Annotated in this window: 103 protein-coding genes, 2 pseudogenes and 1 riboswitch (2 of these 106 only partly in view); of the genes and pseudogenes, 87 read left to right on the top strand and 18 right to left on the bottom strand. The window is 48.6% G+C overall.

Translation table 11 applies throughout. From position 1 onward, the window contains the following. Positions 1 to 403 carry the 5' end (the start) of a voltage-gated chloride channel family protein gene (locus B9D94_RS11780; protein WP_148247079.1) on the bottom strand. 929 nt of this gene lie to the left of the window's left edge, so 403 of the gene's 1,332 nt are visible here — the first part of the coding sequence; the start codon lies at positions 401 to 403; the stop codon falls past the left edge of the window. 72 nt (positions 404 to 475) lie between these two features. Next, positions 476 to 538, bottom strand: a riboswitch (Fluoride riboswitch). 157 nt (positions 539 to 695) lie between these two features. Here B9D94_RS11780 and B9D94_RS11785 point away from each other — a divergent pair. The 9 genes and pseudogenes from B9D94_RS11785 to B9D94_RS11820 all read left to right on the top strand — a co-directional run bounded on the left by B9D94_RS11785 (position 696) and on the right by B9D94_RS11820 (position 10,664). Further along, positions 696 to 2,054, top strand: a complete 1,359-nt coding sequence (locus tag B9D94_RS11785) for an ABC transporter substrate-binding protein (protein ID WP_148247080.1) — start codon at positions 696 to 698, stop codon at positions 2,052 to 2,054. 140 nt (positions 2,055 to 2,194) lie between these two features. Then, positions 2,195 to 3,085, top strand: a complete 891-nt coding sequence (locus B9D94_RS11790; RefSeq protein ID WP_148247081.1) for a carbohydrate ABC transporter permease — start codon at positions 2,195 to 2,197, stop codon at positions 3,083 to 3,085. Between the two features lie 124 nt (positions 3,086 to 3,209). Continuing rightward, entirely contained in the window at positions 3,210 to 4,004 is a 795-nt protein-coding gene (locus B9D94_RS11795) for a carbohydrate ABC transporter permease (RefSeq protein WP_148248763.1), read from the top strand. 362 nt (positions 4,005 to 4,366) lie between these two features. After that, positions 4,367 to 4,720, top strand: a complete 354-nt coding sequence (locus B9D94_RS31890) for a transposase (RefSeq protein WP_367613778.1) — start codon at positions 4,367 to 4,369, stop codon at positions 4,718 to 4,720. After that, positions 4,660 to 5,547: pseudogene (locus tag B9D94_RS11800) on the top strand (IS3 family transposase); the annotation flags it as partial. The gene B9D94_RS31890 and the pseudogene B9D94_RS11800, both read left to right, overlap by 61 nt. Before the next feature lie 188 nt (positions 5,548 to 5,735). Further along, on the top strand, positions 5,736 to 6,791 hold the full coding sequence (locus B9D94_RS11805; RefSeq protein WP_148247082.1) for a FecCD family ABC transporter permease: 1,056 nt from the start codon (positions 5,736 to 5,738) through the stop codon (positions 6,789 to 6,791). Beyond that, the gene (locus B9D94_RS11810) at positions 6,792 to 7,826 is read left to right on the top strand and encodes a FecCD family ABC transporter permease (protein WP_006210920.1); all 1,035 of its coding nucleotides are present in this window, start codon (positions 6,792 to 6,794) and stop codon (positions 7,824 to 7,826) included. It begins immediately after the preceding gene. Positions 7,827 to 7,915: 89 nt separating this feature from the next. Continuing rightward, entirely contained in the window at positions 7,916 to 9,631 is a 1,716-nt protein-coding gene (locus B9D94_RS11815) for an ABC transporter ATP-binding protein (RefSeq protein ID WP_148247083.1), read from the top strand. A 34-nt stretch (positions 9,632 to 9,665) separates the two neighbouring features. Further along, the gene (locus B9D94_RS11820; RefSeq protein WP_148247084.1) at positions 9,666 to 10,664 is read left to right on the top strand and encodes an ABC transporter substrate-binding protein; all 999 of its coding nucleotides are present in this window, start codon (positions 9,666 to 9,668) and stop codon (positions 10,662 to 10,664) included. Positions 10,665 to 10,936: 272 nt separating this feature from the next. On the opposite strand, the pseudogene B9D94_RS11825 reads toward B9D94_RS11820, so the two are convergent. Further along, a pseudogene (locus tag B9D94_RS11825) lies at positions 10,937 to 11,331 on the bottom strand (winged helix-turn-helix transcriptional regulator). 190 nt (positions 11,332 to 11,521) lie between these two features. Here B9D94_RS11825 and B9D94_RS11830 point away from each other — a divergent pair. The 3 genes from B9D94_RS11830 (at position 11,522) to B9D94_RS11840 (ending at position 14,556) form a co-directional block, all read left to right on the top strand. Continuing rightward, positions 11,522 to 12,727 carry an MFS transporter gene (locus B9D94_RS11830; RefSeq protein ID WP_036637219.1) on the top strand — a complete coding sequence of 402 codons (1,206 nt, stop codon included), beginning with the start codon at positions 11,522 to 11,524 and terminating at the stop codon, positions 12,725 to 12,727. 67 nt (positions 12,728 to 12,794) lie between these two features. Further along, a complete protein-coding gene (locus B9D94_RS11835; protein ID WP_148247085.1) occupies positions 12,795 to 13,640 on the top strand; it encodes an aldo/keto reductase in 846 nt (281 codons plus the stop codon). Between the two features lie 121 nt (positions 13,641 to 13,761). Then, on the top strand, positions 13,762 to 14,556 hold the full coding sequence (locus B9D94_RS11840) for an SDR family NAD(P)-dependent oxidoreductase (protein ID WP_006210914.1): 795 nt from the start codon (positions 13,762 to 13,764) through the stop codon (positions 14,554 to 14,556). Positions 14,557 to 14,579: 23 nt separating this feature from the next. On the opposite strand, the gene B9D94_RS11845 is transcribed toward B9D94_RS11840, so the two are convergent. After that, entirely contained in the window at positions 14,580 to 15,446 is an 867-nt protein-coding gene (locus B9D94_RS11845; protein WP_006210913.1) for a helix-turn-helix transcriptional regulator, read from the bottom strand. 194 nt (positions 15,447 to 15,640) lie between these two features. On the opposite strand from B9D94_RS11845, the gene B9D94_RS11850 reads away from it, so the two are divergent. The 9 genes from B9D94_RS11850 (at position 15,641) to B9D94_RS11890 (ending at position 27,865) form a co-directional block, all read left to right on the top strand. Continuing rightward, positions 15,641 to 17,506 carry a beta-L-arabinofuranosidase domain-containing protein gene (locus tag B9D94_RS11850; protein WP_006210912.1) on the top strand — a complete coding sequence of 622 codons (1,866 nt, stop codon included), beginning with the start codon at positions 15,641 to 15,643 and terminating at the stop codon, positions 17,504 to 17,506. A 305-nt stretch (positions 17,507 to 17,811) separates the two neighbouring features. Further along, positions 17,812 to 18,735, top strand: coding sequence for an ArsR/SmtB family transcription factor (locus B9D94_RS11855; RefSeq protein ID WP_006210911.1), 924 nt, complete (start codon positions 17,812 to 17,814; stop codon positions 18,733 to 18,735). A 289-nt stretch (positions 18,736 to 19,024) separates the two neighbouring features. Then, entirely contained in the window at positions 19,025 to 20,392 is a 1,368-nt protein-coding gene (locus B9D94_RS11860) for an ABC transporter substrate-binding protein (protein ID WP_148247086.1), read from the top strand. A 99-nt stretch (positions 20,393 to 20,491) separates the two neighbouring features. Next, complete coding sequence (locus B9D94_RS11865) at positions 20,492 to 21,385, top strand: carbohydrate ABC transporter permease (RefSeq protein ID WP_036637426.1); 894 nt, start codon at positions 20,492 to 20,494, stop codon at positions 21,383 to 21,385. A 34-nt stretch (positions 21,386 to 21,419) separates the two neighbouring features. Then, positions 21,420 to 22,259 (top strand): carbohydrate ABC transporter permease, encoded by an 840-nt coding sequence (locus B9D94_RS11870; protein ID WP_006210908.1) that lies wholly within the window; start codon positions 21,420 to 21,422, stop codon positions 22,257 to 22,259. 3 nt (positions 22,260 to 22,262) lie between these two features. Next, positions 22,263 to 24,710 (top strand): family 43 glycosylhydrolase, encoded by a 2,448-nt coding sequence (locus tag B9D94_RS11875; protein ID WP_253806139.1) that lies wholly within the window; start codon positions 22,263 to 22,265, stop codon positions 24,708 to 24,710. 61 nt (positions 24,711 to 24,771) lie between these two features. Continuing rightward, a complete protein-coding gene (locus tag B9D94_RS11880; protein WP_148247087.1) occupies positions 24,772 to 26,532 on the top strand; it encodes a glycoside hydrolase family 2 protein in 1,761 nt (586 codons plus the stop codon). Positions 26,533 to 26,553: 21 nt separating this feature from the next. Then, positions 26,554 to 27,519: a glycoside hydrolase family 43 protein gene (locus tag B9D94_RS11885; RefSeq protein WP_063480552.1), complete on the top strand. Its 966-nt coding sequence runs from the start codon at positions 26,554 to 26,556 to the stop codon at positions 27,517 to 27,519. A 97-nt stretch (positions 27,520 to 27,616) separates the two neighbouring features. Next, on the top strand, positions 27,617 to 27,865 hold the full coding sequence (locus tag B9D94_RS11890) for a GntR family transcriptional regulator (RefSeq protein WP_036637233.1): 249 nt from the start codon (positions 27,617 to 27,619) through the stop codon (positions 27,863 to 27,865). A 15-nt stretch (positions 27,866 to 27,880) separates the two neighbouring features. Here B9D94_RS11890 and B9D94_RS11895 read toward each other — a convergent pair whose 3' ends face one another. Both B9D94_RS11895 and B9D94_RS11900 read right to left on the bottom strand, forming a co-directional pair. Next, entirely contained in the window at positions 27,881 to 30,364 is a 2,484-nt protein-coding gene (locus B9D94_RS11895) for a family 43 glycosylhydrolase (RefSeq protein WP_253806182.1), read from the bottom strand. Between the two features lie 171 nt (positions 30,365 to 30,535). Then, positions 30,536 to 31,972 (bottom strand): MDR family MFS transporter, encoded by a 1,437-nt coding sequence (locus tag B9D94_RS11900; RefSeq protein WP_148247089.1) that lies wholly within the window; start codon positions 31,970 to 31,972, stop codon positions 30,536 to 30,538. 226 nt (positions 31,973 to 32,198) lie between these two features. Here B9D94_RS11900 and B9D94_RS11905 point away from each other — a divergent pair, with 226 nt between their 5' ends. The 7 genes from B9D94_RS11905 (at position 32,199) to B9D94_RS11940 (ending at position 38,967) form a co-directional block, all read left to right on the top strand. Further along, positions 32,199 to 32,576, top strand: a complete 378-nt coding sequence (locus tag B9D94_RS11905) for a winged helix-turn-helix transcriptional regulator (protein WP_006210901.1) — start codon at positions 32,199 to 32,201, stop codon at positions 32,574 to 32,576. Between the two features lie 419 nt (positions 32,577 to 32,995). After that, positions 32,996 to 33,397: a hypothetical protein gene (locus B9D94_RS11910; protein ID WP_253806140.1), complete on the top strand. Its 402-nt coding sequence runs from the start codon at positions 32,996 to 32,998 to the stop codon at positions 33,395 to 33,397. A 276-nt stretch (positions 33,398 to 33,673) separates the two neighbouring features. Next, complete coding sequence (locus B9D94_RS11915; RefSeq protein WP_148247091.1) at positions 33,674 to 34,486, top strand: aminoglycoside phosphotransferase family protein; 813 nt, start codon at positions 33,674 to 33,676, stop codon at positions 34,484 to 34,486. Positions 34,487 to 35,026: 540 nt separating this feature from the next. Continuing rightward, positions 35,027 to 35,545, top strand: a complete 519-nt coding sequence (locus B9D94_RS11920; RefSeq protein WP_148247092.1) for a hypothetical protein — start codon at positions 35,027 to 35,029, stop codon at positions 35,543 to 35,545. A gap of 403 nt (positions 35,546 to 35,948) precedes the next feature. Continuing rightward, entirely contained in the window at positions 35,949 to 36,905 is a 957-nt protein-coding gene (locus B9D94_RS11925) for an acetamidase/formamidase family protein (protein WP_148247093.1), read from the top strand. Between the two features lie 309 nt (positions 36,906 to 37,214). After that, positions 37,215 to 38,261: an ATP synthase beta subunit C-terminal domain-containing protein gene (locus tag B9D94_RS11935; RefSeq protein WP_006210895.1), complete on the top strand. Its 1,047-nt coding sequence runs from the start codon at positions 37,215 to 37,217 to the stop codon at positions 38,259 to 38,261. A gap of 232 nt (positions 38,262 to 38,493) precedes the next feature. Further along, positions 38,494 to 38,967 (top strand): hypothetical protein, encoded by a 474-nt coding sequence (locus tag B9D94_RS11940; protein WP_036637241.1) that lies wholly within the window; start codon positions 38,494 to 38,496, stop codon positions 38,965 to 38,967. Between the two features lie 90 nt (positions 38,968 to 39,057). Here the strand turns inward: B9D94_RS11940 and B9D94_RS11945 are convergent, their stop codons facing one another. Next, complete coding sequence (locus B9D94_RS11945) at positions 39,058 to 40,017, bottom strand: DNA-3-methyladenine glycosylase 2 (RefSeq protein WP_253806183.1); 960 nt, start codon at positions 40,015 to 40,017, stop codon at positions 39,058 to 39,060. Between the two features lie 249 nt (positions 40,018 to 40,266). On the opposite strand from B9D94_RS11945, the gene B9D94_RS11950 reads away from it, so the two are divergent. From B9D94_RS11950 to B9D94_RS11990, 10 genes are all read left to right on the top strand, one after another. Next, the gene (locus tag B9D94_RS11950) at positions 40,267 to 40,869 is read left to right on the top strand and encodes a bifunctional transcriptional activator/DNA repair enzyme AdaA (protein WP_006210893.1); all 603 of its coding nucleotides are present in this window, start codon (positions 40,267 to 40,269) and stop codon (positions 40,867 to 40,869) included. Next, positions 40,856 to 41,401, top strand: a complete 546-nt coding sequence (locus tag B9D94_RS11955; RefSeq protein WP_148247095.1) for a methylated-DNA--[protein]-cysteine S-methyltransferase — start codon at positions 40,856 to 40,858, stop codon at positions 41,399 to 41,401. Before B9D94_RS11950 ends, B9D94_RS11955 begins: the two co-directional genes overlap by 14 nt. Next, on the top strand, positions 41,394 to 42,107 hold the full coding sequence (locus B9D94_RS11960; protein ID WP_006210891.1) for a 2OG-Fe(II) oxygenase: 714 nt from the start codon (positions 41,394 to 41,396) through the stop codon (positions 42,105 to 42,107). Before B9D94_RS11955 ends, B9D94_RS11960 begins: the two co-directional genes overlap by 8 nt. An 89-nt stretch (positions 42,108 to 42,196) precedes the next feature. Beyond that, the gene (locus B9D94_RS11965) at positions 42,197 to 43,015 is read left to right on the top strand and encodes an SPL family radical SAM protein (protein ID WP_148248765.1); all 819 of its coding nucleotides are present in this window, start codon (positions 42,197 to 42,199) and stop codon (positions 43,013 to 43,015) included. 241 nt (positions 43,016 to 43,256) lie between these two features. Continuing rightward, positions 43,257 to 43,814 (top strand): GNAT family N-acetyltransferase, encoded by a 558-nt coding sequence (locus B9D94_RS11970; RefSeq protein ID WP_148247096.1) that lies wholly within the window; start codon positions 43,257 to 43,259, stop codon positions 43,812 to 43,814. A gap of 40 nt (positions 43,815 to 43,854) precedes the next feature. After that, positions 43,855 to 44,427: a P-loop nucleotide/nucleoside kinase family protein gene (locus tag B9D94_RS11975; RefSeq protein ID WP_148247097.1), complete on the top strand. Its 573-nt coding sequence runs from the start codon at positions 43,855 to 43,857 to the stop codon at positions 44,425 to 44,427. 38 nt (positions 44,428 to 44,465) lie between these two features. Next, positions 44,466 to 44,984 carry a hypothetical protein gene (locus tag B9D94_RS11980; protein WP_253806141.1) on the top strand — a complete coding sequence of 173 codons (519 nt, stop codon included), beginning with the start codon at positions 44,466 to 44,468 and terminating at the stop codon, positions 44,982 to 44,984. Between the two features lie 113 nt (positions 44,985 to 45,097). Then, positions 45,098 to 45,706, top strand: a complete 609-nt coding sequence (locus B9D94_RS11985; protein ID WP_006210886.1) for a YdcF family protein — start codon at positions 45,098 to 45,100, stop codon at positions 45,704 to 45,706. Positions 45,707 to 46,200: 494 nt separating this feature from the next. Next, a complete protein-coding gene (locus B9D94_RS30960; protein WP_006210885.1) occupies positions 46,201 to 46,347 on the top strand; it encodes a hypothetical protein in 147 nt (48 codons plus the stop codon). Between the two features lie 24 nt (positions 46,348 to 46,371). After that, on the top strand, positions 46,372 to 47,403 hold the full coding sequence (locus B9D94_RS11990) for an aminoglycoside phosphotransferase family protein (RefSeq protein WP_148247098.1): 1,032 nt from the start codon (positions 46,372 to 46,374) through the stop codon (positions 47,401 to 47,403). 506 nt (positions 47,404 to 47,909) lie between these two features. Here B9D94_RS11990 and B9D94_RS11995 read toward each other — a convergent pair. Together B9D94_RS11995 and B9D94_RS12000 are read right to left on the bottom strand one after the other, a co-directional pair. Next, a complete protein-coding gene (locus B9D94_RS11995) occupies positions 47,910 to 50,234 on the bottom strand; it encodes an Ig-like domain-containing protein (RefSeq protein ID WP_148247099.1) in 2,325 nt (774 codons plus the stop codon). 163 nt (positions 50,235 to 50,397) lie between these two features. Then, positions 50,398 to 51,750, bottom strand: coding sequence for a cytochrome P450 (locus B9D94_RS12000; RefSeq protein ID WP_253806142.1), 1,353 nt, complete (start codon positions 51,748 to 51,750; stop codon positions 50,398 to 50,400). A gap of 198 nt (positions 51,751 to 51,948) precedes the next feature. Here B9D94_RS12000 and B9D94_RS12005 point away from each other — a divergent pair, with 198 nt between their 5' ends. The 32 genes from B9D94_RS12005 to B9D94_RS12160 all read left to right on the top strand — a co-directional run bounded on the left by B9D94_RS12005 (position 51,949) and on the right by B9D94_RS12160 (position 78,070). Then, positions 51,949 to 52,551, top strand: coding sequence for a TetR/AcrR family transcriptional regulator (locus B9D94_RS12005; RefSeq protein ID WP_063480564.1), 603 nt, complete (start codon positions 51,949 to 51,951; stop codon positions 52,549 to 52,551). 242 nt (positions 52,552 to 52,793) lie between these two features. Beyond that, on the top strand, positions 52,794 to 53,495 hold the full coding sequence (locus tag B9D94_RS12010) for a YkoP family protein (protein ID WP_063480565.1): 702 nt from the start codon (positions 52,794 to 52,796) through the stop codon (positions 53,493 to 53,495). A gap of 23 nt (positions 53,496 to 53,518) precedes the next feature. Further along, complete coding sequence (locus B9D94_RS12015) at positions 53,519 to 54,790, top strand: alcohol acetyltransferase (protein ID WP_148247101.1); 1,272 nt, start codon at positions 53,519 to 53,521, stop codon at positions 54,788 to 54,790. Next, entirely contained in the window at positions 54,787 to 55,464 is a 678-nt protein-coding gene (locus tag B9D94_RS12020; protein ID WP_148247102.1) for a DUF6320 domain-containing protein, read from the top strand. The genes B9D94_RS12015 and B9D94_RS12020 overlap by 4 nt, the downstream gene beginning before the upstream one ends. A gap of 15 nt (positions 55,465 to 55,479) precedes the next feature. Continuing rightward, positions 55,480 to 56,091, top strand: a complete 612-nt coding sequence (locus tag B9D94_RS12025) for a GNAT family N-acetyltransferase (protein WP_148247103.1) — start codon at positions 55,480 to 55,482, stop codon at positions 56,089 to 56,091. 176 nt (positions 56,092 to 56,267) lie between these two features. Further along, the gene (locus B9D94_RS12030) at positions 56,268 to 58,019 is read left to right on the top strand and encodes a sensor histidine kinase (protein ID WP_063480569.1); all 1,752 of its coding nucleotides are present in this window, start codon (positions 56,268 to 56,270) and stop codon (positions 58,017 to 58,019) included. A gap of 18 nt (positions 58,020 to 58,037) precedes the next feature. Then, a complete protein-coding gene (locus tag B9D94_RS12035; RefSeq protein ID WP_063480570.1) occupies positions 58,038 to 58,775 on the top strand; it encodes a LytR/AlgR family response regulator transcription factor in 738 nt (245 codons plus the stop codon). Between the two features lie 196 nt (positions 58,776 to 58,971). Further along, positions 58,972 to 60,426, top strand: a complete 1,455-nt coding sequence (locus tag B9D94_RS12040; RefSeq protein ID WP_036637270.1) for a carbon starvation CstA family protein — start codon at positions 58,972 to 58,974, stop codon at positions 60,424 to 60,426. Between the two features lie 283 nt (positions 60,427 to 60,709). Further along, a complete protein-coding gene (locus B9D94_RS12045; protein ID WP_063480571.1) occupies positions 60,710 to 61,843 on the top strand; it encodes a DUF418 domain-containing protein in 1,134 nt (377 codons plus the stop codon). Positions 61,844 to 61,856: 13 nt separating this feature from the next. Continuing rightward, positions 61,857 to 62,978, top strand: coding sequence for a sensor histidine kinase (locus tag B9D94_RS12050; RefSeq protein WP_148247104.1), 1,122 nt, complete (start codon positions 61,857 to 61,859; stop codon positions 62,976 to 62,978). Continuing rightward, positions 62,975 to 63,580, top strand: coding sequence for a response regulator transcription factor (locus B9D94_RS12055; protein ID WP_063480573.1), 606 nt, complete (start codon positions 62,975 to 62,977; stop codon positions 63,578 to 63,580). The genes B9D94_RS12050 and B9D94_RS12055 overlap by 4 nt, the downstream gene beginning before the upstream one ends. Positions 63,581 to 63,805: 225 nt before the next feature. Further along, positions 63,806 to 64,450, top strand: a complete 645-nt coding sequence (locus tag B9D94_RS12060) for a hypothetical protein (RefSeq protein ID WP_076151379.1) — start codon at positions 63,806 to 63,808, stop codon at positions 64,448 to 64,450. A gap of 22 nt (positions 64,451 to 64,472) precedes the next feature. Next, positions 64,473 to 65,003 (top strand): MauE/DoxX family redox-associated membrane protein, encoded by a 531-nt coding sequence (locus B9D94_RS12065; RefSeq protein WP_148247105.1) that lies wholly within the window; start codon positions 64,473 to 64,475, stop codon positions 65,001 to 65,003. Between the two features lie 11 nt (positions 65,004 to 65,014). Then, positions 65,015 to 65,554, top strand: coding sequence for a redoxin family protein (locus B9D94_RS12070; RefSeq protein WP_148247106.1), 540 nt, complete (start codon positions 65,015 to 65,017; stop codon positions 65,552 to 65,554). Positions 65,555 to 65,569: 15 nt separating this feature from the next. Next, positions 65,570 to 66,040, top strand: a complete 471-nt coding sequence (locus B9D94_RS12075) for a hypothetical protein (RefSeq protein WP_148247107.1) — start codon at positions 65,570 to 65,572, stop codon at positions 66,038 to 66,040. A gap of 216 nt (positions 66,041 to 66,256) precedes the next feature. Continuing rightward, positions 66,257 to 66,658 carry a NusG domain II-containing protein gene (locus B9D94_RS12080; protein ID WP_006210864.1) on the top strand — a complete coding sequence of 134 codons (402 nt, stop codon included), beginning with the start codon at positions 66,257 to 66,259 and terminating at the stop codon, positions 66,656 to 66,658. Positions 66,659 to 66,826: 168 nt separating this feature from the next. Further along, positions 66,827 to 67,993, top strand: coding sequence for a purple acid phosphatase family protein (locus tag B9D94_RS12085; RefSeq protein WP_148247108.1), 1,167 nt, complete (start codon positions 66,827 to 66,829; stop codon positions 67,991 to 67,993). 144 nt (positions 67,994 to 68,137) lie between these two features. Further along, positions 68,138 to 68,362 (top strand): DUF3139 domain-containing protein, encoded by a 225-nt coding sequence (locus B9D94_RS12090; RefSeq protein WP_253806143.1) that lies wholly within the window; start codon positions 68,138 to 68,140, stop codon positions 68,360 to 68,362. A gap of 116 nt (positions 68,363 to 68,478) precedes the next feature. Continuing rightward, positions 68,479 to 69,024 (top strand): GNAT family N-acetyltransferase, encoded by a 546-nt coding sequence (locus B9D94_RS12095; RefSeq protein ID WP_148247109.1) that lies wholly within the window; start codon positions 68,479 to 68,481, stop codon positions 69,022 to 69,024. A gap of 175 nt (positions 69,025 to 69,199) precedes the next feature. Then, positions 69,200 to 69,877, top strand: coding sequence for a hypothetical protein (locus tag B9D94_RS12100; RefSeq protein WP_148247110.1), 678 nt, complete (start codon positions 69,200 to 69,202; stop codon positions 69,875 to 69,877). 24 nt (positions 69,878 to 69,901) lie between these two features. After that, positions 69,902 to 70,444, top strand: a complete 543-nt coding sequence (locus B9D94_RS12105; RefSeq protein ID WP_148247111.1) for a GrpB family protein — start codon at positions 69,902 to 69,904, stop codon at positions 70,442 to 70,444. 110 nt (positions 70,445 to 70,554) lie between these two features. Then, entirely contained in the window at positions 70,555 to 71,301 is a 747-nt protein-coding gene (locus B9D94_RS12110; RefSeq protein WP_148247112.1) for a GNAT family N-acetyltransferase, read from the top strand. A gap of 157 nt (positions 71,302 to 71,458) precedes the next feature. Further along, positions 71,459 to 72,043: a GNAT family N-acetyltransferase gene (locus B9D94_RS12115; protein WP_253806144.1), complete on the top strand. Its 585-nt coding sequence runs from the start codon at positions 71,459 to 71,461 to the stop codon at positions 72,041 to 72,043. A 9-nt stretch (positions 72,044 to 72,052) separates the two neighbouring features. Beyond that, on the top strand, positions 72,053 to 72,310 hold the full coding sequence (locus B9D94_RS12120; protein WP_148247113.1) for a hypothetical protein: 258 nt from the start codon (positions 72,053 to 72,055) through the stop codon (positions 72,308 to 72,310). A 40-nt stretch (positions 72,311 to 72,350) separates the two neighbouring features. Next, positions 72,351 to 73,046: a YjjG family noncanonical pyrimidine nucleotidase gene (locus tag B9D94_RS12125; RefSeq protein WP_148247114.1), complete on the top strand. Its 696-nt coding sequence runs from the start codon at positions 72,351 to 72,353 to the stop codon at positions 73,044 to 73,046. 45 nt (positions 73,047 to 73,091) lie between these two features. After that, a complete protein-coding gene (locus tag B9D94_RS12130; RefSeq protein WP_172963938.1) occupies positions 73,092 to 73,571 on the top strand; it encodes a GNAT family N-acetyltransferase in 480 nt (159 codons plus the stop codon). A 19-nt stretch (positions 73,572 to 73,590) separates the two neighbouring features. Continuing rightward, positions 73,591 to 73,983: a zinc ribbon domain-containing protein gene (locus B9D94_RS31470; protein WP_006210853.1), complete on the top strand. Its 393-nt coding sequence runs from the start codon at positions 73,591 to 73,593 to the stop codon at positions 73,981 to 73,983. A gap of 31 nt (positions 73,984 to 74,014) precedes the next feature. After that, entirely contained in the window at positions 74,015 to 74,662 is a 648-nt protein-coding gene (locus B9D94_RS12140) for an HAD family hydrolase (RefSeq protein ID WP_148247116.1), read from the top strand. Positions 74,663 to 74,982: 320 nt separating this feature from the next. Next, positions 74,983 to 75,600 carry a YqaA family protein gene (locus tag B9D94_RS12145; RefSeq protein ID WP_063480580.1) on the top strand — a complete coding sequence of 206 codons (618 nt, stop codon included), beginning with the start codon at positions 74,983 to 74,985 and terminating at the stop codon, positions 75,598 to 75,600. Positions 75,601 to 75,670: 70 nt separating this feature from the next. Beyond that, positions 75,671 to 76,909: an MGDG synthase family glycosyltransferase gene (locus tag B9D94_RS12150; RefSeq protein WP_148247117.1), complete on the top strand. Its 1,239-nt coding sequence runs from the start codon at positions 75,671 to 75,673 to the stop codon at positions 76,907 to 76,909. A gap of 17 nt (positions 76,910 to 76,926) precedes the next feature. Beyond that, positions 76,927 to 77,562 carry a DedA family protein gene (locus tag B9D94_RS12155; RefSeq protein WP_148247118.1) on the top strand — a complete coding sequence of 212 codons (636 nt, stop codon included), beginning with the start codon at positions 76,927 to 76,929 and terminating at the stop codon, positions 77,560 to 77,562. A gap of 151 nt (positions 77,563 to 77,713) precedes the next feature. Further along, complete coding sequence (locus B9D94_RS12160; protein WP_006210847.1) at positions 77,714 to 78,070, top strand: glyoxalase superfamily protein; 357 nt, start codon at positions 77,714 to 77,716, stop codon at positions 78,068 to 78,070. 164 nt (positions 78,071 to 78,234) lie between these two features. Here B9D94_RS12160 and B9D94_RS12165 read toward each other — a convergent pair whose 3' ends face one another. After that, entirely contained in the window at positions 78,235 to 79,665 is a 1,431-nt protein-coding gene (locus B9D94_RS12165; RefSeq protein ID WP_148247119.1) for a MocR-like pyridoxine biosynthesis transcription factor PdxR, read from the bottom strand. Positions 79,666 to 79,775: 110 nt separating this feature from the next. Here B9D94_RS12165 and B9D94_RS12170 point away from each other — a divergent pair, with 110 nt between their 5' ends. From B9D94_RS12170 to bshB2, 10 genes are all read left to right on the top strand, one after another. Then, positions 79,776 to 80,756 (top strand): aldo/keto reductase, encoded by a 981-nt coding sequence (locus B9D94_RS12170; protein ID WP_063480585.1) that lies wholly within the window; start codon positions 79,776 to 79,778, stop codon positions 80,754 to 80,756. A gap of 542 nt (positions 80,757 to 81,298) precedes the next feature. Next, a complete protein-coding gene (locus tag B9D94_RS31475; protein ID WP_301337244.1) occupies positions 81,299 to 87,544 on the top strand; it encodes a collagen-like domain-containing protein in 6,246 nt (2,081 codons plus the stop codon). A 284-nt stretch (positions 87,545 to 87,828) separates the two neighbouring features. Beyond that, positions 87,829 to 88,353, top strand: coding sequence for a YfiT family bacillithiol transferase (locus B9D94_RS12185; RefSeq protein ID WP_301337245.1), 525 nt, complete (start codon positions 87,829 to 87,831; stop codon positions 88,351 to 88,353). A 158-nt stretch (positions 88,354 to 88,511) separates the two neighbouring features. Next, positions 88,512 to 89,510: a Gfo/Idh/MocA family protein gene (locus B9D94_RS12190; protein ID WP_148247121.1), complete on the top strand. Its 999-nt coding sequence runs from the start codon at positions 88,512 to 88,514 to the stop codon at positions 89,508 to 89,510. A 22-nt stretch (positions 89,511 to 89,532) separates the two neighbouring features. Next, positions 89,533 to 90,483 carry an AraC family transcriptional regulator gene (locus B9D94_RS12195; protein ID WP_148247122.1) on the top strand — a complete coding sequence of 317 codons (951 nt, stop codon included), beginning with the start codon at positions 89,533 to 89,535 and terminating at the stop codon, positions 90,481 to 90,483. Between the two features lie 14 nt (positions 90,484 to 90,497). Continuing rightward, complete coding sequence (locus B9D94_RS12200; RefSeq protein WP_006210591.1) at positions 90,498 to 91,586, top strand: Gfo/Idh/MocA family protein; 1,089 nt, start codon at positions 90,498 to 90,500, stop codon at positions 91,584 to 91,586. 181 nt (positions 91,587 to 91,767) lie between these two features. Beyond that, complete coding sequence (locus B9D94_RS12205; RefSeq protein WP_253806145.1) at positions 91,768 to 92,562, top strand: helix-turn-helix domain-containing protein; 795 nt, start codon at positions 91,768 to 91,770, stop codon at positions 92,560 to 92,562. Between the two features lie 174 nt (positions 92,563 to 92,736). Then, positions 92,737 to 93,228 (top strand): 2-thiouracil desulfurase family protein, encoded by a 492-nt coding sequence (locus B9D94_RS12210; RefSeq protein ID WP_148247123.1) that lies wholly within the window; start codon positions 92,737 to 92,739, stop codon positions 93,226 to 93,228. Between the two features lie 91 nt (positions 93,229 to 93,319). Continuing rightward, positions 93,320 to 93,664 carry a YojF family protein gene (locus tag B9D94_RS12215; protein WP_006210588.1) on the top strand — a complete coding sequence of 115 codons (345 nt, stop codon included), beginning with the start codon at positions 93,320 to 93,322 and terminating at the stop codon, positions 93,662 to 93,664. A 22-nt stretch (positions 93,665 to 93,686) separates the two neighbouring features. Beyond that, a complete protein-coding gene (bshB2, locus tag B9D94_RS12220) occupies positions 93,687 to 94,343 on the top strand; it encodes a bacillithiol biosynthesis deacetylase BshB2 (RefSeq protein WP_006210587.1) in 657 nt (218 codons plus the stop codon). Between the two features lie 134 nt (positions 94,344 to 94,477). Here the strand turns inward: bshB2 and cdaS are convergent, their stop codons facing one another. Next, the gene (gene cdaS, locus B9D94_RS12225; protein WP_063480591.1) at positions 94,478 to 95,095 is read right to left on the bottom strand and encodes a sporulation-specific diadenylate cyclase CdaS; all 618 of its coding nucleotides are present in this window, start codon (positions 95,093 to 95,095) and stop codon (positions 94,478 to 94,480) included. Between the two features lie 245 nt (positions 95,096 to 95,340). On the opposite strand from cdaS, the gene B9D94_RS12230 reads away from it, so the two are divergent. Both B9D94_RS12230 and cysI read left to right on the top strand, forming a co-directional pair. After that, positions 95,341 to 97,173 (top strand): assimilatory sulfite reductase (NADPH) flavoprotein subunit, encoded by a 1,833-nt coding sequence (locus B9D94_RS12230; protein ID WP_148247124.1) that lies wholly within the window; start codon positions 95,341 to 95,343, stop codon positions 97,171 to 97,173. Between the two features lie 35 nt (positions 97,174 to 97,208). Continuing rightward, positions 97,209 to 98,933 carry an assimilatory sulfite reductase (NADPH) hemoprotein subunit gene (gene cysI / locus B9D94_RS12235; RefSeq protein WP_063480593.1) on the top strand — a complete coding sequence of 575 codons (1,725 nt, stop codon included), beginning with the start codon at positions 97,209 to 97,211 and terminating at the stop codon, positions 98,931 to 98,933. A 172-nt stretch (positions 98,934 to 99,105) separates the two neighbouring features. Here the strand turns inward: cysI and B9D94_RS12240 are convergent, their stop codons facing one another. Beyond that, positions 99,106 to 100,314 carry an MFS transporter gene (locus B9D94_RS12240; protein ID WP_063480594.1) on the bottom strand — a complete coding sequence of 403 codons (1,209 nt, stop codon included), beginning with the start codon at positions 100,312 to 100,314 and terminating at the stop codon, positions 99,106 to 99,108. 343 nt (positions 100,315 to 100,657) lie between these two features. Here B9D94_RS12240 and B9D94_RS12245 point away from each other — a divergent pair, with 343 nt between their 5' ends. Then, positions 100,658 to 101,377 (top strand): YebC/PmpR family DNA-binding transcriptional regulator, encoded by a 720-nt coding sequence (locus tag B9D94_RS12245; RefSeq protein WP_063480762.1) that lies wholly within the window; start codon positions 100,658 to 100,660, stop codon positions 101,375 to 101,377. Positions 101,378 to 101,459: 82 nt separating this feature from the next. On the opposite strand, the gene B9D94_RS12250 is transcribed toward B9D94_RS12245, so the two are convergent. The 4 genes from B9D94_RS12250 to B9D94_RS12265 form a co-directional block, all read right to left on the bottom strand. Continuing rightward, the gene (locus B9D94_RS12250) at positions 101,460 to 102,695 is read right to left on the bottom strand and encodes a peptidase (protein ID WP_148247125.1); all 1,236 of its coding nucleotides are present in this window, start codon (positions 102,693 to 102,695) and stop codon (positions 101,460 to 101,462) included. 215 nt (positions 102,696 to 102,910) lie between these two features. Continuing rightward, entirely contained in the window at positions 102,911 to 104,104 is a 1,194-nt protein-coding gene (locus B9D94_RS12255; protein WP_036637317.1) for an MFS transporter, read from the bottom strand. 1 nt (position 104,105) lies between these two features. Then, positions 104,106 to 105,380, bottom strand: a complete 1,275-nt coding sequence (locus tag B9D94_RS12260) for a hypothetical protein (RefSeq protein WP_148247126.1) — start codon at positions 105,378 to 105,380, stop codon at positions 104,106 to 104,108. Positions 105,381 to 105,397: 17 nt separating this feature from the next. Then, positions 105,398 to 106,570 carry an ROK family transcriptional regulator gene (locus tag B9D94_RS12265; RefSeq protein WP_148247127.1) on the bottom strand — a complete coding sequence of 391 codons (1,173 nt, stop codon included), beginning with the start codon at positions 106,568 to 106,570 and terminating at the stop codon, positions 105,398 to 105,400. Between the two features lie 291 nt (positions 106,571 to 106,861). Between B9D94_RS12265 and B9D94_RS12270 the strand changes: the two genes are divergently transcribed. The 3 genes from B9D94_RS12270 (at position 106,862) to B9D94_RS12280 (ending at position 111,293) form a co-directional block, all read left to right on the top strand. Continuing rightward, positions 106,862 to 108,133 carry a helix-turn-helix domain-containing protein gene (locus B9D94_RS12270; RefSeq protein ID WP_063480598.1) on the top strand — a complete coding sequence of 424 codons (1,272 nt, stop codon included), beginning with the start codon at positions 106,862 to 106,864 and terminating at the stop codon, positions 108,131 to 108,133. Between the two features lie 133 nt (positions 108,134 to 108,266). After that, positions 108,267 to 110,549, top strand: coding sequence for a glycoside hydrolase family 3 C-terminal domain-containing protein (locus B9D94_RS12275; protein WP_148247128.1), 2,283 nt, complete (start codon positions 108,267 to 108,269; stop codon positions 110,547 to 110,549). 222 nt (positions 110,550 to 110,771) lie between these two features. Then, on the top strand, positions 110,772 to 111,293 hold the full coding sequence (locus tag B9D94_RS12280; RefSeq protein ID WP_036637325.1) for a GNAT family N-acetyltransferase: 522 nt from the start codon (positions 110,772 to 110,774) through the stop codon (positions 111,291 to 111,293). 201 nt (positions 111,294 to 111,494) lie between these two features. Here the strand turns inward: B9D94_RS12280 and B9D94_RS12285 are convergent, their stop codons facing one another. The 3 genes from B9D94_RS12285 to dapA all read right to left on the bottom strand — a co-directional run bounded on the left by B9D94_RS12285 (position 111,495) and on the right by dapA (position 114,478). Beyond that, positions 111,495 to 111,950, bottom strand: coding sequence for a hypothetical protein (locus B9D94_RS12285; protein ID WP_063480601.1), 456 nt, complete (start codon positions 111,948 to 111,950; stop codon positions 111,495 to 111,497). A 27-nt stretch (positions 111,951 to 111,977) separates the two neighbouring features. Next, entirely contained in the window at positions 111,978 to 113,417 is a 1,440-nt protein-coding gene (locus B9D94_RS12290; protein WP_148247129.1) for an ATP-binding protein, read from the bottom strand. Between the two features lie 167 nt (positions 113,418 to 113,584). Continuing rightward, on the bottom strand, positions 113,585 to 114,478 hold the full coding sequence (gene dapA / locus B9D94_RS12295; protein ID WP_148247130.1) for a 4-hydroxy-tetrahydrodipicolinate synthase: 894 nt from the start codon (positions 114,476 to 114,478) through the stop codon (positions 113,585 to 113,587). Between the two features lie 111 nt (positions 114,479 to 114,589). On the opposite strand from dapA, the gene B9D94_RS12300 reads away from it, so the two are divergent. Next, positions 114,590 to 115,343, top strand: the 5' portion of a protein-coding gene (locus B9D94_RS12300; protein WP_148247131.1) for a LysR family transcriptional regulator. It continues 122 nt past the right edge of the window; only the first 754 of its 876 coding nucleotides appear in the window; its start codon is at positions 114,590 to 114,592; its stop codon lies beyond the right edge, outside the window.

Below are 115,343 nucleotides of genomic sequence, written 5' to 3' on the forward strand. Positions count from 1 at the left end.
TCCCCCCCATCTGCACGGCTGTCCCTTCCCGTCCCGCAGATCCTCCAAACAGGTGTGTGATCAGTGTCCCGATTAAGACCAATGGCGCCATTCGTAAGGGAACGGATTCCGTACCGCCACTACCATGAATTTGTTCAATGATGAGATTATTTCCCTTGGAGCAACTCTTGCCAAACTTATAATAGAGGAAACTGACAGCTGCGCCCCCCAGAGGAAGGAAGTATAACAGCCAAGGACTTTCCATACGCAGCTGGGTTACATAATCCAGACTGTAGAGGAAGAAGGCAGAAGCGCTGCCCGTCATGAATCCCACAATACTACCCAGTACGATCCATTTGATTACATACCCGAACAGCGATGCTAAGGGCCACTTTTGATTTAATTCGATCCATTTCTTAGTCATTCCCGTTCACCCGTTTCTTAATATTCGCCGCTAACCCCTCGATACACAAACAGACTCCTACCAGGGAAGCGACCACTGGTAGGAGTCATTAGCTTTTTGCAAGCGGTTATGGCGAACTCCATCGCCTCATTTAATTAGCATTTATTGTAATGGAATACAGGTTTGCCGTCAATAGCACATTCCCTGCAATAAATTTAACAATCGATTTACATAGATCGTGTAATTCCCTGTATTTTCCTATGGTAATTTGTAGAAGGTGACAGACAAGCCCATAGATGGAGGATGAAGGGGAATGAAATTCAGAGCGAAATTAATGTTGGTACTATGCATGTGCGTACTGTTCGTGGCTGGTTGCGGAACATCGGGGTCAAAGACAGGACAAGGGGATACACAGCAGCCGAAACTGGAGTCGGGGGCTAACACCGAACAGGTGGCTTCCGAGGGTGAGCAGACGGAGCTTTCATTTTATTACCCGATTGCTGTGGGCGGTCCGTTAACGTCCGTTATTGAGAAAATGACGGAGGAGTTCACAAAAGAGAACCCGGATATCAAGGTGAAGCCGATTTATACCGGGAGTTACGCGGATACCACCACCAAAGTGCAGGCTGGTGTGCAGGCTAAACAGCCGCCGGATGTGGCCGTTCTGCTGACAACGGAGCTATACAGCATGATTGACAGCAATGCCGTTATTCCGCTGGATGATTTTATTGCCAAAGAAGATCCGTCTTATATTGAAGATTTCTATCCTGCCTTCATGTCCAATGCGCAGAGCGAAGGCAAAACCTACAGCATTCCGTTCCAGCGCAGCACCATTGTGCTGTACTACAACAAGGACGCCTTCAAGAAGGCGGGGCTGGATCCGGAGAAGCCTCCTGCGAACTGGGATGAGCTGGTTAGTGCCGCGAAGCAGTTGAACCAGAACGGTCAATCCGGGATCGAGATTCCGGGCAGCGGTTTTGCTTATTGGATGTTCCAGCTGTTGTCTCTGCAGAACAGTCCGGACGGCGGAAATTTGATGTCACCGGATGGCAAGAAGGTATTCTTCGATACGCCTGAGAATGTGGAAGCCTTGCAGTACTGGGTAGACCTGACGAAAAAACACAAAGTCATGCCGGAAGGCATACTGGATTGGGCAACGGTACCCTCGGACTTTTTGGCCGAGAAGACAGCGATGATCATACATACGACCGGAAACCTGACCAATATCAAGAATTCGGCTGCATTTGATTTCGGGGTAGCTTTCCTGCCGATGAACAAGCAGTACGGAAGCCCGACAGGCGGCGGCAATTTCTATGTATTCAAAGATATTGAACCGAAGAAACAGGAAGCCGCATGGAAATTCATCAAGTTCATGACAGAGCCCGAGCGCGCTGCGCAGTGGAGCATTGATACAGGGTATGTAGCGGTAAGAAAGTCTGCCTATGAAACCGATGTAATGAAGCAGTATACGCAGGATTTCCCACTCGCTGTTGTTGCCCGGGATCAGCTTGAGCATGGACATGCCGAATTGTCCACACATAACAATGGACGCGTGTCCAAGGCTCTGTCTGATCAGGTTCAGGCTGCGTTAACGGGTACGATCGATCCGGCAGGTGCACTGAAAAAAGCGCAGGAAGAAGCAAACAAAGCATTGGAGCCATTCAATAAGTAACCTTCATGTTCATTCCATATGAAAGGGGCAGGTCGCTTATCGGGCGGTCTGCTTTTCACATGTTACGCGGGTGATAAGTGAAGCGAAAGTTAAAGTGATCGCTGACTAATAGCCTTAACGATAAGTAGGGAGAGATTAGGATGTCTTCATCTGTACGTTCTACTTTAAAGGAGAATGGCTTTGCTTGGCTGCTGCTCTTGCCGTCTCTGGTGTTTCTCGCGCTTTTTACGCTTTATCCCATGTGGAAGACGGGGAAGATCAGCTTCTATCAATCGGATCTGGCCACACCGATTCCGACGTTTACCGGATGGGATAATTATTCCCGCATGCTGGACGATTCCGTATTCCGGCAGGTGATTGGCAACAACCTGTGGTTTGCCTTGGCAACGGTGCCTGCCTCCATACTGCTTGGGATGGTCATGGCTATATTTGCGGATAAGGCTATCCACGCCAAGTCGTGGGTGCGGATATCATTTTTCTACCCGAACCTGATACCGATGATAGCGGCGGCGAACGTATGGTTGTTTATTTACACACCGCAATATGGGCTGCTAAGCCGGATTACGGTCTGGTTCAATGCCGAGGGCATGAATTTACTCGGAAATCCGGATACGGTGATGGGTGCGCTGGCCTTCATGATGATTTGGAAGGAAGCAGGGTACTTCATGATCTTTTATCTGGCCGGCCTGCAAAACATTCCGAAGGATCTGTATGAATCGGCGAATGTTGACGGTGTCAGTCGCTTTGTTGTTTTCCGGCGGATTACCTTTCCGCTCCTGATGCCCACGACACTGTTCGTGATGATCATAGCGCTGACGAATTCCTTCAAGCTGGTAGATCATCTGTGGATAATGACCAAGGGCGGGCCCGACAACTCTAGCAGCCTGCTGTTGTTTTATATTTTCGAGACGGCATTTTCTTTCTACGATCAAGGGATGGCCGGCGCGCTGACCGTCGTTATGATAGGCATTCTGCTGATCCTCTCCTGCGCACAGTTCTTTGGCTTGGATAAGCGGATTCATTATCGTTAAAAGAAATGGAGGAACATCGATGAAAGATCAAAGTTTGCCTATCACCGTGGGAGCGGCTGAGTCCTCCGTTTCGTCTCGACAAGGGTTCCGTTTCGCCGGAAGGCTGCGCCGGGAAAGTCCAGCGATGCTGATCGGTTATGGCGTTATGTATCTGCTGGCCGCGCTGTGGGTCATTCCATTGTTATGGATGGTTTGGGTGGCCTTTATGCCCAAAAGCGAAACTTTAAACGGCTGGAGCTGGAATTTTACGCTGGAGAATTTTGCTCATGTGTGGCAGGCCGCGCCGTTTGCCCAATATTATCTCAATACGCTGTTGATTGCTGGAGGTGTGCTGGCTGTACAGCTCGTGACGGTCACCTTGGCTTCGTTTGCTTTTGCCCGGTTGAATTTCTGGGGCAGGGACATCATCTTTGTCCTGTTTCTTGTCCAGCTTATGATTCCAGCCGATGTATTGATTTTCCCCAATTATCATGTGATCAAGGAATTGAATTTGCTCGACACCAAGCTTGGTATCATGGCTCCTTTCTTTGTCTCGGCATTTGGCGTCTTTCTGCTTCGTCAAATGTTTAAGCAGCTTCCAGCTGAACTGGAAGAGGCGGGGGTCATGGAGGGCTGCTCCAAGATTGGTCTGCTAGCGCGCATTTATGTACCCTTGTCGATTCCGGTTTACGTCTCGTTTGCCGTTGTATCCATCAGTCATCAATGGAACAATTTCTTGTGGCCGCTGATCATTACGAACTCGGTGGAGAACCGTCCGCTCACGGTTGGTCTTGCCATCTTCGCTCAATCCTTCGAGACGGGCGCCCAATGGGCTGATGTCAGCGCGGCGACCTTGCTGGTTATTGCTCCGCTGCTTGTTTTGTTCATGATTTTCCAGCGGCGGTTCATCAATAGTTTTATGCATGCGGGAATAAAGTGAGGAACAATCAGGGTTCATGTTTTGAGCGTATGCTTTTAAGCAGCAAGGGAGTTATTGAATAAAGGCGTCGCTGCGCATGCAGATCGTTCTTCCGATCGCTGTTGTCCCCGGATTTCTATGAATGGATATGAATAGGGGTGAAATCCGATGGCAAAGGCGACCGCTGCGCTTCTCCAGAACGATTCTGCTGGAGTACTTACAAGATTGGATGTAAATTGTATAACTCGGCGCAAATCGCGCTGAAACTCACTTAAAAGCCCGCTTTCCGATGATCCGGAAATGGTATTATCCCCTCAAAGTAGACACTCGAAAAAAGCCTCATGTTATCATGAGAATCGAGCGAACTTGGAGGGGGTATTTTTATGGCTAAAAAGGGACAAGTTTTTCAATCGTATACGGAGGAGTTCAAATTAAGAGCAGTTCAATGCTACCTCGAGGGATCTATGAGCTATCAAGCTGTAGCAGACAAGCTGGGAATACGAAGTTGTACACAACTTAAAACGTGGGTGAGAAAATATCGAGATGGAGAGGTATTCGATACGCGTAAAGGCTCTGGTAGTCCCATGAAAGGACGCCCTCGCACGACGTTCTCAAGTATCGAAGAAGAACGAGATTATCTAAAAGCGCAGGTAGATTATTTAAAAAAGCGGTATCCCAATCTGTTAAAGGAGACAGCCTTAGTCGACAGCAAAACTATGAAATCATCGAAGAATTGAGGGACCAACACGGCGTTACAAGGTTGTTAGCTGTTGTGGGAGTGCCTAGAGCCAGTTACTACAAGTGGCGGTCAATGCGCCTTTATCGTAGTAGCCAAAAAGAAGGCCTGGATCAAGAGATCAAAGAACACATGATGGCTACTCACTTGGCTCATCCATATTTCGGTTATCCTCGAATGGTAACGGCTTTGTGGGAAGCTGGTTACCGTGTGAATCACAAAAAGGTATGGCGTTTGATGAAAGAGCTGTCGATTCAGTCTGTGATTCGAAAGAAACGAAAATTATCTAGTTATACACCATCCGTGGTGTACCCTAACCGACTCAAACGGCAATTTCATGCTACTGCCCCGGGACAAAAAATGGTGACGGATATTACCTATATCTCTGACGGAACACACTTTTATTATTTGTCCGTGATTCAAGATTTGTTTAATAATGAGATTGTAGCTTGGCAGATTTCTAGACGTAACGATTTGGAACTTGTACTCGATACCGTCGAGCAGTGGATAAGAAAAAAAGACGTCTCAGAAGCCGTGCTCCATTCGGATCAGGGCTTCCAATACACGTCTCAGGCGTACAACACACGGTTAGAAGAATTCAGCATTAAAGGCAGCCACTCTCGCAAAGCAACCTGCCTAGATAATGCATGCATCGAATCCTTTTTTTCGCATCTCAAAACAGAAAAGTTGTACCTCCTTCAGTGTAAATCAGAAGAAGAGTTACATCAAGCCGTTGAAGATTATATCTACTTTTACAACTACCAGCGTTTTCAGGCAAAACTTAAACAGCGCGCGCCGATTGAGTACCGACACGCGCTGGCTGCTTAGTCTTTTTCACCTGTCTACTTGACAGGGGTATGACCAGAAAGCGGGCTTTTTTTGGAAGAAAATGCTTGACTTGGGCATGGACTTTTTTCAGGTGAGAAATTCAAGATGTCCATGGACGAAAGAACAGGCTCTATTTTATAGTTACAGATGATAATGATAATCAATATCAAAATATTGAGGGGTAAACGATGTCAGCAAACACTTCGAATACAAGTCTTACAGATTCCAAGACCAGCGTCAACCTCCAAAGGCGGCCATGGGCAGCAACCTTTATTCTTATTAGTGGTGTGGCAGCACTTGTTCTTGGGATCGCCGTATCCATATCGCTGGGCGCAGCCGAGATAGATTTGAGGAGCGTATGGGAAGCGGTGTTCTTCTTTAATCCGTCTGTGACTGAGCATCAGATTATACAGGAGCTGCGTCTGCCGAGGGTGCTCGGCGGGGCGATGGTTGGTGCCTGTTTCGCGGTATCTGGCGCGATCATGCAGGGGATGACCCGGAATCCGCTCGCCGACTCGGGTTTGCTCGGATTAAATGCGGGAGCGGGCTTTGTCATTGCCATCTGCTTTTCATTTTTCCCGGGTTTACCGTACATGTATCTGATTCTGTTCTCATTCCTTGGCGCTGGGCTCGGGGCAGTACTTGTGTATGGGGTTAGCTCCATGGCAAAAGGGGGTTTGACACCGGTTCGCCTCGTACTGGCAGGTGCTGCGCTAAGCGCTTTGTTAAGTGCGCTCAGTGAAGGCATAGCATTATATTTTCAGGTCGGACAGGATATGGCCTTCTGGTATGCCGGCGGTGCGGCGGGAATTAAGTGGATTCACCTGAAGATTATGCTGCCGTGGATCGGAGCTGCTATTCTGGGCGCGATTGCCTTGTCGCGTTCCATTACAATGCTCAGTCTTGGAGATGACATTGCGAAAGGACTCGGACAACGAACGGGTCTGGTGAAATTAGCGGGGACGGTCATTGTCCTTGTGCTGGCAGGGGCTGCGGTCTCGGTCGTTGGTGCGGTAGGGTTTGTCGGTCTTATTATTCCACACGTAACCCGCAAGCTGGTAGGTGTGGATTATCGTCTGATCATCCCTTGCTCGGCAGTACTGGGAAGTTTGCTTGTTGTCCTTGCGGACCTTGCAGCAAGAATGGTGAATCCTCCTTATGAGACACCTGTGGGCGCGGTTGTTGCGCTGATCGGGGTACCTTTCTTCCTCTACCTGGCGCGTAAAGAAAGGAGGGGACTGTAAATGGAGGCAATAACAAATGACATCCACGAGCGAAAAGACAGGAAGCGCAAGATGGTGGTCCTGTCTGTACTTGGGATATTCATCGTTCTCGTTTTTCTCATCAGTATGAACACGGGAGTTATCCGTCTATCCCCCCTTGAGGTAATAAAAACATTGTTTGGCAGCGGCACAGACAAGCAGAATCTGGTTCTATTCGAATTCCGCTTGCCGCGCATTGTGATTTCTCTGCTCATTGGTGCAGGGTTAGCGATTTCTGGCTGCATTATGCAGGGAATATCCCGAAATGAGCTGGCTGATCCCGGGATCTTAGGCATCAATGCGGGTGCCGGCTTGATGGTGATGCTGTTCATTTCATTCTTCCCAAGCACGACATCGGCCCCGATATATCTGCTGCCGGTTCTGGCGCTGATAGGTGCTGGCTTAACCGCTGCTATAATCTGCGTACTGGCTTACAAAAAGAATGAGGGTTTCAAGCCAACCGGACTTCTGTTGACGGGAATTGCTGTGGCGGCAGGGATCAGCGCGGCGATGATCGTGTTGACCCTCAAGCTAAGTCCGGAAAAATATCAATTTGTTGCAACTTGGCTTGCCGGAAGCATCTGGGGGTCAAGCTGGAAGTTTGTGTTTGCCCTGCTTCCATGGATTGTTGTGCTTTTGCCTTATGTCATGTACAAAGCACAGGTGATGAATGTTCTTAATCTCGGGGAGTCGATGGCGACCGGACTCGGTGCTTCCGTAACCAGGGAGCAGCTGAAGCTGCTGGCTGCGGCAGTTGGTTTGGCGGCCTCTTGTGTCGCTGTAAGTGGAGGGATCGGATTTGTCGGGCTCATAGCACCCCATTTAGCAAGGAAACTGGTGGGTGCAAAACATCAGATGCTGCTGCCGATAACGGCATTGGTGGGGGCATTGCTCGTCATAACGGCGGATACCCTGGGCCGCTGGATCATTCAACCGTCAGAGATTCCGACGGGGATCGTTGTTGCGGTGATCGGAGCTCCCTATTTCCTGTACCTGTTGTCCAGGTCGAAAGGCTAAAAACCGAGGTGTGCTGCAGGACCAAGTGCGTTTTGCTAAAAAAATGGACTTGCTCACAATGAACGGAAATACGGATTAAGGAGGTCCTTATGCTGCGCCAATTTTTTTCTTATTACAAGCCCTACAAGGGCCTGTTTATCCTTGATTTTTGCTGTGCCATTTTTGCAGCATTGTTGGAATTGATATTCCCTCTTGCCGTGAACCGGGTCATCGACGATTTGCTCCCGAGCAGTAATTGGAAGTGGATTCTATATGCTTGCCTGGGTCTTCTGGGCATTTATGTCATCAGCTCTTTCTTGCATTATGTAGTTACCTATTGGGGGCATAAGCTGGGGATCAACATTGAGACGGACATGCGCAAGAAGCTGTTTGACCGCGTTCAGAAGCAATCTTTTCGTTTTTTTGACAACAACAAAACAGGGCATCTGGTTTCGCGAATGACCAATGACCTGATGGATATCGGGGAAATCGCTCACCACGGTCCAGAGGACCTGTTTATAGCCGTTATGACGCTTGCCGGAGCGCTGGGCATCATGCTCAGTATTAACTGGCAGCTGGCGGTGATGACGTTTGTCATTGTGCCATTGATGATTTATTTATCCCTGTATTTCAGCAGCAAAATGTCGGCGGCGTTCAAGCGGATGTTCTCAGATATCGCCGATTATAATGCGCGGGTGGAGAACAATGTCAGTGGCATTCGCGTGGTTCAAGCTTTCTCGAATGAGAATCATGAAATCGCACGTTTCGCTGAAAACAACAACCGCTTCCGTGTGACCAAGCTGATTGCCTATCGTATTATGGCTTGGAACTCTTCGATCAGTTTTATCCTGATGAAATTCATTTCCTTGTTCGTTCTGGTGTGCGGTACCTGGTTCGTGATCCAAGGACGGATGACCAACGGAGAATTTATAGCGTTTGTGATGCTGTCCAACGTATTCTTAGGTCCGATCAAACAGATCAATGCGGTCATTGAGATGTATCCAAAAGGAATTGCCGGCTTCAAGCGATATTTGGAGCAGCTTGAGACCGAGCCGGATGTTGCGGATTCGCCGGATGCAAAGCCGGTCCAGCATCTGCGGGGAGATATTGCATTCCACGGGGTTTCATTCGGGTATGAGAACAAGGATAAAGTGCTTCAGGATGTGAATCTGTCCATTCGAGCAGGAGAAACGATTGCCCTTGTGGGTCCGTCTGGAGCAGGCAAAACGACGCTGTGTTCCTTGCTGCCTCGCTTCTATGATACAGAGGCGGGCCGGATTACGATTGACGGGATGGATATACGAAAAATGACGCTGCAATCCCTTCGTTCCCATATCGGCATTGTGCAGCAGGATGTGTTCCTGTTCGATGGCAGCATCCGTGAAAATATTGCCTATGGCAAACTGGGCGCTGCAGATAGCGAAATCATGCAAGCCGTCCGTCGTGCTCAGCTTGAGGATTTGGTCGCGTCGCTTCCGGAGGGGCTTGATACGTTGATAGGCGAGAGAGGCGTTAAACTGTCCGGTGGACAGAAGCAGCGTCTGTCGATTGCGCGGATGTTCTTGAAGAACCCGCCGATTCTGATCCTGGATGAAGCAACGTCCGCCCTGGATGCGGAGACCGAAGCTGCGATTCAGCAAGCACTTGCCGAGCTCTCCGAGGGCCGCACAACGCTGGTGATCGCTCACAGGCTGGCAACCATCAAGAATGCAGACCGGATTGTAGTAGTGGCAGATCAGGGGATTGCAGAACAAGGCATGCATGAGGAACTGCTCGAGGCCCGTGGCCTATACAGCCGATTGCATCGTGCACAGTTTGGCGCTTAATAGAACTCATTAACCATTCTGGAGGATTCATATTATGTACAAGACGAAATTCCGAGTGCTTTTATATATGTTCGTACTATGTTCTTTATGGATTACAGCTTGTAGCGGGACAGAGAATACCACGAGCAGTGCCGGATTTGCCGGGGAAACTGCGGTCGGCGCGGAAAATCAGAAGAGCGAAGCTTCAGCACCAGCAACTAGAGTAATAGAGACGATTCATGGAGAAATAGAGATCCCGGCTGAACCTAAGCGAATTGTGGTCGATGCTTACTTGCCTACGTTACTGCTGCTTGGTGAGAAGCCGGTAGGTGCGACCGAAAGGGATCTCGGCAACGTGCATATTCAAGACTTGATTGAAGGAATTGAGAGCACAGGAGAGAGCACGACGGAGAAGATTCTGGAATTAAGCCCGGATTTAATCATAAGCGCTAACTCGGAACCCGAAATATACGAGCAGTTATCCAAAATTGCGCCAACGGTTATTATTCCATATGAGACCTACCGAAGCGTACATGAGGAAGTCGAGGGCTTTGGGGCCATGCTGGGCAAGGAAGAAGAAGCAACGAAATGGCTCGCCAGCTTTGATGAGAAGATCGGAGAGCTTCGGATCCGCATGAACGCTGTTATGGCAGAGGGAGAAACGGTATCGATTTTCGGTGCCTTCGGAAAAGGGTTTTATCTGTATGGTGACGGCATCTATCGTGGAGGTTTGGCGATTTTCAAGGAGCTGAAATTAACCCCGCCCGAACGCATTAAAACGGAATTAATCGACACAGGGGAAACCTTTAAGGAGGTTTCAATGGAAGTCCTTAAAGATTATGCTGGCGATTACATATTCCTGGATGAGTCGAAAGGTGGTACTTTAGACAAGGATGACAAGGTATGGAGCTCCCTTGAGGCTGTCAAGCAAGATCGCGTGTTCTATTTGGACGCCAAACGATTCTGGCCGTATGACCCCATAGCTGTCCTGGCTCAAGCACAAGAAGTGACGGATATGATCGTTGCCAAAAAAGAGAAGGAAAACGCGAAATAAAAAACGTGGCGTATGAATGATTCGCGTGACGAATGAGATGAAATTTGGGATGGGTACATCTGGAGATTAAATGGCAGTAGTGCGGACGAATTCAACATTTGGTGAATGGACAAGATAGACCGTCTTTGACCGCGGTGAACATATAGAGTAACTTAAAAAAGGGCAAAGTCAGTGATATCTGACTTCGCCCTTTTGGCATTGGATCGCGTCCATAGCATCATCTGAATCCTAATCCGGGACTACAGAAGGGAGCAGGTCCGCTTGATATAAGTCTAAAGTACATCTAATGGTGCATTGCCTGTCTTCAGTTTGTCGTTCAGTATGCTATCCTCAAGCACACTGAACTTGTCTCCGTATACTTTTGTAATATGCCTTTCCCCCCATGCACAGAGCATGTCCAGAATTCCGCACAGACTCATACCGTACTCACTCAGCTCATATTCCACTTTCGGTGGTACCTGGTTATGGATAATCCGATTGATCACGCCGTCATCTTCAAGCTCCCGCAGCTGCTGAGTGAGCATTTTCTGCGTGATATGAGGCATGAGCCGCTTCAATTCGTTCGTTTGCGGCCGTGGGTCAGATGACACAGGATCACGCATTTCCACTTACCTCCGATAACCTCCAAGGTTGCCTCTACTGCTATGTTGTATTTCTTTGCTTGCATATACATCCTCCTTAATTTATAGGCACCAATAAGTACCTAGGGTACTCTGTGGTACCTACCTTACTAAAAAGTACGTTCTTCACACAAAAGATGATATCAATCATAATAGCATTTGCCAGCTGGATTACACCATACAGAATATTTTCACAAAATACAAGTTATACACTTGATAGGGGGAACTATTAACATCATGATCGTTAACAAAAAGAGAAGTTTGTTTGCACTGTTGGCCCTTGCGGTCAGTGCTTTTGCTATCGGCACTACAGAGTTTATAAGCGTGGGACTGCTTCCTCTTATTGCAGAGGATATGAATATTTCGGTGACAACCGCCGGTTTAACCGTTTCGATGTACGCGCTGGGCGTTACCTTCGGCGCACCGATTCTTACGTCACTTACATCCAGGATGCCCAGAAAAGCGCTGCTGCTCTGGATTATGATTATTTTTATCATCGGTAACAGCGTGGCTGCCAGTGCAACTTCGATTGGCATTCTACTTGCCGCCCGCGTGCTTTCGGCCTTTTCGCATGGCGTATTTATGTCCATCGGCTCGATCATTGCAGCAAGCGTCGTACCTGAGAATCGCAGAGCCTCCGCCATCTCCATTATGTTTACGGGGCTTACGGTAGCTACGGTTACGGGTGTTCCGCTTGGAACATTTATCGGTCAGCAGTTGGGCTGGAGGCTTGCTTTTGTGGCAATTATTGTAGTTGGTGTTATCGCCTTCATTGCCAACAGCATTCTAGTCCCTGCGGATTTGCCCAAGGGAGAGCGCACTACATTCCGTGATCAGGCTAAATTGTTGACAAACGGCAGACTGCTTCTTATGCTCTTGATCACTGCATTGGGTTATGGAGGTACTTTCGTTGTCTTCACTTATTTGTCTCCATTGCTTCAGGATGTAACAGGTTTCAAGGAAAGCACGGTGGCGGTCATCCTGCTTGTATACGGAATTGCCATTGCAATTGGTAATGTTATCGGCGGGAAGGCAGCAAACCGAAACCCGCTTAAAGCCCTGCTCTATATGTTTATCGCTCAAGCGGTGGTGCTGTTCATTCTGCTGTTTACTGCACCATTCAAAGTCGCCGGTCTAATCACGATTATTCTCATGGGTTTTCTTGCATTTATGAATGTGCCAGGGCTTCAGGTTTATGTCGTGATGTTGGCTGAGCGGTTTGCTCCCCGGGCTGTCGATATGGCTTCCGCGATGAATATTGCCGCCTTCAATGCTGGTATTGCAATCGGGGCTTTTATGGGCGGCTTGATTACGGATTCACTTGGCATGATTCATACAGCCTGGATCGGCGCATTGATGGTGCTGGGCGCTGTTGTGCTCACCGGTTGGAGTTTGAAGCTGGAACGGAAGGATCAGCAAGGGCATCGAGACCAAGCAGCTTGATCAATTAATTGTAAGTAAGAAGGGAAGCTTTCTAACATTCTCACAAATAATCGGAGGTTTTACCAACATGACAGCAAAAAACTTACAGGATACAACCACTTTATCTAATGGCGTTAATATGCCATGGTTTGGACTTGGTGTCTTTAAAGTAGAAGAAGGACCGGAATTGGTAAATGCGGTTCGCACGGCAATCCAGCACGGCTATCGCAGCGTGGATACGGCAGCCATATACGAAAATGAAGAAGGCGTTGGACAGGGAATACGTGAGGGTCTGGAAGCCGCGGGAATCCAGCGAGAAGATCTGTTTGTTACATCTAAAGTGTGGAATGCTGACCTGGGGTATGAATCGACACTAAAGGCTTATGAAGCAAGTATCCAGAAGCTGGGATTGGAATATTTGGACCTGTATCTCATACATTGGCCGGTTGAAGGGAAATATGTAGAAGCGTGGACAGCGCTAGAAACGCTGTACAAGCAAGGCCGGGTAAAAGCCATTGGCGTGAGCAATTTCCACATCCATCATCTGGAGCAGTTAATGAAGGAAACTGAAATCAAACCGATGGTGAACCAGGTGGAATATCACCCGCGGTTGACGCAAAAGGAGCTGCAGCAGTACTGCCAAGCGAACGGAATTCAGTTCGAGGCCTGGTCTCCCTTGATGCAGGGCCAGCTGCTGGATCAGGAGGATCTTCAAGGCATTGCCGCGAAGCATCATAAATCCATTGCCCAGATTATTCTGCGTTGGGATCTGCAGAACGGCGTGATTACCATTCCAAAATCAACCAAGGAACACCGGATTATAGAGAATGCGGCTATCTTCGATTTTAAGTTGTCTGATGAGGATATGCAGCGTATCGACAGTTTGAATCAGGACCTCAGAGTTGGTCCCGACCCGGACGATTTTGACTTTTAAGAAATCCGTTTGAGGTAACAATATAAGTGTAATAAATATTACGGCTCTCCTTCATTTCCAGCTGCACTTCGGAAACAAGGAGAGTCCATTTTCTACATAGCCTAAGAAGGAGCGAGAAATGATGAATCTGGATCTACAAGGCAAAATCGCATTGGTAACAGGCTCGACGTCCGGCATTGGCAAAGCTATTGCCATGGCTCTTGCAGCTGAGGGAGCATCGGTCATTATTAATGGCAGACATGAGGATAAGGTGAAACAGACGATCCATGATATTCACTCGAAGCACCCGGATGCCGAGGTGCGTTTTGTCGTTGCGGATCTTGGCACGGAGGAGGGATGCCATCAGGTTAGGGAAGCAGCTCCGGTGCTTGATATTTTGGTTAACAATCTGGGGATCTTTGAGCCTGCTGAATTTTTTGATATTTCGGATGCGGATTGGTTCAGGTTCTTTGAGACGAATATTATGAGTGGTGTTCGGTTAACGCGGCATTATCTGAAAAACATGCTAAGTCGCAATGAAGGCCGAATCATCTTTATCGCAAGTGAAGCTGCCGTCATGCCATCGCAAGAGATGGCACATTACAGTGCAACCAAAACGATGCAGCTGTCCCTCTCCCGGAGTTTGGCCGAGCTGACAACAGGCACACGCGTAACGGTGAATACCGTCATGCCCGGATCCACCCTGACCGAAGGTGTGGAGACGATGCTGAATACTCTGTACCCTGATGAGAAGCTCACCATCGAAGAAGCCGAGCTGCGATTTATGAAGGAAAACCGGCCGACGTCCATTATTCAGCGATTGATTCGACCCGAGGAGATTGCGGATTTTGTTACCTATCTCAGCAGCCCCAAGTCCTCGGCCATCAACGGTTCAGCACTCCGAGTAGATGGGGGCTTGGTCCGTAGTGTGTTCTAGGCCAGGGCAATGGAACGATAAGCTCATGGTGAACGGTATTTTTGCCTGAAGGATTTGGGTTTGAGGCCAGTATAACGGGAAAAGCATCGTATAAAATAAGGAAACGAGCCGAACCCGGATTCTTCGGCAATATGCCCAATGGGATCATTGGTATGAATCAGCATTTGTTTGGCTTGTTCGATTCGATGCCGTGTAAGAAATTCCAGGGGAGTGCAGCCAAACGTCTTTTTCATGCATATGGAAAGGTAGTTCTGGTGAAAGTGCATGGCATCAGATAACCTCCCGTAACTCATGGGTTCGTTGTAGTGTTTCCTGAGATAGTTGGCCGTTCTCTCGGCAATGACATAATGAGGGTTCTGTCTCTTCTGAATTCCTTGTTCTTCAGCTTGAAGCAGCAGTAGAAGCTCCTGCAATACCTGCTGCTGCTTCCAACGCGCTGCGGAAGAAAGGGATTGCTCCAGCAGCTGCAATTGTTCGATGAACAGCTCGGCCTGCTCTCCCGATGATAACTGTCCGTATTTCGGTATATAGAAGGTGAAGTTCTCGATATGTACATATGGCTGCTCCGATTGCGATAAGGCAAATGGGGTTATTTCCTCTGCTTCGATCCACTGGCCGAGCGTCTGGAAATGCAGCCAATAAAAATGCGTCTCCTCTTGGCATGGCAAAAAGGTGCGATGCGCGGCATCCGGTCTCAGAATCAGGTAACAGCCTGCGGAAACGCGATACGGAGCGCCAGACTCCTCCAGATATAAAACGCCTCTTGTAACCAGAATCAGATCAAAGACACCGATATTAAACCGATTCGGATGCTGGTCTCCTTCCTGATAGGTATCTTCTCCACAAATAATATAGTGAGGCAGCGGCGGTGCCGTGAATTGGAAGAGCATATGCTTGTCTGACCTCCTGTCATACAAACTTTTTCTCCATAATAAACTCTTTTCTGATCAGAATTCAATAAGACGCATGATGTTGTAATTGGATAAAAACAGGTTGCTTCTGTGTATAGGGCACCGTCTGATGACATGATATATTTCTATCAGAGTGTACACCTACAAGACAGAAACAAGGAGCGTGGAAGTGAATGCTGCATGAGACTGCGTTTAGCAACCTCCCATTAGGAGCCATAAAGCCGGCTGGCTGGCTTAAGGATCAGCTTGAGATTCAGGCAAACGGGCTTACCGGACATTTGGAGGAACAGTGGAAAGACGTTGGGGCTGACAATGGCTGGCTGGGTGGACAGGGGGAGAGCTGGGAACGGGGACCGTATTATGTGGATGGGTTGCTTCCTTTAGCTTATTTGCTTGAAGACGAGTCGTTAATTGCCAAATCGAACCGCTGGGTCGAGTGGTCGCTTGCCAGCCAGCAGGAGAATGGCATGTTCGGTCCGGCGCGTATTACATCGGTAAATCAGGATATCGACAAGGAGCAGGACTGGTGGCATTACATGATTATGCTGAAAGTGATGATGCAGCATGAAGAAGCAACAGGGGATGAACGAATCATCCCGTTTCTCACGAAATTTTTTGCTTATGTCCATTCAGTTATTAAGGAACAGCCGCTTCGGGGCTGGGCTCAGACAAGAGGCGCGGAAATGCTGCTGTGCATTGTCTGGTTGTATAAACGCACGTCGTTATCCTTCCTGTTAGAGCTTGCCGATATCGTTGCCGGACAAACGACGGACTGGAGCGATATCTTTCATGATTTCCCATTCTGGCGAAAGGTTGAGGAGTGGGATTGGACGACCCATGTTGTCAACGTAGCCATGGGAATCAAAACGCCGGGCGTGCTGTTTGAATTAAACGGCAACGTCAAAGAGCGGGAAAGCGTGCTGCGAGGCATCGACTCGTTGATGAATTATCATGGTCAAGCGCACGGCATGTTCTCGGGAGATGAATGGTTGTCCGGTACCCATCCGAGTCAGGGCGTGGAATTGTGTGCCGTCGTGGAGTATATGTTCTCTATGGAGCAGTTGACGCGTATTTTCGGAGACGGACGCTTTGGGGACATTCTGGAGAAGGTTGCCTTTAATGCGCTGCCTGCCGCAATCTCTCCGGATTGGACATCCCATCAGTATGACCAGCAGGTCAATCAGATGGTGTGCAACGTCGCTCCGCGGCCATGGAGCAATGGTCCGGATGCCAACCTGTTCGGATTGGAGCCGAACTTCGGATGCTGCACGGCCAACATGCACCAGGGCTGGCCCAAGCTGACTTCACATCTCTGGATGAAGGATCGGGAGGAGGGGCTTGCAGCCGTATCCTACGCGCCATGCACCGTGAGAACAACGGTAGGTCAAGGGGTTGCCGTAGTTGTAGAGGTAAGGGGAGAATATCCGTTTAAGGATCGCGTCCAGATCAAGCTGTCATTGGAACGACCGGAATCGTTTCCTCTCTCCTTGCGTATCCCGGCATGGTGCGATCATCCCGTCATTACGCTGAACGGGCACAAATTGGAGTTCCAGGTTACATCCGGTTATGCAAGGCTCGTTCAGAACTGGCAGAGCGGTGACCGCCTGGACATTCACCTGCCGATGGAAGTGAGAACCTCGTCGCGGAGCATGTACGCTGCAAGCATCGAAAGGGGGCCGCTGGTTTATGTGCTGCCTGTGAAGGAGAACTGGCAGATGATCCAGCAGCGGGATATGTTTCACGATTGGGAGATATATCCTGCATCGCCATGGAAATATGGTTTGATTGCCGATACGTCATTCGAGGTGCTGGAGCAGGATATGGCTCGGCAGCCGTTCTTGGCTTCAGAGTCACCGATCAGGGTGAAGGCGCAGGGACAGTTAATCCGGGATTGGAAAATGGAAGGCAACAACGCAGGAACTCCACCGCTGCATCCGAATACGGATGGACAGCCCATTACGGAATTAGAGTTAGTTCCGTATGGAAGCGCCAGGCTTCGAATTGGCGAATTTCCTCTGATCGGGAAGCGAAAGAAATGATCTTAAGCTAAGGATGACGGGGACTGAAAAGCTAACGCAAGCTGAGCAGGGCAGGAGTATCGTAGTCAGACGGAATTTTCGTTTCTTAGAACTGCATACCAAGCTGTTCAACGTTACTGGCATGTATAGGAGCTTTCATATTTCTCTTGTTTTAGATGGAAATCTAAACGGTGAGGAGTGAAAGCTTCTTTTTGCGTTCTAGTATTATGGTATCATTGTTTTATTACAAAAAAACTGGACAAATACGCATGATGTTGTTTATATTATTGTAAGATAAAGAAATATGACGAGAAGGTGACTGTACATTGCTGGAACTGTCCATTAATGATTCTGACCGATTGGTAAAAGTGGCTCATGCACTCAGCACGCAGACCAGAATAGGCATTATTAAGCTGCTGCTGGCCAAAGCTAATCTTAATATCTTGGAAATCGCGGAACAGCTTGATATTCCCGTATCGACAGCGGCAAACAACGTCAAAGTATTGGAAGAAGCCGAATTAATCGTCACAGAGCTTCAGCCTGCGACAAGAGGGGCCATGAAGGTGTGCAGCCGAAATTTTGACGATGTACGCATGATTTTGAACCCCAAGGCCTATGACCAAAATACAAGCAAGGTTGAGGAAATCGAAATGCCCATTGGTCATTTCATTAATTTTGATATCGTTCCTACCTGTGGAATGGCCAATGCGACAGGGATGGTTTTTCAAGAGGACGATCCGGTTAATTTCTATCTTCCAGAGAGCAGAACCGCAGAGATCATATGGTTCCGTAAAGGCTGGATCGAATATCGGTTTCCCCGAAAGCTTCCAGCAGGAGCACAGATCCAGTCACTGGAATTCTCCCTCGAGATATGCTCCGAGGCGCCAAACTTCAATAATGATTGGCCATCGGAAATTACGGTGTGGATTAACGACATAGAGGTGGGGTCATGGATTTCGCCAGGAGATTTCGGCGATTACCGCGGCAAGCTTAATCCTTCATGGTGGTATGACAACAGCACACAGCACGGTCTGCTGAAAACCTGGTCTACCGATCTGAACCGAAGCATGGTGGATAAAGAGAAATGCTCGGATGTTACCCTTCGGGATCTTCATCTGGAGGAAAAGCCGTTTATTACGTTTCGGATCGGGATCAAGCCCGATGCGAAGCATCAGGGCGGTATCAATTTGTTCGGAAAAGGATTTGGAGATTACGCGCAGGGCATTGTGATGAAGCTGCAGTATGATTGATCCATATTAAACGTTAAGGTTTCAGATGTTTTGTAATACAAAACATTCTGAAACTTTTTTTATTGAATAAAACAATAATTTCGAAAGAAAGCGTTGACAAAACATTTAATAACCGTATATTATTCTGTTTATAAACAAATTAATTGTAATAAAACAAACGAATGAGTATTGAAGAGTTGGGAACATGGGCAGAGAAAACTAGTTCATGGCTCCAGATGTACTCATGGAAGCGCTGTTTTGAGCAGTAGTTTGTTTATCAGCAAATCAATCGAAGGGGGAAGCATCCATTATGGCTTGGAAAGGAAAGTGGGTTCAGCTTTCATTGACAATGGTGTTAAGTTTCATGCTTGTACTATCAGGTTGTGGTTCCAGCAATAATACCGCTGCACCGGAGGACCCGAAATCGGATGGTGGGACGGGAGAAACGAGTGAAAACGCAAAATCCCAGATTGAATTCATGGGATGGGGAGGCGATACCGAGAAAGCCGTATTCCAGAAGCTGATTGACTCCTATATGAAAAAGAATCCGAACAAGAAAGTGAAATATACTGTCGTTCCGCCTGCGGAATATTACCAGAAGCTGGATACATTGATTGCGGCGAACAAGACACCGGATGTTTTTTATGCCGGAGGAGCCCACTTCAATAAGCTGGTCTCCAGTGATGTTCTGTTAAATCTTGAATCCCAGCTCAACTCCAGCAGCGACGTGAACCCCGACAATGTGTGGAAGCAGGGACTCGATCGTTATCGTTACGATGGAAGCAATGTGGGTTCCGGAGATTTGTACGGATTGCCTAAAGACGTAGGTCCGTGGGCATTTGCTTACAATAAAGCGTTGTTTGATAAAGCGGGCCTTCCATACCCTAGCGCCAAGGCTGGCGAATACACATGGGATGACATGGTCGCAGATGCAAAAGCCATCACCGTTGTGAATGAGCGCGGAAAGATCGATACGTTCGGTGTTGCGGGCTACTCTACCGAATCCGCGGTGTGGGCCAATGGAGCCGACTGGCTCGATCCCGCTACCGGCAAGATTACAATTGATACGCCTGAATTCGCAGAAGCGATGCAATTTGTAGCCGATTTGAGCCTGGTACATAAAGTCAGTCCGTCACCGGACGATGAGAAGGCCCAGAACGCCTATGCTCGCTTCGTTGCCGGTAAAGTGGCCATGTTCCCAATGGGTCCGTGGGATCAGCCTGGTTTCTGGGATCTGCCGTTTGAGTGGGACATCGCCGCATGGCCGGCAAGTCCAAATACGGGCAAAACCGCAACGTGGCTGGGTTCGCTTGGATTCGTTGTATCAAAGAAAACGGAATATCCTGAAGATTCATTTGCCCTGGCAGCGTACTTGAGCCTGGATCCGGAATCGCAAAAAGAAAATTACATGCTGGGTCAAGCGGTTCCGAATTTGATGGATATGGCAAAGGGCGAATTCCTGGACATGGAGAAGGCCCCGCAGACTCGTCAGGTATTCCTCGATATCATCGAAGATTATGGACGTCCGCCAGTTGAGGTTACCTCCAAAAACACCAAATGGCTGGATACGTTCTGGCAGGATGCCAGTCAAGTGTGGACAGGCAAGAAATCCGCAGCTGAATTTGTCAAAGAGGAGCAGCCGAAGCTGCAGAAGCTTTACGACGAAAGCAATAAGTAGGCAGGGCAGCACATGCTGCGGTGGAGAGGCGAAGACGACGGGGGAACCCGGCTTGCAGCGTCTTTGCTTTTTCCCGCTGCAGCCAGGGAGGAAAAATTGATGAAGAATACAACCCCGGGATATCGGCGCAAAGAAATCATATGGTCACTGCTGTTTGTCACACCGCCGATATTGGGTTTCTTGATATTCGGCTTGGCACCGCTTCTGACATCGTTTGGATTAAGCTTCATGTCATGGGATATGTTCACGCCCGCCAAGTTCACGGGTACGGACAATTTTCAGTACATGTTTGCGGACGAGAAATTCTACAAGTCGCTTTATAACACGTTCTATCTGCTGCTCGGTATTCCGCTCGGCATGATCATAGCTCTGATCCTGGCGATCATGATGAATCGGCCGCTAAAGGGTATTTCATTCTTTCGTACCATTTATTACATTCCGGTGATATCCCCTATTATTGCCGTTTCATTACTCTGGCAGTGGCTTCTTAATTACGATTACGGCATTATCAATGAGTTTATCTGGAATGTATTCGGGGTGCAGGGTCCGAACTGGCTCGGAGACCCGAACTGGGTAAAACCGTCATTCATCCTGATGGGTTTATGGGGCGGCGTTGGCGGCACTATGGTGCTGTATCTTGCAGGATTGCAAGGGATACCCTCAAGTTATTATGAAGCGGCTCAGGTTGATGGGGCTTCACGCTGGCACCAATTCAAGCATATTACGCTTCCGCTGCTGTCGCCGATTCACTTCTATGTCGTTGTGATGGGCATCATAGGCACCTTCCAATCCTTCAGCCAGATGTACATTCTGGCAGCAGATGGAGGGCCTGAATACAGCGGAGCGACCATCGTGTATTACATCTTCCAGGAAGCCTTTAAATATTTCAATATGGGCTACGCAAGCGCGGTGGCATGGGTGCTGGGTATTCTCATTTTTATCATCACGCTGTTCCAGTTCCGCTTCTCCAAGCGGTGGGTTTACCAAGAATAGACGCATGCCATTTATATAGGAGGAATTAGATATTATGGTTAAACAACGCCGTTTGATCCATTCGATGATCTATATCCTGCTGCTTGCGGGGTCTTTCATCATGCTTGGACCGCTAGTCTGGACGTTGTCAACGTCATTGAAGAGCCAGCAGCATGTTTTTGATATACCGCCGCAGTGGATTCCCGATCCGCTGACATGGCTGAATTACAAGGATGTCTGGGCCAAAGCCCCGCTCCTGTATGGTTTTATGAACAGTGCCATCGTGGTGGTGACGGTACTGACAATAGGTCTGTTTGTGGCAGCCATGGCGGCTTATGCCTTTTCCAAGTTTGATTTTCCCTTCAAAGAAGGGATCTTCATGGCCCTGCTTGGCACGATGATGATTCCATATTCCGTGGTCATGATCCCCCAATATATCGGTTTCTCTGAGCTTGGGTGGGTGGATACGCTGCTTCCGCTCATCGTGCCTGGTCTCTTCGGGAATATTGTGACGATCTTCTTCTTTCGTCAATTTATGCAAGGCTCTATTCCGACGGACCTCATCGATGCGGCGAAAATAGATGGCTGCGGATATTTCCGGACATTTACGACCGTCGCGCTTCCCATCGTGAAACCGGCGATTGCTGCACAGGCCGCCCTTGGATTTATGGGGATATGGAACGATTTTATGGGCCCCTTGATTTATCTGCACACACCGGAAAGGCAGACTATTCAGGTGTTAATCGCAAGTATGCAGTCCAATTACATCTCGACCTCCAATTATCCGTCGCTCATGGCTGCCTCCATCGTGGCATTGCTGCCAGTCGTTATTGTATTCTTCATGGCTCAGCGCTACTTCATTGAATCCTTGGCCATTACGGGCATTAAGGGATAACCGATGACACGATTTCGGAAACCGTGGAGGCTGTTAGGGATTTCGTTGGCATCGGTTGCGGCTGTGGCCGTTACGCTTGCAGTTATACAGGATGCGACCAAGGGTAAGCAGGCATACGGAGGGGAGATAACAATGGAACATACCTATCTGAACCCGATGAAGCTGGATCAGGAATGGGAGGATTATGGAATAGGTGACCCTTATGTACTGCGTTTTAATGGAAGATATTATCTATATTGCAGTACAAAGGACTGGCGTGTCGGCATTAAGGCATGGAGCTCCGAGGATCTTGTGAGCTGGCAATATGAAGGACTTGCTACAGAAGAGCTGCTTACCGAGGGAGCTTATGCACCGGAGGTAGTCTACTGGAACGGATCATTCTACATGTACACCTCGCCTGGTGGCAAGGGACATTATGTTCTGCGAAGCGACAATCCGACGGGTCCATTCCAAATAGAAACCGATAATTTGGGACTGAGCATCGATGGCTCGGTGTTCATAGACGATGATGCCAAGTGGTATTTCACTTATGCCGCATCAGGCGGCATCATGGCAAGCACCATGAAGGACCCGTATTCCATCGACGTTGGCTCTAAACTGAATACGTCTTTAGGCCACTGGACGGAAGGCTCCATGATCATCAAGCGTCAAGACCGGTATTACATGACGTATACAGGCAATCATGTGTTCAGCCGCGGATACCGCGTCAATTATGCGGTTGCCCATGATTCGCCTAACGGAATCTACTCAATTCCGGAGAATAACCCCATCATCATCTCGACTAACGATGAGTTTAACGGGCTGGGGCACAGCGCAACCGTATTAGGACCTGACATGGATTCCTACTACATTGTGTACCACAATCTTGCGGGGCGTTCGGCGGAAGGCCCGCCGGTACGGATGTTAAACATGGACCGATTGATTTTTAATGGAGACAAAATGTCGGTTGCAGGACCTACGCATGGGATACCGGTGCAAGCACCAGCACTTCCGGTCTTTCATGATGTGCTCGGAGGACCGGAGCCGCAAGGCGAGCACTGGGAACATCAGAAGCTTGTAAATGGATCAGCAGCATGGATCAGCAGCCTAAGCACGGACAACAGGTTTACGGCCGAGTTCAATGCTGTGCTCACGGATGAGAACGTCCCTGCCGGTTCGGAAGATGCGGATTTCGAGGCTTTGTTTTCCTATGAGGATGGAGATCATTACCGAGGCATCCGCGTGGATGGCAAGGATATGTCCATGTCAATGTTTGAAAGAGCTGGGGGACAAGAAGTTATAACTCAATCCGTCAGTCTCCCTAACGGAATGGATATGACCAAGCATCACGCGCTGCGCATCGAATCAGGGGACCATGGAACCCGAGTTTATTGGGATGGGATCCTTCTGTTGAGCGATAAGGAAATGAAGGGTACGGCAGGACGGATCGGATATAGCTGGTCACCCGCGCTGAAGCCGGAACTGCGATATACCGCCTTTTCAAACGAAGCGAACGGCAGCAGCGACCAAGATGTGCTGAAGCAGGTGCCTGGTACGATGGAGGCCATACATGGTGTCCAAGATTCAGTTGAGCGTAACGAATACGCAATCAGTGACAAGGAAACACCGGACGGAAGTTATGCGGTAACCGTGCTTCAAGATCACAAGGGACTAACGTTTCCGGTATATGTAAAAGAAGACGGCAGTTATCTGTTATCTGCGATGGTATCGAACGCTTCGGCCGGTGCAAGGCTTGTCCTGGATGCCGGGGGAGAACGAAAGGAAATCCTGCTGGATCCTTCATGGTTCTCCGAAGATTCCGAATGGACGAAGATTCCCCTGGGGTCGGTTCAACTGCGTAAGGGGCCTCAATGGCTATCGTTAACGAGGAAAAAGGGAGATGTCTCGATACGTTATATCGAGTCCAGCTTAATTTCCCCAGTAGCGCCACGTCATGACGTCGAATTCACCGACGTATACGGCAGCTGGAACCTTGCAAACGGTCAGGCCGAGCTTCTGTCGGAAGGCCAAGAGGGCAAGTTGTTCGGCGGGGACCCGCGATGGAGCAATTACGAAGTGAGCTTTCAGTTAACCGCAACTGAAGAAGCGTCAGGGGAGGCGTCCGTGCTGTTAAGAACATCCAACGAATCGGATTTTCCGGACCAGGTCAGGGACTCCTTCATGGGTTATGAGCTGTCTTTTCGTAATGGAAGGGTGATCTTAAAGCGGATCAGCTATGAAGTGAATGAGGAGATGGCTTCGGGCTTCCTTGAGCTGGAGGAACATCAGCCAGCAGAGATTAAAGTAAGACTTGAAGGAGCCGCTATACATGTGTACGCCAACGGCGGTGAAGATCCGATTGTGAGCTGGCTGGACCCCAACGCCTTCCTGAACGGCCGTGTCGGTCTGCGTACCTCCTCGAAGGGATGGACCTTCTCGCCGCTAACGGTTGAACCGATCGAAATGCAGTAACTGCATACCAACAACATAAACATAGCACAAGCCAACGTGCGACAAAGGAGCAGGAGACAACATGACAACAAAAATGTATAGCAAAGATTATCCGCGACCTCAATTCGTGAGAGAACATTGGGTTAATCTGAACGGGGAGTGGAGTTTCGGGTTTGACGATGACAATACAGGTGAGCGTGATCGGTGGCAGGATGATTTTGGCGGTGAATTGAAGATCACGGTGCCCTTTACTTATGAGACGAAGGCCAGCGGGATCGGCAGAGAGGAGCACCATCCATTCATATGGTATAACCGAACGCTTGATATCCCTCAGGAGGATGAGGGCAAGCGAGTTGTCCTGCATTTTCAAGGAGTAGACTACTTGGCGAAAATCTGGATTAACGGTACCTACGTTGGCAGTCATCAAGGGGGATACTCGGCATTTTCATTTGATATTACCCCGTACATATCCTTTGGTGCTGCCAATCAATTAACGGTGAAAGCGGAGGACAGCATGGATGCAACCCAGCCACGAGGCAAGCAGAGGTGGGTTGAGCATAATTTCGAGTGTTTTTACGTCCAGACAACCGGGATTTGGCAGTCGGTCTGGCTGGAAGTTGTAGAACCGGTCCATGTCGATTCTGTCAAAATAACACCGAATATGGATACGCGCTCCGTGCGTTTCGAATACCAGGTGAAGGGTGATTTCACGACGAAGGAGACCAGACTGGAGACGATTATCAGCTTGAAAGGGAAGCAAGTTAAGAAAGTGAGTTTGACGATTGATCGTCCGTGGCTCCAATTGGACGTCGATCTGGTTCACGAAGCCAACGGTCCGTGGAAGCACTGCCTGTGGTCTCCGGCTCATCCGAATTTATACGATGTTGAATTTATACTGCATCAAGGGGAGGAGAAGCTCGACCACGTCTATTCCTATTTCGGCATGAGGAAGATATCGATTGAGAAGGGCAGAGTCCTGCTTAATAACGTTCCGATCTATCAAAGACTCGTGCTGGACCAAGGTTATTGGTCTGACAGTCATCTCACTCCGCCATCCGAGGAAGCCATCATTGAGGATATCGATGCAATTCTGGAAATGGGGTATAACGGTGTCCGCAAACATATGAAAGTAGAGGATGCCCGGTTCTTGTACTGGTGTGATGTAAAGGGGCTGCTTGTCTGGTCGGAGATGGCGGCTGCCTTTGAATTCAATGACAATGCCATCCAGAAATTCACCAACGAATGGATGGAAATCGTCCGTCAGCAATATAACCACCCCAGCATTATTACCTGGGTTCCGTTTAATGAATCGTGGGGAATCGCGCAAATTGCCAAGGACCGCAGGCAGCAGAAATTTACCGAATCCATTTATCATTTGACGAAGTCATTCGATCCGAACCGTCCGGTGATCACGAATGACGGCTGGGAGCACACCGTGTCCGATATTTTGACACTTCACGATTATATTGAGTCCGGGGAACAATTCAAGAAGCGTTATGCGGATAAAGATGTGATCGTGAATAACGAACGATCGTTCAACCAGTGGAAGTATGCTTACGCAGAGGGATACCATTACGGAGGACAGCCCATTATCGTTAGCGAATTCGGGGGCATTGCCTTTCAATCGGAATCCGGCTGGGGTTATGGCAAGCAGGAGTCATCAGAGGAGGAATTCCTCTCGAGGTTCCGCAGCATTCACCAAGCGATCAAGGATACGGAATATATTGTAGGATATTGTTACACACAGCTAACGGACGTGCAGCAAGAGATGAACGGTTTATTGACAGAGGAGCGCAAACCGAAGTTTCCGCTGGATATCATTCGCGAGATCAATCTTTCTTAAGTTTGGAAGGAGGAAAACAAATTGACTCAACAAACGTTCAGGAACCCGATACTCCCTAATGGTGCCGACCCTTGGATCATCAAACATACGGATGGATATTATTATTTGACGGTGACGTTAGGTGACCGGATCGCCCTTTGGCGGAGCCATACCATGACCGGGTTAGCTGCGGCAAACCCGACAACGATATGGACCCCCGAACAGGACGGGCCGTATTCCTATCATTTATGGGCACCGGAGCTTCACTACATTGAGGATCGATGGTACATCTATTACACGGCCAACGATGGGGGCGGCGATGATACGCGAAGAATATGCGTTCTGGAGCTCATAGGCGACGATCCGGTGAACGATGAGTGGATATTTCGAGGTGTGATAAACACGGAGCATCCGGGATTGGATGGAACCGTGCTCCAGCACGAGGGAGAGCTGTATTTTTTCTATTCCGGATACGGTTTTTTCCCGGACTACGGTTCGGCCATTTATGCGGTCCGCATGGTTAATCCCTGGACCTTAACGGGGCCGAATGTGCTTCTATCGGCGCCTACGGAAGCATGGGAGAAGCAAGGCGGGATGGCGATTAACGAAGGACCGGTGTTCTTGAAGCGGAATGGGCGCTTGTTCCTCGTATTCTCGGCAAGCGCGACCTGGTCCGATGATTATAGTCTTGGGATGATTACGATTTCGGAGACGGATGATGTGCTTGATGCTTCAGCCTGGACCAAGCATGCAGGGCCAGTGTTTGCGAAGAATCCCGCTCAGGGCGTGTACGCCCCCGGACATAACAGCTTCACCGTCTCACCGGACGGTTCGGAAGATTGGATCGTCTACCATGCGTATTCTTACTCGGAAGCCGAGCAGCAGCGTTCGGCTGGCGGTCCACGCAGTACGCGGATTCAACGCTTCGGCTGGAAAGAGGACGGCTTGCCCGATTTTGGGCTTCCAATATCTGAGCATAGCTTGCTTCCCCTGCCTTCCGGAGAGTAAAACAGCTAAACATGATCCCGGCCAGGCATTGGAGCCTGGCCGGGGTTTTAAAATCTCATGTGTTCATTTAAGTATGTTGAGGAGAGGATGATCTATCGTGAAGGAGCTTCCTTTATACCAGCAAATACAATATAAAATCAGAGAACAGATCCAGCAGGGCAATCTGCGTCCGGGCGACCGCATCCCGTCCGAGAAAGAACTGGCCATGCGGTTTCATGTCAGTGTCATCACGACCAGGAATGCGCTCGCTGGTCTGGCCGAGGAGGGCGTAGTTACCCGCATAAAGGGAAAAGGTACCTTCGTGGCAGGCGTATCTCCGCTTTGGGATTTCTCGCTTGATGGATGACCTTACCCTTAAGCCTTAAGGATTTACCTTAACATTATCAAAACGGGCATTGCTGTTCATTACACGGAGTCCGACTTTGCCGTGGGTAAATGGATTCATACTGGTATCCGTATAGTCGATAACAGGAGATACACCATGATTTACATAAATTTTAATATGGGTTCCGCTAGTGACAACCTTCAGATGATGCCAGCTATCGGCGGGCAGGCTCATGGCTGCAAAGTCGAGCGCTTGGTAACCGTAATTCATTTTGCCAAGATGCACACCCTGGGCAGTGATATGAGCATAGTAACCCTGCAGATAATCCGGGTTGTTAACAAAGGCCTTGCCGCTCGCCGGATTGTTGACACGGACAACAATTCCCGCGTCTCCCGTTGATGTCAGCCGCCTGATATCCGCCTCAACCGAATAATCACTCCAGAGGCTGCTGCCGATTACCGTTTTGCCAAAGGAGCCTGCCCCTGTTCCTGCATACTCTCCGTTAACAACCGACCAGTCGCCCTCGTAGCGAGTCCATCCATTGTCGTTGCCGTCATTGAAATCATCGTTGATGGAGGTGACTGCGTCCGCGCGCGAGAAGGTGAGCGAGCTTAAATCGTATTCCCCGCTGACCGTTTCAAGCCGCAATTCATGATGGCCGGCAGTCAAATATATACGCTTGCCGCTGGTTAACCGCCAGTTCTCCCAATCTCCCGTGCTGGGGACAGGAACGGGCCCGGTAAGATCTTCGGCTCCATTCCAGAGACGGAACTGCGTATTGGGGAACGTCGTTGCTGCCCGCAGACTCAGATCATAATACCCGGTCTCCGCAACGTTGACACGATATTTGAGCCATTCGCCCGGCTGGTTCCAGCCGATGACATATTTCCCTTCAGACGCCGAAGATCGAATATCAACATGTTCATTCCGGTAAGCGCCGCCCGTGTTCCCTTGACTGAGATCATGGTATGCTGTTCCTTCGCCGCCCTGCATGTAATGAACGGCTTCGATGGTGCCGTCAACGGGCTTATAGGTATTCCATGCACTGCTGCCACCGACTTTGTTGCTAAAGGCAGCATAGCCGAAATCGGCATGGACATTCGACGTGGCATACCCGATCTTGCCTCCGGCCAGACCGGTGATGTTCCGGGTCTGCTTTTTCATGCCATCAACAAAGATGGAGAAGCTGGAATCCTTTTTCTCCACACGGATCTGATGCCATTTCGTATAATTGAAACCCGAAGGTAAGGAAGCATATTCCCATCCCTGACTCACGCCGCCAATGACAAAGTCGGTTTCGAGCCGGTTTAAGCTTCGGTTCAGGACGGCCGTTCCGTAGTTGGATTCATCCTGATATGAAAATACGACGCCGTACACAGGCGTATTGCCAGAGCCTTGCTTCATCTGTTTGGTATGGAACTCGGCCGTATAATCGGCTTCCGTAGCATTGGCCGTTACTTGACGGTACCAAGAAGCATTGCCGATGGTATCTTGCCACATGAGTTCCTGATTATAGATCCCCCAAGTGCCTCCTCCAACATTGATCCATTGGTTTCCGATCGTTGTCCGGTTAAAGCGATCTGCAAACAACGGCAGCTCCGGATTGGTTTGCTCCGATGACGTCGGTCCGAGCACAAGCATTCGGTCCCCGTTCCACACGATTCGATCCAGATTCATCCTTCGTCCCGGATAAACCGAATTTCCTTCATGCGCATGGCTGTGATAAACCATATAGTCCGAATCCAGATCAGGTCCGCGCACAAGGGAGTTGTGCCCAAGGCCGACATGATGGCCTTCCGTTTCAAGGAGAACGGGATTCTGGCCGGACGCGGGCACGAATGCGTGGGTTGCGTTGTTGCTGACAGCATAATCGACCCGGTATGCCGTACTCCATACATGATTGCCGGTATAGGTCATGAAATACTTGTTATTGCGCTTAAGGACGGTAGGACCCTCAGTCCAGCCGTTCATGCTGAGACCGGTCGACACCGCAGAACCAAAGGAAGTAGGGCTGTTCATTGGCCAGGCCATGATCTGATTGGACCCGGTTGCATAAAAGGTCCACTGTCCGTTGTCGTCAACGAAAACAGAACCGTCAATCCCCATGCCCACATTGCCAGTAACCGGAACGAACGGACCGAGGGGACTGTCGCTTTTCAGCACATAATGCCCTCCTCCTCCCGGTGATGTGTACATATAGAAATTTCCGTCCACATGATAGAATACCTCAGGAGCATAAGCGGCTTTGGTAATCGGATCTGTTGCGCATAGACCGCGGTAGGCCCAATTGACAAGATCGGGGGAAGACCACACTTTGATGCCGGACTGGTGGTCAACCGTACTGACATACAGATAATACGTTCCGTTGAATTTGAGGATGTAAGGGTCGCCCTCACCGTAGAAATCGTTATTGTTCCAACGCCAGGAATCCGTTAAATGAAATGGATTACTGTAGGCAAAAGCCTGTACCGGGAACAGGAACGCAGTTGCGAGCGCAGCCATCCCAAGCAGCAGTTTCACGAATTTCAATGTTTGATCAGCTCCAATCAGAAGAATATATGGCTGAGAACTCGGAAATCAAACGATGGACTGTATGAAGTTCACCTCCGTTCCTTTAATATGGGAAACGTTTACATTGAACGTAGTATAGCAGAACAGATGCAATGCCGTTATACCTAATCAACTATAAAATCAGGAGTCCAAGCCTCGTGCATCTGGTTGGTCAATGGCTTCATCCGTTAGAGCGGTTGGTTTACGGATCAATAACCCCATGACAACACCAACAATGGACACTGCCGTTACAACAAGGAAGGTGAACGAGAACGCATCTGCCCAGATTTCAACTTGCGGTATTGCACGAGATGAAGCTGATACACGAGCTGTCAACAAGGTTGAGAAGGCAGCCACCGCAAACGAGCCCATCACTTGCTGTGAAGCATTGTTCAAGGACGTAACGCGGTTGATCAGCGCTTGCGGTGCAGATTTCATAACAAATGCATTCAAAGACATGCCATACAATGCATGGCCGGAGCCTGCTAAGGTCATAGCGACAATTAACATTCCCATTCCGCTCCCCGAAGAAACTCTAGAGAGCAGGAAGGCCCCTAGCCCCAGAAGTGCCGTACCGATAATAACCAGCGGCTTTACGCTCATCCGGTCAAAGAGCCTACCGCCAATCTGCATGAGAACGATGCAGGCAATGGCCTGTGGAATCATGAGGAGCCCTGTATCAAATGCATTAAATCCCTTCACCTGCTGGAGGTAAACCGGAATGAGAAAGAAGTTTCCATAAAACGTAACGGCCGTTAGCCAAAGAATCAACATGGCGCTTGTAAAAGACCACGAACGGAATACACGCAGCTCGAGGAGCGGCTCGCTTGAGCGAAGTTCAACCAGAATAAATAGCAGAAGCGCCACTACGCCAACTGCAAGGCCGATGATGGTCTGCATGGAGTCCCATCCGGCATCGCCCCCTTGGTGCACGCCGTAGATGAGGGCTGCAAAAGCAAGAGGGCCGAAAATCATGCCGAGTTTATCCAGCTTGGCTTGAGCCTGACTCTCCAACTTAGGCAGATATCGCAGCCCGAGGCATATTCCTAAGATGCCTACAGGCACATTCACCCAGAATAGATAAGGCCAGCTTACGTAATCCACCAACCACCCGGCAAACACGGGCCCGATGGCTGGCGCAATAAGTATGGGAACGCCCAGGTATGAACCCATCACCGTGCCAATCTTGTCCGGAGGACTGATCCGAAAGACGATGGCATAACCAATCGGCATGACAATGCCTCCACCTAAACCTTGAAGTATGCGAAACAGTATAAATTGCTCAGCGTTAATTGAGAGTGCGCAAAGAATAGAGCAGATCGTAAAGATGGAGATTGCCAGAATGAACATGCGCCTGCCGCCAAAGCGGTCAGCCAGCCAGCCGGCTACCGGAATAATGGCCGCCTCGGCCAGTATATAACCCGTGGTTGCCCATTGCATTAAAGATAGTGGGCTTTGAAAGGTGTTCATTAGTTTCGGAATCGCCACATTCATGGCGGTCATATTCAGTAGGACCATAAACATGCCAATGATGATGGCGAATAAGGGCGCGCGGATTTCTTTAATCGTGGTCGACATTTCATCGTCTCCTCGTACTGTATATTGTTGTGCATAACCACATTTCCGGATATATGGCTATTCGAAGAGAATCGCGCGATTCAGAGTGTCGATTCAAGAATGCACCTTGATCAACAGCTATGTGCCAAATTATAATGACTCTAAACCAACAAGAACAGTAGGCAATATTTATTGATAAGATCATTTATTATAGACCAACTTACTTTAGGTTAGGGCGGGTGATGGTTTGAGCGAGCATTCAGAACATAACGAAGAATATGAAGTATGCACGGAGGTTATTGGCGAGGTTTTGAAAATAGTTGCCGTGAAACGGGCCGTCCACGTGATTGGAGAACTGCATGACGGTCCTCAGCGGTTTAACCGCTTACGCCGGAATTTGGGCAACATCAGTACGCAATCGTTGACGGTGATCCTGAGACATTTGGAACAGAACGGAATCATTCAACGGCAAGTCATGCCAACCATGCCGGTTACGGTTGAGTATTCCTTAACGGAGCAGGGAAGAGAATTTGAAGACGTTCTCAATGTGATACATGATTGGGGAGCATCCAGGAGGGAGCATCGAACTTCATTAGGAAAGGCGAGTTCCTTATCCGAGAAATAGCAAACAGAGATCGCAGAAACCGCGTATATCGCGGTTTTTGTGTTGTACGGATACTTGGCCATAGCGAAGATAAGTATTTACGAAGTGGAGAAATACACATAATATGGAGTTATTGGAAAAGTCGGTGAGTCTTTGCAGGCGGTGAAGCACAAGGGAACTGAAGAAAGCGATCAATACCTACAAGGTCATTAAGGTGCCGGATGTGAAAGCCGAGCCCAAATTGCCATAAGAGATAACCGTTAAGTCTGGTGAGCGAATTTATCCTATATCACCCGAAGGAGCTTTCCATAATGATGAAAAATGCCATGGTCCTATTCTGTATATGTTTGATGTTAATGGTCTGTAAATCTAACGTCGATAGCGTTGATACTCCACCTTATGAGGGTCCACCCTTTGAGGGTAGGAGCCTAGTTATTGGTTTGATTGGAGAAACTCCGAACATAAGGGAAGAGAATATAGATTTTGAGGAAGTCACGTTCAAACAATTAGAGGAGGGGTTATCGTCTGACCTTGACGCTATTTTCATTACGAAAGAGTTTCTAGTGGAGGCTTCCAATCCACAATATGCAAAAGTCTATCACCATTCGGACATCCCTTTTTTCTATATCGAGTCTAAGAAATCACACGTCCCCTTTACAATTGAGGAGTTATCGTATGCCGATGTTCCTGATCTTTCAGCTTACGCTTATGCCACGGGTTACTATGGCGAGGAATCTCATTACTGGGAATATGGGTTATACAACGATGTACGCAATGAGTCCAATATCCAGGATGTCTATTCCCGAATCTTTACAACGATTGAATCGCTGATGGTATACTAACAACGAACAGAAGAGGGTACTTGATTTAGGCTGAGGATCGTGGGAAACACGGAGGATTATAAATTACTGAGGTAATAACGGCTGCATGCATCTACATGGCAAGGCATGGTGAGTAAATTGCCAGAAATAGAAGGGAATATCTGACCAAGTTAGCGATGAAGCGATTAATGATATGGGAAGCTGGTGTGTTAGTGCGTGCAACCATCCAAGCGAAAGGCAGTGAGCAGGATAGATTTCCAAGCGCGTGAAATAAACTGGATGGAGAAAAGCGACCGAATGTTGTTATTGCTGGAAGATGATACCACACTAAGCGTAACTCCCCTGGATTCCGGGTTGGAGGCTGAGGTCATGAAAATCAGCTCACCCGAGTCTGATTTTGTCTTAAAGGTTTGGAATAAAGAGTCTCAGCCTAATGTGCAATTCCAATATGAAATCTTAAATGCCTTACACACGTATGGAAGTGCGGTTTCGAAACCTGTCGGCTGGGGTTATGGGGTGAATGGCCATCAAGTCCTGCTAACCAGTTACGATGGGACACCCATAGATAAAGTGGATCAGCCCAAACTTAAGAAGCTTGCGAAGAATTTGAATGATGTGCATAAGTTCCCGCTTGATCGTCTGACTGGTTCGGCGTTATCAAGCTACGACTTCATTGATTATTTTTATCCGCAAGTGGATCAGCACCCCGATATCCAGGATTTATTAGTGAAGCTGGTTCAGCGAGCAGACTTGAAGCCAGTGTGCATGATTCATGGGGATTACCATCTGGGCAATATTCTTGAGTCAGAAGGCAAGCTGACCGTGATCGATTGGACTAACGTCCAAATAGGTGACCCTAGATATGACATAGCCTGGTCCATTATCTTGATGTGGATTTATGTAAGTGAGAAGCGGGCCTCTTTCTACCGTGCTGCATTTTGTGCCGAGGGCCGATACGGGGAGGATGAGCTGGAACTATTCGAAGCCATCGCGTGTTTGCGAGGCATTCTGTTGTTTAGGGCGAATAATCTGCCGATTAGGCATGATACAATCTCAAGGCTCAAGTCCATTGTAACAACAAACCAATACTTGCATGGCAAGTTACTCTAAGATGGACCCCTAAATACCTGTGAACGAGAGGTCGCGTGATCGAACGTTTTTTGCACTTTAACGGACACAGGAGACGCTATTTGCTCCAAAAGGAACATTTGAACAAGATAACGGACCTCAGCCGCCTTATTCGGTACAAAATAGGGGAAATGGGCAAATACTTATGGTATAGCGTCTGCTCGGTCCGTTACATTTGCAAACGGCGCGAATTAATGTAAATAACGTCCGTGGAGTCCGTTATGCCATTGGTATGGCCTGATTGGAGTTTTTTGTTGCATGGCTTGCATGCTCGGTTGGATGCCTAAAATGACTATAATACGTTAGAGTACAATTAAAGTATATTCATGTGGGGGTTCTGGAGAGTGTGTTCATGTGGGGGTTCTGGAGAGTGAGTTCATGTGGGTATTTCAGTCATATGACCTTAATTGGGTCGCTTGGTTCGTGTGTTCGTATGGGATTCTCTCTACGTGACCCCGAGATTTCAATTACAACATCCTTTCGTACTGGGGCGTGACTATAATTTTGAGAAGACAAAATGTAATGATTGGCTTGGTTTTGGTTATTGGTATTGTTGTTCTATCAGCTTATTATCTTAGTAACGACAAGAAGCTGTATGGAAACGATGAGGGGTCCATCCAAAAAGTAATTCAGTCGATTGAGGGATACGAAAACAGGCAAATCGAGATTCTGGATTTATCCGATTTCCATGACAGCAGGGTGGTAGGATTCTTGTCCGACCAAAGGCCGGGGTATATTGAGTTTGCTCGAAATTCCAAAGGGAACTATGAATGGAAACATATAGAGACAGCGCATGATCCTGTCGGGTTGTTCATGCTGAATAATCCCAAGGAAGAGGTTCAAAAATGGATGGTTGTAACCCATCACGATAATCAAGTCGCCAAAATGCAAGTACGCATTAATGGGGAGTTGTTGGAGCAAACATTCGTCCCTAACCGTGCAGATGTGACTTATATTGAATTACCTCCGTCCGAAGATCAATCGTACACCTTCAGGGACTATAAGTTTTACGATGAACGCGGCATGCTGCTGGATGAATGATACAATGAACTCATAAGACTCATGAATCGATGGAACTATTTTTCAAGGGATCTCAGAATCCATGAATCTTCCTGATCTTCGAATCTGTGAAATTGAAGTTACGAGCCTACAAGGCTCCGAGCAAACCACAGCATAACAAACGGTAATACATGCCGTCTAAGTATAACTGAAGTTCCCACCCGTCCAGTCTATAGGATGGAGGCTGGGGACTTTTTTGTATCCAGATTTGAATGTCGATACCTTGCATCAACTAAACGCACATCTTAACGCGTAATTATAATTACTTCGAAGAGTAAATTTGTATTGACTTTTAGAGTAATATAAAATACTTTATAACGTAACAGGGTATAGCCTGCCTAGGTGCGGCGCTATTCTGATCATGGGTGTGAAGGGAGAAGAACCGATGTCGAACGTTCATAGGCTAAAACCGGATATTCACTCGCTTCATGGATTTTTCAGCAAAGAGCTGGAACCGGCTCTGTATATTCAGTCAGGGGACACTGTCCTCTATCAAACGTTGGATGCTTCCTGGGGGATTGCGAAGCGCTCTGCGCCAAGTGCGCCAAGAACGAAGTTCACTGAGCGTAAGCCGGGGCGGCAGGAGAAACAGTTTGGGCATGCATTGGTGGGGCCGGTACATATTGAAGGTGCAAAAGCTGGTGACACATTGGAGATCCAGATCAACGAGATTATTCCCGGATCATGGGGTTGGACCTCCGCCGGAGGTTTTCCAAGTTATTGGAACGAGAAGCTGGGGATGCGTGATGTTCAAGAAATCATGCTGGATTTTGAATTGGACGCCAAGACTTTGATAGGCCGGAGTCAATTCGGAACCTTCAAGTACAGCGTGGGTCTGAAACCTTTTATGGGTATAATGGGCATGCCGCCCGGAGAAGAAGGCCAGCATACGACTTTTATGCCGCGCCCCTATGGAGGTAACCTGGATTGCAAAGAGTTAACCGCCGGTTCCACCCTGTATTTGCCGATTCCGGTCGATGGCGGATTATTCTCTACAGGGGATGGTCACGCCGTGCAGGGGGACGGCGAAGTCAGCGGGCCTGCCCTGGAATGTCCCATGGAGAAGGTGAGTCTGACCTTTCATATCCGGGACGATATGCCGATTACGATGCCAAGAGCGAAGACGAGCACCGGTTGGCTAACGATGGGGTTTCATGAGGATCTGGACGAAGCGATGTGGATGGCTCTAAGCGGGATGCTTGACCTCATGACGGAACTCTACTCCATCACGCGAACAGAGGCGTACGCTTACGCCACATTGGCAGTAGATCTGCGCATAACTCAGATCGTGAATACGGCCAAGGGCGTGCACGCATTTTTGCCTTTTGGCGCATTAAGGTAAGAGGGGGGCTAATGATGGATGAAGCCCTCTGCCTTACATGCTCTGTAACAGCGAAAGTAGAACTGTGGAACGATCTGACGCTGTTGTCTTGCCCAGTCCTTATGATCCGTGGCATAAAACCAAGTCCTAGGTTATCATTAGAAGCAGTGGAAACAATACAAACAATCACTGCCTCAGGCCAAAATCGCGGAATTCGAGCAGTTTGATCACAACATTTTTGAACCGGATGTGGGGATGTTCGTCCGCACAGCAGATTTTTTTATGGAAAAAAGCACAAAATCAATCCACTATTAAAAAGGGTGTACGCACTTGGATAATCTGAAGCTCAATGTATCACTGTTACGACAAAGGGTTCCGAACCTGACTAGCGCCGCCAAATCCGTTGGACTGCGGCCTGCTACGGTCTCCAATCTGTGCACGGGAAAAATCCCCGTGGGACGGGCGGAAGTCCGCACCATTGCCGCACTGGCATCCCTGGCGAAATGCAGTTTAGATGAACTGATCCTGCGCGGGGAAAGGGTGGATATGATCGAAACAGGCATCAAGCCGCTCGATTTATTTGCTCCGCTGGCAAAAGGCGGCACCGTCGGTTTAGTCGCCCGTCCCGGAATGGGTCAGCTTGTGCTGCTGGGGGAATTGTTCCACCACTTCAAGGCGGGAGGTTATGTGACGATTCTGCTGAAGCCGGAAGGTGAATATCCGGAGCTGCAGGACATGCTTAATGATGTGCAGCGGGTGGCCAACTCTATAGAAGAAACTTATTCAATCGTGGCGAATACAAGTAGGGAGAAGGAGATTGTATTTGCAGCAGACCGGGAGCACGTCTTAACCGGGAAGATCTATGATCTTCAGGAACGTCTTCAACAAGAAGGCATTGAGAATGTCACGACTTTTCTTGTGGATCTAAAAGGGGCAGCTGTTGATGAGGATTTGCCTTACGGTCCCCTGGAGACGCTGTGGTATTTTGATGCGGACCTGGCTGCCAGACATATGTTTCCGGCCGTAAATCCGTTATACTCCACATCTTCCGTATTGGAAGGAGTCCATCTGGATCAGCATCACCTGTCGGTTCAGCAGCGTGCCCAGAAACTGCTGAGGCGTTACCGTGAGCTGCGTTCGCTGGTTCAAGTGCGAGGCCTGCAAGCCATTCCGGCATCCGAGACGGAAGTATATGAGCGGGGAGAACGGCTGGAAGCCTATCTTACGCAGCCTTTTTACGTTGCGGAAGCATATACCAGATTACAGGGCGAGCGGGTATCGCTGCTAGAAACACTAGATGACGTTCAGGCTATCCTAAATGGCAGTATGGATCATCGATCGGTGGAGAGTTTATCCTGGATCGGTACGATCAAATAACGGTAGAATAAGCTCTGTTTCAGCATAAAGTCGATTTTCTGAGTTTTTACATCGGGAATATCGGCTTTTTTGCATGAATCCGCATAATATAATCCGTATGCCCCATAGCTGACAGGTTAAGTCCATTATATAATATGTGCTAGTTTGCACCGTCCGGTTGGCGGCCAGCACAAGAAAGGTAGCCAGCGGTTCATGCGGGGAGAACGAGACCATACATAGAGGAGAAATGAAGATGAAGAGAAAAGGTTGGCTTATTGCATTCGCTGCAGCGTTGTTGTTAACGCTTATCGTGGTGCCGGTTCAGCAGTCTTTCAGTGCAGAGGGAAACCCGACGGCTACTGCCATTACACAAAGTGCCCTGAACGATCAATTCCATCTGGATCATGTGGTGAAAATTTATGTCCCTTCCACCGTGAAAGGGGACATCCCGATTACAGATGCGGCACATCAGAAGTTTGTTGACCAGACCTTGACTAAATTGTCCGGTTGGTTTGGCGGTGCTACCGCGATTCCGGGTGAAGGCGCGTGGGTGGACAACCATAAAACCCTGATCAAGGAAAAAGTTACGATTGTGTACGCTTTTGCCGAAAAACTCGACAAGGATTCGCTCAATCAAGTGGTGGATTATGCAAAAAAGCTGAAGGACGATCTGGCACAATCCGCGATCTCGCTTGAGGTTGACGGCAAATTATATTTCATCGAATAGGTATTCGAGATAGAAATCATCGCTAAGAAAGGGATGTCTCCTTACAGACTGCGCCGCAGTTGTGGGAGATATCCCTTTTTCTATCTGCGATTAATAGAGAAACCTCCAGAGGTAAAAGGTAGCGTAGGATTCCCAGTTCGCCCATGCTGCCGATAGTGCCAGAATCTTCTTCTTTGTCGGTTTCTTCTCCGAACCCAGCAGATGTTTGATGGCATTGTGCAGCCCGACATCGTCGATGGGGAATGCCGCGGGCATCCGGAGGCAGCGCATCAGCACATAGTTGGCCGTCCACGGACCGATGCCGCGAATGCTTACAAGTTGTTTCTCAGCTTCTACTAAGCTATTGGTATCAAGCAACTGCTTTTTCGTCAATTCTCCTTCCGCCATAAGCTGTGCCACCCCGATGAGGTACTCGCATTTTTTCACGGTCATACGGAGCCCCTCCAGGTCCTGCACGTTTAGATGTGCGATGTCCTCGGGCCGGGGAAACAACCAGTAAATCTCTCCTTCACATTCCACGCGGCGGCCAAAAGCCTCGACGAATCGTCTTTTTAACGTATATGCATAAGTCAGGTTAATCTGCTGTCCCAGAATACCCCAACACAGCGCCTCGAACAGGTCGGGGATGCCCATGTTGCGCAGTCCATAGAAGGAATGAAGGGCTCGACTGAGCAGAGGGTCATTCTGTGCCATGGCGTAGAAGGGAACCAGATTGGTGTTCAGATCAAACCAGTCCCGGATATAAATCGCCACTTCCGCACGCTTGCTCCATTCCGTTGGGGCAGTATCACCCAGAAACCGTACAAGGATAGCCTGTTCTTGAGGCAGCTCGCTAACTTCAATGACCGTCGTCTCTGAATCGAGAGAAAGCGCTCTGTAAATCGCGTCATGTTGAATATGATAGAGACATTCGTTTGGCGATCTCTGCAAATAATGGAGGTTCTCGGTAAAACTGAATTCCTTCGGCACGTGCAGCTTTAACGAATGCTGAAGATTCTCCCAGCTGTCCTGGGGAAGAAAACGGCCATATGTGTCTTGTTCCTGAGCCATGTCCCCGTTATAGTGGGCGGTTTGGCCCGGCGGCAGCTTCTTCAGAAATATGGGGTCTTGCGCAGGGATTGTGCCGCTTGGCATAGGTTTTGAATCTCGCATGTTCACCGGTTCCTTTCCTTCATAAACTTATCTATACTAGTTGTAACATAAATGCGGATCGTATAATTTTGTTATCTTGCTCTTCTATTCCAAAAAGCGTACAGCGAATCCATCCTGTGGTTATAATGTTAGCGGAGGTGAGGAAACGTGGCAAACCGAATTCAGCCAACCGAAGCACAGTGGAAGGCCATCATCAGCAATGATAAAGAGAGTGACGGCAAGTTTTTCTACGCGGTGCAGACAACCGGGATTTTCTGCCGGCCATCCTGTAAATCCAGACCCCCGAAATTTGAAAATGTGCGCGTGTTCCAATCCCCGGATGAAGCGAGGGCCGAACGCTTCCGACCATGCAAACGGTGCAAGCCGACAGGGGAACGTCTACCGGACCATGAATGGATTGAGCTGGTTACGGAGTATATCGACAACCACTACACGGAGCATTTGACACTCGATGTATTGGCCGATGTGAGCCACGGCAGCCCGTATCATCTGCACCGGATATTTAAACGCGTAAAAGGGTTGACCCCGATGGAGTACATCCAGGATTACCGGATGGACAAAGCCAAGGCGCTCCTTAGGGATTCCGGATTAACCATTTCGGATATCGGCCATAAGGTGGGTTTGGACAACACGGCTTATTTTATCACCTTGTTTAAGAAGAAGACGGGGGTTACTCCACTCCGTTATCGCGGGCAATATGTGTTGAATAATACAAGCATGGAGGTGCAGGATCATAATGAAATCCGATAATACAATAATCTACTGGACTCGACTGACTCATGACAACTGGAATGTATATCTGGCGGCTACGAAGGAAGGATTATGTTATGTCGGCTCGCAGGATAAGCCGTTAGAAGAGTTAGCGGACTGGGTGAACGCCAGGTTCCCTGGCAGCGAGCTTATGAGGGATGATGCGAAAATGCAGGTATATTCGGAAGAGTTAGCCGAGTATTTTCAGGGGAACAGAGACCGGTTCGAAATGCCTATGGATTACAAAGGTACCGCCTTTCAATCGGCTGTATGGAATGCGTTATGCCATATTCCGTATGGCGAGACCTATACGTATACGGACATCGCCAACCAGATTGGAAAGCCGGCCGCGGTTCGTGCCGTTGGAGCGGCTATCGGAGCCAATCCATTGCTTATAACCGTGCCGTGCCACCGGGTAATTGGCAAGAGCGGGGCTTTGACCGGTTATCGCGGAGGGCTTGAGATGAAGACCTGGCTGCTTCAGCTGGAGCGCGGGCGTGTCCCGGTGAAGGAGACCGCGGAGTATGTCTAGATCGTTGCAGGAGCGAATCTCGGGACTACATTGGGAAGGGATACAGGGAGCTTTGGATGAGCAGGGATATGCTGTCATTCCAAAGCTTCTGCTGCCTGAGGAATGTACAGAGATCATAAACACTTATTCGGAAGAGGAGCGGTTTCGCAATACCATTGACATGGCCAGACACCGCTTTGGGGTTGGGGAGTACAAGTACTATCAGGCCCCGCTGCCAGGACTCCTGCAACAGCTTCGGGAAGGCTTCTATCCTGAGCTTGCACTGACAGCCAACCGCTGGCTGACGCAGCTGGGAAGCGAGGAGCGGTACCCTGGGACCTTGGCTGAGTTCCTTGAGATGTGCCATTCGCAAGGGCAGGGGCGCTCTACACCGCTCATTTTGAAATATGAGAAGGGCGGCTACAACTGTCTGCATCAGGATTTGTATGGAGATGAATTCTTCCCGTTCCAAGTGGTATTCGTGCTGAATGAGAAGGAAGTCGATTACGCGGGCGGAGAGTTTCTGTTGGTTGAACAGCGGCCGCGGGCACAGAGCCGGGGGCATGTCATTACTTTGGAACAGGGCGCGGGACTGATTTTTCCGACCAACCATCGGCCCGTTCAGGGGACCCGAGGGTATTACCGAACCACGCTGCGGCACGGCGTTAGCACCATCACGGCAGGGACCAGGTACAGCCTAGGGATTATTTTTCATGATGCGAAGTAAAAGGGTTCATAAGTGGGGTGGATTCCCCGGCCAGGATGCCTGGAGAGACATGGTATAATAGAAGAAAGTGCAGAAACGGGGTGTTTGAGATTAAAAGTGAAGTGCTCTATAAGACCCCCAAGACCCTGTTGAATAAAGGAACGGGATTTCTGAACGGATACAGCCATACTTTAAATCCGTACACAGGCTGTACCTTCGCTTGTTCTTATTGTTATGTCCGGCAAATGCCGGTATCGATCTTTCGCAATGGGGAGTGGGGCAGCTGGGTTGACGTTAAGCTGGAATCTGCCGCCATTCTGCGCAAAGAACTGAAACGTGCCAAAACGAAGGGGCCCGTTACGATCTTCATGTCTTCCAGCACCGATCCGTATCAGCCGGTCGAGGCCAAGGAACAAGTAACTCGCGCGCTGCTTGAGGTCATGGTCGGCGAACCGCCGGATTTCCTGTTCGTGCAGACACGAAGTCCCTTAGTCCGGCGGGATATCGATCTGCTGCAGCAGTTAGGAGATCGGGTGCGGGTCAGCATGACGGTTGAGACCGACCGTGAGGACATCCGCAAGCATTTTACGCCATCTGCACCGCCGGTCCAAGCCAGACTGAAAACATTGGAGCTGCTGAGAGATGCTGGAATTCCCGCTCAGGCAGCGATCGCTCCCGTGCTTCCGAGCACGGCGGCTTTTCCCGAGATACTGCGGCCGCTTGTGAATCGCGTGTGCATCGACGATTATTTCATGGGCGACGGCAGCGGCGGGAAACGGACGAAGAGGCTGCCTGTTCAGGTGCTGTATGAAGAGCTTGGACTTGAGGAATGGTACGATCCAGCTGCCTATCAGATCGTTTATGATCGGTTTAGCCAGGCGTTTCCGAAGGAGCAGTTATTCGTGAGCCAACAGGGCTTTGAGCCTTAAGAGGCCGGGGTTGGCGAGTCTGCGGGTGATGGCTTCGTGGATTCGCTAGTTTGTAAGATCATAGAAATTATCTGTTTGGTCGGGATGAGAAATCCGGCCTTTTTTGTCATGTTTAGCCATAGATGATTATGGTATGATAGGCGAAAATAACCAGTATTGCGCCGAGGAGCGAGTGACAATAGAGAGCGACGACCGGGATCCAGGGCAGTTCAATACTTTTTTATGAAAGAGGCGAAGTGAAATGATATATGACGAGATCAATAAAACGATGACGACGGAGAGATTATTGCTTCGCTTATTCAGGGAATCGGATGCTGAAACAGTTGTCAGGCTATGCAATAACTACAATATATATAAAAGCACACTCACGCTGCCATACCCTTATACACTTGATTGTGCTTTGTCATGGATAGAACATCATATACAAAATTTTGATGCGGATAAGTCATATGAATTTGCTGTTTGTGACAGGCACACAGGGACGGTATATGGTGCAATCGCATTAACTAATCATCAGCGCTATGATAATGGAGAAATTGCTTATTGGATTGGTGAAGAGTACTGGGGAAAGGGATATGCAACAGAAGCTTCCAAAGCTATATTGGACTTTGCCTTTCAGGTGAAACATTATCATAAGGTCTATGCGCGGCATTTTGCTTCGAATCCGGCATCCGGGCAAGTCATACAAAAAACAGGCATGAAACAAGAAGGGGTCTTGATCGATCATGTGAAGAAAGAAAATCACTATGAGGATCTTGTCTACTACGGCATTGTGAAAAATGAATACCAAGAGATTTGATTGATACAGCAATATGGTCTAAGGGAGGGCGTTTCATAACATGATCATACTCATAAGCGGGGTGAGCTGCACGGGTAAGACCTATATGGCTCAAAGATTACTTGAGAAATATCACGTTCCTTATCTTTCGATTGACCATTTAAAAATGGGGTTATACAGAGCGGATCAAAATTGCGGGTTCACGCCGCTGGATTCAACTGAATACATCGGTGAGAAATTATGGCCGATCCTCAAAGGGATCATCATGACCAATATCGAGAATAATCAGAATTTAATTATCGAGGGCTGCTATGTACTGCCTCACCACCTTCAGGATTTGGAGCCATCTTATTCGGAACAAATCATCCCGGTTTTTTTAGGATTCTCAACCACGTACATTGAGCGGAATTTTTATTCCAACATCGTGAAACACAGAGAGGCTATTGAAGCGCGTGTATATCCTGAAGAGGGAACGGCTGCAGACTTTATTCATGAGCATAAGCCATTCCGTGAAAAATGTTCGGCATTCGAAGTTGCGTATTTTGAAATGGAAGAGAACTATGAAGAGGAAATTTCAAAAGTATATGATTTCATAGACCGTGAAAAGCAGAAAATCGAATCGGCTGCGTTATGATGCCATTATCTAACAAAAACGCAATGGTTATATCCGTGATGTTGATTGTGATCTGCCTTTGGTTTTTATTTGCAGGGCCGCTAAGAAAAGAAAGTGTATATAACCAAATCGAAGAAGCTATTCATTCCTTGGAGACCGATTTGAATGAGGTGCTGCATATACACATGGATAGAGCAAGAACACTTGTGTTTTTTTCAACAATCCAAAGCGAAGTCGGGGTAGTAACAGTAGAAGAGGCTTACGGGGGTTTTAGAGTAAAAGAGTATATCGGAAAGAATGAAGTGGGTTTGGAAAATGATCTGAGCTGGTTTGGTTTCGAATCCAACTCGGAAAATATTCATATGCTGTACGGGGTTGTGAATAATCCGGAAACCAGCCATATCTTGCTGTTGAGTGAGGAAAATAAAGCAGCCACTATAATAGAAAACAATTCTCTGACGGTATGGTACGCACTTATGAAAGATGATTTAAACTCACCGATCACGATCCGAAGTTTCAATAAAGAGGGAGAGAAGTTGTATGAAACGGGAGATCCCGAGTATTGGAGCAAACAGTAGGGACCTGAACGATACATCGAAGCTCAGGTATGGGATGATCGCATGGTGGTCCCTTTTCTTTGAAAGATTGCAGGCATGGTTTGCCATCAACACAATAAATGGGAGGTGCTCGTATGCTGATCTCACAGATGAAACCAGAGGCATTATCGAGAGAACAGATTACCAAAGTGGTGTTTGGAGTGGAATCCGAAGTTGATGACGGCACACAGTTGGCAGATATCATCTTTGTATTTGGAGGCAAAAATCTGGATCGAGTGTGGAAAGCGGTTGAACTGTACAACGATGGTCGCGCACCCTATATTTTATTTGCTGGCGGAGATCGATTCGGTGAATGGGATCAACCAGAGGCGACCATGATGCGAGATGAAGCCGTGAAGATGGGGGTTCCACCGGAGTCCATCTTCATTGAAACGATGTCTAACCATACCAAAGAGAATGTGATAGCTTCCCTGATCGTACTCGACCGGGCCCTTGGATTACAGCAAATCCAGCGGTTGTTGTTTGTCAGCGCGCCCAGTCATATGCGCCGATGCCAGCTCCTGCTCAAGACCTTCATGCCGCCTTGGTATGAGTTTGTCTGGAGCCCGGACCATCGTGCCAAAGGGAGAAGAGATAATTGGTGGACCGAGCCTGTTGAAGTGAAACGAGCGATGGGTGAACTCCATAAAGTGATCAGTGGCGTAAAGGGCCGATATTTTATGGATGCGGAAATTGATATTTGAAAAATGTCAGAATTTTCGCTGTGTGTATGCGGTTCTTCGATGAAGGTTCGAACTTGTTGGAGAGCAGCTTACCAAATAAAGTTTGTTTATATTTATATTTTACATTGAGTACCCGTAAGTGATTATGCCAAACTATGGATGTGTAAGGGCATTTCAATTCTTGTTTCTTATGAAAGGAGATGTTTTAAATGACTGCTAATATGGTAATGGTGGTTTTCCCTTAACCGAATATCAGGCATAGTAAGTTCCAATCTTTGATTATAGCTTGGAATGAGATCCATCGGGAACACCACCGTGTTTTGTTGCTATGCCGTAATCAGTAACCTTTCGTGAATACTGCTGTTAAGCGGGATACGATGACGGTCGTATCCCTTTTTGATTATAAGCCGACTTTTGGCTTTTCGCCGCGAAACAGCAGCTTCTTAGGAGGCTGCGTGTTCGTGGTATTTTTATGCCCGAAAACAACTCTGATTTTGTAGGAGGGGATCGGTTCAATGACTGATTTGAAACCATACGCCTATATCGAAGCGGAACCGCTGCCGATAGGTGTAATACCCGGAAGGGTTACGGAACTTCAGCGAGTTTCGCGCATTGTCAAATTGCTGCCTCGCGTGGCAAAAGGCGATTGCCATGCGACATAAGGGTAAAAGGGAGGCTACAATTAAATGAACAACCATGATGAAAAATTCGTAAATCCCCAAATACTGGTACTTGTTTTGAGTAAAATGCTCGACAAGACGGTAGTACGCGCAGATTATCAACTCAAAGAGTTGCAAGGCGGGACATTAGGGGATGTTAGGCTTGTTACGGGGATGGCTGAAACCTCCGACGGTGAGAGTCTGCCGTATAAGGTGGTGTGGAAAACACAGAAAAAATGGGAACGCCACGGCGACCCTGATTCATGGCGGAGGGAATACGACCTCTATGTATCGGATTTCGGAAAGTTTTTCACGGATTCTCTCCGCTGGCCAGAATGTTATTACGGGGAAATGAACGGTGATGAGATACAGTTATGGATGGAACATATTGAGGGGGTGTCAGGCTTAAATCTAACCCCCGAAATGTATGAACGTGCAGCCGAGGAATTGGGGCGGTTTCAAGGCAAGCTATATGCTAAGCAATCGGATGTATTACTGAATCTGATCAATGTAAGCGAGGTTGACTTCGTAAAAAGCTCCTATCTGCGGTATCAGTCGTGGAAAGTTTTGTATGATTATATACGCTCCGACGACTGCGAAATTCCGAAGCACCTATGTAAAATGCTCATAGATATAGATAACCATGCGGACGAAATATTCAGTCGCATTGAAAAGCTGCCAATTGTGTTTTGCCATAGAGATTTTTGGGTGGCAAACATATTCTACTCGGACAGGAAAATCGCACTCATCGACTGGGATACCGCTGGATGGGGGTACATGGGTGAGGACATCGCGAGTTTAATAGCGGACGAAGCGGACGTCTGTCATATGGTTGAATACTACCAAAAATGCATTCCGGCTTATTACAGGGGCTTTTCGGAATATGTGGATGTGTCCCATATCACCGATCATTGTGTCCATGAACTAATCCTTACTATGTTCGGATACAGGCTTGTGGAATGGTATACTTCCGCGGAGTCGCCCGAGGATAAATCAATACACCTTGATACCTTGCAAAAAATTTATGAAATGAGGAATATATCGATAAAATTTGATTAAAAACCTTATCAACATAGAATATTTCCTGAAAAATACAAAGATTGATTTTAAAAAGGGAATATTAGTGAACAGCCTTGTCAGAAATTATCTATATGCGGATAAAAATCCAATGTTTCATGTGAAGATATTTGTACAAGTTAAGTAGATTTGATAAAGAAACCTCTCTGTAATGGCGGTGATTACAACCTCCATTACCATAGAGAGGTTTCTGTTTGGTTTCCTACTCCAACGAAGAAGGCGGAATCATGCTGGAGAAGCGAAAGCGGTCCCCTTTGTCACCGGTTTTCAACCATATCATAGGATAATAAGAAATCTGGGGGCAACAGGGATCGGAAGCATGATCCGCATGCGTAGTGATGGATTACACAAAGGATGAATCGGACGAAAAAGTGGATGTGCTGCTGCGTAACATCAACTATGCCCCTATGATGTCACGATGTTCTCATCCACGATACAGAAGTGAATATGCCAAACCGCCCGAGCTTATGCCTGGGCGGTTTTTTGTATCAAGGCCCCCATGTCACCGTCGGGTATGGAAGCTGATCGTAGGCGCTGGCCCAATAATAGGAGTCGGCCATGATTCGCCGCGGCAGGAAGCCGATTTGGCCTCGGGATACGGGGACCGATTCGGATTGGGATTGGAACACGCCAGCCGCATTCGCCGCGGCATTCACGTACTTGCCGGCCATATGAGTGAAGCGTCCGCTGATTTTGGCGGTTACCGGCAGTCTTGTTTCCATATCCACCATCTTCACGGTTACTTTGGCCGTACCGGAGGAATAGACGATGGTCATGTGGTCGATGACCATGGGTTTCATCGCGGAGGGAGCCGTCGTTGCGGTGGTCGCTGCGCTGGGGGCTCCTTCATTGCCGCTAATATCCACGGCCGTGATTTTATAATAATAGGTCGTATCCGGCAGGAGCCCCGTATCTGTGTAATTGAGCCCTTTCGAAGTCCCTGCGTAAGTATCCGGCCCAATGTTAAAAGCGGCATCGGTTCCCCTGTAGACACGATACTCATTCACGGCAGAGTTATCCGCTGCCATATCGTAGGATATGTTAATCCGTTGAAAATCAAAAGTAACTGCTTCTGCCCCGCTGACCGTACTCGGCGGTTCTTGATCCGAAGGAGGCTGCCATGTGTAGCCGCCCGGCCCCCACTGGCTTGGAAAATCAACGATGGACGAGTAATGATGGAGGGCGATTCCTCCAAACGCCGGGTCGCTCAGAAAAGCGTTGTACGCCTTGTTTAACTCCTGTTCCATGTAGATGCGTCCTTCTTCATGAAAGCTGATGGTCTCAGGATCTCCGCCATCCGCGATATCTTTTGTCTCAACCCCGATCACAACCGATTTCGGTTTGCCAATCGCATTGGCATAGGCCAGCTCATTCAGCGCTTGTGCAATAATGCCCGCACTGCCCTCCGCCTGATCGCGGTAATCCATAATCGAGATGTAGTCCACCGTGTCCTGAACATGCTCAGACAGCCATTTGGTTCCTCCGTTCCATGCGATATTGCTGGCATCGGCGGAGGTGTCGTACCATCTTGGAATGGCCGCGCCGACGGACAAGGTGAGACCAGATGCCTGTTTGCGTTCCATCAGCAGTTTCAGCATATCCAGGTACTGGATTTGGACGGAAGGTTTTGCCGTTTTGAAATCGGGCAGGATATACGGCTCCGTATCCACGTTTACGCCATCAAAGCGGGCCAATTCGGAGGAAGCCAGGTTGTAATTCAAGATTTGCTCGAATTCCTTGACGGCATGAGGGTGATAACGACTATACGCTCCGAAATAAGGTGGAGTGGTGCCGCCGGCGATTAATGCTTGAACATAGAAACCTTCGCCGTGTGCCCATTCTACGAATTGTTGAACCTCGCCTCGGTAATCCTCCAGCATGGCAGCTCCGTTATATTTACCTACAGCTAAATAAAGGGTCGTAATCGGCCGTTGATTAAACGTAGCTGTATCCTTGGCCATAGAAGAGAGCACGCTTCGCGAATTCGGATTCAGCACCAGTGGATAGGAGGCATTCTCCCAGATCCAGATTGCACGGTCCTGATCCGGCAGCGGCTCAGGACCATAGGTGGTGCTTGTTACCGTTTCAGGATACACGGCATCGGTAACAGCAGCAGAATTATCACCTTCGTTAATGGGTAATGGATTACCGGAACTTGCATAAACCGTTAAGCTATAGCCTGTATTGCCATACGTATCGGTGGCGCGGGCTTCCAGGCTGTGAACCTGCTGCGGGGATGGACACGTGTCAAATTCGTATGTGTATCCATTATGTGCGGAAGGAATTTGCATCCATGCTCCGCCGTCGATGCGGAGCTCAACCAGGGCTATCGGGTTTTTACCCTCGGCTGATATGTCAACCTCAATGGTGTCGTTCTGCTGTGTAAACTCAGCAGGGCTGGTAATCTGCACTTCCGGAATATGAGCCGCAGGATTATCGATGTTAAGGTGGATCCAAGGAGACCAGATGCCATATCGTGTTACCGCGTCGTTTGCTTTAAGGACGATCTCGACCGAGCCATCCAGCTGACTTGTATCGAGTGAGTAAGACCAGGACCCGCTGTCATCCCCATTGGGATCATCCATCCGAACGTCCGTTACCCATTCACCGTTAACGATGAGCTGGAGATCATATACACCGGAGTAGGTTCCGAATAACTCAGTCACACCCGGCTGCAGCGTTTGCCCGTCCTGATGAGAATCCAACGTAATCAATGCAGCGGCCTGAGCATGGGGGATTGGAACACCAATTGTCGCCATCAGAACTGCCGCCAGAAACAAGAGCCCGCACCTGCGTAAATGTGAAAGCATCATTTTATTCACATCCTTGTCAGTATGATGTAAATCTAATTGACTCAACGGCAGCCGAAATGACGTTACTAACATAAAAATACAAATCTGTGTTATTTTGAAGCGTTTACTTTTTAATATTACAAAAATAAACGATTAGAACCGATGTTGGATTCGTGTTAAGTTATTATTTTTTAAGGCAAGCAGGTACGACTCCATATTCGATAACCCGATGAATGGTACCACGTACGTCAACTCGTTCAAATGTGCCATGATCCAGACTTATATGCATGGGCATGCCGTGAACGGGCCGCATCATCAGATTCGGAGTGATTTTTGCATTACGTACTAATGAAAAATTAAATCGTTGAAGAAGAACAGCGAGGACGATCTTAAGTTCTTGCATGGCGAAGTGCCAACCTATACACATATGAGGTCCTGCACTAAATGGTAAGAATTCAAACGCAGATGGTTTAATGGTCTGCCACCGGTAGGGTTTAAAATAATTTGGGTCCTCGTAAAGCTCAGGGAGACGATGTGTAATGAATTGGCTGAAAAATACATTGGTGCCCTCCGGAAGGGCGTAACCATCCAGCTCACAAGGGGCATTTGTAATGCGGGTACCGATGCTAGCTGGAGGAAGCAAACGTAAACTCTCTTTGACAACATAGTCCAGCAGGGAGAGTCGACTTAGTTTCTCATGTGTCAGATGGCTTCCACCCATCACGGCGTTTAATTCTTCCATTAAGTTTGCATATATATTCGGGTGCTGTACCAGTAGAAAAAATGCCCAAGTCAAAGCATTTGCAGTGGTTTCATGACCCGCTGTATAGATTGAGAATGCATGTCCGACTAATTCTTCATCCGATAATGCTGAGCCCTCCTCATCATGTCCTCTAATAAGTGCTGCTAGTACATCCGTTGCATCAGACTCCTGTCGTTTCTCATGAATCATGGACCGTATTTGAGTATTAAGCTGCTGTGCATTACGTAGTGAGCGACGATATGGAGTGAAAGGAATATTGAGTGGAGCAAGCGTGGCAAGCAGAAAAGACTTCGTAAACCGGTTAATCAGCATCCCCATCGTATCCATCATTTCACTATTTTGAACACCGAATAACGTTTTAAGGGCGATGCGCTGCGTTAACTTTTTCATTTCAGTGTTAACGTCAATCAGGGTACGACCTCTCCATTCGTCTGCCAACTGTTCCGTTATTAACGTCATGTCCTGGCCGTATCTTTCAATTTGACTGTGCAGAAAGGCGGGCTGTATCAGGCGACGATGCTCTTTGTGCTTTTCACCGCTCATCAACAGCAGATTATGGTAGAACAAATCCCCCATAACCGTGTCTTTGGGTATTTTAACAAGAGCCGTGCTCATCTCAAAGAAGTTCGGGTTGGATAGAATTTGACGGTTCAGCTCAGGACCAAACGCAAATACAGCTGAAGGTTTGACGCTTTGCCCCAGGGCCGAAAGTTTACCATACCCTTCTAACAATTTTTGTTGAAATGCGAAAGGGCTGCGAAAAAAGTGAAACATATTGATCCTCCAGCCGAAGGCGGAATGGGGTCCAGGGATTCGGTTCATGATCACACTTCCTTTCTTATATAATTTGTAATGAAATGTTTCATATAATTCATAATAAATTCACGAAGAGAATTAAGCAAGGTATTTTTGAACTATATGAATTGCATTATTACAAAACATTCAGTATAGTTTTATACGAGAGGTGAGAAGATGAACGGCTATCAACTACGCACGGAGAAGAAAAAAGAACAAATTATGAAGACAGCCTTTGATTTGATAAGCAAATATGGAGTGGATAAGACAAGTATTACAGAAATTTCCAAACAAGCTCGCGTGTCTCCCGTCTCCATTTATAATTATTTTGGCAGTAAGGAAGAGCTTATACGTATGACGTTTATCGATTATATGAGTAAAATCATGAACGAGTATGAGAAGCTCCTGGAAGAGCCTATCCCTTTTCAAGAAAAATTAAAATTGTTGTTGGGGTCAAGAATGAACAGCGTGGATCAAATCAATGTGGATCTTATTCAAATCAGCAATGAACCGTCTGTTCGGGAGCATATCGAGGCTTTTTACAAGGAAAGGACGATTCCCTTTTTTGTGAAATTGATTGAGCAAGGCAAGCAGGAAGGAGATATTGATCCCCATATTTCGATAGAAGCGGCTTTGTTCTATATTCAAGTGTTTAAGGATGCGCTAGCGCGTCCGGGATTCATTGCACAAGCAAGCCCAGCTATGCTTCGGGATATTGATCGACTATTCTACTATGGGTTGATTGGGAGAGGGGAGCATTCTGGGGGAGAGAGAACTTAGTGAGATTGTTGATATAGGAATTAGGCAGACAACCTTTGGTGAAGACCAAAGGTTGTTTTGGTTTGTGTACAGCATCAAAAGCAATATGTAATTCCAAGACAGCACGCATTGCGATTCGGGATGTTCGCATCAATCATCGATCGCAACAAGTTATGCCCGCATCTCCGCCTCGAGACCGAGTGCAGCGCTATACCTGAGACGGTATGACCCTGCCGGGATATCCGGTATGATGTGTTTAACGAATGTTGCAGGGGGATTCATGGCAAGGAATATTCAATCAAAAAAGTAAGGTGGTGTTACAGCTGCTGCACAAATTGCTTAAATCCGTCATGCAGAGCACCTGGATGATATGGGAGCGCATCTTTGCATTCATATCCCGGTTTCGCAGCTCGCATATCTCACACTTTGGCATATGCACGGTGATGATTAAGAAGCATCAGGGGGAACCCATCGTCTGTGAGGATTCCACAGTCATACATAATGGAGATTTAATCGGTGAGCTTCATCTGGACAACGAAACGATCCTGAGGTTAATTCGGTCGGAAGGACCGGATCGTGCGGCTCTGAAAATCGCGAGGCTTGGAAGAAAATCCATGAAGCAGATAAGCTGTGCCTACGAAAACCAGACCGAGTTCAGCGAGGTCAGCGCCTTGGTCGGAATTACGCTGCTGCACCGCGGCCTGACGCATGGACTCGGATTCGAGCATCAAGAGATGAAACCCGACATTTTTCAGAAGATAACGACTTTGTACCTCCGCATGCTGCTGTCTGTCATGCACCCGGAGGGCAAAAGCCGCATCGAACGAAGAACCGAATTGCTTGTACCGATGATGCTGATCCATACCCGGTCTTCGCTGAGGAAACGCTTTTCAATGCCGGATAGAAGGCAGGCACATGAAGATGGATATGGGGCAAGTCTGGTATCGGCTACGATTGAAGGTTAAAGGTTGAAGGAGGAGATTCATACATGGAGGATTGGTATAAACTGGACCACGCCGGGAAACTGTTCCCCGCGGTGGCGGGAAGGGAGAATTCTTCGACCTACAGATTGTCGATGATGCTGACGAGTCTCGTTCACGAAGAGGTTTTACAGACGGCATTGGATGAGGTCATATCGAGATTTCCGCTATTAAATGTCGAACTGAGAAACGGCCTGTTCTGGAAATTCCTGAGGGAGAAGGAGACACGTCTGATGGTGGAGCCGGAATCCACCTATCCCTGTGCACCTGTCACGCTATCGGGAGCTAACGGAAGTCTGGTGAGGGTTCTATATCACGGCAACAAGATTAGTGTGGAGATATTCCATGCACTGACCGACGGTGGAGGGGCGCTTGAGTTTCTCAAAACCCTGGTATTCCAGTATTTATATCGGATCGGTGAGAGTGTGGAGGACAGGGATGGGCTAATTTTGCCGCCCGCCTCCTTTGCCCGTTATGCCGAAGCGCAGGACAGCTTTAAGGCTCACTATACCTCCACGGTTTCGGAAATCAGGACGCCGGAGGCCTTGCAGATTCCAGGTACGCGCTTTTCGCCTTATGGTCACAACGTGATCCACGGAATGATTCACGCCTCCCGGCTGAATGCAGCAGCCAAGCAGCACGGGGCAACCCTTACTGCTTACTTGACGGCACTTCTGATCATGGCGGTTCATGACTCCACGCTTCCCTTGAACAACGAGAACCGACCTATTGTGATCAGCATGCCGGTGAATCTGAGAAAAATCTTTCCTTCCAGCAGCCTGCGTAATTTTTTTGCGGTTATCAACATCGGCGTGCGGATCGAAGCAGGCATGACATTCGAGCAGGTGCTCGAAATTGTACAAGCCCAGATGAAAGAAAAAACAACCAAGCCGTATCTAACTCAAGCGATGGCCAGCAGCATGAAGTACGAGAAGAACCTTCTATCGAGATTTACACCCTTGAAGTTGAAGGATCTCGCGATTCGGTATGGATTCGACCATTACGGTGAGGAAGCCAAAACCCTCACGCTTACCAATCTCGGCCGAATCGATATTCCTGCCAGCATGGGAGCGCATATCGAAGCGATGGAAACAACGATGTATCCCACAGCCAAAAGCCCGATGAATTGTGCCGTATGCTCCATTAACGAGCAGCTCACAATCACCTTTGCACGGAATATCGTCGAAAACGATGTGATCCAACACTTCTTCCGCCAGCTCTCCGGCTTAAGCGGTCTGGACGTGAGGATTATCAGCAATGATTGGGGGATGGGGGCATGAGATGCGAGAGCTGTGGCGTTATCGTAGATCCGGCGCATGCAGCGTGTCCCTTGTGCCGTAGGAACTTACATGGCAAGGACGCGGCATCATTAGCTGGTAATCGATGGTATCCCGCCTATACGGTTCAGGAGGAGGAGCGTGCCAGCACTCTTCTCTCCAAGTGGCTCGCCTTTATTGTTGTAGCCGTCATCAGTGTTTCCGTCATAATTAACGTGCTGGGAAATCGCGATGTTTGGTGGAGTCTGTATCTGATGCCCTGTGTGCTGTATGCCTGGCTGTTCATCAGACATACCTTGATGTCCCGATCACATCTTGGCGGCAAGGTCATCGTTCAACTGCTCGGATTGTCCGGCATGCTGCTGTGGATCAATGTGGTGGCGGATACAAATTATTGGTCGACCGGCTACGTCATCCCGTTCCTGATGATGGCGGCAACCTTTTTCATAACGCTGATCTGCAGCACGAAAAAAATGCGTTGGCGGGAGTTCGCAGGATACCTGCTAACCCTGATTCTCCTTGGATTTATCCCCTTGCTGCTGTATGCCGTCGGCATGTCGCACGTGTTATGGACAGCCGTTGCGGCTGCGCTGTACGCGCTGCTCACCTTTGGCGGGATGTGCCTGCTCGCTGACAAGGGATTCCGCCAGGACATCAAGCGCAGATTACATTTTTGACAGGAGGAATGCAGGGTGAATACAATCAGAATTCGAAGAATGGCAGATTATGACCGTGACGTTCGCAGGGAAGTGGCCGAGGTATTTGTTGACGGGTACTATAACGAGCTGTCCTATTTCACGCAGGACAGGAACACGCTGCAAACAGCCTTTCAAGACTTGTTCAGTCCCGAGGTGTTTTATGTGGCCGAGGTGCAGGGCGTGATCATCGGGATTCTGGCTTGTTCCCATAACGGACAGCGGGCGATGCCGGTGGCGCTAACCCCGCTTCAGGATGCTCTTGGAGACAAGACCGGCAAACTGGCTTATGAGGTTATGAAAAACGAATTTAATCTGGCGCTGCCATACGATGGCGATACCGGCTATATCGAATGTGTGGCCACAACGGAAAAAGCACGCGGCAAAGGAGTTTCTACTGCGTTGATGAAGCATGTGATGAAGGAGCTGCCCTACAGGCGTTATGTCCTGGAAGTGGCGAACAGCAACGAAGCCGGGCTTCGGCTGTATCCGAAATTAGGATTTCGGGAGATTGAACGCAAGCCCCAAGGGCACTCGGAGGATTCAGGATTCCATGAACGCATTTATATGGAGTGGAGTAAGCCCCTCAACCTAAACCTGAATAGATAATCTTGAAAGAGAACGACCTTCTGACCTTCGGCTTCGATTCCAATTCGAAGCGGGAGGTTTCTTGTTTTTTGAGCTTCAGCCATGATACTTTAGTATGTATCGCCAGCTTAACGGCATACTTCATACTGAAGTGAAGATGTTGAGTACCGAATAGATGTGGATTGCGGGGTGACGCCATGTTTGAACTGCTGATCACGATGACCGAGCGGATCGGGATCATTGTGACGATTGCCTTTATTGTTACCCGTCTGAGATTTTTTCGGACGATGATAAGTCAGGACAAGCTGGCGCCTGTGCAGCAGCTGCAAGCCATATTGGTTTTTGGCGTTCTGGGTATCGTCGGAACGTATACGGGCATAACCGTAAATACCGAATCGCTTGAAGTGAACAAATGGATGATGCAGGTTGCCGGAGAAGAAGCGATTGCAAACTCCCGGGTTGTCGGCGTAGTCATGGCCGGAATGTTCGGAGGTTGGAGAATCGGGCTCGGCGCAGGCCTGATAGCAGGACTCCATCGTTTTACATTAGGCGGTTTTACGAGTCTGGCCTGTGGCTTGGCCACCATATTAGCAGGACTCTTGGCCAGCTTGTTTCATAAGAAGAATGAGAAGGTTTCTTTTTCAGCGGCACTGTTAATGGGGGCGTTGGCAGAATCTCTTCAGATGCTGATCATCCTGCTCTTGTCGAGGCCATTTGAACAGGCCGTGTCTTTGGTTGGATATATTGGAGTTCCGATGATTGTAGCAAACGGGATCGGATGTGCTTTATTTCTGCTGATTATCCGGTCCGTACTGAATGAAGAGGAGAGGATTGCTGCCCTGCAGGCCCAAACCTCACTTCGTATCGCTCGCAGGACGCTTGCCTACATGCGTCAGGGCATGAATCCACAGTCTGCGGAGGCGGTATGCCGGATCTTATACGAAGAAGTCAAAGCCAGTGCCATAGCCATGACCGATGATCGTGTTATTCTGGCTCATATCGGGACAGGGGATGACCACCACGCAGCAGGCCGACCGCTGCAGACTGAAGTAACACGCCGGGTCATTGAACAAGGGGAGCAATTGATCGCCGATCGGGATCATATTCAATGCCAGAAGACGGAATGTCCGCTTGGGGCGGTGATCATCGGGCCCTTGAAACAAGGGGAACACACCGTGGGTACCCTAAAGTTCTATTTCAGCAGTCCCAAGGATATCTCGCATGTAACGAAGGAACTGATGTCCGGTCTTACCATGTTGTTAAGTTACCAGCTGGAGGCCGCTCAGTTGGCCGAAACCAAGGAGCTTGCCAGAGAAGCTGAGATTAAGACGCTGCAAGCCCAAATCCATCCGCATTTTCTGTTTAATACATTGAATACCATACTATCTTTAACGCGGATTGATGCAGAGAAGGCAAGAAAACTATTGCGGAATCTATCGAATTATATCCGTCAGAATCTGTCGGCAGCAACCTCTGAGAAGGCGACGCTTCAGGATGAGCTGCAGCATATACGTTCATATATGAGCATTGAACAGACTCGATTCGAGGATAAACTGTTTATTCGCTATGAGGTGGAGGATGCCGCGCTCCATGCGCTGGTGCCGCCGCTGACCTTGCAGCCGTTAGTGGAGAACAGCATACGTCACGGCTTCAGGGACAAGACGGACAACTGTGTCATCGATATCCTCGTTGAGGGTGAACCTGCCTCAGGCGTATCCGTCACGATCAGGGATAATGGAGAGGGCATTACGCCGGAACGGCTTCAGTACCTGGGCCGCCAAATGCTCGATTCAACATCGGGAACCGGAATGGCCGTGTACAATGTAAATCGAAGGTTAACCTTGATGTATGGACCCGAGGCATCACTAAACATCAAGAGTGACAAATCGGCAGGAACCGAAATCAATTTCCGAATTCCGCCTGCATTTAACGTTAAAATCCATTCATGAAGGAAGGGGACCCATCACATGACCGAACGTATTCGAACACTGATCGTGGACGATGAACGTTACAGCCGTGAAGAACTGATCTATTTATTAAAGCAGCATCCGGCATTGGAAATTGTCGGGGAAGCAGATTCCGGGGAACAGGCGGTGTTAAGGACGATGCAGCTGCAGCCGGAAGCGGTGTTTCTGGACGTAGAAATGCCGCGGATGAACGGACTTGAGACGGCAAGAGCATTAACGAGATTGAAGAATCCCCCCCAAATCGTGTTTGCAACGGCGTATCCTCAATTTGGCGTGGAGGCTTTTCAATTCGAAGCGCTGGACTATCTGTTAAAGCCGATTGACGAGGAACGTCTGGCAGAGACCGTAAGGCGTCTGGAAAAAGCTTTTCATAAAGAAGCTTCCGCCGCACATCTTCCTCTTAAATCCTCCGGCAAGCTGTCGCTGGAAGAGAACGGCGAGATTCTCTTTATCGATCCGGACGAAATTATCTATATCTCACGTGAGGATACATATTCCAAGATCGTCACAGCCCATAAGCATTACCGTGTTAAAACCCCGTTGAAGGAGCTGGAGGCCAAACTGCAGAAGTATCCGTTCTTTCGAATCCACAAAAGCTACATGGTTCACCTGGATTATGTTAACAGGCTGGTTCCCTGGTTTAACGGTGCATTCCAGCTTGAGCTTAAGGACTGCAGCGATAAACTTGCTGTGAGCCGAAACTATGCCAAGGCGTTTCGCGAAGCCATGGAGTTATAGCAAGCGGTGTTTGGGTAGCAATGCAGTAAGGGATGATATAGAAATAGAGCTGGATGTACATGCCATGATATGCGTGTTAATCTTCATTTTGCGCATCTTGATGAGCGGGAACGACATGTTAACTCAAAACCGACCTCTCGTCTTGCTGAATTGTTTATAATCAATGTAAGCGATTCCAATAGAGGAGGGCGAAGGCATGTATACCTTCATTATATCCATCATTCTGCTTGTTGCCGGATATTTTACTTACGGTAAATACATTGAAAAAATGTTCGGGGTTAAAGAAGAGAGGGCCACTCCAGCCTATGTCAATCAGGACGGCGTTGATTACCTCCCCATGAGCTCCAATAAAAACTCTCTTATTCAGCTCCTGAATATAGCCGGTGTAGGGCCGATCTTCGGCCCGATTATGGGAGCACTGTATGGACCGGTTGCTTTTATCTGGATTGTGCTCGGATGTATATTTGCCGGAGCCGTCCATGACTATCTGACAGGCATGATCTCGATCCGTAACCGCGGCGCGCATTTGCCGGAGCTTGCAGGCAAGTTTCTGGGGAAAGTGATGAAGCATGTTGTGAACGCTTTCGCGATCCTGCTGCTGATTCTGGTGGGTACAGTCTTTGTTACTTCACCGGCCAGTTTGCTTCACAACCTGATGAACGGCAAAGTCAGCCTGTTGATCATCACACTGTTTATTTTCGGTTATTATATTTTGGCTACACTGCTGCCGATCGATAAGATCATCGGCCGGTTTTATCCCATTTTCGGTGCACTGCTGCTAGTTGCCTCATTAGGTGTCGGCGGAATGCTGATCATTCAGCAGGTGCCCATACCGGAATTGACTCTAGCCAATCTTCATCCTGATCAAATGCCGATCTTCCCGCTGTTGTTTCTAACTATAACCTGCGGAGCTCTGTCCGGATTCCATGCAACCCAAACACCGATCATTTCCCGGACTACGCAGACCGAGAAGCAGGGACGTAAAATTTTCTACGGTATGATGATTGCCGAGGGCATTATTGCGATGGTGTGGGCGGCCGCTGCCATGAGTTTGTTCCAAGGGGCCAACGGTTTGAATGAGCTGCTTGCTACAGGAGGAACAGGTCTCGTGGTAAGTGAAGTAGCGAAGGTAACGTTAGGAGCCGTAGTAGGCACACTGGCTGTGCTGGGTGTCATCGTATTGCCGATTACGTCAGGTGATACCGCTTTCCGCAGTGCGCGGATGATCATTGCCGATTATATCAAGCTACCTCAGTTCAGCATGAAAAAACGTCTGCTCATTGCGGTTCCGCTCTTTGTGATCTCCATTGCGTTAACGCAAATTGACTTCAATATTCTGTGGAGATATTTCTCTTGGGCCAACCAGGCGACAGCCGCCATTGCTCTGTTTGTCGGTGCGATGTACCTGTTCATTGCCCGTAAGAATTACTGGGTGGCTCTGATTCCGGGTGCGTTTATACTCTATACAACCACGGTGTATATTTTGAACGCCGAAATCGGCTTCAGGCAGTCCTTGAATGTATCGTATGTTGCAGGTGCGGTTATCAGTGTCGTGCTCGTGATCCTATTCTTCAAAGCGGCGCAGAAATCTCGCGCAGCCGAGCTGTCGCTGGAGGTGGATATCTCCGATTACCGCAACATCGCATCATGATCGAGAGTCCGTATCCCGCGATGCCAACAGCTAAGAAATTGTCCCCATAGTAGATAGTCTACAGGGCGTAGCCCCAATTCTCATTCATGAACGGCCAAAAAGGTCGAAGACAGGCTCTATATGAGTTCTTGTCTTCGACCTTTTTTCATGCGCGCCCAAACTCCAACCCTATTTATGACAGGTGTCATATGGATTTCTTTACAGGTGTGAATGTTGCTCCTCACGGTTCGCATTTACAATAAAGCTGCGAGATTAACCTACGAGGGAAGAAGGGAAGGCAACCATGGAACAACGAACGAACCGCATCCGCCTGCTGGATATATTGAGAGGCTTCGCCATCCTGGGAACGCTCGGGACGAATATCTGGATTTTCGCTCATGCGGGAGACCTGAACTATATCACCACCTCTAACTACGAGGGCTGGTGGGAGATGAACGATTTGCTTCGCATGATCGTGCTGTTTCTGGTGAACGGGAAACTGCTCGGCCTACTGACGATCATGTTCGGCGTCGGACTGGAGATGAAGTACCGTCAGGCAAAACGTATAGGAAAGCCATGGCCTGGCGTTTACTTATGGGCCGTCATGTTTCTGTTCGTTGAAGGTTTGCTGCATTTTATCTTGGTCATGGAGTATGACATCTTAATGAGTTATGGCGTGACGGCCGTTATTGCAGCCTTTATCGTGAAGGGCGGCGACCGTCTCATCGCCCGCACGATGAACGTGATCGGTTGCCTCTACGCAGCAATGTTCCTGGCCCTCCTTGCACTGATGCTGACAAGCGGCGGTCTATCGCCGGGCAGCTTCGAAGCCGTCATCACACTATATCAAGAAGGGACGTGGCTTGATCAAGTCAGCTACCGCCTGGCCAACTTCCTTCCCCTCCGGATAGAGGCCATCTTCGTCATCCCGCTGAACATATTCCTGTTCCTGCTGGGCGTTCGTTTCATGCGCGCAGGGGTGTTCTCACCGGATGAGAATGGCAAAAAGCTGAGGGAGAAGCTGTTGAAGATCGGTCTATATGCCGGTTTGCCTCTGAATTTGCTTATTTTTATCCCGGGTGGGGCATTCGACCTGCCGGTCCGATACTTGTTTGCCCCGCTGATGTCGATAGGGTATATAGCAATCATTGCCAAAATGATACAATATACGAAGTGGGATGGGCTGTGGCGTCTTCTGGAGAATGCCGGGAAAATGTCCTTGAGTTGTTATGTGATCCAGAACCTCATCGCATCCGCCGTTTTCTACGGCTGGGGGTTGGGACTGGCCGGCAAGCTGAATTCCGCCGCCATTATCGTTGTTTGGCTGCTGATCTCCGTATCCCTTCTCGGATTTGCATCCTTGTGGCTGCGAAGCTTCCGGCTGGGGCCTATGGAGACATTCCGCAAAACGGCAATAGGATTATTCGATAGAAATTAGCAGGGGGTTTGGGATGCTCGACAAGCTGTATCCGAAAGACCAAATCAAAAATTATTTGCTCATAGATTTCGTGCTGATCGTGTTTTTATTCTACCGCGTGCTCCGTTTGGATGGGGCGCTGGGACTATGGAGCAGTCTTATGCTGCTCCTGCTGTTTCTCGTCTCCTTTTATTTTGCGTTGTGGCGCCGGGACGGCGGGCTGCTGGCGGCCGTATTGTCCGGCCTGTTCGTTCTTGCGGTCCTCGCGGTGTATATCGGTCCGGTCATCCTATGGTTCGGGTTTATTTTTGCCGACCTGCTTGGCAGGTCCAGATCCAAAGGGCACATCGCGATCGGCAGCGCGGGCATTGCCCTTTCCTTTATGTTCGTGTTCTTCATTCGGATGGAACCGCTGCTCCAGATATCTAATGCCGTGTACTTGCCGGTGATGATCATCCAGACGGTGTACCCCATCGTCATTTATATCAAGGAGAAATCCAAAAGCCTTCAAGGAGAGCTTGATGCTGCGAACGAGCAGATTGCGAAATATATTCAGCAGGAAGAACGGCAGCGGATTGCAAGAGATCTGCACGACATCTTGGGACAGACCTTGATGATGATTAAATTGAAGAGCGAGCTGGCCACCAAGTGGGTAGATAAAGATACTGCCCAGGCGAAGCGGGAGCTAGGCGATATTCTGGCTACCTCCAGAACGGCGATCAAGCAGGTGAGGGAACTGGTATCGGAGATGAAGTTCATCTCTCTTCCCGGCGAACTGGAGCATTCGGTAGAACTGCTCCGAACGGCAGGCATCGCACTTTATATTGAATATCATGGCAAGACACCGCTGTTATCCAGCGTGGAAGAGACGATGCTGTCGCTGTGCGTCCGCGAGGCTACTACCAACATTATCAAGCACAGTGGTGCAAAGCGGTGCACGATCACGCTGGAAGTCAAGGAGCAATCCTACGTCATCCATATTACAGATGACGGCAAGGGGGTTGCGCAGCAGGAAGGCGGGAATGGCATTCCGTCAATGGTGGAGCGAATGCAGATCTTAGGAGGCTCCTTCGCGATTTGCCCATCCCCTGCGGGAGGGACGGTTCTGTCCCTGAAACTTCCGATTCACCAGCACGAGAAGGAGGACGATTCATGATTCGGATTATCATTGCCGAAGATCAGAAAATGCTTCGCGGCGCTTTCGCCTCGCTGCTCCGATTCGAAGACGATATCGAGGTGGTGGCGGAAGTGCCGGACGGGGAACAAGCATGGGAAGCAATACGGCATCATCAGCCGGATATATGCCTGCTCGACATCGAGATGCCTGGCATCAACGGCCTTGAGCTGGCCGAGAATATCCGGCATGCCGGCTTACCGTGCAAGATTATGATCGTTACAACCTTCGCGCGCCCCGGCTATTTGCAGAAAGCGATGAATGCGCAGGTGGAGGGTTATCTCTTAAAGGATGAGCCGATCGATTTCTTGATCGAGGCCATTCGGCGGGTCATGAAGGGCGAGCGAGTCGTCAGCACCGATCTGGCGGCGGCACTGTTCATGAAGGGAGAGAATCCGCTGAGCGAGCGGGAAATCGAAATGCTTCGCTTGACCAAGGAAGGGATGACGACAGGCGAAATTAGCAAGGCTCTATTTCTGACTACAGGGACCGTACGCAATTACTTGTCCTCTGCCATTCAGAAGCTGGAGGCTGATTCCAGGCAGCAGGCGGCCGCCATCGCGGAGGATAAAGGGTGGCTCTGATTCGTGTTGTGCATCATGATCCTGAGCACGTATCCAGCAATAGCATAAGCAGAAACCGTCTATGGATATTGTCCATGGACGGTTTATTTTTTTCTAAATCAGATAGCCATGTAAAGAGCATGCCCATGCCCTATGGATTATTTCCGTAATTAATCGACAAGCGTCCCTCATAAGATGAAGTGATGGAGCATTCATTCCGAAAGGAATTGTGGGAGGTGGAATGATTTGTTGTCGATATTGCTATTCATTTTTGCCATCGGTGCCGCCATTGCCAGTGTGGATACAACCTGCGGCTTGAATGTATTGGGCAGCCTGGACAGCACGAAGGTCAGCAAATTCAGATATGCGCTTGTGTATATTGCGTCCTGCACGCTGGGAGGAGCCGTGACGGGACTGGCAATAGGGCTCTTTAATTTTTTGCTCAAATTCACCCCTGTCGGTCTGTATCAGAACTACATCATTATCACGCTGTTTGCCGTATTCCTGGTGTTGGAGTTGATTCATCGAACGGGAATTCTTCCATCAGGCAATTTCATCGTTCCATCGGAGTGGATCAAGCACGCAGGTTATCGCTCTGCTGCATTATGGGGACATATTTTGGGTTTGGGATTCATCACGCTGCAAGTGGGCGTGCTGTTTCACGCCTATATTCTGGTTTCCCTGTTTGCTTCACCGTGGTGGTTGAGTTTGCTGGCTGGCATAACGTTCGGGTTCGTTCGGGGGATGGTATTCAGCCTGCCGCTGATCCGCTCTATTGTATATCGCATGCTTGAAAAAAGAGTACACAGCATCACGCTGCTCACCGCGGTGCGGCAAGCCGTTTCCAAGCTGCTGATTATCGGATCCATCATTTGGATCATCAGCTACTAAAGTTAAGGAGCCTGATAGACCTATGTATGAGCTTGTTGCCATATCGGTTACGCTTCCCATGCTCTTGTCGGTGGTGAGTTTTGTCTGGAGCCGTGTATTCGGTGATCCGGATCATTTTCCCGGAAGTGCCCGTCTGCATGTTCAACTCATCCTCTCACAAGCGGTGTCGATTACCTTGATATACTGCTTTCCATCAGCTGTCAGCTTCCTGATCCTCTCGGTACTTTATTTCACTCAGGGATTGGGTGTGGCTTACTTCATTAGGATAAAGGGGAGGGTGGACTGCGGCTGTCTGGGTCCTCAGATTAATTCCAAGCTGGGCTGGCCGTTGATATTGTTCAATTTAGTTATGGGTTCCATCGGTTTGGCGGCATACAGCAATCCCGACTGGTTTGTGTACGGTTACTCCTTCACCTTAACAGGTCTGCTAATGGAGGGCATGCTGCTGCTGCTTGCACTGCTCATCATGGTGGGGGTCCCGGATGCCCTGCATGCGATCCGATTGTACCGCGATATTGCCGCACCTCATTATGCCAAACTCAAAAGATTTTAAGGAGGCTGCCGATGAACACATTCTTCTGGATCTCTTATTCCATTCTATGGCTTCTGGTTGTACCCTTGGTGATTCTGAATCTGGTCCTGTTCCGGCAGTTGGGAATTATGGTGATGGGCACCGCGAGGGGCGTGAATCAATCCGGTATTCCTGTCGGCAAAAAAATTCCCGAAGCCGTGACAACAAAGCTGCAAGGAACTGAGTGGTCCACCAGCGAGCTGATGGGCATGCCGTCTTTAATGCTTTTTGGCTCACCGACGTGTAAGGAATGCGCCGACATTTTGCCGGATTTCAAGCGGATTGCCGAGATGAACAACGTGAAACCGGTCCTGCTGTTATTCTCGTCTGTGGATTTAGCATCGGATTATATCCGAAAAATCGCATATGAGGATGAGGTGCTTATCGTAAGTTCGGAGTTTGCCAACCATCTGGATGTGCAGGTTACACCTTATGCGTATGCGGTGGATACGAACGGTGTCATTCGGCACAAGGGACTGGTTAACAGCCGGGAACAGCTCGAGGCGTATGCGAAGGCAGCAAGAGTTTCTTAAGAAGGGGTGTAGAGCATGTGGCGGAAGCCGGAAAGCAAGGATGAAGAGACACAGGTGCTGATCAGTCAGGTTACCCGGAAAATGAATCGCAAATCGCTTCTGAACCAATTTGCGCAAAAGACGGCAGAGGCGCTGGCCAAGATATTGGTTCGGCCTGACGATGATGAAATCGTCAAAATCTCGTTCGCCGCGGGCCCTTGCAGACCTCCGCACGGACAATATTGCACGGGCTGCGGGGCAGACGCCTCCTGCCCTTCAGATTATATCGTTTGTACACCCAACACGGTAATCACTGATTGCAAAGGGTTATGTCCTTATCCTGCCGGGTGGTGGTATACAAGTGATCCGGTCGGGCAGCGGGCGAAGTGTCAGGATTGCATCTCCCAACAAGCGCATCCTTACATCGGACGGGATTGGTGTTATCAGGGCGCACAGGTCTATGGACGTTATGTCATCTGTGCATGCAGGTCAACGGATATGTATTGAGCTGTTCGCAATCATCAGCGCATTCTCGCAAAAATTCAGCCGAACCTATGCTGATTTCGGACCAATGGACAAATAAACAGGTCCCCCTTTCGTTTTGTACAAGCTGTTAGCCGAACAAACATCCAGGAAATTGGAGATTATGACGGAAATCATTTCAACTTGGTCATAAATCATGCATACTTAATTTCCTAATAGGGTTGGAAGGGGCATGCGGCCATGGCTAAAGTAAAACGAGGGGATATCATTTTGTTCACTATGATCCTGATTATTGGATCTGTAACGGTTCTTCAATGGTGGAGCCATCAGCATGTGGCGTATGAGCAGGGGCAGCTCCAGGCGTTGATCACGGTCAATGGTAAGGAATATGAGACGGTCCCTTTGATCGGAGACGAGCGTGTCATTGATATTAAGACCAAATATGGCCATAACACGCTGAAAGTTTATGATTACGGCATACAGATGATATATTCGGATGCTCCGAAGAGCATTGCACTGGATATGGGGTTTATTTCAAAGCCATACCAGCAGATCATTTGCGTTCCGACAAGAGTCGTGGTTGAAGTGTTGGTTCCGGAGACTGAACAGGGAGAGTCGGATCTGGATGCCGTGGTTGGATAAGCGAATAGAATAGTGGAGGAGCCGGCTGATTAAGTCGGCTTTTTTCGGTTTTTCAAGGCCAATGTTATGGTGAAGCACTCGTAACTTTTTCGCGGAAAGATCGTTATAATTAGAGGATGAGTCGCATAACAACACATTGCCGAGAAATAAAATGGATGGGGGAGTAAAATGCTTTCCATTGTAAAAGGACCGTATCTCCAAAACCCGGCTGAGCATTGTATAACCGTCATGTGGGAAACTTCGTTACCTGCGTCCTCCAGAGTGGACGTCTTGCTGGCTGAGCGAATACACAGCGGATATCAAGGGAACTACAAGTTGCCGGATAAGCCATTCGGCACGTTCACTGTCGGGTCTGAATCCAGGATTCACCAAATTACAGTAGAGGGTCTTGAGCCGGGGACCATCTATTATTACAAGATTCACTCACGCAATGAATCAGGTGAGATTGAATCCAAGCTGTATATGTTCAAGACCGCGGTAGGACGCGGTGTGCCATTCTCCTTTACGGTGACCAGCGAAACCGGAGGATACAGCGGGTTTGATGCTACAGACGGTCTTATCAATCAGAGGATATTCAGCCAGATGAAGCAGTATAGACCCGATATTGCCTTATTTGTCGGGGATGTTGTCAATGACGGGAAGAACGATGAGGATTGGAATACATATTTCTTCGGACCCGGCCGCGATTTTTTTGTGGATACGCCATTTTACAGCTGCCTGGGGAATCATGAGGACAACGCATCCTGGTATTATAACCTTTTTGCTTTTCCTGAACCTCGGAACTATTATTCCTTCAACTATGGGGATGTTCATTTCGTCTGTTTGGACAGCACGGATTTGATAAAAAAGAAAGATTATCCTTACAGCTCCGGGGTGATGGGTCCGGGAAATCCGCAATATGATTTTTTGGTGCGTGATTTGGAATCGTCGTCTGCGCGGTGGAACATCGTGTTTTTTCACTATCCACCGTATGTTTCAGGCGGTTACCAAGTGGAGGCTCTCCGGCAGCTCTGTCCGGTATTTGAAGAGTACGGAGTGGATTTGGTTATGAGCTCGCACACGATTGTATATGAGCGAAGCCATCCGCTCCGAGACGGGATAATTGATTACGATCATGGGATTGTTTACATTGTAGCAGGTGGTGCCGGGGCCATGCCGGACTGGCTGCTTCCCAAGAGAGAGTGGCATACATCGCAGTCCTTGGCCGTACCGCATTTTCTTCAAGTGGTAGTTACAACGGACCGTTTGGAATTGCGTGCCGTCGATGACCAGGGGCGGTTATTTGACCAACTGCAGATACGAAAAAACACTGAGGGCAGAAGAGATTTCATCTAATAAAAAAGTTATTATAATAACTCGAAAGGAAAAGAAATCGAGTCTACCTTGATATGGGATGGAGATCAATTTGTTGCGCAGGGTTCAGGGGAATAGGATGAAGAAGTTCAAAATTACACTATTGATTCTGTTGGTGCTGTTGTATTGTCTCCCATTGTGTACGTACAGGTTAATGAAATGCTCTATGCCAAAAGGGTCAACGCTTACCTTCTTGAAGAAGAGCATTATCGGCAAGAAGAGATACAGTCCGTTCAAGGCATATGGGGAGTGAAGCTGCCTCCATTTTATACGGTTGTGATCTTCAAGGATGAGCCAGAAGTCGAATACATCTATTTTGCGCACAACCATATTATGCAGTTCGAGTACTGATTGACTCCCGAGGGAGAAGCTCGCGGAATTACCCGATCACAACTGAAACATTATAATCCTAGAGATTGATATGATATTATTTACGTATTGGATACGTTTACAAGGGGGAGCATCACATGTCCATTGCATGGCAAACATCACGTCTGCAGTTGAAGATTCTGGATCAGGATCGGGCAGCAGAAGTGGTGGATTTTATCGTCGGGAACGAGCCTTACTTCAAAATTTGGGAGCCTGTAAGGGAACCGGAATACTTTACGATTGGTAAACAAACAGAGCTTCTTGCGGCGGAAAGACGCAGTATAGCTGACGGCACCCTGTTCAAGGTGTGGCTGCATCAGGATGACAAGATCATCGGATCCGTAGCGGTCAGCAACATCGTTCGTGGCGTATTTCAATCGGGGCATGTCGGCTACAAGCTTGCACAGAGTCACACGGGAAAAGGGTATATGACCGAAGCGCTGAGCGCTGTCGTATCCCATTGCTTTGATACACTGGAGATGCACCGGCTGGAAGCCAATATCATGCCGAGGAATGCAGCCTCGTTGAATGTGGTGAGACGCTTAGGCTTCTATGAAGAGGGTATGGCAATCAAATACCTGAAAATTAACGGTGTGTGGGAGGACCATCTTCATATGGTTATCCGAAATGAACGCCTGGAGTAAAGTGCTTGAAGCGTTTTACCGAGACTCGAGGCCTGAGACGGGAGCTTTTGAGGCTGGGTCTTCGTTTTTTTGTGTTATATCAATATCATCAGCGCTGTGGAGGGGGTATCATGCTTCGGCCCCATTGTATTTCGAAATATAGGCTGTTGATTATCGATCGGGAGAGGGTACGTGTATGTCCAAAATGCCTAAGGTTGCCATCGGTTTGATATTGTTAATCATCGTGTCTTTAGCTTCAAATCTGGTATTATTCAACGCCTTACATAAGAATAAGCAAGAGAATGCCCAGAGCATTCAAAGAGTGGAAGAGAACATGAAGCAATTACAGGATGATATGCTGCTGGCCCAGTCCAAAATTACGCAGATGGATCGTGTTAATCCACAATCCGATGCTCATCAGCAACAGGAGGCTGTGGCGGTCAGCAGCATGAGCGACGAGGCCATTTCCGAGGTCCAAGCTGATATGAAGAAACTCAATCAGATCGTAGATCATCTGCCTCAGGTTAAGGAAAAGCTGGGTTTTATTCTAGCTGTTAAGAAGGAAGCTGCCGGCTATTCCCTTGTATTGGATGATGTAGAATGGTTCTCAGCTGAAGCAGCAGAGCAAGCTGCCGCCGAGGATGGCGTTCCTGACACTGCTTCTTTAAGCAATGGATTCTATATTCGCAATCCGGTAACAGACGATACGCATATACACCTCCCAACGGATGCATTGCTGTATGTACTGGACGGGTCAAGAACGGTTGAAGTGAAGCTTCATGAAATGGTCACGATGAATCTCGTAGATCGTTTGTTTCATGTGCGGTATGCGGGAGACTCTGCCATCCTATTAGAAGAACAATACAGACCTTAACCAATTAAACACGAGGTGAATGACATGGGGGAGTTTCATCAGGAAGCTTGGCCCGATTGGGCAACGGAGAAGATTAGTATTGCCGCACCGGATCCTGCCTGGCTTAACAAAGGACTTCATGAGGTTACCGAACTTAAGCAGTTGCTGGCACAATATGGTGTTGTGCAGATCGAACATATCGGAAGCACGTCCATACCTGGGATGCCGGCAAAACCGATTATCGATGTCATGGCGAAGATCCAATCTTTTGAAGAGATTGACTGTATAGCTGAGATGCTGGAGGTGCATCGCTGGAGCTATGTTCCACCAGAGTTGGATGGGAGAACGTACCGAAGATTTTTTGTCAGAGTCAGGAATGATCGGCGAGAGTGTCACTTGCATCTGATGCTGGACAAGGAGCCGAGATGGGAGAAGCAGCTTCAGTTTCGGGATCGGCTTAGGGAGCAGCCTAAGTGGGCTCAGCAATATGCTGAATTGAAAGTGAAGCTGGCACAAGAGAATCAGGATGATCGAGAGGCATACACGGCTGCAAAAACAGAGTTTATCCAGCGTGTACTTGGAAGCTAGAGGAGAGGCATGCGTGTAATCGGCAGCTTCCTATCAATTTGCTCAAATTATTGAATAAATTTTCGATGAAATGTATATTTATTCTCAACAGGTTATAGGGAGTGGTAAATATGCATAAGCGAATTGAAGAACTGACACTGAATGCGTGGCCGGCCATCCAGACGGTGGTCCAGCATGGCTGGTTGCTGCGATTTGCAGACGGTTTTACGAAGAGGTCCAACTCAATCAGCGCGTTATATTCAGAGCATCCGATAGATCTTCACGCGCAGATTCATCAATGTGAGAGAGGTTATGCAGATGCCGGACTTGATGTTATTTTCAAAATCACGCCATTCAACCCGCCCGATCTGGATTCAACATTAGATTCTATGAATTACACTGTTGTTGATCCATCCAGTGTCAGAATCCTGGAGCATTTGCATGATGTCGAGGCCCCTACTCATCATGAAGTGACCGTTCAGGAGCATGTAAGCGATGACTGGCTTCATAATCTGGGAGTGATAACGGGACAGTCAGAGCAGGATCTGGTAACTACGAGAAGGTTGTTATGTCAATCTGTTATTCCATACGGATTCTTTACTCTATATGATCAATCCAAGCCCGTAGCCTGCGGGATTGGAGCTTTGGAGCAGGGGGTTCTCGGGCTTTATGATATTGCCACCTCGCCAGCTGCCAGAAATCGGGGTTTCGGCAAGCAGCTGGTGCTGCACATCCTTCAATGGGCAAAAGCGAAAGGTGCAACTTGCAGTTATCTGCAAGTGATACAAAATAATGTTGCAGCTAACCGTTTGTATGATCGGTTACAGTATAAAGAGATTTATACGTATTGGTATAGACGTAAACAGGTAGTGCGTTAGGTGCTTGTAGGGGGTTCGAGCCTCTATGCCTCGCGCGCCGGGGGTTACTCTGTATCAGTAACCGTTGTATAATCATGGAAGAGGCTGCGGAAGACCCGGTTTTAGAGGAAGCAGTCTAAGCCGGATTCGTTAAGGAAATGAATGTAGGAGGACTATTTTGAACAATTATACAATGACCGATCCGCAAGGCAAACCCTTTATAATTGAATGTGAGGATATTGTTCTTAGGGAATATATGCTGGAGGATCTGGATGCCATATACAAGATCACGCATGAACCGGAGATCAGGCAGTACCTGCCGGGTTGGGATGTGCCGAAGGAACAGCGCCTTGATTGGCTGACCAACTATGAGATGGTTGAGAATCGACAGTTCCTGCAAGCCGTTCAGGACGGCGGGGATGTGGGCCAACTGCGTCTGCGATTAGTTATTGTGTTGAAGGATACCGGAGAGACCATTGGCTGGTGCAACACAGGACCCAAGGACGGGCTGCCTTATCCTAACAGGGAAATCATGTATGGAATGTCCAACCGGCATCACAATCAGGGATATACAACCCAGGCTGCTCGGGGATTAATCGAGTTTTTGTTCCAGAATACAGGGGAGCTCGAATTATGTGCTGCTGCTCTGCCCGGCAATGAGGCTTCCAATAAAGTTATCCGAAAATGCGGGTTTACGTACGTCGGCGAGGTCGAGCTCGATCAGGAGCTTCATCATTACTATAGGCTCAGCAAAGAGGGTTAAGGAGGTAATATGAAAACTCTTGCCTTGGGAGCAGGGATATTCATCGTCGTTGAGCTGCTGCTCATTATGCTCTTGGCAGTGGATGAGTGGATCATGATTATGCTGGCTGCAGGTGTTATGATTACATTGTTATCTTTAATACTCCATTATCAGATGAAGCTGGTAAAGAGTGGAAGGGATTATGTGGTCCATCAAAAAAGACAAAAGATTCATGAACTGAATCAAAAGTTCAGAGAACATCTGTCATCTGAATCGGCACCGGAGTAAGCAGCGCAAACAAGAATAAAGCATGCGAGGAGGCACATCGTTGCGATATAAGGTTATATTATTCGATGCAGATGATACGTTGTATGATTATGCCAAGTCGGAGGCTTTTGCATTGTCAGGTTCATTTGGCGAGATCGATCAGGAATGCACGGCCGCTATCGTGGACAGCTACAGGCGTATTAACCAGCAGTTATGGAACGAATTCGAGCAAGGAAGCGTTACGCAGAGTGAACTGCGAACAGCCAGATTCGAAAGGCTGCTGGCCGAACACAGCATTGAATGTGACCTGGATGCCGATGCATTCAGCCATACCTACATTAAGTATCTAGGACAGGGCTCATACCTGATCGAAGGGGCAAAAGAGCTATGCAGTCAGCTTGCGGAACGCGGGCAGCGAATGGCCATCATTACGAACGGAATCAAGGAAGTACAGTTTAACCGAATTCACGGTTCTGCGTTATGTGATGCCTTTGAATGTATTATCGTCTCGGAGGATGCCGGTTCTCAAAAGCCCCACGAAGGGATTTTTGATTATGCCTTCGATAAATTGAACCACCCCGATAAGAAGGAGGTCCTCATCGTTGGTGATTCTCTAACTTCCGATATACAGGGCGGCATTCGTTACGGGATTGATACTTGCTGGTATAACCCGCAACGCAAGGCAAACTCCACGTCCATTCAACCCAAGTATGAGATCCATACGCTGGAGGAGTTACACGATATTATATCGTTTTAGAGGATCGGTTTCGATGGGCAGGATGAATATGGAGGTATCATGATCATGATCCATTATAGACTTCTTCAGGAACAAGATTGTAAACTTGTGTTGGAGCTAATGGGGCGACATCCACTGCAATTTCCTGGCTTTGTCCAGCGATTGTATCCTGAAAGGTGGGATCTTTATTTACAACATAAGGATGATGCGAAATACTGGGTGGCTGTTAGGGATACAGAAGATGTTGTGGGTCATGCCGGATACATATGGAATTCTGATCTGAAAAGATATGAAATTGTTGGTGTGGTGGTTTCTCCGTTTTATCAACGGCAGGGAATTGGCGCCGGCATACTGGATGCCGTATGTGCAGGCATTCGGGATCGAGGCCATTTCACAGCCGTTTTATTCACCTTGGGTCACCCTGGGAATGAAGGTACTCTCAACTTTTACAAACGCCTCGGATACCAACAAACCCGTTACGAGCTTAATTATTTTGCCGAAGGGTATTCACGAGTAGGGTTTGAGAGAACGTTGTTGTCTACATGATTGGGAGGAAGGTGCTGGTGTGGTTCAATGCCCATGGTGTGCGAGCGATGTAGCTTTGATTGACCAGACGTGTCCGGTATGTAAACACGAGGTATTGCCTGAGCATCTGATATCTGGGCCGGACGAAGAGACAAGCGTCCAGAGTGATCCATTAACTGAAGCGGGCTGCCTCAGCATGGAGGAATTGATGATCAGCAAATTCAATTGCCGACGCTGTGGTCATCGGGATTGCATCTCGCAGGAAGTTAGCATGAGCGGTACCGGTGTTAGCAAAATTTTCGATATCGATTATCACCATTATTTGTTCGTATCCTGCACCCGGTGCGGATTCGTAGAGGTATTCAATCCCGATGTCCTGCGGGGCCATAAATCCGGGGCGCTGGGAACGGTGCTGGATATCATATGGGGTTAAGCAAGAAACAATACAACAAAGGGGTATGAACATGATACAAGCTTTTATTTTCGACATGGATGGCGTCATTATTGATAGCGAGCCCATGCACTTTGATGTGGATATTCAGGTAATGAACTATTACGGGTCGGCTATAACCCATGAGCAGCTGGAGCAGTACGTGGGGATGACCAATCCGGAGATGTGGGCAGCTGTGAAAGAACAGCATAATCTGACTCCATCTGTTTCAGAAATTATTGAATACCAGTTGTCCAACAAAATCGAAATGCTGACTTCAAGTGAGATGGAGCCTATCGATGGCATACGGGAACTCCTGGCTGAGCTCAAAGCACGGAATATTCCGGCGGCTATTGCGTCATCATCGCCACCTGTATTCATTAAGGCCGTTCTCCGCAAGTTTGATCTGCTGGATCATTTTGAATGCGTTGTGAGTGGAGAAGAAGTGGAGAGAGGGAAGCCAGCACCGGATGTATATCTCAAGGCTGCCGAATTGTTGGGGGTGAAGCCACAAGATTGCATGGTGCTTGAAGATGCCCGCCATGGTGTTGCCGCAGCGAAAGCGGCAGGGATGAAATGCATCGGCTTTGTGAATCCGAATTCGGGAAATCAGGATTTATCCCAAGCCGATTATGTGGTGCATGCCGTTTCGGAAGTTGCGCAGATCTGCCAATTCGAATAGATTATTACCTAGAGCTTGGCCGCGAATTGCGGCTGGGCTTTTTTTTGTTTTACACCAAATGGACATAAACCCAACTTATTGATCATAAAACTCGTTTATACTATATCTACTATATTATATCTACTATTAGTATCTAGACCTAAGTCTAGGATGAATATCGTCTGAAGACGGAAGATAACCCTCTCCGATCATGATATCCTTGCATTAACAAGACACGGGAGAGGAATGTGAACGGATGCTTACTGATTTGATTCTAAACAACGATATCGCACAATATACGGGTTGCGTAGGTGGTAACCAAGCAGAGGAGATAAGGCCTGATGGATTTTTTACGTAATTTAGGCGATATCGGATTATTTATTCATGCCATGATCGATGCGATTATTTTTCCGATTCCGGCACTGTTCTCGCAGCTGTCCCTGAGCGCTCTGAGCCCGGACCGGGCGATCTGGCTCGCGACGATCGGATTTGCAGGGTGTTTGATTGGAACGCCTATCGGTTATGGAATTGGAAAAGTTTCCGGCAGTTTAGTCTTAAACAAGATCATGAAGAAAAAATGGTATGATTCAGCAACCGCATTGTTCACCAAGCATGGCGAAGCTGCCATACTTGTTGGAGCTTTCACGCCGATTCCCTTTAAAATATTTACCATTCTATCTGGCTGCATGAACTATCCTTTATGGAAACTTCTCAGTTATGCGGCTATCGGCCGCGCAGTGAAGTTCTATACCGTGGGCGTGCTGTTCTATGTTTACGGCCGTGCAGCTGAGAATATGGTGGATAGTGTACTCACGATTATTCTGGTGTCTGTTGGGATTCTGATCGGGGGCGTTTGGTTCACAGTACGGATGATTAAGAACCGCAAGAAAAAACGCTCTGAGACCTCAGTGGTGCAGCCTCCAAAAGATTCGATTGATGTGACGGCAGGTGAAGAATGATTGATGGTTCGATGATGAAGTTTTGATTAACGAATAAGCAACACATAACGTTAGATAAGGAGTAATATCAATGAGATCCATAAATGAGCAAAAAATATTAATATTAACCGGAAGCCTGGGAGAGGGTCACAACCAGGCGTCGAAGGCCATTGTGGAGTCAGCTAAAAAAAACTACCCTCATCTGCGCGTTAAAGTAATGGATTATATGGAGCTAACCCATCCACGGCTGCATGTGGCAGGCCAGTATTTCTTTGTGCAGTGGATGAAGCATTTCCCATCCGTCTACGGTTATCTATTTCAAAAAACACGTGAGGAAAACACCCTAATTCAGATGCTGAAGCGCTTCAGTACTTTCAGCCTGCATAAACTCAGCACAATGCTGGAGACGGAGAAGCCGGCAATTGTAGTCAGTACGTTCCCCCCGGCAGCAGCAGGCATGTCCTTATTGAAAGCAATGGGCTTTACCGATGTGCCAACGGCTACCGTCATGACGGATCACACGGATCACAGCTACTGGATACATTCTCACACGGATTATTATATGGTGGGTTCTGATGTCGTACAGCTTGCACTGGAGCGCAAAGGCGTGCCAAGTAAAAAAATCTCAGTCACCGGAATTCCCGTCAATCCTCTCTACAGCCAACCGGTGGATCAGGGCCGACTGCGAGATCATTACGGCATACATGCATCTGAGCAGGTTGTGCTGATCATGGGCGGAGGAGAAGGCATGATCGATAAAGAGGTTATCGAATGGATGAAATCACGGGAATACCCGCAGAATGTGCGATTTATAATCGTGTGCGGCCGTAACACGAAGTTGTATCAATCGCTGCAGGAGGATTTTTCGGATCATTCCCAAATAACGGTCATGGGTTATGTAGATCGTATGCATGAATTGATGGCGATGGCTGATTTGATGGTGACAAAACCAGGAGGACTCACCATATCCGAAGCGTTGACGATGGAACGTCCTATGTTATTAGTTAAACCGCTGCCGGGTCAAGAGCAGGATAATGCGGATTATCTGGTGGGAATCGGCGTGGCTCAGCAAGCCATGGCTGGTGAACTGAAACAGCAATTGCTGAAGTTGATTACGACTCCGGCACTTCTGCAGGAGATGAAGCACAAAGCCGCAATCAATACCCATAAAGATTCCGCACTATCGGTTCTGACCAGATTGCTCCATATTCAACAGAGCTATCGGCTTCGCGAATGGTCAGACGACATAACAGCTGTACCGTACGGGGTGCTAAACAGAGAGGTCTTTGAGAACGAGGCCCTACACCATTACTATGACAGTTATCGGTAAGATGAAGGAGTTTATCCATGAATTTGTTTGAATTGGTTGAGCAGTTATTTGAACAATATGGTTATTTGGTGTTATTGATTGGGCTGCCCCTTGATTTTATTGCTCTTCCAATTCCTCCTGGAAACAGCACCTTAACCTACACCGGGTTCCTGACCTATAAGGGGATCGTTGAGATGGTCCCTGCATTTGGATCAGCTTTTATAGGGGCAGCCATAGGGTTAACCATTACCTATATCCTTGGATATAAGCTGGGGATGCCGCTCATAGAACGCTATGGAAAATGGCTCTTCATTAAGCCATCCCTTGTGGAGAAAACACAGGTGTATTACAACAAGTATGGAAATAAGCTGCTCATTATTTGTTTTTTCATCCCCGGGGTGAGGCAATTCATCGGGTACTTTATCGGCATGATTCGAGTACCTTACCGGACGGTATGGATCTATGGATACACGGGGGTCGCAGCGTGGGTAATATCCTTCTTCAGCATAGGTTATATCTTTGGCGAGCAGTGGCAGTATATTCTGAATGTGGTCGAACATTATCTTAAGGTAATCTTTATCTGTCTGGCTTGTTCCTTTCTTATCCTGCTTGTGTGGAATCGCGTTAAACGTGAGAAAGCCAAAAAGCTCTCCAATGCCACCAGAAATGAATGAATGGCATGATTTGCATTTTAAAATAAAAGGTCTGCAGATTTGAATGCCCTTGCAACCGCTGCTTACAGCGTAGCTGCACACATACATAATGCGTTTAAAGAGATTTAGGTAAGTGATTGAATAGAATAAACAGGACATGGGAGGGAGAGTTATGAGCGAAATCATACCTTTATTCAGAGTATTCGATGAAACGAAGGCGAAAGAATTTTATATCCAATATCTTGGATTCACCCTGGATTGGGAACATCGCTTTGATGATTCCGCACCGCTGTACATGCAGATATCCAGGGATTCGTTAAAAATCCATTTGACGGAGCATTATGGAGACTGCTCACCCGGCGCAGCCATTCGGGTGGACCTGGTAGGGATTGAGCATTTTCATGAACAACTGATTCAGAAAAATTATCCATACTCCAGACCTGGCATCGAGATCGCGCCTTGGAACAGTAAAGAGCTGTGTGTCATTGACCCATTCGGTAATAAAATCATTTTTTATGAAGAGTCGTAATCGATAGAGAAGCTAGGTTTAATCCTGAATGCGTTTCGAACGCTGCGTAACTGATCGGATCGAGGACATTGAAGTGCAGCAAGTAGAAGAACATAGAAGTATTCCAATGAAACGGCTCGGCTCGCAATAAGCGGACAGGCCGTTTTGTTTGGTTGTAGAAGTATTCATTCACGAGGTATCCCTGCCTGAGAAGCATACTGATAAATTCTGCTCAGTCCTTCCTCAATCTCTTCTGTTGTGAGGTTCCCGTACCCTAATACAACACCGGTTGGAGTGGAGGGGCTCGGCTTGGCGATCCTGTATTTCGAAATCGTTTCAGCTTGGAAGCCGTATGCAGCCGTATCATTCCAAGGAAGAAGAGCGTACGCTTTCGGATGAAAAGAGATCTGAAGATGCATGCCTGCCTCATCGCCCAGAATGGAAATATCATTACCGAATAAGTGCTGAAGCCGTTCCGTCATGAAATTCCTGCGTTTCTTGTACACTTTCTTCATCTTATGGATATGTCGTTCCAGTTGGCCATCCAGAATGTACTGACTTAATGCCTTTTGAATGATAAAGGGTGTGTGCAAATTCAGTTTATCTTTCACTTCGGCAATGGTATCGATTAGACTCGGCGGAACAATTATAAATCCGATCCGAAGACTGGGCGACAAGGTTTTGCTAAACGTTCCCACATAGATGACTCTGGAAGGGGAGAGGGTCTGTAGAGGGGGTACAGGAATTCCCCGAAGACGGAACTCGCTATCATAATCATCTTCAATCACGAATGAGTCCGCTTCTTCAACCATCCGGATAATCTGATGTCTGCGTTGAATGGACAGCAGGCTCCCAGTAGGAAACTGGTGTGACGGTGTTAATAAAACAAGATGACCCGGAGTGATACTCGTAAGGGAGTCGATACGCATTCCGTTGAGATCGACTTCAACAGGAACAAGGCGATAGTCCATCAGCTTAAAAATCTCTTGTGTAAAATCGATTGTTGGATCTTCTATGTACAAGGAATGAAATTTTGGAGCGAATGATTTGGCCAGGAGAAAAAAACCTTCGGAAGCGCCCGAAACAATCATGATTTGTTCGGCTGTGCATTGAATGCCCTTGGAGCGGTATACATATTCGCATATTGCGGACCGAAGCGATAAATCGCCTTGGACATGGCCGTAATTATGTTCTTCAGACAACGTGCCTTCTGCTGCTTCTTTCAAGTATTTCGCCCAGATTTGCCTAGGGAACCATTTTTGGTCAGGAACCCCTGTCGCAAAATCAATGATTTGTTCACGCTCAGGTTTAGGCTGTGGCTGGACTGCCGCTCCGCTGGAAATTGTGGGAATACGCGAATCGGAAATGTGGAAGATTCCTTCGGCCACATAGGTGCCAGATCCTGCCCGACCATCCAGATATCCTTCGGCTATCAGCTGCTCATATACCTCGATGACAACATTGCGCGCAATTCCCCATTCCTTAGCCAAAACGCGAGTTGGAAGCAGTCTGGTTCCAGCCGACAGCTGCCCCGATTCGATGATCATTCGCAACTGCTGGCATATCTGACGCGTCACCGGTACCTTAGATTCACGGTCTACATAAATGCCGTACACGATTTTCCTCCTTTAATTGGTTCCTGTATAACAGCGAATATTGGATCTAACTATAAACCATTGTCCTTATTATAATGATGTTGAAGTGATCCGAAAAGGGAGGAAATGACATGAACAGGATGTTAGGCAGATCGGAAATATCCGTAAGTCCGCTTGGGTTGGGATGTTGGGCAATCGGTGGGGAATTTACGTTAGATGGCTTGCCGGACGGATGGGGGGAGGTCGATGAGTCTGAATCGATTGCAGGGATTCATGCAGCGTTAGAAAGGGGTGTAAACTTTTTTGATACTGCGGATGTATATGGAACAGGGCATAGCGAAGCGGTGCTTGGTCGTGCGTTGAGGGGAAGACGACACGAAGCGGTCATTGCTACCAAATTCGGATATACCTATGATGAGTCAACCAAGGAAGCATTCACTCGTCACGATGTAACACCAGAATATGTTCGTCATGCGTGTGAGAGGTCCCTGAGACGTCTTCAAACGGATTATGTTGACATGTACCAAATTCATGTAGGTGGTTTAAGTTTAGAGGAAATCGATACAGTCATCGATAGTTTGAATGAACTTCGTCAAGAAGGGCTGATCCGTACATATGGCTGGAGCACATGGGATGTAGCCAATGCCCAAATCTTCGCTCAAAAATCGGAAGCAGCTGCCATACAGCACGTATTGAATGTGCTTAGTGATGATAAGGAAATGCTCTCTCTATGTGAACGTTATGGTCTAGCCAGCATTAATAATACTCCTCTGGCTATGGGCCTCTTGAGCGGAAAATTCAATCATGATTCCAGATTCAGTGATCAGGATGTAAGGGGAAGCCGTCATGAATGGGTTACCTATTTTAAGAATGGTAAGGCGGTACCTTCGTACCTCCAAAAGCTTGAGGCAGTCAGAGAGGTCTTAACGAGCGGAAATCGAACTTTAGTTCAAGGGGCGCTTGCATGGATTTGGGGGAGAAGTCATGTGACGATTCCGATCCCAGGTTTTAAAACCAGGAAGCAGGTGGAGGAATTGATCGGGGCAGCTGCTTTTGGACCTTTGTCGGAGGCGCAGATAAATGAAGTCGAAGGAATACTAGGTTCGTCATGAATGGCATTGGGTGTTGAAGAAAATAGGTCCGCCGGGAAACATCCGGGGGACTTTTTTTGCTTGATGATCACGCTAAATATTTTTAATCATTCAAGGGTAGGCGTTATTTCTCATATACTTATGCAACCGAGTCGAAAACGAGGAGGTGAAATTAGCTGAGAAGAAAATGGGTTCTTCGGAAATCGCTCAGAAATAAGCCTAAACAGCGTGTACTTCAACGAAAAAAAATAATGAAAAAGATCAGTCGCCAAAAATCGCTTCGGAAAAATCGCTTGGTCATTTCAAGACAATCTCGGTCACATCATAGAAAGCAACGACATCATCATCACCATAAAAGAAAACGTGGGAAATGTATACGAAAAGTAGTTCTCGCTAGAAGAGGACCCAGAGGTATAACGGGAGCTCCGGGGGTCAGGGGACCTCAAGGACCCATTGGCTATAGCGGAGCAGATGGTGGTGCAGGAGCAACAGGAGCAACAGGAGCTACAGGTGAAGGATTAAATGGAATTGTCAGTTTTGATCCAGGATCAAGTTTATTCTATATGCAAGGTCAGGTCGTTACTTATAACGGCAGCACCTACCTTGCAAATGTCACTTCGCCTCAAGGCGTTCCGGGCATGTCGCCGGATTATACATTGCTTGCTGCTGCAGGCGCAGGCTTAAACGGGGTTATACCATTTGATCCAGCTCAAGGTCAGTCTTATCCGTTGGATCAAGTCGTGACATACAATGGCAGTACGTATTTGGTCAATGTTGCCAATCCCACGGGGATCCCCGGAGCATCGGCAGATTATACCTTGCTGGCGGCAGCCGGCATGAGCGGTGAGGTAGGAATAACAGGAGCGACGGGCCCGACCGGCGAAACAGGTGCTACAGGGATGACGGGTACCAGAGGAGATACGGGAGCAACGGGTGTAACAGGGGTTGCTGGAGCTACCGGGGCAACGGGAGGAATCGGTCCGACTGGAGGAACAGGAGCAACCGGTAGCGCAGGAGTCACTGGGGCAACGGGAGCAACCGGCGCAACAGGGGCAACAGGTTCAGCAGGAGCAACTGGTGCCACCGGAGTTACGGGGGTAACCGGATTAACAGGTCCGACTGGCGTTACAGGAGTCACAGGAGCAACCGGTCCAACTGGCTTGACAGGAGCCACCGGGGCAACAGGTTCAGCAGGAGTCACCGGAGCTACGGGATTAACGGGTCCAACGGGAGTAACAGGTGCTACGGGAACCACTGGTGCAATCGGGGCAACAGGCGTTACAGGAGCAATCGGAGGCACGGGTTCAACGGGAGTAACCGGAGTTACGGGATTAACCGGTCCAACAGGCGTTACAGGTATAACAGGAAGCACAGGTGTCACAGGAGCCACCGGTCCGACCGGAGCCACAGGAGTTACGGGATTAACCGGTCCAACAGGCGTTACAGGTATAACAGGAAGCACAGGTGTCACAGGAGCCACCGGTCCGACCGGAGCCACAGGAGTTACGGGATTAACCGGCCCAACTGGCGTCACAGGCACAACAGGCGCAACTGGATTAACAGGTCCAACCGGCGCAACCGGGCCGATTGGTGTAACTGGTAACACGGGATCAACCGGAGTAACCGGCCCAACCGGCGCGACAGGAGCAATCGGAGCCACGGGTTCAACAGGATCTACTGGCGCAACCGGAGTAACCGGCTCGACTGGAGTCACCGGAGCAACCGGCGCAACAGGTCCAACAGGAGCAACCGGCGTTTCAGGAACAACAGGAGTAACTGGATCAACGGGAGTCACAGGCCCAACCGGGGCAATAGGCCCGACTGGAATAACCGGAATTACGGGAGTTACTGGTCCAACAGGCGTTACAGGTCCAACAGGAAGCGCTGGTGTCACAGGAGCAACTGGGATAACCGGGGCAACAGGCCACACCGGTGTAACAGGCTCATCGGGAGTGACAGGTCCGACAGGCTCAACCGGGCCGATCGGTGTAACTGGTAACACAGGTTCAGCAGGAGTAACAGGCCCAACCGGCGCGACAGGAGCTGCCGGAGCCACCGGTCCAACAGGAGTTACAGGGATAACTGGGGTTACAGGTTCTACAGGCCCAACCGGCGTTACAGGAGCAGCAGGAGCCACCGGAGTAACAGGCTCGACTGGAGCAACTGGAGCTACCGGAATAACCGGGCCAACAGGAATCATGGGTTTAACGGGATCTACGGGAGCGACAGGTGCCACCGGTCCAACGGGAACAATCGGTGTAACTGGTAACACGGGAGTATCAGGTGCAACCGGAGCCACAGGCCCGACTGGTTTGACCGGTCCAACGGGAGCCACCGGTCCGACTGGAGGAACCGGAATAGCAGGCGTGACGGGTTCGACGGGACCAACCGGAGCAGTAGGGGCAACAGGAGCAGCAGGTGTTACGGGAGCCACAGGCTCGACTGGTGCCACCGGAGTTATGGGGTTAACCGGCCCAACGGGAGCTACAGGAGCGATTGGTGCAACAGGGGCAATTGGGCCAACCGGAGCTACAGGAGCAATCGGAGCTACGGGTTCAACGGGGGTAACCGGCGTTACAGGTTTTACAGGCCCGACAGGTGCCGCCGGCGTAACAGGTATAACAGGAAGTACTGGTGTCACAGGACCAACAGGAGTCATAGGTCCGACCGGAGCAACCGGGCCAACGGGGCCGATCGGTGTTACTGGTAACACGGGGGCAACCGGTGTTACAGGAACAACAGGCTCAACCGGGTCAACGGGTGTAACAGGCGTTACAGGTTCAACTGGCCCGACCGGAGCCACCGGAGTTACGGGAGCAACCGGTCCAACTGGTTTAACAGGAGCGACAGGCCCGATTGGCGTAACTGGTAACACGGGTTCAACCGGAGCAATCGGAGCTACTGGAGTCACCGGATCCACAGGATTTACGGGATTAACTGGTCCAACAGGAACCACCGGTTCCACAGGGGCAACGGGAGTAACTGGCCCAACAGGTGTTACAGGAGCAATAGGAGCAACGGGTTCAACAGGATCTACTGGAGCAACGGGCGCGATAGGAGTAACCGGCGCAACAGGGGGAACAGGTTCGGCAGGAGTAACAGGCTTGACTGGTCCTACGGGAGTAACCGGTCCAACAGGAGTAACAGGGATAACTGGTGTTACAGGTTCTACAGGCCCAACCGGCGTTACAGGAGCAGCAGGAGCCACCGGAATAACCGGGCCAACAGGAATCATGGGTTTAACGGGATCTACGGGAGCGGCAGGTACTACAGGTTCAACGGGCCCAACAGGAGCAACCGGCTTTACAGGTCCAACAGGAAGCACAGGTGTCATAGGATCCACCGGTCCAACGGGTCCGATCGGTGTAACTGGTAACACGGGTTCAACCGGCCTTACAGGATCTACGGGCGCCATGGGTTCGACAGGACCAACAGGAGCAACAGGAGCAACGGGAACTACGGGTCCAACTGGTGCAACCGGAGCTATTGGCGCCACGGGTTCGACAGGATCCACAGGTCCTACTGGCGTTACAGGTGTAACTGGAGTCACCGGTCCGACCGGTGTAACCGGAGCAGCAGGAGTAACAGGCTCAACGGGAGTGACAGGTTCAACAGGAGCAACCGGTCCGATTGGTGTAACTGGTAACACGGGTTCAACCGGAGTAACAGGCCCAACCGGAGCGACAGGAGCCATTGGGGTAACAGGTGTTACAGGATCCACAGGTCCAACTGGTGTTACAGGCTCGATTGGTGGAACAGGGGCAACAGGCGTTACAGGAGCAATCGGAGCCACGGGTAATACAGGAAGCACTGGAGTTACAGGTTCTACAGGCCCAACCGGAGTTACGGGAGCAACAGGATCAACGGGTGTAACGGGCGCGACAGGAGCCATTGGTGCAACCGGCGTTACAGGTTCAACTGGCCTGGCAGGTGCTACTGGAGTTACAGGTCCAACAGGAGGAATCGGGGTAACAGGAGCAACCGGCCCGACTGGGGTAACCGGAGGAACGGGAGCAACTGGTGTCACCGGAGTCACGGGATTAGCAGGTCCAACTGGCGTAGCAGGAACAACAGGCCCAACTGGATTAACAGGGGTAACGGGATCTACTGGCCCAACTGGTGCAACAGGTTCAACGGGTGTAACCGGTGTTACAGGAACAACAGGCATTACAGGTCCAACAGGAAGCACAGGTGTCACAGGAGCAACTGGGATAACCGGAGTCACCGGAGCAACAGGCTCAACGGGAGTAACAGGTCCGACTGGTGCCACAGGTTCAACAGGTGTAACAGGCGTCACGGGTTCAACGGGCCCAACAGGATCGACCGGTTCAACGGGGGTAACCGGCATCACAGGCTCAACTGGTGCAACGGGCGCTACGGGAGTTACAGGTCCAACAGGAGGAAGTGGGGTAACAGGTGTAACAGGCCCGACTGGGGTAACCGGAGGAACAGGGGCAACTGGTGCAACAGGCTCAACGGGAGTTACAGGTCCAACAGGTCCAACTGGGTTAATAGGAGCGACCGGCCCGACTGGTGTAACTGGTAACACCGGGGCAACCGGAGTAACGGGCGCAATCGGCGCTACAGGATCCCCAGGCTTGACTGGTCCAACGGGAGTCACCGGTCCAACTGGAGTTACAGGAACAACAGGAAGCACTGGCGTCACAGGAGCAACCGGGTTAACTGGAGTAACAGGCCCGACCGGCGTTACAGGGGCAACAGGGGCAACTGGTGCCACCGGAGTTACCGGATTAACCGGTCCAACTGGCATTACAGGAGTTACGGGAGCAACAGGAGCAGCGGGCGTAACGGGCCCGACTGGAGCCATTGGTGCAACCGGCGTTACAGGTTCAACAGGTGCGACAGGTTCAACGGGAGGAACCGGATCAACCGGGCCGATCGGTGTAACTGGTAACACGGGTTCAACCGGGGTAACAGGCCCAACCGGCGCTACAGGAACTGCCGGAGTCACCGGTCCAACTGGTTTAACAGGAGGAACCGGAAGTACGGGTCCAACCGGAGCAATCGGAGCTACTGGTGTCACAGGAGCAACCGGAGTTACAGGATTAGCAGGGCCAACTGGTATTACAGGAGCAACCGGCATAACCGGTCCAACTGGAGTTACGGGAGCAATCGGTCTAACTGGTAACACAGGCCCAACAGGCCCAACAGGTGCAACCGGAGCCACAGGCCCAACAGGCCCAACTGGTGCAACGGGAGTAACAGGAGGAACAGGAGCCACCGGTCCGACAGGCCCAACCGGAGTTACGGGTTCAACAGGAGCAACGGGCCCGACAGGAGCCATTGGTGCAACCGGCGTCACTGGAGCAACCGGAGCCACGGGTTCAACGGGGGTAACAGGCGTTACAGGTTCAACTGGCCTGACAGGTGCTACGGGAGTTACCGGTCCAACAGGAGGATTCGGTGTAACCGGTCCAACTGGCGTCACAGGAACAACAGGCCCAACTGGTGCAACTGGCTCAACGGGAGTTACAGGTCCGACTGGAGCGACAGGTTCAACAGGTGTAACAGGTGTAACAGGCGCGATTGGTGCAACAGGTTCAACTGGTGCAATCGGCGTTACAGGTCCAACAGGAAGTACTGGTGTCACAGGAGCAACTGGGATAACCGGGGTAACAGGCCCAACGGGGCCGATCGGTGTAACTGGTAACACGGGGGCAACCGGTGTTACAGGATCCACAGGCTCGACCGGGTCAACGGGTGTAACAGGCGTTACAGGTTCAACTGGCCCAACCGGAGCCACTGGAGTTACGGGAGCAACCGGTCCCACTGGTTTAACAGGAGCGACAGGCCCGATTGGTGTAACTGGTAACACGGGTTCAACCGGAGTAACAGGCCCAACCGGCTCGACTGGAGCCATTGGAGTAACCGGTCCTACGGGAGGAACAGGGGGGGCAGGAGCAACTGGAAGAACTGGTTCAACCGGCTCGACTGGTCCAACGGGTGCAACAGGTTCAGCAGGAGTAACAGGCATAACAGGAAGCACTGGTGTCACAGGAGCTACTGGCCCAACAGGGGCAACAGGTGTAATTGGACCAACAGGACCAACGGGGTCTACGGGCGCAACGGGATCCACAGGCGCGATTGGTGCAACAGGCTCAACGGGATTAACTGGCCCAACCGGTGTAACCGGTCTGACTGGAGCAGCGGGTTCAACAGGAGCAACGGGTGTAACCGGTCCTACGGGAGGAACAGGGGGGGCAGGAGCAACTGGAAGAACTGGTTCAACCGGTCCAACAGGTCCGACGGGAGTAACCGGACCAACTGGCGTCACCGGACCAACAGGAGCAACAGGAGCAACTGGTCCAACGGGCCCGACGGGAACTATTGCTCTAGGTTATGGTTCCATTTATGGTTCCCCTACTACGTTAATCACGGTTGTTGACAATACACCTGTAGCTTTTACAACAGCAGGGCCTACCCTAAATACGACAACGAGCGTAGCATCAGGAACGATTACGGTTAATGCGGCCGGAGTATATATGGTGGACTTTGTAATAACCGTTCATCTAACCACAACCCCTACACTGTTGGCTTCGGCGAGTCGGCTTGTCAGCTTCTTTGTGCAAATCAATGGCACTACGCAAGAACCGAGAAGTGTTTCCAGTTTTTCCATTGAAAATATCTCTGGCATTGGGGCAACGTTAGTAACCAATGGGGAAGCTTCAAAATCTTATTTAACTACTTTGAATAATGGCGATGTTCTGCGTATTATCATGAATACTTCGGGAGCAAACAGCTCTGCCACATATTCGGGGCAAGTGTTTAATGTCATTCGCATTTCGTAGTCAAAAATAAAATGATGGGGGGCGGCACATTCACTAAATGCTGCCTGTCTCCCTTTTTTCTCAAAAAGACTGCAAGCCATATCCATTATAATTCGAGAATTGAATCATTAAAAATTATTGAGGATGGGCATAGCAAATGCTCTTGGAAAATTATATTATGTAAATATATTTTTCTGCTCAGTAGGCTGATTTAGCAGTTTATACAACATCTTCTATTAATAGAGAAGAAGTTCTTATCAATTCATACGATAAGGGATGATACCATGCAGATCGGAGTGAGGAACATGGATGTGAGATACCCCATAGGGCAATTTGAATGGGAGGGACAGTCGTCACCGGAACATAGGAATCACTGGATTCAAGAGATTGAGGGGATGCCTGGGAAACTGCGGACAGCCGTTCAAGGTTTGTCTGAGGAACAGCTTAACTTGGCCTATCGTGAGGGTGGGTGGACCATACGTCAGGTCGTTCATCATCTTGCAGACAGTCATATGAACTCCTATATGAGGTTTAAACTCGCTTTAACAGAAGACAATCCAACCATCAAACCGTATGACGAGCGGCTGTGGGCAGCGCTTCCGGATTCCATGACGGTGGCTGCTGAAGTATCTTTGGCCATGATTGAAGGCATACATACCAGATGGGTCGCTTTATTAAACAGTATGGACCATGAAGACTTTCTAAGAACGTTCTATCATCCCGAGAACCAGCGAACGACTCATCTTGAATACGCCACGGCCATGTATGCATGGCATGGGAATCATCACATAGCACATATTACTTCTGCAAGAGAACGGTTCAAAATATAGCGTGACAATACATATTACTCCGTCTTATGGCGGAGTTTTTGTATGCAATGATGTCGCAATATCAAAATCAACTGTCGCAATTTTACACTGTGAATCGGCTAATTCATGTGTTAGATTAATGGCATGATGTCTTAATATTAGATACTGAGGTGACCATAATGATTAGAATCGGAAAAATTAGTTATTGGCATGTGCACGCATGGGATTACACAAAACAGGCGCAGGAGCATCCGGATGCACAAATCGTAGCCGTATGGGATGAGAATCCGGAACGCGGTAAAAAAGCTGCGGAGCAGCAAGGAGTACCGTTCTTTGAATCCTTGGATGAAATGCTGCAAAGCGATATCGATGCTGTCATCGTGGATGCACCAACATCCATGCACAGAGAAGTGATGCTGAAAGCTGCGGCAGCCGGCAAGCACATTTTTACGGAGAAAGTAGTGGCCGCTACCCTTCAAGAGGTCAATGATATTATGAACGCGGTAAATGAGAATGAAGTCAAATTAACGGTATCACTCCCCCGCTTGAATGATGGTTACACCTTGGCGATCCGTGAACTGTTGCAAGAGGGACTACTGGGTACCGTAACACTCGTTCGTGTCCGCTTGTCTCATAACGGCGCAACGGCAGGCTGGCTGCCTGAGCATTTCTATGGTCTGGAGGAAACTCGTGGAGGAGCCCTCATTGATCTGGGTTGCCATCCTATGTATTTGACACGCCTGTTCCTGGGAGAAGAAGCGGTTGATGTTCATGCGAATTTTGGCTACATAACGGGTAAAGAGGTCGAAGATAACGCCGTTGCTATATTATCTACAGCTACGGGTGCTGTTGGTATTGTGGAGGCTGGTTTTGTTAATAACTTCTCGCCGTTTACGATTGAGATTCACGGTACAGACGGAACGATTCTCTATGGTACGCCAGACAGTAAACTTCTTATCCGCTCAACGAAGAAAGAAGAATACAAGGAAGCGTGGGTTGAACTTCCAGTACCAGCAAATCGTGCAAGTGCTTTTGAACAGTGGATCTCTCATATTCAGGAAAATACCGTTGCAGAGGAAAATATCGCATATGCGGTTGAATTAACGAAATTGATGGAGGCTTCCAACCGTTCGGCCAAGGAACATCGTGCGATTCGTTTGGATGAACTGCAAGCTTAAGTTACAAGGGTGATGTACCAGCATGAATAATCATTTTCCATATGAGTTTATGAAAGATCGGCAAGATGCCTTGGAGAGACTTGATCTGAGGGTCTATTGGGGGCGTTATGAGATCCGGGTTCTTCGATTTCATCTCACCACCTTCCCTCCGGGGAAGATTGTGTCCTTCCATAAACATGCTGAATATGAGTTTCATTTCATACCGCGTGGGAAAGGGACCGTTATTATGGAAGAGAATCCCTATGCCTTGAGGGAAGGAATGTTTTATTTAACGGGTCCGAATGTTCTCCATTATCAGGAAGCGGACGCAGCAGAGCCCATGGACGAATTATGTCTGCATGTGGACATTATTCCGCATGACGTAACACCCGATGATCCGGATCGTCTGTTATGGCCGGCTGCGGATCCTTGGGAGATGGCGGAGGCTGACGACTGCATGGAAAAGCTCAGGGGGCTGCCGCTGAAGCCGTCGATGGATATCCATCGGGCGATGCCTTATTTTCTGGAGGCTTACCAAGCTTCTCAGGAAAAATATCCGGGTCTGTACACAACGATCAAGCAGTGCATTATTCAGATACTGCTGCGTGCCGTACGCGCGTATGAATCCGAGCCATCCGAAGCGGAGTTGCCTTCACGAGACATGAAGGCTTACCGCTATCAATTGGCACTGGAGTATATCCATGCGAATTCCTCGGGTGAGGTCGTTCTGGATGATGTCGCGGAGAAATTGCATATCAGTTCCAGGCAGCTGCAGCGGATATTCAAGGAGCAAGCGGCTGGGCAATCCTTCAGTGAAATTCTTGAACACGTCCGTTTAGAAGCGGTGTGCCGGAAATTAATCGATACCAATTGGTCTATTGATAAAATCGCGATTCACGAAGGCTTCTCGAGCGGCAGTTATTTGCATACCGTGTTTCGAAAGAGATACGGCTATACGCCAACAACATATCGGGCAATGAATGTGAATTTGTAGGGGGAGTATCACATATGGGCAAAAGCATTCGAATTGGAATTATTGGAAGCGGTGGCATTGCAGGAGAGCATGCAAAGTACTACAAACAAATTGAAGACGTACAGATTGTCGCTGTAGCGGATATTTTACCAGGAAGAGCAGATCAGTTCATTGAGCGTTGGGGACTTCAGGGGGCAATAGGATTTGACGATCACCGCAGGCTCCTTGATCTGGATTTGGATGGTGTGAGTATCTGTACGCCAAATGTTGCTCATCACAGAACAACGATCGATGCGCTCTCAGCCGGCAAACATGTCATGCTCGAGAAGCCGATGTCGGTCACCTTGGATGAAGCTATCGAGATGGTTCAAATCTCGAAGAAGACCGGGAATATACTCAATGTGGGCTTTCAACCGCGCTATGACCCGAACATGGGAATCATTAAGAATCTGATCCAGAATGGTGAGCTCGGCAAGGTTTATTATGTGGAAACGGGAGGCGGCCGCCGCCGTGGGATGCCGGGTGGAACCTTTATCCGTCAGGAAATTGCCGGAGCAGGTGCCATGGCGGACATCGGTTGCTATTCCTTGGATATGGCATTGAATGCGCTTGGATATCCAAAGCCGTTAACGGTATCGGCCTATACCTCTAATCACTTCGGAACGAATCCGAAATACCACTCGGAATCCGGTGCGTTTAACGTGGAGGACTTCGGCGTTGCCATCATTCGGTTCGAAGGCGACATCGTATTGAACTTTAAGACGTCCTGGGCTATGCATATGGATACCTTGGGAGCAACCATGTTCCTTGGAACGGATGCGGGCATGAAGATTACGCCGGCTGGATCAGGACCCTGGAGTGGCGTATGGGATGGGAAAGTAGGCTCAATCTCCTTATTCCATGACATTCAAGGGCATCATACCGAAAGCGCAATTCCGTTGATCAGCCACCAGCTTAACGTATTCGAAGAGAAAATCAAAGATTTCGTAAGCGCCGTGCGCGAAGGCAAGCCAGCACCGATACCCGGAGAGCAGGTGCTTCGGAATCAAGCAATCCTGGACGGCATTCTGCGCTCTTCCCAGAGCAAAAAAGAAGTGGATATCCACATCCCGGAATTGGATTAGTGGCAGTTCAGCCGCGTATACTGCGCGGCTTTTTTGTTGTCATCATAACGGTAAATTTCCAGATCTACGCTTCCAATTTCCATATGGATATGATAGTATGGAACAGAACATTTGTTCTTTATTTGAGGATAATTACAATTTTAATTTTACAATATCCATGACATGAAGGATGGTGCAGGGCATGATGACTGAGCGATATTCAGAAATCGACGAGGTAATCGCTTATATTCACAAGAATATTTACGAACCGCTTCCCTTGTCATTACTGGCGGGTTACATTGGATACAGTCCTTATCATTTCTCTCGTATATTCAAGGATCGGATCGGACTGCCGCCCCTGTATTATGTCTCATCACTTCGTCTGGAGAAAGCCAAGGATTTACTGCTGCACACTCACCTCAGCATCCGGGATATCGCCTTGGAGATTGGGCAGCGCCTGGGTACATTTACGACCCGCTTCTCCGAGAGAGTGGGTGTAACCCCCTCCCAGTTTCGGAACTCCATGGAGGAGGCGGACAAGCATTTGTTATCTTTGCAGAGTCTGAACGACTGGCGAGAATCCATGCCGATTCAGAATCCCAACTTAACGGTTGAGGGAACGATAGAAGCAACAGCCCCATTTCAGGGAGTTATTTTGATAGGCTTATTTGCCAAGCCCATTCCAGAAGGATTTCCTCTATATGGAACACTGCTTCCGTCTGTTGGCTCATTTCGATTTACCGACGTAAGCCCGGGCACATATTATCTGATGGCTACTTCTGTGCCATGGGGTATGCAGGCAGTTGACTTCTTGCTTCCGCAATCCACCACCTTGCGTACCCGTTCAAGGGAACCGATCATCGTTACATCCAACTCGAAGACCCGGCATCTCCAAGTGACTCTGCATGTTCCCCGGTTAGATGACCCACCGATTCTGATTTCCTTGCCATTATTAATGAACCATTTCCTTAAGCGGGTTGCTCCCATGTTACGATAATTATGATGATCTTCAGCTTTGACTCAGGATTCTCAGAGGGAAGCTGGAGTGATGGCAGCAGCCATCCATCATGCGTATTGCGTTGACAATTGCGTTCTGATTCATGATACTTAAGTCAGACCGAACCGCTTTAGCCATATATTAAGCAAAGCACGAAGATTTGAGGTGGCATCTGTGATTATCGTAAGCTCTTGTTTAGCCGGTTTGAAGGTTCGTTATAACGCTACGGACAGCCTGGATACCCATATTCAACTGTTAGTGGAAGCGAAGAAAGCGGTAACCGTATGCCCGGAACTTCTTGGCGGATTCTCAACTCCGCGTGAGCCAGCAGAGATCATCGGCGGTAACGGTGATGACGTCCTGTCAGGAAGTGCCAGAGTAATAGAATGGTCCGGCAGAGATGTGACGGTGATGTATATAAAGGGTGCATATCAGGCTCTTCGAACGGCACAAAAGCTCGGAGCACTGCTTATCGTTCTGAAGGAGAACAGCCCCTCCTGCGGCAGCGCAATGATCTATAATGGAGAATTTGCCAATGTGAAGCAAGCCGGTTATGGCGTAACAACAGCTCTTCTGCGCAGGGAAGGATATACCGTTATTTCTGAGTACGAGCTCAGCGTGTATGCAGCACAGCCGGAATACTCCGCTCTGTTTGCTGAAAGATAAATACAAGGTATTTCGTCATGGTCATATAATTATGTTAGAATCATCATACCGACTGTGATCATTGTCGTGATTCTTTATATTGGAGGGAACTATGGAACTCATAAATCAAGCAGAAGTCCAACAAATGATTGATAAATTGAAGGATCAGGATTTATATATTCATCTTGAGATGACAACAGGCGCCTATGCTGCCCATCACGATAGCACAAAGCACCCTGCTGCCAATTTTATTACAAATGCAAGTATTCGTTATACCGCTGGTTCGATATCCGGCAACGGTCCTTACCGGGTTGGTTTAAAAATGAATCAAGGCTGGATATATACCGAAGGACTTACCCATTTTGAACAGGCTGATACCGATAGACTTATCATGGCGGGCCATGATAGTCAGGGGAAACTGGTTGTTGCTTTGCAGCTGAGCCGGGAGCCTTTTTAATAGAGAGAGGAGATGAGGAACGATGGAGCAAAACATACTGGTCGTATTGCCGCATCCGGATGACGAAGCCTTTGGTTTATCCGGTACGTTGGCTAAATATATTATAGAAGGTGCTCATGTCACCTATGCTTGCCTGACACTCGGAGAGATGGGCCGCAACATGGGGATACCTCCGTTTGCTAACCGGATCACGCTTCCGACTATTCGTAGAGCAGAGTTGGAGGAATCATGCAAAGCCATAGGCATACAAGACCTGCGATTGCTGGGTTTCCATGATAAAACGATTGAATTCGAGGACCAGCCTAAGCTGGATGGTGTGATTGCAGCCCTGATTCAGGAGATACAACCTTCACTTGTATTCACATTCTATCCTGGCTATAGTGTTCATCCCGATCATGATGCCACGGGTGCAGCTGTAGTTCGTACGATTCAGCGGATGCCTGCTGGGGAAAGACCTGTGGTTCAGTGTCTGGCCTTCTCCAAAAATTGTGAGCAGGAGCTTGGCAAACCCGATGTTTATCAGGACGTTTCTATGTTTATGGTCCAGAAGCTGAATTCCATTCAAGCCCATCGTTCCCAATTCCAGGCTGCAGAGCTGCTGGGTAAAAAGCAGCTGAAGGCAAAAGAAGTCGAGGACCGCTTCGGGACTGAACGTTTCTGGACGTATACCTTTGAATAAGAATCCTATGAATAGATGGATATCAATAGAAGAGCCACCGCGGTGGCTCTTTTTTCTATGCGAATACGAGCGAAGGTTCACTTTATTATTGGTGTGCTGTAAAGAGAGGTTATGTAGCCAAGAGTGTTGATGAATTAAGGACTGGTAATCGATAAGGGGTAGAGAGTTCCTTTCATGCAGAAGGAGGTTCTTCCTGTTTCTTCAGATACGACGAGAACCAAAGCATCGCTAATCTCGGATAAACCTATAGCCGCACGATGCCTAGTGCCAAGCTTTCGATCACCATAAGTTTTTGCAGTTAATGGAAGCACATTCGCAGCAGAGATAATCATTTCTTTGCGAACGAGAACGGCCCCGTCATGCAGCGGACTACCCGGAACGAATATGGATTCCAGCAGCGGGCTCGTGATTTCCGCAGATAAGGGGATGCCGGGTGTTATTAGAGAATCGAGAGGATCTTCCCGCTGAATCACAATCAACGCTCCCAGATTTTTTTGACTGAGATGATATATGGATTTGGCGATTTCCTGGTACTTGCTTGTGAAAGGGAAGAGAAAACAATTGAGATAATACGTGGATGAAATCGCCTCGGCTTCCAAAAATTTAGTGCGTACAAGATCCAATTCATTAAGCAGACAGGAGCTGTTCTGGTCCAGATTGACAATGACATTCTCTATATGCTTTTTGATGTCAATAAGCTGGTTTTTCAGCTTGCGCTTAAGCGGCGTGAAATTGCAGTCATGAATTTGCATCCTCTATCTTCCTCCTTATCCTTCGTATCATTACCAATCCGACACAGCGATATTCTGCCTGCATCGCGAAGTTCTTAAATCGCAAAAAGTCCTTTATCATCGATTTATCAGTAAAACTGATAAATGCTATAAGAACATTGTAATTGACCGGTCCCGTAAGCTGTGATAGGTTCAGAGGAGTAATAAAATTAATTGTATCGTAATAGTAGGAATTAATAATGTGCGCTTTTGAGAGGTGGATATGGTTGGAACTTCAAGTAACGAACAGTCCTTTTAATCAGGAACAGGTAGAATTACTGAACCGGCTTTTGCCGACACTGACGGATTCCCAGCGGTCCTGGCTCAGCGGATATATTGCCGCTATCCAGGGAACGGCAGCCGCTTCAGTTGCAACAGCACCACAAGCAAACACAGCAGCAATACCGGTTCCCGCAGCGCTGGCACCTAAAGAAGTGACCGTATTATACGGATCTCAGACTGGCAATGGTCATGGATTATCGAAGAAATTATCGAAGAAGCTTGAAGAGGTTGGTCTAGTGGTTACAATGTCCTCAATGAGCGACTTCAAGCCGAACAATCTGAAGAAGCTGCAGAATCTCCTTATTATTGTGAGTACGCATGGCGAAGGTGAACCGCCGGATAACGCCATTCCTTTCTATGAGTTCCTGCACAGCAAACGGGCACCTCAAGTAGAGAGTCTTCAATATTCCGTACTCGCGCTGGGGGATACCTCGTATGAATTTTTCTGCCAAACGGGTAAAGATTTCGACAAGCGGCTCGAAGAATTGGGCGGCAAGCGGCTGACGCCAAGAGTGGATTGCGACGTGGATTTTGATGAATCGGCCGCTGAATGGATGAACCAGGTTCTTCAATCGCTGAATGAGGCTGGAGCAGGATCGTCCGTTGTTGAAAGCGTGAGTGCGGTAGCCCTGAGCGATAGCACGGAATCGGAATTTTCAAGAAGCAATCCATTTCAAGCGGAAATCCTCGAGAATTTGAATTTGAACGGAAGAGGATCCGACCGTGAAACACGTCATATCGAAATTTCTCTTGAAGGTTCAAATTTGCAGTATGAGCCGGGCGATAGCTTAGGAATCTATCCGGAAAATCATCCGCAGCTTGTCGATGATCTTATCGCTGCTATGGGATGGAATGCTGATGAAGTGGTCGTCATTAATAAACATGGTGAAGCGCGAGCACTTCGGGATGCCTTGCTCCGTCACTACGAAATTACCGTTCTCACGAAACCTCTGATTGAGCAAGTGGTTAAGATCTCAGGGAATGAAGGGCTTCGGAAGCTTCTGGAACCAGGGCATGAGCAGGAATTGCGCACCTATATCGAGGAACGGGATTTGCTCGACCTGGTACAGGATTATGGTCTGCAGCAAGTGGCAGCAAGTGATTTTGTATCGATATTACGAAAAATCCCTGCTCGTCTGTACTCAATTGCCAGCAGCTCCAAGGCCTTCCCCGATGAAGTCCATGTAACCGTTCGTACGGTTCGGTACGAGGCACATGGCCGAGATCGTTACGGTGTATGTTCCGTACAATTGGCGGAACGGCTGGAAGCTGGAGACACACTTCCGGTGTATGTTCAACACAATCCGAACTTTAAGCTGCCCGAGAATCCGGACACCCCGATCATCATGATCGGTCCTGGTACAGGGGTTGCTCCATTCAGAGCTTTCCTCGGTGAGCGCGAAGAGACAGGTGCAGGAGGGAAATCCTGGTTGTTCTACGGTGACCAGCATTTCTCAACAGACTTTCTCTATCAGATCGAATGGCAGCGCTGGTTAAAGGATGGGGTGTTGACACAGATGGATGTTGCCTTCTCGCGAGATACGGACAAGAAAGTATATGTACAGCACCGTATGCTGGAGAGGAGCAAGGAATTGTATCAATGGCTTCAGAACGGCGCGTGTGTATACGTCTGCGGAGACGAGAAGAAGATGGCGCATGATGTGCATTCCGCACTGGGGGCAATTCTTGAGCAAGAAGGCGGGATGAGTCCAGAGGAAGCTGCGGAATACTTGGGCCTCATGCAGCAAGAGAAACGTTACCAGCGGGATGTATATTAAGACAATTCCCATGGTTGCGAGAGGAGAAAAGGAATATGTCTGATAATAACTTATTATCATCTAATAGCGCACCTCATAGTGATGTGGAGGACATCAAGCGTCGAAGCAACTATCTGCGCGGCAGTCTTGTAGAAACGCTGGAAGATCGTATAACCGGATCGATTCCGGAAGATGATAACCGGCTGATGAAATTCCATGGCAGCTACATGCAGGATGACCGGGATTTACGCAATGAGAGACATAAGCAGAAGCTGGAGCCTGCATACCAGTTCATGCTGCGTGTTCGCGCTGCCGGCGGTGTGGTGACTCCTGAGCAATGGCTTATGATGGATCGCGTTGCGCAGAAGTACGCAAACGGGTCAATTCGGTTGACAACACGCCAGTCGTTTCAGCTTCATGGTGTGCTCAAATGGAACATGAAGACTACCATTCAAGAGGTTAATGAAGCACTCCTTAGTACATTAGCAGCCTGCGGCGACGTCAACCGTAACGTTATGTGTAACCCTAACCCGTACCAATCCGAGATTCATTCGGAGGTGTACGAGTGGGCACGCAAAGTGAGTGATCATCTGGATCCGCGCTCTCGTGCCTATCATGAGATCTGGCTTGATGGTGAGAAGATCGTGGATAGTCTGCAGGATGCCGAGGAACAGGAGCCGATCTACGGCCCGGTGTATCTCCCTCGGAAATTCAAAATTGGGATGGCTGTGCCACCTTCCAATGATGTGGATGTATACTCCCAGGATCTTGGTTTCATTGCGATTGTTGAGAACGGAGAGTTGAAGGGCTTCAACATATCTGTTGGCGGTGGGATGGGGATGACACACGGTGATCCGCTGACCTACCCTCAAGTGGCAAAAGTCATTGGTTTCTGCAAACCGGAGCAAATCATTGACTTGGCGGAGAAGACCGTTATGATCCAGCGTGATTACGGGGACCGGGCGGTTCGTAAACATGCTAGATTCAAATATACGATCGATGACCGAGGGATCGATTGGTTCGTAAGCGAACTTAGCGAGCGGCTTGGCTGGAAGCTGGAAGAGGAAAGACCTTTTCATTTTGACCATAACGGTGATCGCTACGGATGGGTAAAAGGCAGTAACGGAAAATGGCATTTTACACTTTTCATCCAAAGCGGACGCGTTAAAGACGAGGCAGATTATCTGCTGATGACAGGTCTTCGTGAAATTGCCCAAATCCATAATGGCGATTTCCGTCTGACGGCCAATCAGAATCTGATCATTGCCAATGTCAGCAGCCATAAGAAGAAAAAGATCGAGGAGCTTATCAAGCGTTACGGACTCACAGACGGAAATCATTACTCCGCTCTGCGAAGAAACTCCATGGCATGCGTATCTTTGCCGACTTGTGGTCTGGCTATGGCTGAATCCGAGCGATATCTTCCAACGCTATTGGATAAGATTGATCCGATTCTGGAGGAGAATGGGCTGCGCGAAGAGGATATCGTCATTCGTATGACAGGATGCCCGAACGGATGTGCTAGACCGATGCTGGCTGAGATCGCCTTTATCGGCAAGGCACCGGGCAAATACAATATGTACTTGGGTGGAGGTTTCTCCGGGCACCGCTTAAACAAGCTCTTCAAGGAAAACATCGGTGAAACCGAGATTTTGGATTCGCTTCGCCCGATGATCACACAGTATGCACAAGAGCGAGAGAAAGGCGAGCACTTTGGTGACTTTGTCATTCGCGCAGGCTATGTGAAGGAAGTATTGGATGGACAGCAGTTTCACGCATAACATGATATGTAACGAGACATATAGGGATTCAGAGGATAACTGTGAATAAACACGACAGACCGGAGCTCTCCGAGAGGAGGGACTTCGGTTTTTTATTTTTGCTCAAGCGTGGAGATGCTGGATTAAGTCGATTCACGCCAAGAGCCACCTCAGCGTGAGGTGGCTCTGATCATCATTGTACGAGACTATTTGTGGCGTTCCTGCTTTTTTTAAACAAAGGGATCAGCAGAGCGGAGCCTATCAGAAACAGGAGGGCACTTGCTGAGAATACGGTGAATAAGGAAAACTGATTTTTCAGTAATCCGCCAAGCGACATGCCAATGACCATCATGCCCATGAAGATCGGTGTCAGAGCGCCGCCTACGCGTCCGATGTATGCATTCTCGGTATTCTTCAGAATGAGCGTGTTGATGCCGATGTGAATGGTGGGATAGAAGAAACCATTGACTACCTGCAACAGCAGAGTGAAGAGAATGCTCGTAGACCAGCCGATGCCGAGGTTGCCCAGTGCGCTGACGGTAAGGCCAAGCGCCAGCAAGGATTGCGGCGATATTCTTTTGGCTAACACCATAACGAAGCCCCCGCCAAGCAGCATCGCAGCACCGTTCGCGGTTAGCAGCCATTGCAGGAAAGATTTATCCTGCCCGAGATTCTCAATCGTGACAAACAGCATCATGGGCTGAATAAGTCCGGCAGCGAGACCGGCGGCAGCGAAGGTTGTAGCCAGCGTCCGCAAGGCGCGGTTATTCCACACATAGCGCAGCCCTTCAATAGCTTCCTGCAAGAGGCTCCGTTGTTCAGACTTTGATTCTTTCTCTTGATCTCTCGGCAGCCACGCCAGGATCAGAGCGGAACCCAGGAATAATACACCTGTTGCGATAAGGGATGCTTCAATCCCAAACTTCTGATACACGAATGCTCCTGCTATGGGGCCGATCACCATAAAGAAGGCCATTAAGGATTGGAATATAGCCATGACGGATTGGAGTTGATGTTCCGGCACATGCTGTTTGAACAATTTCATAGCCGAGGGTTGGGAGAACTGTGACATGATGGCTGAGAATAGCGTAACGACCAGCAGCGCCTGCCATGAGTTATTGTGGACAGCAATCAGTACGAGAAAAACGGAAACGGCTGACAACACATCGGCACCGATCATGGTTCGTTTAGGTTGCCACCGGTCTGCAAATGTACCACCAATGAAAGCGAACAGGAAGATGGGGGCAAATTCGGCTACCGATATGAGGGATACAAACCAAGGATCATTGTTGGTTATGTCGGTGACATATAACAGAATCGCAAAGTTACGAACCCAAATGCCAAGATTTAAAAGAACGCGTGACAAAATAATCGTTCGGACATACGGGTTGTTAAGAAGCATAATGAGGATTCTCCTTTCGTGACTCGTGTGAAACGGAGTCATAATTGATTATTTAATAAACGAATATGCATTTAGTTTATTAAATATATAGACATATTAATATTATATCTATAAATAATCAATACAAATTTATTTTTTGTCTACAGTATGCAATTAAAAACAGGCACATTCTGCTTGTATTTATGAGCCGATTATATCCTTGAATAGACGAGATTGTTTTTTGTTTGAGATTTACTCTAAATGTGCTCTTAACCTTGTTCATGCTACTTAATAGAGATATAATGGACAAGGGTATTTATTGAATACCGGCTACAGATTCAATAATGAAAGCGAGCGGAAATATATGGGCCGTAAATGGAATAATATTAAAGAAAAAAAAGCATCCAAGGATGCGAATACGAGTCGCGTCTACGCTAAGTTTGGTGTTGAGATTTATGTGGCAGCCAAGAAGGGTGAACCGGATCCGGAGTCGAACCGTGCGCTCAAGGTCGTGCTTGAGCGCGCGAAAACATACAATGTGCCAAAAGCCATTATCGACCGTGCTCTGGAAAAAGCGAAGGGCAGCGGAGACGAGAATTATGTGGAGCTTCGTTACGAAGGATTTGGTCCGAACGGTTCGATGATCATTGTTGACGCGTTGACCAATAACGTCAATCGTACGGCACCGGAAGTGCGTTCTGCCTTTAACAAGAACAGCGGTAACATGGGCGTCAGCGGCTCTGTATCTTATATGTTCGATCCAACGGCCGTGTTCGGCGTTGAAGGTAAGACATCGGAAGAGGTCATGGATCTGCTGCTTGAAGCAGATGTGGATGTACGTGACATCCTTGAAGAGGAAGATGCTGTAATCGTCTATGCTGAGCCGGACCAGTTCCATGCGGTACAGGAGGCTTTTAAGGCTGCAGGGGTTACGGAGTTTACGGTGTCAGAGCTGACCATGCTGGCACAGAACTTTGTTACACTGCCAGGTGATGCTGAGGCGCAATTCGAGAAGCTGATTGATGCGCTGGAAGATCTGGAAGATGTTCAGCAGGTCTATCATAACGTAGAGTTTGAAGAATAGAAGAACTCGATCCATGTAAGTACACAAAAAACCATCGTATTCAGCACTTCTGAACACGATGGTTTTTGCGTTATAGCGCAGATTATCCTTTTATAGGTGATTCGAACGGCAGCGTAATGTCAGGTTGAACAACAATGACTTCCGCTGAAGTGATAGCAGGGATTGATTTGGTCATGATAAGGGAGTGGTAAGCTACAATCTTTGTGCCGGGCTTCAGTTTCTCATCAGGGCTGAGACCGATTATTTGGGTGTCCTTGGATATGTTGAGAATGATATCGTTATCCGTGGATTGATCTGAACCCACATTAATGTACAGGTGATCCTGGGTAGTGCGTTCAGATGCAGTTATTGTGCCTTCAACTCTTGGTGCTGAAGCATCAGATACAACGATTTTATCGGCATGCGGCAGCGCAGGGTAAATGACGGGCACGTATTGTGCTTCGATCCGCCGACCCTCGTTCAGCACATCAGATGTTAAAGGCTTACCTTGTGCATCCACGATCTGCGTGTCCCCATCGATGGCGAGCACCACGTATTCATATCCGTCAGGATTCGATGGTTGGCCGCTAATCGAAATTCTGCCATCTGTTTTCTCCGTAAGGATACCGTTAATGCCGGCCTCGGTTTCCTGCTCGTCATTGGCGGGATCCGTGTTCACCAGAATATAGTTTGTAGAGGATTGAGGAGGAAAACTTAACGCAACATATGGACCGTAGAAGGAACGAACGGTCATGCCGGCTTTCAGGTCACTTGCTTTCAGTGTCTTTCCATTTTGATCGATAATGGTCGTTTTGGGATCCGGATGAAGCCAAATGGTCTCTGCGTTGTCACCGTACACGTTGCTTCCTTCTACAAGAAAACCTCGTTCGTTTATTTCGGAGATGGTCCCGTCTATAGCGGCAAAGTCATGGTCCGAGACAATGATGGTAAGTGCAGCTCCTTGAGCCGGGAGGCTTTTGGTGATATTCGGGCTATAGAAAGCTTTAATGGCTTTGTTTTTATCTACGATGGTCTGAAGCTGGACTTTATTTCCCTGTGCATCCACGATTTTAGTATCTTTGGAGATGGAAAGCTTGATTTCACGTTGATCGGTAGCAGCCAAGCCGCGGCCGGTAACCGTAATCGATTTGCCTGTTTTGTCATTTACATAATCCGTAATGTAACCCAGGGTTCCAGGCACACGCTTCACCTGATTCACATTGCTGCCTTGTTCCGAATGGATGGAAGCAGGAGGAGCGCCCTGTGCACTTGCTGCGATCGGCAGTGCGGTCATGGCGAGTATCGTAGTGGTTGTTAGTACTTTGTAGATTTTGTTCATTGTTGGTATCCTCCAAATAAAAGATTATCCTAACGAGCCAGGATACAGCCAAGCGATATTTCAATTGGTAAATTGTACATGCTGCACCACTATAGACGGGAGAAGGTCTCAAAGGTTGCACAGCTGCTGAAAAATCGTTCTGTAATTCCAACGGTCAAGTCCAGATAGACTAAAAAACCGCCCGAAGATAAGGCTTCGGGCGGTCTAATGGCTTATTAAGCTGCAGTCTTAGTTTCTTCTTGTTTAGGAGTGCGAATCAGCATTGCCAGCACCGTAATGATAGCTGTAAATACGAAAATCAAATTAAATCCATGCTGAATGCCAAAAGCATCCGATATTTCACCGATCAAGAGTCCGACTACCGCGCCTCCGAGACCGGATGCAACATAGATAACGCCTTGCAGTGATCCGGCTTGCTTCGTCAGCTTGGAGGCGATGCCTTGAGCCGTCGGGAACAACACGGACAGGGCAAGTCCGAACAGCATCATTAAATAACTGGCATTCACAACCAGCAGACGGCCGAGAATCAAGGCGAGAAGGGCGAATACGGAGAAGCCGATCAAGGTGCGTCTCTCACCAAGCTTGTAGATGATGAACCCGCCTACAAAACGTCCAATGGTAAAGAGAAATGCAAAGCTGGCGATGATATAGGCTGCGGTTGAAGCTTTTTGTGCTGCATCCATCCCGGCAATGTCCAGCGACGTATAGAAAATCGGGAAGAAATTCAGGAAGCCGGCTTCCGCTGCAACATAGAACAGAATGAACAGAATGACATATAAGATTTGCCGGTCTTTAAACAACCTCGCGACAGACATTAAGCTGACTTTATCTTGCCCTTCAGTTGCAGCTCTCTGTTCGGGTTTAAACATCATGAGTGCAGCCAGAATGATGGCAATCACGACGGCTACACCAATGTAGAAGGCGCGCCAGCTGATGTTATGAGAGAAAATCGCGTTCAGAACGAGCGGAGTAACAATCATACCAACTCCGAACAGTGCATTGGCGAGGTTAAACACCACTCCGGACCGTTCCTTGAAATAGGTCGGAATCAATGTCGCAACCGAAACGGTCATGGACCCGATACCGACACCCACGATCAGATAGAATCCGAGAAAGAAGGCAACGGTATAAGCGGAGCCGGTACCAATTAAACCAATGATCATCAGAATGGTTCCGAGGGTCATAACCGCCTTGATTCCCTTGCGGTCGGCAAATATGCCGGCGACCAGACTGGCTAACAAAAATCCCACCTGAAAGACGGATACCATGATACCGACTTGACTGAGATCCAGATTGATATCCGTCTGAACTTTCTCAAGGATGAGACCCTTGGTGTTCTGAATTCCACCGAGGACAAACATGGTGGCAAAGATGAGAAAGTAAATGATCGGACGCTGTATTTTTTGCATGTTAGTTCATTCCTTTCTCTCGATAGGTCTGTAAAGCCTCAAACAACTCGTCAGCCGCCCAGCCGTAACAGTAATACAACAGCTCATCTGCTGCGCTGTTCTCACCGGCTTGTACCGCTTCAATCAGATTCTGCGGCGAAATGTTCCACATCTGGATTCCGCTATAGATACGTGTATTGGGGTCGGACAGGCTGCGAACCTTGTTATTCTGATCCGCGACGAATTGAATAGGGAACCCTTCCTGCTTGAACATCTCATACGTCAAATCATAGGGAAGCGCAAAGAATCTTTTGAAGGCCTGGAATGCTTGTTCCTGCTCATCGGCGGTATGCGCCAAGTAATGGATCAAACCCTGTACATCGGCCCCGCCGCCCAGCTTATGGTAAGGAAAATGTTTCAATGCAGGTGAGCATTTGGTGATGCTCGCATAATCCTGGCCAAGCATCCAACTGTAAGCGGGTGGCCAGAGGTCCAGCCACAGCGTAAAGTCCTCGTTTACAGTTCTTACGCGTTCGATGAGACGTTCCACAAAGCCGGTTACACTCTGTTGTCGAAATGCGATCCATTCTTGAATCAGCGCATTGTTTTCCGCAAACGTGACGGCGTCATCGAATTTCTTCTCTGCGAAGAGCGTGATCCATTGACGCAGGTTATTCTTGAGCGCGCTTACATCAATGTGCTGTTCCTTCATTTTTCTCTCACAATGCGGACAGAAGCAGGTTAACAATCCTCTTGGATTCACTTCCTCTCCGCCCCAATCGGGATACCGGATCCGGTCGATCATGTAGGTGGTATAACCGTAACGTTGGCGGAGGTCAATCAGTGCTTGTTCCCAGAAGTCGATGACATCCGGCGCATTGGGACAGAGCCAGTGCGGAATGATTTGACCATCCAGATCCGTAACCAGATTATGAGCAAGCAGAGGGCCTTCGAAATGACCATTCAAAATATTGAGCCATGGGATGATCTCGTAATGTTCCTCCTGAAGCGATTCCTTAATGATCATCAGGGGATCCTGTTCATCGCTAAGGCCGGGTTCTCTTCGCTGATCAAGCCCTTGATAGGAGGGGAGGATAGCATGCATGGTTCCTGTACCGAACACGACTTCATGTACGGCATTCCTTGGCAGGTTGCCAACAGGGTTCGGATTTCGTTCGAAGATGGTATTCACCTCCGGGAAGATATAGCGTACATCCTTCAGCTTGCGGATATACGACATGATCTGCGGCATACCTTCATCTAAAATATCATGCGGGTGCAGTTGAATTCCTGACATTGCTGATCACGCTCCTGTTAGTAGAGTTGTTTGTCTTTCATATATTGAAGTGAGGGATAAGCTTGCTTCAGCCCTAGAATGGCTATACCCTGGAGAGCCGACTGATGCTGCAAGGTCGAAATCTCGATGGCTACATTGGTTACATTCGAAGTATGAAGACCCACTTTAGCAGTCAGACTCTGGAGTGAGAGCGACTCGGTTACGCCGCCCATGAGCAGGATTTTCTCCGGATTCAGCAGGGATATAATATTCAGGATGCCCATCGCGAGATGCTCCTCAAATCGGGATACAAGATGTCTTGCCTGAATATCTCCTTGCAGAGCCATTTCGAATACTTCTTGTGCTGTGAGGTTCTTATGAAACATACCGTGTGCTGCAGCCTCCAAACCAGAACCGGAACATATGATTTCAAAATGCCCCTTGCCTGAAGGAGCATACAATTGGTGCTGCTGGAACAGCATGTAACCAATCTCGCCGGCTACGTTCCGCGCACCGCGTATCACTTTGCCATCTATCAGAATGGCGGACCCGAGTCCGGTTCCAATTCCAATCAGTACGGCAGAGTTCAGATCCTGAAGCGCCCCGGCATACATCTCGCCAATAAGTGCGGCACGGACATCATTCTCAACTGTGACGGGAACATGAAATACGTTATGAAAGTACCGGCCAAGATCGATGTTCTTCCATTCCGGCAAGTTAGGCGAGCCTTCGAGAACCATGCCGCTGGAAGGATCAACGATTCCTGGAGTGGCTATACTGATGAAGGCAAGGCGGGTTTCCGGCTGCCCGGATTGTTTAATGAATTCTTTGATATCGGCCGCCATATGCTCCAAAAATTCTTGACTTGTCTGGTGTTGATACGTAGCTACCGTATGCTTCGCAGTGCATTCGCCTGCCAGATTGAATAGTCCAAAATGGAGTGTGGTCCCGCCGAGATCAACGGCGATGCCGAAGGCAGCATGTTTGGCAAAATGAAGTCTCGTGCCGCGTTTGCTTAAATCAGCGTCATCCTTTTCGTCGTAGATCAATTTCTCTTCAATAAGTGTCTTGACGATATCCGATACGGTGGCTTTGGTAATTCCGGTCTGTTTGGCAATTTCGGTCCGGGCAATAGGCCCCATATCTTTAATGGTATTAAGCACAATCTCTTTGTTCATTCTGCGGATCGTGCTGGGCAGATGTACTTCCATTGGACGTGATCACTTCCTTTTTAGTATCAACGTTTGTTGTTCTATTAAGTTTACTATATAAACTTAAATGGTGTGAAAAAGTACTCATAAACAAATTATTTATAGATTCGGATATTGTTAACCTCTTTATAAGTTTATATTATATCCCTAATGAAAACGATGTCAATGGAAATTAGTAAACAATAAATGGATGAAGATATGCTGAAGGATGCATAATCCCTAATTGATAGTTATTCTGATAACATATAATTATGGAATGAAGCAATGAATGAAGTAGATGGGAGTGGCAGCATGAAGAGAATGAAGCTGGAGCAATGGATGGATATCTGCAAGCTTATGAACGATAATTTGGGGCTGCCTATGCATTATTGTAATCCACATCGGAGAATTGAATACTCCTTAATGCCTGCCGGAATATCATCACAGGGCCAGAAGGAGCTTCAGGAGCGAATGATACAGCTGATCTCGAGTTCCCATCGTGGCGAAGTTCAGGGTCCATACATGCTGGGCACATCCCTGTTGGAAAATTTTATCGAAACACGAATCGAAGAAAATGGCGTTTATATGGGAAGTTTGATAGCCGGTCCGAGCATTTATTCACGCATCCGGAAGGATATGCTGGTTGGCTTGGCGCGTGATCATCGGATCACGGATAGAGATGCGCTTGAGCGTTATTACGATAGGCTTGTAATCATGGATAAGAAGAAGCTTCTTCATGCCGCAGCCATGCTGCACTACCTGGTCTATCACACCCGGATCGATATTACGGACGTCATGCAGCATAATCACGGGGGATCGCGATATCAGGGTCTGGGCGAAAATATAGATATTCAGGTCTCGGAGCAGCGGATCAATGTCTCCTTTCACCATGATCCGATCTATGAGAAGGAGCTGATGCAGCTTGTTACCGATGGACGTCCGGAGGAGCTTGTGAACAAGTTGGAGCTCATTCAGACGACGGAGGGGATAGGAACGCTGTCCAGAACAAGCCATGTTCGGCATCAGAAGAATCTAAGCATCGTGGGGATAGCGCTGATGACACGTGCAGCGGTGGAAGGTGGCTTGCATCCAGAGATTGCGTATACGATGAGTGACCTGTATATTCAGCAAATGGAGGAGATGACGGATGCAAACGAAGTGAATACGGCACTTCAGCAGGCGACTTACGATTTTGCAAACCGGGTGAAGGAATGTAAAGAGGGTGATTTCTCAAAAGCCGTCGTGAAGTGCAAACAGTATATTTTTAACCATCTATATGAGGATGTCTCCCTACAGCAGCTGTCTCGCTCAGTGCATATGAATTCCAGTTATCTGTCCAGACGGTTCAAACAGGAAACCGGGGTGTCTATTAGTGAATATATACAAGGGCAGCGCATTGAGGAGGCAAAAAAATTGCTGGTCCTGACTGATCTGCCTATATCGGTGATTTATGCCCGGCTGAACTATCATGATCAAAGCTACTTTACGAAGGTATTCAGGAAGCTGACAGGCGTAACCCCTAAACAGTACCGTGAAGGCCGCAGGTTAAAGAGTACGCATTCAGGCGAGGATGACCCAATATAGTCTGCAATTATCATGATTGCGCTTTATAAAGAAAAGAAAATACCAAGATTCCAATGAAATTACAATAAAATTAGGAGCAACCTTCATATAATAGGGTCAGCATTGAAAACTGTTTAATGTGGAGGCTGACGATATGGGTGAACAACGTGATATAGAGAAGATCATCAATCAGATGACATTGGAAGAAAAAGCGGGAATGTGCAGCGGGCTTGACTTCTGGAACCTAAAAGGGGTGGAGCGTCTGGGCATTCCATCGATTATGGTGACGGATGGACCGCATGGACTGCGCAAACAACGGCAGGGTGCTGATCATCTCGGCATATTCGACAGCGTTCCTTCCACGTGTTTTCCTTCCGCCGCCGGACTTGCCAGCTCATGGGACAGAGAATTGATCCGGCAAGTGGGTGTGGCGCTGGGAGAAGAATGTCAGGCAGAGGACGTTGCTGTATTGCTTGGACCTGGTGCGAACATTAAACGCTCCCCTGTGTGCGGAAGAAACTTTGAGTACTTCTCGGAAGATCCTTATCTTTCGTCGGAGCTCGCTGCGAGCCATATCCAGGGGGTTCAAAGCCAGGGCGTGGGTACGTCGCTCAAGCATTTTGCCGCTAATAACCAGGAGCATCGGCGGATGACAACGGATGCAGTCATTGATGAGCGTACGCTGCGGGAGATTTATCTGGCCAGCTTCGAAGGAGCCGTCAAGAAAGCGAAGCCATGGACGGTGATGTGTTCCTACAATCAGGTGAATGGTACTTATGCTTCGGAGAATCCAAGATTATTAACGGAAATTTTGAAGGATGAATGGGGCCATGAAGGGTTTGTGGTATCGGACTGGGGCGCTGTCAATCAGCGGGACGATGCACTTGCAGCGGGGATGGAGCTCGAAATGCCTTCCAGCAATGGACTTGGAGAACGTAAAGTGATCGATGCCGTGCAGAGCGGGAAGCTGACAGAAGAAGCGCTGGATCGTGCCGTTGCCCGTATCTTGCGAATTATTTTCATGGCGGTTGATCATAAAAAAGAAAATGCAGTCTATGACCAAAAAGAGCATCACGCCTTAGCGAGAAAAGTTGCTGGCGAGAGTATGGTGCTCCTCCAGAACGAGGACCAGCTGCTGCCTCTTGGGCAAGACAGCAAGATTGCCGTCATTGGCGCGTTTGCTAAAACACCGCGATTCCAGGGAGGCGGCAGCTCCCATATCAATCCGACTCAGCTTGACACGCCTTATGAGGAAATCGTTGCACTGTCCGGACACGTGTCGAACGTGACCTATGCGCAGGGCTATCAGCTGGAGAATGACGCCGTGGATGAGACTCTCATCCATGAAGCGTTGCAGGCTGCACGCCAGGGGCAAGTGGCCGTGGTCATAGCCGGTCTACCGGATCGTTATGAATCTGAGGGCTATGACCGCACACATCTTTCCCTTCCGGCGAATCAGACTCAACTGATTGATGCGATTGCGGAAGTGCAGAATAATGTCGTGGTGGTGCTGCTCAACGGCTCGCCCGTAGAAATGCCCTGGCTTCATCGAGTGAAAGCTGTAATTGAAGGCTATCTCGGTGGGCAGGCTGTCGGCGGAGCGATCGCTGATGTGCTGTTCGGGAAGAAGAACCCGTCCGGCAAGCTCGCAGAGACCTTCCCCGTTAAACTGAGTGACAACCCCTCGTTTCTGAACTTTCCTGGCGAAGGGGACCGAGTAGAATATAAAGAAGGGATTTTTGTTGGATATCGTTATTACGACAAAAAAGAAATGAAGACACTGTTCCCTTTCGGCCATGGGTTAAGTTATACCACCTTTGAGTATAGTAATCTAAAGTTCAGTCGAACGGAGCTGACGGATAACGAAACGGTGGAAGTGAGCGTAACGGTCACCAATACCGGTCATCTCGCGGGCAAAGAAATCGTGCAGCTCTATGTTCGGGATGTCGAGAGCTTAGTGATCCGTCCTGAGAAGGAGCTGAAGGGGTTCGCCAAGGTCGACCTTGAGCCAGGCGAGCATAAGACGGTTAGTATTACACTGGATAAACGATCCTTTGCCTATTACAATGTTGAACTGAAGGATTGGCATGTGGAATCGGGAGATTTCGAAGTGCTCATAGGCAAATCTTCGCAGGAGATTGTGCTGAAGGATACACTGCAGGTGCAGTCTACAGTGAGATTGGAACAGCAATATACACTGAATTCGACCATCGGAGAACTGTTAAGTGATTCTGTGACCGCGGAAACCACGGGCCAATTGCTGAAGAAATTCCAAGAAGCCAGTCCCATGTCGGGCATGGCGGAAGACGAGTCCCATTCCGAATTGTTTGCAGCCATGATAAAGGATATGCCGCTTCGTAATCTCCTGGCCTTTGGGGGCGGGGCAGTGAAAGAGGAAACACTGCTTCAGCTGCTGGATGGATTGAATCGACGATGAAACTTCATGTCATTTTAATGTAAAAATCTCCTTTTTGAATCAATATGAAGGAATTTCATTCTTCTTATCGAACATACACAGAGTAATCTGTACACATAAGAAAGAGGGTGACCTGGCGTTATCAAGTTATACTTGTATACACGGCGACTCGCATTTGCCACTGTATTGAAGTGCCAAGGTAAGTTATAACACTTAAATACAACTGGAAGAGGAGTATGGCAAATGCATATCGTTACAGAAAGATTGGTTATTCGCGAGTTTGAACCGGGCGACTGGCAAGATGTTCTTCTATATACATCAGACCCCGTCGTGATGAAGTATATGCCGGAAGCGGTGTTTACGCAGGAGACGGTGAAGTTATTTTTGGCCGAAAACAGGGGAGATCAAGCTAGAAAATACGCGGTTATGTTGAAGATGGAAGAGCAAGTGATCGGTCACATCGTGTTCCATCCCTGGTTCGGGGAGCTTACGTATGAAATCGGCTGGATCTTCAACTCATCCTATCAGAATAAGGGCTATGCCACGGAAGCAGCCAGAGCAGTGCTCCAGTATGGCTTCGAGGTACTGAACATACACCGGATTATTGCGACGTGCCAGCCAGAGAATACCCCCTCCTACCGCGTGATGGAGAAGCTGGGTATGAGAAGAGAAGGGCATTTTAAGCAGTGCATTCCCCAAGGCGATGTGTGGTGGGATGAGTATTATTATGCGATGTTAAGGTCTGAATGGGAAACCATGTCATAGTTTTTTTGCGATAATATAATATGTGCCCAATATATCTCATGATTGACAATGAGATATATTGGGCTGTTTGATTTGTATCGAAAGGTTTGCCCTGGATATGAGAATGAGTATATGACATCGTTGAAAAGCGCCATGATCATGGCAGAAGACGTGGAGATGAAGGCCAGCCCTTCGCCAGCCTCCCGGAGCGACGGACAAAAGTTATGACAGGCTGTCCAGATCAAGGGCCAGCATGTTTCGGCTCTCTTGTTCAGTGACCTTATCCAGATACAATCCTGCCGATTCTTTGGATGCCAGAGCGCGCTCCTTATCCCCTAAGACCAGATAAGCACGGGCTTCCGCTTCATACCCGTATCCGATGTAGAACGGTTCGAGACTTGCGGATGAGCCAATGGTGATGCAGCGCTTGGCATAACGCAGCGCTTGATCGCCTTGCCTCACTACCGCATACACTCTGGAGAGCTGCCAATATCCAATCGAAAGGTTGCGCTGTGTATGATCCTCGACCCGGGTCCAATGCCAGAAAGAACTGTGACACATATGAATCATGTCCTCTTCCTCTTGGGGTGTACGCTGTTTGTTCTCTAAGATATCCCACACCTGATTGAAGCAGTCCATTGCAAATTGTTTATGGGTATTTGGATTCTGATTATCCATACCGTATTCCTCCAATATTGGGTGATTTCATAAGGTGGGTAATTGAATCGTAAAGGTTGTCCCATGATCAGGCACGCTCTCCACGTTCATCGTTCCGCCGTGATTGTGAATAATGTTCTTGGTTATCATGAGACCGAGTCCCGTTCCTGTATCTTTGGTTGTGAAAAAAGGCTGTCCCAAGGATTGGATCTGCTCAGGAGTCATCCCAATCCCTTCGTCCTGCACTACAATTTGAACATTGTGGCCGCTGCGCAGCATGTCTACGGTGATGGTTCCCCCTTGATTCATCGCTTCCATCGCATTTTTCAGCAGATTGATAAAGACTTGCTTAAGCTGATTGACCTCACCCTGAACGGATATCGGGACATCCGGGTAATGAGGAATGATTTCGATATTTTTGAGTGCGGCTTGAACCTTCATCAGTGTAATAATCTGCTCCAGAATCGGCAGTACTTCGATTGGACCGCTGACATGAACCCCTTGCGGCTTGGAGAGCACCAGCAGTTCGTTGACAATCAGCTCAATGCGTTTAAGCTCCGATTCAATAATTTCAAAATATAGCTCGTTGCTGCTTTCCGAAGATCGCAGCAGCTTCACAAATCCGTTAATGGATGTTAACGGATTCCTGATTTCATGGGCGATTCCTGCGGCCAGCTGTCCAGCGGTCGTTAGCTTCTCAGACTGCATTACGCGGTCCTCTTCCATCCGCTGCTCGGTGATGTCTTTGAAGATGCCCAAGGCGGCTGTATCACCTTCATAGTGGACCATTATCGTGCAGCCGCTGACAATCTTCTCTTGCCCGTCCAGGCAGCGGATCAGATAGTTGACGCTTCCAATAACCCCATCTTTCTCATATCGCATACGGCGCTTGATCAGGTCATTATGAGACGATACATCGACCACTACATCTGTTGAAATGCCAAGAACATCACGGGGATGCGTGGCTTTTACCATTCTGAGCGCTGCGGGATTAACGTACTGGACAATACCCTTCTTGGTGATGAGTACAGAGAGGGGGAGAATCTCCAGCAGCTGCAGGAATGTATGTTCTTTCTCGATGAGTTTCTGTTCCTTCTGTTCGAGCTGCTCCATAAGCTGACGGTGCAGCGTTCGATCCTCAAGCTGTACCCAGTACGACTTGGGATTCTTCTCCGTATCCAGCTCAATCCCGGTATGTATGTTGAGGTAGAGCTTGTGCTTCTCTGGATGATGATAGGTATGTTCAAAAGGGTTTATGGATTGCTGATGATCTTGAGATGCCTTTACGTTTTGAACGATACAATTCAATAGCATGCGTATGCTTTCCGCTTGCTGCGCCCCGGCAGTTAACGCTTGCTGCGTGTAACCCAATAGATCACTTAGTGCCGTATTGGCCTTAAGTAGAGTTCCATCAAGTGAAACAATTGCCATTCCAATTACAGCTTGTTCAAAAGCAAAATCAGGATTTTGGTTGGGATAGGGCAGCACTGCAAGTCTCCTCTCAAATATCTGCAAGGATCGAAGTTACCCATATTATATGTTGGTCCCTATCTTTCATCAATCCTATTCTATTGATCTTTGGCTTTGGCTGCCCGCCATACAGAAAAGGCAAGGCAACAAATCCTCCTTGCCTTTTTCTTAGAGCAACTTACTGCTCAACGCGTGTGAAAGAACAGATTTCGCAGGACCTTTTCAAAGGATAGCTTTAGCTCCTCCGAAATGGGTGCCATCGGCAGACGAAGAGTGTCATTAGAGATGAGCCCTTGCTTGGCGAGCAGCCATTTGAGTGGAGCCGGATTAGATTCTGCGAACAGCTTCTGAATACACGGAATCAGCACTTCAAATTCCAGTTCAGACCGAAAATAGTCCCCTTGGGCAGCTAATTGATACATGCGAATGTAGGCCTCGGTATTCACGTTGGCAGACGCCAGAATCCCGCCGGAAGCGCCATGATACAGCATTTCCTGGAAGTGAATATCATCCCCGCAAAGAACAGGCTTCGTACGATTCTGTGATAATTCCTTCATTAACTCCGTACTTGAGGTACTATCCTTCATGCCAATCACACCAGGCAAATCCATGATTCTTCTTATGGCATCGACCGGCAGCCGGATACCTGTACGCGAAGGAACTTCATATAAGATAACCGGTATACCGACCTCGGACACTTGACGGAAGTGTTCCATGATCCCTTCTATTGAAGGACGGCTGTAGTAAGGTGTGACTACCAATACGGCATTGGCACCGATAAGCGCTGCCTGTTCCGTCCGTTTCACGCTGGAGACCGTATCGTTCGTTCCTGTACCGATGACAAGCGGCAATTGCCGCTTGCCCAGAATTCTCCGGGTTTCCCCTGTAAGCCGAACAACCTCCTCCCACGTAACCGTTGGCGCCTCACCGGTCGTACCGTTGATGACCAAACCCTGAATGTCATGGGTTAACAAGTTCTCTACATAACGTTGATACGAAATAAGGTCCAGCTCATAATCCTGTGAAAAGGGTGTAATGACAGGCACATAAATTCCATGCAGCTGCTGCTCATTCAACATGGCCCTTCCTCCATTTCATTGGTTGTGGTTATACTGTATCATGGCAATCAGGATCAGTGTTATCTATAATAATAGATAATTATTATCAATATTATTGATAAGGAGAGCGAGATGGAACTCATCTACCTGCAAACATTCAAGGAAGTGGCGGATCGTCAAAGTTTCACGAAAGCTGCGGAGGAGTTAGGATATGCTCAATCCAGCGTAACCACTCAGATTCAGAAGCTGGAGAAGGAATATGGCGTCAAGCTGTTTGAGCGATACGGCAAAGGTCTGCGGTTGACGAAGTCCGGAGAGGAGCTTCTGAAGTATGCAGTTCAGATGCTGGACCTGTTCCAGCAGTCGAAGGAAAAGCTGACCAAACAAGGCGGGGGCACCTTATCGATAGGGACCATCGACTCGTTAGCCGCTTATTTTCTTCCGCCGGTCGTACATCGGCTAAGACATCAATATGAGGATCTTTCCATTCGTTTGCAGCCAGATCGTGAAGACCGCATTGTGAGTAAAGTGAGGGAAGGCGAGTACGATATGGGTCTCATGCTGGAACATAACCCGTCTGATTCATCCTTAACATGGATTCGAATCAGGGAGGAACCTCTATTACTGGTCGCTCACCCGAATCATCCTCTGCATGTTCATCCCGTCATTAAGCTTGAACATCTGGCTGATGTAGAATGGATTATGACCGAGGATAGCTGCAATTATCGTATCATGCTGGAAAAGGTCCTTCGTGCCCGCGGCGTTCCCTTACGTATAGGATTGGAATTAGGCAATCCCGAAGCGATTAAGCGCTATGTCATGTCCGGTTCGGGGATTTCGCTGTTGCCCCGCATGGTAGCCGAAGCGGAAATCAAGCGGGGAGAGC

Source organism: Paenibacillus sp. Cedars, from assembly GCF_003184205.1.
GTDB lineage: Bacteria > Bacillota > Bacilli > Paenibacillales > Paenibacillaceae > Paenibacillus_AQ > Paenibacillus_AQ glucanolyticus.

Coding starts and splice junctions, on each gene's coding strand:
- B9D94_RS11785 (WP_148247080.1), top strand. CDS start 696: ATGAAATTCAGAGCGAAATTAATGTTGGTACTATGCATGTGCGTACTG.
- B9D94_RS11790 (WP_148247081.1), top strand. CDS start 2,195: ATGTCTTCATCTGTACGTTCTACTTTAAAGGAGAATGGCTTTGCTTGG.
- B9D94_RS11795 (WP_148248763.1), top strand. CDS start 3,210: ATGCTGATCGGTTATGGCGTTATGTATCTGCTGGCCGCGCTGTGGGTC.
- B9D94_RS31890 (WP_367613778.1), top strand. CDS start 4,367: ATGGCTAAAAAGGGACAAGTTTTTCAATCGTATACGGAGGAGTTCAAA.
- B9D94_RS11805 (WP_148247082.1), top strand. CDS start 5,736: ATGTCAGCAAACACTTCGAATACAAGTCTTACAGATTCCAAGACCAGC.
- B9D94_RS11810 (WP_006210920.1), top strand. CDS start 6,792: ATGGAGGCAATAACAAATGACATCCACGAGCGAAAAGACAGGAAGCGC.
- B9D94_RS11815 (WP_148247083.1), top strand. CDS start 7,916: ATGCTGCGCCAATTTTTTTCTTATTACAAGCCCTACAAGGGCCTGTTT.
- B9D94_RS11820 (WP_148247084.1), top strand. CDS start 9,666: ATGTACAAGACGAAATTCCGAGTGCTTTTATATATGTTCGTACTATGT.
- B9D94_RS11830 (WP_036637219.1), top strand. CDS start 11,522: ATGATCGTTAACAAAAAGAGAAGTTTGTTTGCACTGTTGGCCCTTGCG.
- B9D94_RS11835 (WP_148247085.1), top strand. CDS start 12,795: ATGACAGCAAAAAACTTACAGGATACAACCACTTTATCTAATGGCGTT.
- B9D94_RS11840 (WP_006210914.1), top strand. CDS start 13,762: ATGAATCTGGATCTACAAGGCAAAATCGCATTGGTAACAGGCTCGACG.
- B9D94_RS11845 (WP_006210913.1), bottom strand. CDS start 15,446: ATGCTCTTCCAATTCACGGCACCGCCGCTGCCTCACTATATTATTTGT.
- B9D94_RS11850 (WP_006210912.1), top strand. CDS start 15,641: ATGCTGCATGAGACTGCGTTTAGCAACCTCCCATTAGGAGCCATAAAG.
- B9D94_RS11860 (WP_148247086.1), top strand. CDS start 19,025: ATGGCTTGGAAAGGAAAGTGGGTTCAGCTTTCATTGACAATGGTGTTA.
- B9D94_RS11865 (WP_036637426.1), top strand. CDS start 20,492: ATGAAGAATACAACCCCGGGATATCGGCGCAAAGAAATCATATGGTCA.
- B9D94_RS11870 (WP_006210908.1), top strand. CDS start 21,420: ATGGTTAAACAACGCCGTTTGATCCATTCGATGATCTATATCCTGCTG.
- B9D94_RS11875 (WP_253806139.1), top strand. CDS start 22,263: ATGACACGATTTCGGAAACCGTGGAGGCTGTTAGGGATTTCGTTGGCA.
- B9D94_RS11880 (WP_148247087.1), top strand. CDS start 24,772: ATGACAACAAAAATGTATAGCAAAGATTATCCGCGACCTCAATTCGTG.
- B9D94_RS11900 (WP_148247089.1), bottom strand. CDS start 31,972: ATGTCGACCACGATTAAAGAAATCCGCGCGCCCTTATTCGCCATCATC.
- B9D94_RS11915 (WP_148247091.1), top strand. CDS start 33,674: ATGTTGTTATTGCTGGAAGATGATACCACACTAAGCGTAACTCCCCTG.
- B9D94_RS11920 (WP_148247092.1), top strand. CDS start 35,027: ATGATTGGCTTGGTTTTGGTTATTGGTATTGTTGTTCTATCAGCTTAT.
- B9D94_RS11925 (WP_148247093.1), top strand. CDS start 35,949: ATGTCGAACGTTCATAGGCTAAAACCGGATATTCACTCGCTTCATGGA.
- B9D94_RS11940 (WP_036637241.1), top strand. CDS start 38,494: ATGAAGAGAAAAGGTTGGCTTATTGCATTCGCTGCAGCGTTGTTGTTA.
- B9D94_RS11945 (WP_253806183.1), bottom strand. CDS start 40,017: ATGGCTCAGGAACAAGACACATATGGCCGTTTTCTTCCCCAGGACAGC.
- B9D94_RS11955 (WP_148247095.1), top strand. CDS start 40,856: ATGAAATCCGATAATACAATAATCTACTGGACTCGACTGACTCATGAC.
- B9D94_RS11960 (WP_006210891.1), top strand. CDS start 41,394: ATGTCTAGATCGTTGCAGGAGCGAATCTCGGGACTACATTGGGAAGGG.
- B9D94_RS11970 (WP_148247096.1), top strand. CDS start 43,257: ATGATATATGACGAGATCAATAAAACGATGACGACGGAGAGATTATTG.
- B9D94_RS11975 (WP_148247097.1), top strand. CDS start 43,855: ATGATCATACTCATAAGCGGGGTGAGCTGCACGGGTAAGACCTATATG.
- B9D94_RS11980 (WP_253806141.1), top strand. CDS start 44,466: ATGTTGATTGTGATCTGCCTTTGGTTTTTATTTGCAGGGCCGCTAAGA.
- B9D94_RS11985 (WP_006210886.1), top strand. CDS start 45,098: ATGCTGATCTCACAGATGAAACCAGAGGCATTATCGAGAGAACAGATT.
- B9D94_RS30960 (WP_006210885.1), top strand. CDS start 46,201: ATGACTGATTTGAAACCATACGCCTATATCGAAGCGGAACCGCTGCCG.
- B9D94_RS11990 (WP_148247098.1), top strand. CDS start 46,372: ATGAACAACCATGATGAAAAATTCGTAAATCCCCAAATACTGGTACTT.
- B9D94_RS11995 (WP_148247099.1), bottom strand. CDS start 50,234: ATGATGCTTTCACATTTACGCAGGTGCGGGCTCTTGTTTCTGGCGGCA.
- B9D94_RS12000 (WP_253806142.1), bottom strand. CDS start 51,750: ATGTTTCACTTTTTTCGCAGCCCTTTCGCATTTCAACAAAAATTGTTA.
- B9D94_RS12005 (WP_063480564.1), top strand. CDS start 51,949: ATGAACGGCTATCAACTACGCACGGAGAAGAAAAAAGAACAAATTATG.
- B9D94_RS12010 (WP_063480565.1), top strand. CDS start 52,794: ATGTTGCAGGGGGATTCATGGCAAGGAATATTCAATCAAAAAAGTAAG.
- B9D94_RS12015 (WP_148247101.1), top strand. CDS start 53,519: ATGGAGGATTGGTATAAACTGGACCACGCCGGGAAACTGTTCCCCGCG.
- B9D94_RS12020 (WP_148247102.1), top strand. CDS start 54,787: ATGAGATGCGAGAGCTGTGGCGTTATCGTAGATCCGGCGCATGCAGCG.
- B9D94_RS12030 (WP_063480569.1), top strand. CDS start 56,268: ATGTTTGAACTGCTGATCACGATGACCGAGCGGATCGGGATCATTGTG.
- B9D94_RS12035 (WP_063480570.1), top strand. CDS start 58,038: ATGACCGAACGTATTCGAACACTGATCGTGGACGATGAACGTTACAGC.
- B9D94_RS12040 (WP_036637270.1), top strand. CDS start 58,972: ATGTATACCTTCATTATATCCATCATTCTGCTTGTTGCCGGATATTTT.
- B9D94_RS12045 (WP_063480571.1), top strand. CDS start 60,710: ATGGAACAACGAACGAACCGCATCCGCCTGCTGGATATATTGAGAGGC.
- B9D94_RS12050 (WP_148247104.1), top strand. CDS start 61,857: ATGCTCGACAAGCTGTATCCGAAAGACCAAATCAAAAATTATTTGCTC.
- B9D94_RS12055 (WP_063480573.1), top strand. CDS start 62,975: ATGATTCGGATTATCATTGCCGAAGATCAGAAAATGCTTCGCGGCGCT.
- B9D94_RS12065 (WP_148247105.1), top strand. CDS start 64,473: ATGTATGAGCTTGTTGCCATATCGGTTACGCTTCCCATGCTCTTGTCG.
- B9D94_RS12070 (WP_148247106.1), top strand. CDS start 65,015: ATGAACACATTCTTCTGGATCTCTTATTCCATTCTATGGCTTCTGGTT.
- B9D94_RS12075 (WP_148247107.1), top strand. CDS start 65,570: ATGTGGCGGAAGCCGGAAAGCAAGGATGAAGAGACACAGGTGCTGATC.
- B9D94_RS12080 (WP_006210864.1), top strand. CDS start 66,257: ATGGCTAAAGTAAAACGAGGGGATATCATTTTGTTCACTATGATCCTG.
- B9D94_RS12085 (WP_148247108.1), top strand. CDS start 66,827: ATGCTTTCCATTGTAAAAGGACCGTATCTCCAAAACCCGGCTGAGCAT.
- B9D94_RS12095 (WP_148247109.1), top strand. CDS start 68,479: ATGTCCATTGCATGGCAAACATCACGTCTGCAGTTGAAGATTCTGGAT.
- B9D94_RS12100 (WP_148247110.1), top strand. CDS start 69,200: ATGTCCAAAATGCCTAAGGTTGCCATCGGTTTGATATTGTTAATCATC.
- B9D94_RS12105 (WP_148247111.1), top strand. CDS start 69,902: ATGGGGGAGTTTCATCAGGAAGCTTGGCCCGATTGGGCAACGGAGAAG.
- B9D94_RS12110 (WP_148247112.1), top strand. CDS start 70,555: ATGCATAAGCGAATTGAAGAACTGACACTGAATGCGTGGCCGGCCATC.
- B9D94_RS12120 (WP_148247113.1), top strand. CDS start 72,053: ATGAAAACTCTTGCCTTGGGAGCAGGGATATTCATCGTCGTTGAGCTG.
- B9D94_RS12130 (WP_172963938.1), top strand. CDS start 73,092: ATGATCCATTATAGACTTCTTCAGGAACAAGATTGTAAACTTGTGTTG.
- B9D94_RS12140 (WP_148247116.1), top strand. CDS start 74,015: ATGATACAAGCTTTTATTTTCGACATGGATGGCGTCATTATTGATAGC.
- B9D94_RS12145 (WP_063480580.1), top strand. CDS start 74,983: ATGGATTTTTTACGTAATTTAGGCGATATCGGATTATTTATTCATGCC.
- B9D94_RS12150 (WP_148247117.1), top strand. CDS start 75,671: ATGAGATCCATAAATGAGCAAAAAATATTAATATTAACCGGAAGCCTG.
- B9D94_RS12155 (WP_148247118.1), top strand. CDS start 76,927: ATGAATTTGTTTGAATTGGTTGAGCAGTTATTTGAACAATATGGTTAT.
- B9D94_RS12160 (WP_006210847.1), top strand. CDS start 77,714: ATGAGCGAAATCATACCTTTATTCAGAGTATTCGATGAAACGAAGGCG.
- B9D94_RS12170 (WP_063480585.1), top strand. CDS start 79,776: ATGAACAGGATGTTAGGCAGATCGGAAATATCCGTAAGTCCGCTTGGG.
- B9D94_RS31475 (WP_301337244.1), top strand. CDS start 81,299: ATGCAAGGTCAGGTCGTTACTTATAACGGCAGCACCTACCTTGCAAAT.
- B9D94_RS12185 (WP_301337245.1), top strand. CDS start 87,829: ATGGATGTGAGATACCCCATAGGGCAATTTGAATGGGAGGGACAGTCG.
- B9D94_RS12190 (WP_148247121.1), top strand. CDS start 88,512: ATGATTAGAATCGGAAAAATTAGTTATTGGCATGTGCACGCATGGGAT.
- B9D94_RS12195 (WP_148247122.1), top strand. CDS start 89,533: ATGAATAATCATTTTCCATATGAGTTTATGAAAGATCGGCAAGATGCC.
- B9D94_RS12200 (WP_006210591.1), top strand. CDS start 90,498: ATGGGCAAAAGCATTCGAATTGGAATTATTGGAAGCGGTGGCATTGCA.
- B9D94_RS12205 (WP_253806145.1), top strand. CDS start 91,768: ATGATGACTGAGCGATATTCAGAAATCGACGAGGTAATCGCTTATATT.
- B9D94_RS12215 (WP_006210588.1), top strand. CDS start 93,320: ATGGAACTCATAAATCAAGCAGAAGTCCAACAAATGATTGATAAATTG.
- bshB2 (WP_006210587.1), top strand. CDS start 93,687: ATGGAGCAAAACATACTGGTCGTATTGCCGCATCCGGATGACGAAGCC.
- cdaS (WP_063480591.1), bottom strand. CDS start 95,095: ATGCAAATTCATGACTGCAATTTCACGCCGCTTAAGCGCAAGCTGAAA.
- cysI (WP_063480593.1), top strand. CDS start 97,209: ATGTCTGATAATAACTTATTATCATCTAATAGCGCACCTCATAGTGAT.
- B9D94_RS12240 (WP_063480594.1), bottom strand. CDS start 100,314: ATGCTTCTTAACAACCCGTATGTCCGAACGATTATTTTGTCACGCGTT.
- B9D94_RS12245 (WP_063480762.1), top strand. CDS start 100,658: ATGGGCCGTAAATGGAATAATATTAAAGAAAAAAAAGCATCCAAGGAT.
- B9D94_RS12250 (WP_148247125.1), bottom strand. CDS start 102,695: ATGAACAAAATCTACAAAGTACTAACAACCACTACGATACTCGCCATG.
- B9D94_RS12255 (WP_036637317.1), bottom strand. CDS start 104,104: ATGCAAAAAATACAGCGTCCGATCATTTACTTTCTCATCTTTGCCACC.
- B9D94_RS12260 (WP_148247126.1), bottom strand. CDS start 105,380: ATGTCAGGAATTCAACTGCACCCGCATGATATTTTAGATGAAGGTATG.
- B9D94_RS12265 (WP_148247127.1), bottom strand. CDS start 106,570: ATGGAAGTACATCTGCCCAGCACGATCCGCAGAATGAACAAAGAGATT.
- B9D94_RS12270 (WP_063480598.1), top strand. CDS start 106,862: ATGAAGAGAATGAAGCTGGAGCAATGGATGGATATCTGCAAGCTTATG.
- B9D94_RS12275 (WP_148247128.1), top strand. CDS start 108,267: ATGGGTGAACAACGTGATATAGAGAAGATCATCAATCAGATGACATTG.
- B9D94_RS12280 (WP_036637325.1), top strand. CDS start 110,772: ATGCATATCGTTACAGAAAGATTGGTTATTCGCGAGTTTGAACCGGGC.
- B9D94_RS12285 (WP_063480601.1), bottom strand. CDS start 111,950: ATGGATAATCAGAATCCAAATACCCATAAACAATTTGCAATGGACTGC.
- dapA (WP_148247130.1), bottom strand. CDS start 114,478: ATGTTGAATGAGCAGCAGCTGCATGGAATTTATGTGCCTGTCATTACA.